Origin of the sequence: Pseudoxanthomonas suwonensis (genome assembly GCF_010093235.1) — a bacterium.
Classification (GTDB): domain Bacteria; phylum Pseudomonadota; class Gammaproteobacteria; order Xanthomonadales; family Xanthomonadaceae; genus Pseudoxanthomonas; species Pseudoxanthomonas suwonensis.
Window position 1 is genome coordinate 1 of sequence record NZ_PDWP01000006.1, and the last position, 111963, is coordinate 111963.

The 111963-nt window shown below is 69.0% G+C and carries 103 protein-coding genes, 2 tRNA genes and 2 pseudogenes (1 of these 107 only partly in view); 37 read left to right on the plus strand and 70 right to left on the minus strand.

Going from position 1 to position 111963, the window contains the following annotated elements; genetic code table 11:
- The 14 genes from CSC68_RS03730 to CSC68_RS03795 all read right to left on the minus strand — a co-directional run.
- Window positions 1-1419 (minus strand): hypothetical protein (locus CSC68_RS03730; protein ID WP_162202161.1); only part of this gene is annotated, 1419 nt, incomplete at its 3' end.
- A 1-nt stretch (window position 1420) separates the two neighbouring features.
- Window positions 1421-2329: a hypothetical protein gene (locus CSC68_RS03735; protein WP_162202162.1), complete on the minus strand. Its 909-nt coding sequence runs from the start codon at window positions 2327-2329 to the stop codon at window positions 1421-1423.
- A gap of 8 nt (window positions 2330-2337) precedes the next feature.
- Window positions 2338-3591: a hypothetical protein gene (locus CSC68_RS03740; RefSeq protein ID WP_162202163.1), complete on the minus strand. Its 1254-nt coding sequence runs from the start codon at window positions 3589-3591 to the stop codon at window positions 2338-2340.
- 27 nt (window positions 3592-3618) lie between these two features.
- Window positions 3619-5019 carry a hypothetical protein gene (locus CSC68_RS03745; protein WP_162202164.1) on the minus strand — a complete coding sequence of 467 codons (1401 nt, stop codon included), beginning with the start codon at window positions 5017-5019 and terminating at the stop codon, window positions 3619-3621.
- An 83-nt stretch (window positions 5020-5102) separates the two neighbouring features.
- Window positions 5103-6155: a hypothetical protein gene (locus tag CSC68_RS03750; protein ID WP_162202165.1), complete on the minus strand. Its 1053-nt coding sequence runs from the start codon at window positions 6153-6155 to the stop codon at window positions 5103-5105.
- A 36-nt stretch (window positions 6156-6191) separates the two neighbouring features.
- Window positions 6192-7955: a hypothetical protein gene (locus tag CSC68_RS03755; RefSeq protein ID WP_162202166.1), complete on the minus strand. Its 1764-nt coding sequence runs from the start codon at window positions 7953-7955 to the stop codon at window positions 6192-6194.
- Window positions 7956-8162: 207 nt separating this feature from the next.
- Entirely contained in the window at window positions 8163-9635 is a 1473-nt protein-coding gene (locus CSC68_RS03760; RefSeq protein ID WP_162202167.1) for a S8 family peptidase, read from the minus strand.
- Window positions 9632-10405 carry a hypothetical protein gene (locus tag CSC68_RS03765; protein WP_162202168.1) on the minus strand — a complete coding sequence of 258 codons (774 nt, stop codon included), beginning with the start codon at window positions 10403-10405 and terminating at the stop codon, window positions 9632-9634. The genes CSC68_RS03760 and CSC68_RS03765 overlap by 4 nt, the downstream gene beginning before the upstream one ends.
- Complete coding sequence (locus CSC68_RS03770) at window positions 10402-10668, minus strand: hypothetical protein (RefSeq protein ID WP_162202169.1); 267 nt, start codon at window positions 10666-10668, stop codon at window positions 10402-10404. The genes CSC68_RS03765 and CSC68_RS03770 overlap by 4 nt, the downstream gene beginning before the upstream one ends.
- On the minus strand, window positions 10668-11627 hold the full coding sequence (locus tag CSC68_RS03775; protein ID WP_162202170.1) for a hypothetical protein: 960 nt from the start codon (window positions 11625-11627) through the stop codon (window positions 10668-10670). Before CSC68_RS03775 ends, CSC68_RS03770 begins: the two co-directional genes overlap by 1 nt.
- 10 nt (window positions 11628-11637) lie before the next feature.
- The gene (locus CSC68_RS03780) at window positions 11638-16092 is read right to left on the minus strand and encodes a papain-like cysteine protease family protein (protein ID WP_162202171.1); all 4455 of its coding nucleotides are present in this window, start codon (window positions 16090-16092) and stop codon (window positions 11638-11640) included.
- Window positions 15975-16319: a hypothetical protein gene (locus CSC68_RS03785; RefSeq protein WP_162202172.1), complete on the minus strand. Its 345-nt coding sequence runs from the start codon at window positions 16317-16319 to the stop codon at window positions 15975-15977. The genes CSC68_RS03780 and CSC68_RS03785 overlap by 118 nt, the downstream gene beginning before the upstream one ends.
- A gap of 9 nt (window positions 16320-16328) precedes the next feature.
- Window positions 16329-16676, minus strand: coding sequence for a hypothetical protein (locus tag CSC68_RS03790; RefSeq protein ID WP_162202173.1), 348 nt, complete (start codon window positions 16674-16676; stop codon window positions 16329-16331).
- Between the two features lie 288 nt (window positions 16677-16964).
- Window positions 16965-17906: an AfsR/SARP family transcriptional regulator gene (locus CSC68_RS03795; protein ID WP_162202174.1), complete on the minus strand. Its 942-nt coding sequence runs from the start codon at window positions 17904-17906 to the stop codon at window positions 16965-16967.
- Window positions 17907-18253: 347 nt separating this feature from the next.
- On the opposite strand from CSC68_RS03795, the gene CSC68_RS03800 reads away from it, so the two are divergent.
- Window positions 18254-18607: a helix-turn-helix domain-containing protein gene (locus CSC68_RS03800; RefSeq protein ID WP_162202175.1), complete on the plus strand. Its 354-nt coding sequence runs from the start codon at window positions 18254-18256 to the stop codon at window positions 18605-18607.
- A 90-nt stretch (window positions 18608-18697) separates the two neighbouring features.
- Here CSC68_RS03800 and CSC68_RS03805 read toward each other — a convergent pair.
- Window positions 18698-18772 (minus strand) — tRNA-Val (locus CSC68_RS03805).
- A gap of 87 nt (window positions 18773-18859) precedes the next feature.
- Window positions 18860-20887: an excinuclease ABC subunit UvrB gene (gene uvrB, locus CSC68_RS03810; protein ID WP_162202176.1), complete on the minus strand. Its 2028-nt coding sequence runs from the start codon at window positions 20885-20887 to the stop codon at window positions 18860-18862.
- 333 nt (window positions 20888-21220) lie between these two features.
- Between uvrB and CSC68_RS03815 the strand changes: the two genes are divergently transcribed.
- Window positions 21221-21766, plus strand: coding sequence for a GspH/FimT family pseudopilin (locus CSC68_RS03815; RefSeq protein WP_162202177.1), 546 nt, complete (start codon window positions 21221-21223; stop codon window positions 21764-21766).
- Between the two features lie 122 nt (window positions 21767-21888).
- A tRNA-Asn gene (locus CSC68_RS03820) sits at window positions 21889-21965 on the plus strand.
- Between the two features lie 179 nt (window positions 21966-22144).
- On the opposite strand, the gene CSC68_RS03825 is transcribed toward CSC68_RS03820, so the two are convergent.
- The 6 genes from CSC68_RS03825 to CSC68_RS03850 are packed head-to-tail and all read right to left on the minus strand — an operon-like array spanning window position 22145 to window position 29554.
- The gene (locus CSC68_RS03825; protein ID WP_281353787.1) at window positions 22145-22570 is read right to left on the minus strand and encodes a type IV pilin protein; all 426 of its coding nucleotides are present in this window, start codon (window positions 22568-22570) and stop codon (window positions 22145-22147) included.
- Complete coding sequence (locus CSC68_RS03830; RefSeq protein WP_162202178.1) at window positions 22560-26777, minus strand: pilus assembly protein; 4218 nt, start codon at window positions 26775-26777, stop codon at window positions 22560-22562. The genes CSC68_RS03825 and CSC68_RS03830 overlap by 11 nt, the downstream gene beginning before the upstream one ends.
- Before the next feature lie 44 nt (window positions 26778-26821).
- Complete coding sequence (locus tag CSC68_RS03835) at window positions 26822-27448, minus strand: pilus assembly PilX family protein (RefSeq protein ID WP_162202179.1); 627 nt, start codon at window positions 27446-27448, stop codon at window positions 26822-26824.
- Window positions 27445-28440 (minus strand): PilW family protein, encoded by a 996-nt coding sequence (locus CSC68_RS03840; RefSeq protein ID WP_162202180.1) that lies wholly within the window; start codon window positions 28438-28440, stop codon window positions 27445-27447. The genes CSC68_RS03835 and CSC68_RS03840 overlap by 4 nt, the downstream gene beginning before the upstream one ends.
- The gene (pilV, locus tag CSC68_RS03845) at window positions 28437-28991 is read right to left on the minus strand and encodes a type IV pilus modification protein PilV (protein WP_211365682.1); all 555 of its coding nucleotides are present in this window, start codon (window positions 28989-28991) and stop codon (window positions 28437-28439) included. The genes CSC68_RS03840 and pilV overlap by 4 nt, the downstream gene beginning before the upstream one ends.
- On the minus strand, window positions 28988-29554 hold the full coding sequence (locus CSC68_RS03850) for a GspH/FimT family pseudopilin (RefSeq protein ID WP_162202182.1): 567 nt from the start codon (window positions 29552-29554) through the stop codon (window positions 28988-28990). Before CSC68_RS03850 ends, pilV begins: the two co-directional genes overlap by 4 nt.
- A gap of 140 nt (window positions 29555-29694) precedes the next feature.
- On the opposite strand from CSC68_RS03850, the gene CSC68_RS03855 reads away from it, so the two are divergent.
- Entirely contained in the window at window positions 29695-30750 is a 1056-nt protein-coding gene (locus CSC68_RS03855) for a sensor histidine kinase (protein ID WP_162202183.1), read from the plus strand.
- Here CSC68_RS03855 and ppnN read toward each other — a convergent pair.
- The 5 genes from ppnN to grxD all read right to left on the minus strand — a co-directional run bounded on the left by ppnN (window position 30732) and on the right by grxD (window position 37371).
- The gene (gene ppnN, locus CSC68_RS03860; RefSeq protein ID WP_162202184.1) at window positions 30732-32114 is read right to left on the minus strand and encodes a nucleotide 5'-monophosphate nucleosidase PpnN; all 1383 of its coding nucleotides are present in this window, start codon (window positions 32112-32114) and stop codon (window positions 30732-30734) included. The two genes, CSC68_RS03855 and ppnN, sit on opposite strands and share 19 nt — an antisense overlap.
- A 123-nt stretch (window positions 32115-32237) precedes the next feature.
- Window positions 32238-35495, minus strand: a complete 3258-nt coding sequence (locus tag CSC68_RS03865) for a TonB-dependent receptor (protein ID WP_162202185.1) — start codon at window positions 35493-35495, stop codon at window positions 32238-32240.
- Between the two features lie 207 nt (window positions 35496-35702).
- Window positions 35703-36299, minus strand: a complete 597-nt coding sequence (locus CSC68_RS03870; protein WP_162202186.1) for a YhgN family NAAT transporter — start codon at window positions 36297-36299, stop codon at window positions 35703-35705.
- Window positions 36296-37054, minus strand: a complete 759-nt coding sequence (locus CSC68_RS03875) for an SDR family NAD(P)-dependent oxidoreductase (RefSeq protein WP_162202187.1) — start codon at window positions 37052-37054, stop codon at window positions 36296-36298. The genes CSC68_RS03870 and CSC68_RS03875 overlap by 4 nt, the downstream gene beginning before the upstream one ends.
- Window positions 37051-37371, minus strand: coding sequence for a Grx4 family monothiol glutaredoxin (gene grxD / locus CSC68_RS03880; RefSeq protein ID WP_162202188.1), 321 nt, complete (start codon window positions 37369-37371; stop codon window positions 37051-37053). The genes CSC68_RS03875 and grxD overlap by 4 nt, the downstream gene beginning before the upstream one ends.
- Window positions 37372-37476: 105 nt before the next feature.
- On the opposite strand from grxD, the gene CSC68_RS03885 reads away from it, so the two are divergent.
- On the plus strand, window positions 37477-38052 hold the full coding sequence (locus CSC68_RS03885; RefSeq protein ID WP_162202189.1) for a Fe-Mn family superoxide dismutase: 576 nt from the start codon (window positions 37477-37479) through the stop codon (window positions 38050-38052).
- Between the two features lie 30 nt (window positions 38053-38082).
- Here the strand turns inward: CSC68_RS03885 and CSC68_RS03890 are convergent, their stop codons facing one another.
- A complete protein-coding gene (locus CSC68_RS03890; RefSeq protein WP_162202190.1) occupies window positions 38083-39234 on the minus strand; it encodes a 5-(carboxyamino)imidazole ribonucleotide synthase in 1152 nt (383 codons plus the stop codon).
- Window positions 39235-39244: 10 nt separating this feature from the next.
- The gene (purE, locus tag CSC68_RS03895) at window positions 39245-39769 is read right to left on the minus strand and encodes a 5-(carboxyamino)imidazole ribonucleotide mutase (protein ID WP_162202191.1); all 525 of its coding nucleotides are present in this window, start codon (window positions 39767-39769) and stop codon (window positions 39245-39247) included.
- Window positions 39770-39826: 57 nt separating this feature from the next.
- Here purE and CSC68_RS03900 point away from each other — a divergent pair, with 57 nt between their 5' ends.
- From CSC68_RS03900 to CSC68_RS03915, 4 genes and pseudogenes are all read left to right on the plus strand, one after another.
- Window positions 39827-40096, plus strand: a complete 270-nt coding sequence (locus tag CSC68_RS03900) for a Trm112 family protein (RefSeq protein ID WP_162202192.1) — start codon at window positions 39827-39829, stop codon at window positions 40094-40096.
- The gene (nadC, locus tag CSC68_RS03905) at window positions 40093-40968 is read left to right on the plus strand and encodes a carboxylating nicotinate-nucleotide diphosphorylase (RefSeq protein WP_162202193.1); all 876 of its coding nucleotides are present in this window, start codon (window positions 40093-40095) and stop codon (window positions 40966-40968) included. Before CSC68_RS03900 ends, nadC begins: the two co-directional genes overlap by 4 nt.
- A 201-nt stretch (window positions 40969-41169) precedes the next feature.
- A pseudogene (locus CSC68_RS03910) lies at window positions 41170-41901 on the plus strand (DUF2272 domain-containing protein); the annotation flags it as partial.
- Window positions 41902-42142: 241 nt separating this feature from the next.
- Complete coding sequence (locus CSC68_RS03915) at window positions 42143-42496, plus strand: DUF3301 domain-containing protein (RefSeq protein ID WP_162202194.1); 354 nt, start codon at window positions 42143-42145, stop codon at window positions 42494-42496.
- Window positions 42497-42541: 45 nt separating this feature from the next.
- Here CSC68_RS03915 and CSC68_RS03920 read toward each other — a convergent pair whose 3' ends face one another.
- From CSC68_RS03920 to CSC68_RS03945, 6 genes are all read right to left on the minus strand, one after another.
- A complete protein-coding gene (locus CSC68_RS03920) occupies window positions 42542-42982 on the minus strand; it encodes a ClpXP protease specificity-enhancing factor (RefSeq protein WP_162202195.1) in 441 nt (146 codons plus the stop codon).
- A 49-nt stretch (window positions 42983-43031) separates the two neighbouring features.
- Entirely contained in the window at window positions 43032-43667 is a 636-nt protein-coding gene (locus tag CSC68_RS03925; protein WP_162202196.1) for a glutathione S-transferase N-terminal domain-containing protein, read from the minus strand.
- Between the two features lie 159 nt (window positions 43668-43826).
- A complete protein-coding gene (locus tag CSC68_RS03930; protein WP_162202197.1) occupies window positions 43827-44570 on the minus strand; it encodes a cytochrome c1 in 744 nt (247 codons plus the stop codon).
- On the minus strand, window positions 44563-45822 hold the full coding sequence (locus tag CSC68_RS03935; RefSeq protein WP_162202198.1) for a cytochrome b: 1260 nt from the start codon (window positions 45820-45822) through the stop codon (window positions 44563-44565). The genes CSC68_RS03930 and CSC68_RS03935 overlap by 8 nt, the downstream gene beginning before the upstream one ends.
- Before the next feature lie 3 nt (window positions 45823-45825).
- Complete coding sequence (gene petA / locus CSC68_RS03940) at window positions 45826-46443, minus strand: ubiquinol-cytochrome c reductase iron-sulfur subunit (protein ID WP_162202199.1); 618 nt, start codon at window positions 46441-46443, stop codon at window positions 45826-45828.
- A gap of 156 nt (window positions 46444-46599) precedes the next feature.
- Window positions 46600-47514 carry a lytic transglycosylase domain-containing protein gene (locus CSC68_RS03945; protein WP_162202200.1) on the minus strand — a complete coding sequence of 305 codons (915 nt, stop codon included), beginning with the start codon at window positions 47512-47514 and terminating at the stop codon, window positions 46600-46602.
- A 209-nt stretch (window positions 47515-47723) separates the two neighbouring features.
- Between CSC68_RS03945 and miaB the strand changes: the two genes are divergently transcribed.
- The 9 genes from miaB (at window position 47724) to CSC68_RS03990 (ending at window position 57004) form a co-directional block, all read left to right on the plus strand.
- A complete protein-coding gene (gene miaB, locus CSC68_RS03950) occupies window positions 47724-49112 on the plus strand; it encodes a tRNA (N6-isopentenyl adenosine(37)-C2)-methylthiotransferase MiaB (RefSeq protein WP_246193442.1) in 1389 nt (462 codons plus the stop codon).
- A 153-nt stretch (window positions 49113-49265) separates the two neighbouring features.
- A complete protein-coding gene (locus CSC68_RS03955; protein ID WP_162202202.1) occupies window positions 49266-50249 on the plus strand; it encodes a PhoH family protein in 984 nt (327 codons plus the stop codon).
- Window positions 50250-50318: 69 nt separating this feature from the next.
- Complete coding sequence (gene ybeY, locus CSC68_RS03960) at window positions 50319-50810, plus strand: rRNA maturation RNase YbeY (RefSeq protein ID WP_162202203.1); 492 nt, start codon at window positions 50319-50321, stop codon at window positions 50808-50810.
- A gap of 3 nt (window positions 50811-50813) precedes the next feature.
- On the plus strand, window positions 50814-51398 hold the full coding sequence (locus CSC68_RS03965; RefSeq protein WP_162202204.1) for a hypothetical protein: 585 nt from the start codon (window positions 50814-50816) through the stop codon (window positions 51396-51398).
- 45 nt (window positions 51399-51443) lie between these two features.
- On the plus strand, window positions 51444-52325 hold the full coding sequence (locus CSC68_RS03970; protein WP_162202206.1) for a CorC family transporter: 882 nt from the start codon (window positions 51444-51446) through the stop codon (window positions 52323-52325).
- A complete protein-coding gene (locus tag CSC68_RS03975; RefSeq protein ID WP_162202208.1) occupies window positions 52325-53494 on the plus strand; it encodes a lipoprotein N-acyltransferase Lnb domain-containing protein in 1170 nt (389 codons plus the stop codon). Before CSC68_RS03970 ends, CSC68_RS03975 begins: the two co-directional genes overlap by 1 nt.
- A 43-nt stretch (window positions 53495-53537) precedes the next feature.
- Complete coding sequence (locus CSC68_RS03980; protein ID WP_162202209.1) at window positions 53538-54542, plus strand: magnesium and cobalt transport protein CorA; 1005 nt, start codon at window positions 53538-53540, stop codon at window positions 54540-54542.
- A 136-nt stretch (window positions 54543-54678) separates the two neighbouring features.
- Window positions 54679-56769, plus strand: coding sequence for a carbon starvation CstA family protein (locus CSC68_RS03985; RefSeq protein ID WP_162202211.1), 2091 nt, complete (start codon window positions 54679-54681; stop codon window positions 56767-56769).
- A gap of 10 nt (window positions 56770-56779) precedes the next feature.
- A complete protein-coding gene (locus tag CSC68_RS03990) occupies window positions 56780-57004 on the plus strand; it encodes a YbdD/YjiX family protein (RefSeq protein WP_162202212.1) in 225 nt (74 codons plus the stop codon).
- A 564-nt stretch (window positions 57005-57568) separates the two neighbouring features.
- Here the strand turns inward: CSC68_RS03990 and CSC68_RS03995 are convergent.
- From CSC68_RS03995 to CSC68_RS04005, 3 genes are all read right to left on the minus strand, one after another.
- Window positions 57569-58828, minus strand: coding sequence for a DUF819 family protein (locus CSC68_RS03995; protein ID WP_162202214.1), 1260 nt, complete (start codon window positions 58826-58828; stop codon window positions 57569-57571).
- 66 nt (window positions 58829-58894) lie between these two features.
- On the minus strand, window positions 58895-60988 hold the full coding sequence (locus tag CSC68_RS04000) for a S9 family peptidase (protein ID WP_162202215.1): 2094 nt from the start codon (window positions 60986-60988) through the stop codon (window positions 58895-58897).
- 109 nt (window positions 60989-61097) lie between these two features.
- Complete coding sequence (locus CSC68_RS04005) at window positions 61098-63050, minus strand: OPT family oligopeptide transporter (RefSeq protein ID WP_162202217.1); 1953 nt, start codon at window positions 63048-63050, stop codon at window positions 61098-61100.
- A gap of 811 nt (window positions 63051-63861) precedes the next feature.
- Between CSC68_RS04005 and CSC68_RS04010 the strand changes: the two genes are divergently transcribed.
- Window positions 63862-64371, plus strand: a complete 510-nt coding sequence (locus CSC68_RS04010; RefSeq protein ID WP_162202218.1) for a hypothetical protein — start codon at window positions 63862-63864, stop codon at window positions 64369-64371.
- A gap of 226 nt (window positions 64372-64597) precedes the next feature.
- On the opposite strand, the gene CSC68_RS04015 is transcribed toward CSC68_RS04010, so the two are convergent.
- Entirely contained in the window at window positions 64598-65221 is a 624-nt protein-coding gene (locus CSC68_RS04015; protein ID WP_162202219.1) for a cation efflux transmembrane domain-containing protein, read from the minus strand.
- Between the two features lie 94 nt (window positions 65222-65315).
- Here CSC68_RS04015 and CSC68_RS04020 point away from each other — a divergent pair, with 94 nt between their 5' ends.
- Window positions 65316-65711 (plus strand): MerR family transcriptional regulator, encoded by a 396-nt coding sequence (locus tag CSC68_RS04020; RefSeq protein ID WP_095208871.1) that lies wholly within the window; start codon window positions 65316-65318, stop codon window positions 65709-65711.
- 8 nt (window positions 65712-65719) lie between these two features.
- On the opposite strand, the gene CSC68_RS04025 is transcribed toward CSC68_RS04020, so the two are convergent.
- The 9 genes and pseudogenes from CSC68_RS04025 to CSC68_RS15900 all read right to left on the minus strand — a co-directional run bounded on the left by CSC68_RS04025 (window position 65720) and on the right by CSC68_RS15900 (window position 74245).
- The gene (locus CSC68_RS04025; protein ID WP_125111694.1) at window positions 65720-66313 is read right to left on the minus strand and encodes a cation efflux transmembrane domain-containing protein; all 594 of its coding nucleotides are present in this window, start codon (window positions 66311-66313) and stop codon (window positions 65720-65722) included.
- 1 nt (window position 66314) lies between these two features.
- On the minus strand, window positions 66315-69491 hold the full coding sequence (locus CSC68_RS04030) for an efflux RND transporter permease subunit (protein WP_162202306.1): 3177 nt from the start codon (window positions 69489-69491) through the stop codon (window positions 66315-66317).
- Window positions 69492-69513: 22 nt separating this feature from the next.
- On the minus strand, window positions 69514-70485 hold the full coding sequence (locus CSC68_RS04035) for an efflux RND transporter periplasmic adaptor subunit (RefSeq protein ID WP_125111693.1): 972 nt from the start codon (window positions 70483-70485) through the stop codon (window positions 69514-69516).
- A pseudogene (locus tag CSC68_RS04040) lies at window positions 70482-71761 on the minus strand (TolC family protein). The gene CSC68_RS04035 and the pseudogene CSC68_RS04040 overlap by 4 nt, the downstream one beginning before the upstream one ends.
- Window positions 71762-71817: 56 nt before the next feature.
- Window positions 71818-72210: a hypothetical protein gene (locus tag CSC68_RS04045; protein WP_162202221.1), complete on the minus strand. Its 393-nt coding sequence runs from the start codon at window positions 72208-72210 to the stop codon at window positions 71818-71820.
- A 61-nt stretch (window positions 72211-72271) separates the two neighbouring features.
- Window positions 72272-72373 (minus strand): SEC-C metal-binding domain-containing protein, encoded by a 102-nt coding sequence (locus CSC68_RS16135; RefSeq protein ID WP_162202307.1) that lies wholly within the window; start codon window positions 72371-72373, stop codon window positions 72272-72274.
- Between the two features lie 336 nt (window positions 72374-72709).
- Complete coding sequence (locus CSC68_RS04055) at window positions 72710-73135, minus strand: H-NS histone family protein (RefSeq protein ID WP_162202222.1); 426 nt, start codon at window positions 73133-73135, stop codon at window positions 72710-72712.
- Window positions 73136-73174: 39 nt separating this feature from the next.
- Entirely contained in the window at window positions 73175-74104 is a 930-nt protein-coding gene (locus CSC68_RS04060) for an SOS response-associated peptidase family protein (protein ID WP_162202223.1), read from the minus strand.
- On the minus strand, window positions 74105-74245 hold the full coding sequence (locus CSC68_RS15900) for a hypothetical protein (RefSeq protein ID WP_246193437.1): 141 nt from the start codon (window positions 74243-74245) through the stop codon (window positions 74105-74107).
- Between the two features lie 139 nt (window positions 74246-74384).
- Between CSC68_RS15900 and CSC68_RS04070 the strand changes: the two genes are divergently transcribed.
- The 6 genes from CSC68_RS04070 (at window position 74385) to CSC68_RS04095 (ending at window position 78824) form a co-directional block, all read left to right on the plus strand.
- Entirely contained in the window at window positions 74385-74633 is a 249-nt protein-coding gene (locus CSC68_RS04070) for a hypothetical protein (protein WP_162202224.1), read from the plus strand.
- The gene (locus CSC68_RS16140; RefSeq protein WP_162202225.1) at window positions 74603-75004 is read left to right on the plus strand and encodes a zinc-finger-containing protein; all 402 of its coding nucleotides are present in this window, start codon (window positions 74603-74605) and stop codon (window positions 75002-75004) included. The genes CSC68_RS04070 and CSC68_RS16140 overlap by 31 nt, the downstream gene beginning before the upstream one ends.
- 204 nt (window positions 75005-75208) lie before the next feature.
- Window positions 75209-75601, plus strand: a complete 393-nt coding sequence (locus CSC68_RS04080) for a LexA family protein (RefSeq protein WP_162202309.1) — start codon at window positions 75209-75211, stop codon at window positions 75599-75601.
- A 251-nt stretch (window positions 75602-75852) separates the two neighbouring features.
- On the plus strand, window positions 75853-76701 hold the full coding sequence (locus CSC68_RS04085; RefSeq protein WP_162202227.1) for an HNH endonuclease: 849 nt from the start codon (window positions 75853-75855) through the stop codon (window positions 76699-76701).
- Window positions 76694-77581: a hypothetical protein gene (locus CSC68_RS04090; protein ID WP_162202229.1), complete on the plus strand. Its 888-nt coding sequence runs from the start codon at window positions 76694-76696 to the stop codon at window positions 77579-77581. The genes CSC68_RS04085 and CSC68_RS04090 overlap by 8 nt, the downstream gene beginning before the upstream one ends.
- A 1-nt stretch (window position 77582) precedes the next feature.
- Window positions 77583-78824, plus strand: a complete 1242-nt coding sequence (locus tag CSC68_RS04095) for a Y-family DNA polymerase (RefSeq protein ID WP_162202231.1) — start codon at window positions 77583-77585, stop codon at window positions 78822-78824.
- 323 nt (window positions 78825-79147) lie between these two features.
- On the opposite strand, the gene CSC68_RS04100 is transcribed toward CSC68_RS04095, so the two are convergent.
- The 5 genes from CSC68_RS04100 to ssb all read right to left on the minus strand — a co-directional run bounded on the left by CSC68_RS04100 (window position 79148) and on the right by ssb (window position 84964).
- On the minus strand, window positions 79148-79543 hold the full coding sequence (locus CSC68_RS04100) for a hypothetical protein (RefSeq protein WP_246193438.1): 396 nt from the start codon (window positions 79541-79543) through the stop codon (window positions 79148-79150).
- Window positions 79544-79591: 48 nt separating this feature from the next.
- Entirely contained in the window at window positions 79592-81433 is a 1842-nt protein-coding gene (locus CSC68_RS04105; protein ID WP_162202234.1) for a hypothetical protein, read from the minus strand.
- A complete protein-coding gene (locus tag CSC68_RS04110) occupies window positions 81426-83015 on the minus strand; it encodes a site-specific integrase (protein ID WP_246193439.1) in 1590 nt (529 codons plus the stop codon). Before CSC68_RS04110 ends, CSC68_RS04105 begins: the two co-directional genes overlap by 8 nt.
- Window positions 83002-84312 (minus strand): site-specific integrase, encoded by a 1311-nt coding sequence (locus tag CSC68_RS04115; protein WP_162202236.1) that lies wholly within the window; start codon window positions 84310-84312, stop codon window positions 83002-83004. Before CSC68_RS04115 ends, CSC68_RS04110 begins: the two co-directional genes overlap by 14 nt.
- A 142-nt stretch (window positions 84313-84454) precedes the next feature.
- On the minus strand, window positions 84455-84964 hold the full coding sequence (ssb, locus tag CSC68_RS04120; RefSeq protein ID WP_162202237.1) for a single-stranded DNA-binding protein: 510 nt from the start codon (window positions 84962-84964) through the stop codon (window positions 84455-84457).
- A 171-nt stretch (window positions 84965-85135) separates the two neighbouring features.
- On the opposite strand from ssb, the gene CSC68_RS04125 reads away from it, so the two are divergent.
- Window positions 85136-86143 carry a polyprenyl synthetase family protein gene (locus CSC68_RS04125; protein ID WP_162202238.1) on the plus strand — a complete coding sequence of 336 codons (1008 nt, stop codon included), beginning with the start codon at window positions 85136-85138 and terminating at the stop codon, window positions 86141-86143.
- A gap of 93 nt (window positions 86144-86236) precedes the next feature.
- Here CSC68_RS04125 and murD read toward each other — a convergent pair whose 3' ends face one another.
- The 3 genes from murD to CSC68_RS04140 all read right to left on the minus strand — a co-directional run bounded on the left by murD (window position 86237) and on the right by CSC68_RS04140 (window position 91775).
- Window positions 86237-87625, minus strand: a complete 1389-nt coding sequence (gene murD, locus CSC68_RS04130) for a UDP-N-acetylmuramoyl-L-alanine--D-glutamate ligase (protein ID WP_162202239.1) — start codon at window positions 87623-87625, stop codon at window positions 86237-86239.
- Entirely contained in the window at window positions 87606-88961 is a 1356-nt protein-coding gene (gene murL / locus CSC68_RS04135) for a UDP-N-acetyl-alpha-D-muramoyl-L-alanyl-L-glutamate epimerase (RefSeq protein WP_162202240.1), read from the minus strand. The genes murD and murL overlap by 20 nt, the downstream gene beginning before the upstream one ends.
- A 189-nt stretch (window positions 88962-89150) precedes the next feature.
- Window positions 89151-91775 (minus strand): bifunctional aspartate kinase/diaminopimelate decarboxylase, encoded by a 2625-nt coding sequence (locus CSC68_RS04140; protein WP_162202241.1) that lies wholly within the window; start codon window positions 91773-91775, stop codon window positions 89151-89153.
- Between the two features lie 221 nt (window positions 91776-91996).
- On the opposite strand from CSC68_RS04140, the gene CSC68_RS04145 reads away from it, so the two are divergent.
- Entirely contained in the window at window positions 91997-92857 is an 861-nt protein-coding gene (locus CSC68_RS04145) for a PhzF family phenazine biosynthesis protein (protein ID WP_162202243.1), read from the plus strand.
- Window positions 92858-92889: 32 nt separating this feature from the next.
- On the plus strand, window positions 92890-93771 hold the full coding sequence (locus CSC68_RS04150; RefSeq protein WP_162202245.1) for a PhzF family phenazine biosynthesis protein: 882 nt from the start codon (window positions 92890-92892) through the stop codon (window positions 93769-93771).
- A gap of 76 nt (window positions 93772-93847) precedes the next feature.
- Here the strand turns inward: CSC68_RS04150 and CSC68_RS04155 are convergent, their stop codons facing one another.
- From CSC68_RS04155 to rlmE, 10 genes are all read right to left on the minus strand, one after another.
- Entirely contained in the window at window positions 93848-94039 is a 192-nt protein-coding gene (locus CSC68_RS04155; RefSeq protein ID WP_162202247.1) for a DUF2065 domain-containing protein, read from the minus strand.
- On the minus strand, window positions 94039-94902 hold the full coding sequence (hflC, locus tag CSC68_RS04160; protein ID WP_162202248.1) for a protease modulator HflC: 864 nt from the start codon (window positions 94900-94902) through the stop codon (window positions 94039-94041). Before hflC ends, CSC68_RS04155 begins: the two co-directional genes overlap by 1 nt.
- A complete protein-coding gene (gene hflK / locus CSC68_RS04165) occupies window positions 94899-96023 on the minus strand; it encodes an FtsH protease activity modulator HflK (protein ID WP_162202249.1) in 1125 nt (374 codons plus the stop codon). The genes hflC and hflK overlap by 4 nt, the downstream gene beginning before the upstream one ends.
- A 112-nt stretch (window positions 96024-96135) precedes the next feature.
- Window positions 96136-97467 carry a ribosome rescue GTPase HflX gene (gene hflX / locus CSC68_RS04170; protein ID WP_162202251.1) on the minus strand — a complete coding sequence of 444 codons (1332 nt, stop codon included), beginning with the start codon at window positions 97465-97467 and terminating at the stop codon, window positions 96136-96138.
- A gap of 17 nt (window positions 97468-97484) precedes the next feature.
- On the minus strand, window positions 97485-97760 hold the full coding sequence (hfq, locus tag CSC68_RS04175; protein ID WP_019398774.1) for an RNA chaperone Hfq: 276 nt from the start codon (window positions 97758-97760) through the stop codon (window positions 97485-97487).
- A 69-nt stretch (window positions 97761-97829) separates the two neighbouring features.
- Complete coding sequence (gene miaA, locus CSC68_RS04180; protein WP_162202252.1) at window positions 97830-98810, minus strand: tRNA (adenosine(37)-N6)-dimethylallyltransferase MiaA; 981 nt, start codon at window positions 98808-98810, stop codon at window positions 97830-97832.
- An 8-nt stretch (window positions 98811-98818) separates the two neighbouring features.
- Window positions 98819-99715: a dihydropteroate synthase gene (gene folP / locus CSC68_RS04185; protein ID WP_162202253.1), complete on the minus strand. Its 897-nt coding sequence runs from the start codon at window positions 99713-99715 to the stop codon at window positions 98819-98821.
- 27 nt (window positions 99716-99742) lie between these two features.
- Window positions 99743-100027 (minus strand): hypothetical protein, encoded by a 285-nt coding sequence (locus CSC68_RS04190; RefSeq protein WP_162202254.1) that lies wholly within the window; start codon window positions 100025-100027, stop codon window positions 99743-99745.
- Window positions 100028-100030: 3 nt separating this feature from the next.
- Window positions 100031-101965 (minus strand): ATP-dependent zinc metalloprotease FtsH, encoded by a 1935-nt coding sequence (gene ftsH, locus CSC68_RS04195; RefSeq protein ID WP_162202255.1) that lies wholly within the window; start codon window positions 101963-101965, stop codon window positions 100031-100033.
- A gap of 67 nt (window positions 101966-102032) precedes the next feature.
- The gene (gene rlmE / locus CSC68_RS04200; RefSeq protein WP_162202257.1) at window positions 102033-102671 is read right to left on the minus strand and encodes a 23S rRNA (uridine(2552)-2'-O)-methyltransferase RlmE; all 639 of its coding nucleotides are present in this window, start codon (window positions 102669-102671) and stop codon (window positions 102033-102035) included.
- An 82-nt stretch (window positions 102672-102753) separates the two neighbouring features.
- On the opposite strand from rlmE, the gene yhbY reads away from it, so the two are divergent.
- On the plus strand, window positions 102754-103059 hold the full coding sequence (yhbY, locus tag CSC68_RS04205) for a ribosome assembly RNA-binding protein YhbY (protein WP_162202259.1): 306 nt from the start codon (window positions 102754-102756) through the stop codon (window positions 103057-103059).
- Between the two features lie 18 nt (window positions 103060-103077).
- Window positions 103078-103452 carry an Mth938-like domain-containing protein gene (locus CSC68_RS04210; RefSeq protein ID WP_162202260.1) on the plus strand — a complete coding sequence of 125 codons (375 nt, stop codon included), beginning with the start codon at window positions 103078-103080 and terminating at the stop codon, window positions 103450-103452.
- Between the two features lie 794 nt (window positions 103453-104246).
- Here CSC68_RS04210 and CSC68_RS04215 read toward each other — a convergent pair.
- The 4 genes from CSC68_RS04215 to surE are packed head-to-tail and all read right to left on the minus strand — an operon-like array spanning window position 104247 to window position 107164.
- Complete coding sequence (locus CSC68_RS04215) at window positions 104247-105068, minus strand: peptidoglycan DD-metalloendopeptidase family protein (RefSeq protein WP_162202262.1); 822 nt, start codon at window positions 105066-105068, stop codon at window positions 104247-104249.
- Window positions 105065-105679, minus strand: coding sequence for a YqaA family protein (locus CSC68_RS04220; protein WP_162202263.1), 615 nt, complete (start codon window positions 105677-105679; stop codon window positions 105065-105067). The genes CSC68_RS04215 and CSC68_RS04220 overlap by 4 nt, the downstream gene beginning before the upstream one ends.
- A 4-nt stretch (window positions 105680-105683) precedes the next feature.
- Complete coding sequence (locus CSC68_RS04225; RefSeq protein WP_162202265.1) at window positions 105684-106373, minus strand: protein-L-isoaspartate(D-aspartate) O-methyltransferase; 690 nt, start codon at window positions 106371-106373, stop codon at window positions 105684-105686.
- Window positions 106370-107164 (minus strand): 5'/3'-nucleotidase SurE, encoded by a 795-nt coding sequence (surE, locus tag CSC68_RS04230; RefSeq protein ID WP_162202266.1) that lies wholly within the window; start codon window positions 107162-107164, stop codon window positions 106370-106372. Before surE ends, CSC68_RS04225 begins: the two co-directional genes overlap by 4 nt.
- Before the next feature lie 90 nt (window positions 107165-107254).
- Here surE and CSC68_RS04235 point away from each other — a divergent pair, with 90 nt between their 5' ends.
- The 6 genes in view from CSC68_RS04235 to CSC68_RS04260 are tightly spaced (at most 47 nt apart) and all read left to right on the plus strand, a layout consistent with a single transcriptional unit that may run on beyond the window.
- Window positions 107255-107782, plus strand: coding sequence for a Smr/MutS family protein (locus tag CSC68_RS04235; RefSeq protein WP_162202267.1), 528 nt, complete (start codon window positions 107255-107257; stop codon window positions 107780-107782).
- 47 nt (window positions 107783-107829) lie between these two features.
- The gene (lpxD, locus tag CSC68_RS04240; protein ID WP_211365683.1) at window positions 107830-108855 is read left to right on the plus strand and encodes a UDP-3-O-(3-hydroxymyristoyl)glucosamine N-acyltransferase; all 1026 of its coding nucleotides are present in this window, start codon (window positions 107830-107832) and stop codon (window positions 108853-108855) included.
- Window positions 108852-109310, plus strand: coding sequence for a 3-hydroxyacyl-ACP dehydratase FabZ (gene fabZ / locus CSC68_RS04245; protein WP_162202270.1), 459 nt, complete (start codon window positions 108852-108854; stop codon window positions 109308-109310). The genes lpxD and fabZ overlap by 4 nt, the downstream gene beginning before the upstream one ends.
- 13 nt (window positions 109311-109323) lie before the next feature.
- The gene (gene lpxA, locus CSC68_RS04250) at window positions 109324-110112 is read left to right on the plus strand and encodes an acyl-ACP--UDP-N-acetylglucosamine O-acyltransferase (RefSeq protein ID WP_162202272.1); all 789 of its coding nucleotides are present in this window, start codon (window positions 109324-109326) and stop codon (window positions 110110-110112) included.
- Window positions 110112-111320: a lipid-A-disaccharide synthase gene (lpxB, locus tag CSC68_RS04255; RefSeq protein ID WP_162202274.1), complete on the plus strand. Its 1209-nt coding sequence runs from the start codon at window positions 110112-110114 to the stop codon at window positions 111318-111320. The genes lpxA and lpxB overlap by 1 nt, the downstream gene beginning before the upstream one ends.
- Window positions 111317-111963, plus strand: partial view of a ribonuclease HII gene (locus CSC68_RS04260; RefSeq protein WP_162202275.1) — the 5' portion only. Its footprint extends 52 nt past the window's final position; 647 of the gene's 699 nt are visible here — the first part of the coding sequence; the start codon lies at window positions 111317-111319; the stop codon falls past the right edge of the window. The genes lpxB and CSC68_RS04260 overlap by 4 nt, the downstream gene beginning before the upstream one ends.

Genomic DNA, 111963 nt, shown 5'->3' on the forward strand with positions numbered 1-111963 from the left:
CGCTGCTCCGCCCGCCCCCGCGGCGCCACCCGCAGCACCACCTGTGCCTGTGCCTGTGCCTGCGCCACCACCGGTACCGCCACCCGTCGTCGGCGCGGGCGTCCTCGCCGAGGGAGGAGGTGGCGCGGGCGGAGGCGTCGGCGACGGCAGCGACCTGCGCAGGTTGTCCGTCGCGCTGTTGAGGCCTGAACGGCGATCGCGCTCGGAGTCGTGCTGCATCTGCAGCCTCGCATTGCGGGCAACGGCGGGATCGGGGATCTCGGCGGCGGGATTGATGGTGTTGTTGCGGATGCGGTCGGCCTGGGCCTGCGCGGCCATCTGGTTGAGCGGAAGGTAGTCGGTGTGGAAGTTCAGTTCGACCGAGGAATTGAGGTCCACGTCGGTGTTCATCTCCTCGGTGCGCTGGTTGCGCTCGGTGGAGACGTAGCTGATGGTGTTCTCGGCCTCGGCGCTGACGCCCCAGGGACCGGCACCGAAACTGCCGGAGCCCTTGACCCGGTTCATGAAGCCGAACTCGCTGCCAGTGTCCTGGCTGGCCGCGCTGCGCGTGTCGATGTGGAAGCGCATCGACGCGTTGATGCGGCCGCTGTCGATCACGATGCGTTGCATGCCCAGCATCACCATCGTCGCCAGCTGCTGCTGGCGCTGGCGGGCCAGGTAGCGGCGCGCCAGCGGCACCAGCTGCTCGGGATTGCTGGCCGAGACCGATTCCTCGGGCGGGATGCCCAGGGTGGCGCGGATCTCCTCCTCGCTGGGCATGCTGCCGCCGCCGCGCAGGCGCAGTTTGATGTTGGCCAGCTCTTCCTGCAGGTCGGCCAGCTCGTCCGCATCCATCGGGTTGTCCGGGCCGGGCATGTCCTCCGGGTCGGGGGCGTCGTACTCGATCGACTCGGGAAAGTGGTCGGCCAGCCATTGCCGCACCTGGTGCAGGCCGAACTGGGTACGCTCGAAGCCTTCGGCCGAGGCCGACACCGCGTTGAGCAGCTGCACGTACTGGTTCATCTGTTGCGAGTTGGCATCGAGCATCGCCTTGAACACGCCGTTGATCAGGTCGGTGACGAAGCGCGGGAACGACACCGCGCCAAGTACGTCGCGGGTGGTTCCGGCGATGCGCCTGGCCGCCTCGCCGAACTCCGGCTGCGCCGACTGCGCGGAGGCCAGCGGCGGCGCGGGCCTGGCCGGCGCGCGGCGCTCGATCTCGCCCTCGGCCTGGCCCTCCTCGGCGATCAGTTCGGCGGCCAGGGTGGAGACCTTGACCATGGCCTGGGCCAGGGCGCGGCGCTGCTCCGGCCGCATGTCGTGGAAGCCGGGCGAACGCTCCAGCACGTCGCGCACCGCCACCCGGATCCAGGGCGGCGGCGGCTCCGCCGGTGCCGGCGCCGGATGCGCGGAACGCGGCGCGGCGCCCCGGGCGACCATGTCAGGCCACCAGCGGCAGGGCCGACTGCGGATACAGCGGCGGACGTGTCGACCCCGCGGGGACCGAGGCGAGCCAGCGTTGCGCAGCCACCATCACCCCGATGTCCTGGGGGGACGACGGATCCAGCGCCAGCGCCGATCCACCCGGATGCGCCGCCAGCCACAGCAGCACGGTCTGGCCGCTGCGTCCGCGCTCGACATGCCGCAGCGGGCTGCCGGTGGGAATGCCCGCCTGGCTTCCGGCCAGTTCGACCAGCCGCCACAGGTCGCCGACCGAGAACGCGGCCTGCAGCCTGCGGTCGCGCATGAAGGCCAGCGCGGCATTGATGTCGCCGACGATCTCGCGCGCGGCCATCACCGCCATCGGATCCACGCGCTGGGCCAGGAACGACGCCATCGACTGTGCGTGGGTGGCGAGCACGACCTGCTCGCGCAGGCCGCTGGCGCCGGGCGGCATCGGCCCGGCCTGGGCACTGATCGCCTCGCACAGGACGCGCATCATCGGCTCGAACTGCGGGTCCTCGACCACGCGCGCGTATACCGCCTCGCGTTCGCCTGCCGACAGGCGCTCGCGGCGGCGGCGCCAGAAGTCGTGCAGCAGGCGCTCGGCCGGACCCAGCGGCTGGTTGATGGCCCCGCTGGCGAACAGGCCGGCGACCAGCTCGGCGGTGGGCAGCAACCCCGCGCGTTCCAGCGCACTGGCGAAGTACAGCGGCGCGGCGGCCTCCAGCCGGGTACGGTCTTCCGGCGCGGGCGCGGCATCGGGCAGGTCGAAGTCGATCCCGGCCAGCGCCTGCGCGTACGCCGGTGCCTGCACGATCGACAACGCCAGCGAAAGTGCCTGCAGCAGACCGGCGTGGCGCTGCTGCGGCTGCACCCGGATCGGCGGTGGCGGAGCGGCGAGGCGCATGGCGGTGGTCAGGCTGCCGTTTCGGCGCGTGGCGCGGCGCCGGTGCCGCGCTGGTCGGGCCGGATGTTCGGATCGAACGGCGTGGCGTTGCCCTGGATGCTGGCGATCATGCCCGGTGTAGCCAGCTTCTCCATCGGGAAGTAGTCGGACTTGAAGTTGACCCGCACCTCGCCGGTGAGCTTGGCCTTCATCTCCTGGCTGGAAGCGGAGTTCTCGTCCACAGAGGACTGCACCGTGGTCATGTGGGTCTGCACGTTGGTGTTGGCGGTGGCGGCGCCGCCCCAGCCCCAATGCGCGCCGGCCACGGTGGTGTTGCGGTTGTAGCTGGTGTCGCGGTCGTACAGCGAGGCCTTGGCCTCGCGCCTGGCGTCGTCGCTGGCGCGGAAGTTGAACACCACCTTGGCGTTGATCAGTCCGTCGGTGACCACGATGCGGTTGATGCCCAGCATCACCATCGAGGCCAGCATCTGCTGGCGACTGCGCGCCATCTGCATGCGCGCAGCGGTCACCAGTCGCGCCTCCTGCTCCTCGTCGGAGAGGTCGTCCACCGGCTGGGCCATCTGCAGCTCGCGGCTCGGACCCAGGGCGCTGGCCTCGCCGTCGGCCTTCTCGCGCGCCCGCACACGCGGCTCGCCGCCCTCTTCGGACTCGCCCAGCTCCAGGTCCTCGGGGAAGCGCTGCACCAGCCAGTCGCGGGCATTGTTCATGGTGATGTTGTCGGCCGCGAACTGGTCCACGGTCTGGGCCACTGCCTTCAGCAGGTCGGCATAGGCCTCCATCTGCTGGATCGAAGCGTCGACGATGGCCTGGAACACGTTCTGGATCAGGCCGCCGACGAACTTGGGGAAGTCCACCGCGCCGACGAATTCCTTGAAGTTGCCGGCACCCTGCTTCACCGAGCCGGCCTCGAAGTCGCTGCCGGCGAAGGTGCCGATCTTCTCCGAGGCCTTGCGTTTGGCCTGGTCGAGCTCGCCGGCCAGTGCCCTCGCCGGCGCCGGCGCAGGGGCTGCCTCGTCCTTGGCCAGCACGCCCTGCCCCGGCGTGAGCTCCTGTCTGGCCAGGCCCTGTGGATTGGCCATGTACGAGGCCACGCGGACCATGGTCCGTGCGATCTCCTGCTGCTGCTCCGGCGGCAACCCGCGGAAGCCTTCCGAGGACTGCAGCAGCTGGCGCACCTGCGGCCGCACCACTGCTAGGGTCTCGTCGTCCAGCCAGGCAGGCGCGTTGGCAGGCGATGCACCAGTGGCGAGGACGGCAGGCATGTCGGGCTCCGTGGACGGATTCAGGCGTCAGGCGGCAGGTGCGGGCGTGGTGGCGGGCGCAGTGTCGTTGCCTGCCGGCGTCGTACCGGAGGCATTGGGCAGCGGGCGGGCAGCCAGGTTCTTGACCATGCCGGGCTGGGCGTTCATCTGGATCGCAGCGATCGCCTCGGGGTTGGCCATCTTCTCCAGCGGCAGGTAGTCGCTCTTGAAGTTCACCTCGACCTGGCCGGCGAGGCTGGCGCGGGCCTGCAGCGAGGAATCGTTCTGCAGGCTGGAGGTGCTCATCATCTTGATGATGGGCTTCTCGTCGTACTTGTAGTCGCCCTTGGAGTAGGACGTGCCGCCCTCGTAGGCCACGCCGCCGCCGCGCCTGTATATCCCTCCCTTGCCGAATCCGTAGGTCGCCGGCCTGCGCACGATGTTGCCGTTCTGGTCGCGCACCGCCTGGCCCTGTTCGCGGCTGCTCTCGTGCGAACCCTCGCCGCTGCGGGTCTTCTGCACGTTGCCGTAGTCGTCCTTCTCGTGGTCGAACTGGGTGGCGCTGTACTTGTAGCGGCTGTTGTCGCGGGCCTGGAAGTCGTACATCACCTTGGCCGAGATCTTGCCGTCGGTGACCACGATGCGGTTGATGCCGAGCATGACGATGGTCGCCAGCAGCTGCTGTCGACCGGAGGCGATCGTGGTGCGGGCGGCGGGCACCAGCAGCGCTTCGACCACCTCGTCGTCCAGCCGGGTCAGCGGCTGGTCCAGCGGCAGATTCTGGTTGATGCGCGCAAGCGCAGACTTCTGGTCGATGTCCTGGCGCAGGGCCACGCGCGGGCCGGCGGGCGCGGCGCCATCGCCGAAGTCGCCGAAGTCACCGAACGCCTCGCCACCGCCCATGTGCAGTTCGAACAGCTCCGGGAAGGTCTCGACCAGGTAGTCGCGGCCCTGGTTCTGGGTAGTGTTCTCGTCGCGGAACTGGTTGAGGCTCTTGGACACGTCGGCAACGAGCTTGGCATAGGCCTCCATCTGCTGGATCGAGGAGGTCACGATCGAGTGGAACACGCCGTCGATCAGGCCGCTGACGAAGGACGGGAAGTTCACCGCGTTCATCAGCGCGCCGGCCTGCTCCACGCCGGTGCGCAGGGCCTGGCCGAACTCGGGCTGGTCGGCCATGGGCAGGGGATTGGTGTCCTCGTCGCCAGCCAGCGCACGCACCTGCGGGCTGAGCTGGTTGCGCTTCAGGCGCACGCCGTCCGGCTCGGCCAGGTAGCTGGCGATCTGAACCATGCCCTTGGCCAGGGTCTCGCGCTTGTCCGGCGGCAGCTGGCTGAACGCATCGCTGCTCTCCAGCAGCTTGCGCACCTCCTGCCGGGCCACGGCGAGAGTCTCGCTGCTGGCAGGGGGCGGCGCCGGTCGGGTTCGGTTGGGGAAGATGGAAGGCATGTCCGCTCACTCCGGCTCGGGGGCCGCGCCTGTGCGCGGCAGTTGTTTCGGCGCCACGACCGCGACACGCGCCGCGAACGCGTTCACTGCAGTGCCTGGGCTTCCTCGATCGCCTCGCGCATCTCGAACTCGATCGGCCGCACGTACAGGCTGATCCGGGCCTGGCTCTCGGGCGTGACCCGGATGCTGAGCACCGAGAAGTGGCCCTGCTCGCCGGCCTCGTCCACGCCGAAGGCATCCAGCCAGCGGGTCAGTGCCAGCAGCTGCCGCGGGCGCTCGGCCAGACCCAGCTTGATCAGGTCCAGGAAGCGCGACGGCAGGTCGGGAATGGCCGCCAGCAGGATCTCCAGCTTCAGCTCCACGCCCTCTGGCGTCTCGCGGATCCCGACCAGAACGCCGCCCGGAGGCAGCTCGAAGCGCCCCCCCAGGGCCACGCCGACGATCCGCATCAGGCCCGGAAGCTGGTGGCCGATGCCCAGCCGGTTCATCAGCGTCCCCAGCGCGCTGACCTGCAGCGGACCACGGTGCAGAAAGGTGACGCGCTGGCTGCCGGTGTCGCGCTTGCAGCCGATCGAGGTGAAGATCGGCATCAGCGTCGGCATCTCGGCCATCACCATCCGGGTCAGCCGCGCCAGTCCCGGCGAGAGCGCGTCGATCTGGCTGGGCAGCAGCTCGTAGTAGATCTTGGCCGCGTACAGGCCGTCGCCATCGAAGGCGCTGCCGAACCAGGCGCCGAAGTTCATCCAGCTCAGGCCGCCAAAGCCCCGCCATTCCTCGCTGCGGCTGTCGAACCAGCGCAGCGCGTCGCGGCCGAATACCGGCTGCACCAGCCTGCGCATCTCGCGCGTGGCCTCGTCACGCCGCGACACCGGCGACGCGCCCGGGCCCAGCGGCTCGATGGTGAAGCGCAGCGTGTTCGGCTCAGCCTCGGAGAACGAGGGCTCGTAAGGCACCGCGCCGGGGGTGAGCGCGTTGCGGGCGTACGAGACGTCGTCGTCGGGCAGGTAGAACGTGCGCTCGATCAGGTCGCCGACGTAGGGCAGCGGGTCGCGGGTGCCCAGTGCCCGCGCCGCCGAGTGCAGCGAGTGCTCCACCAGGTGCTTCATCGGCCTGGCGCGTGTGCCTTGGTTGCGCATCTTCGTTCTCCGTGGAACCGCGGGCTACGCGGGTGCTCAGAAGCTGGGCAGGCCAATGCCGGCGGAGTCGAGGATGTCGCGCGCGATCTGCGGCATCTCGATCGGCTTGCTGGTGATGGTCGGCGACTCCACCGGCTGGGCGTACTCCTCGATCCGGTTGTCCTGCACGCCTCCCACCGCCAGCCACTGCTCGCAGGCCTGCAACAGGTCCCAGTCGGTGGGGTCTTCCATCGGCCGGTCGCTGCCGCGCAGCTGCGGGTTGGTCAGCGCGCCGGTGTGGATGACCTCGTCGAAGCGGTTGGTCAGGCGCTGGTGGTTGCGCGCCAGCCAGGCGATGACCACCGCGCCGGCCCGGGCCTGGGTGCGGTAACGGTGGCTGTTGCGGGCGCCGCCCAGGTAGTTGGCATTGACCTGGTCGATCACCTGCCACATGTCGCGGGCGCCGAACGCGCCGCGGATCTCCGGGTCGCTGAGCAGGTCGCGGTACTCGATGATCAGCGTCTTCAGCTCCTTGGAGAACTGGTAGGCGATGCCGTAGCAGTTGCGCGACAGGCTGGCGGCCAGGTCGCGCGCCGCCTTGCGCACCTGCTCCTGTGATACCGCCAGCGGCACCTGGCTGCGGAACATGCGGTCAACGCTCAGCTGGCGCCCGAACGCGGAAACCGCGGAGATGAAACGCAGCCACAGCTCGGCGAATTCGCGGTTGGGCTGGTTGAGCGAGGGATCGCCGCCCGGCGCACCGAAGGCGCGCATGTACAGGTCGCGGCGCTCGCCCTCGGTGATCCGCTCGGCCGACTTCTTGTAGTAGTCGTACAGGTAGTCGCCGGTCTTGCCGTAGCTCAGCGGCAGCAGGCCGGCGCGGAACAGCTCGACGATCCGCTCCACCACCTGCGGCAGGCGCGCCTCCTCCAGCTGGTAGGCGAAGTAGATGGCCTGGGCCGCCTCCAGGTTCTCGCGCACGATCTCCACGTCCGTGGCCTCTTCCAGGTCCGGCAGCGGTATCTCCAGCGAGGACGGCGGCGCGCCGTTGACCGCGCCGCTCTGCATTTCGTAGGCGTTCTCGATGCGGCTCGCCAGCCACGGATCGTTGGCGCTGACGCCCTCGCCCGCCAGCTTTCGCACCACGGCCGCCACGTTGCGGCCGCTGAGCACGCAGACCCGGTCGCTCCCGCCAGGCACCGGGTCGCCGATCTTGCCGCCGCGCTCGATCACCCCATAGATGGCCGGGTCGATCAGCCTGGCCTGCACCTGAGAGCGCAGCACGACCGGGTACTTCTGGTCCAGGTACTCGAAGGCGGCGTCGAACAGGTCGCGGTACTCGCGATACTCGCCCTGGGCGGCGCTGACCTTCTTGACGAACCCCTGGCGGGCGGCATCGGTCGTTCCATCCAGCTGCAGCAGTCCGCAGATGCCGATGATCTCGCGCTCGTTGCGCCCGAACCTGCGGATGATGTTGCGCGTGCGCTGGGAGCCGATCAGCCCGTACATGTGCACGAAGTCCGTCCGCGACGCCTTCGGCGGGATACTGTCGTCGTCATCGTCGTCCTCGGCCACGCCGGCGAGCTTCTCCCATGGCTTCTGGGCCACGGTCGAGGCGACCTTGCGATAGAACGGGTCGGCGACGACGTCGCTTCCCAGGGTGCGCCTGATCTCCTCCAGCTCGTCATGCTGGGTCGACGTGATGCCGCCGGTGGTCGCGGAGTTCGCGAGCATGGTCTCCAGGACCTGATTGCGCGCCCGCAGCCGCTGGCGCTCCTTGAGTTCGCGTTCGCCAAGGTCGACGAGGAGGATTCGGTTCATGGTGGTTCCTGCCTGGTAGGTGGATCCGGGGCGGTAGGAAGCGGCGGCGCCGGGTGCGGCGCCCGCTCCAATGCGTGTCTTCATCGGGGCGCCCTGGGAGGACGAGGCGCCCGACCGTTTGCGGGGCTTTGGTGTGGGTCGAGTCGCCATTGCGTTTCTCCTTGCTTGCGGATTGGCCTGGGGCCGTGCGGACGCGGATGCGCGCGCTCAGGCGGCCAGCGCCGGTGGAACACCGTCGGGAAGGGGGACTTCGTCTTCTTCGGCCTGGTCGCGGTCGATCAGTTCATCGAGCCGGCGCAGCGCGGCCTCCGCATCCAGGCACCCGGCGCCGCAGCCACTGGCGCCGGCCGCAGCGAATGGGCGCGCGGTTTCGACCAGGACACGCCGCACCTGCGCGCCGTCAATCGGCCAGGCCCGGCGCAGGGCACGCGATGCCAGCAGCGCGCAGACCGCGGCCACGTGCGGCGCGGCGAAGCTGGTGCCGGTGGCGCGCTGGTAGCCGGACAGGTCGCAGGTGAGGATGTCGCGCCCGGGCGCGCACAGCGCGACATGCTCGCCGCGGGTGCTGAAGGAGGCCGGACGCAGGTCCGGTTCGACCGCGCCCACCGCGATGACCCCCGGGTGCGCGGCCGGGTAGTACTTCTCCACCTGGCCGGAGTTGCCGCTGGCCGCGACCAGGATCACCCCGCGCGCCAGCGCGTAGCGCACGATCTCCTCGTGCGGCAGCGGCGCGTCGCCACCCAGCATTGACTCCGGCGTGCCGAAGCTCATGTTGATCACCTTCACGCCGAGGTCGATCAGCCGCTTCATGCCGGCGTCGATGTTGTCCAGCGCGCCGACACCCACCCGCCTGCTACCGGACAGGGCCGCGCCCAGCACGCGTACCGGGGTAAGGCCACAGGCACCGGCGGCACCGACCGCGATGCCCTGCCCGCGCGCGGCGATGATCCCCGCGCAGCCGCTGCCATGACCAACCTCGTCCTGCGGGCGGTTGCCGGCGCGGCGGAAGTCACCGACCAGCTGCAGGCCACCAACCGCCTGCGGGTCCAGGTCCACGCTGTCGAAACCGGTGCGCAGGCGGCTTTCCAGCTCCTCGTGCGCCAGCGACACGCCGGTATCGGCCAGGCCGACCACCACCGCGGGATCGCCAGCTTCCAGCGCCAGCGCTTCATCGATGCGGGTACTCGCACGCACCCAGGCATTGGCCGCGCGTGCGACCTCGTCCGGCACCACCGGACTCGATGCGGTGTCGTCGCGATCCAGCGCCGACGCGAATGGCAGGCGGCACAGCCGGCTGGCACTCACCCGCTCGACCATCGGCACTTCGGCCAGCGCGCGCAACAGGGCCGGAACGCCCTCCGGCTCGCGCACCTGGATGCGCAGCACGCGGGCCACGCCGCTGATCTGCTCGACGTCGTCGAAGCGGTAGGCGCCGGCCACCTCGCGTCGCGTCCGCGGCGTGCGTGCACTGTGCAGGCGCACCACCCGCAGTGCGCCGCCGTGGTGGCGCAGCAGGCGGTCGATCGCGCCGCCGTCGATGCGGTCGGCCATGGGCGCGCCGTGGTGGGTGCAGGCGCGCCAGCCGGGAATGTGCTCCGGCATTTCGCCCAGGCGCAGGGTCACCAGCAGGCGACCGCGCACGGCGTCCGGCAACCGGTTGCGGGAATACGTCGCGTTCATGGCGGGCTCCACTGGCCGATGCGGCCCTCGCGCAGTTCGACCCGCGCGACCTGGCCATCGCCGAAATCGACCTCGGCCTCGCAGCCGAGCTGGGTCGCCAGCGGCGCCAGCACGACGCCATCCTCCTCCACGGCCACCACCGGGACCGGGGCGCCGGCAGCACGCACCAGCGGTAGCAGTCCCGGACGCAGGCCGGGCGCGCTGAGGTGCACGCGGCCCTGGTCACGGCCTTCGCTTCCGTTCTCCACCCGGGTGACGCGCGGCGCGGCGGCGCGCATCAGCGCCTGCTGCAGGCGGTTGACCGGCATCCGCGACAGGCGCGCGATCACGTCGGTACCGGCCTGCTTCTTCAGCTCGTTGAGCTGCTGCACCGTACGCACGCCGATCCGCTCCAGCGAGCGCCGCTCCTCCTCGTTGATCTGGTCGCCGAGCGCCTCGCGCAGGCTGAACTTCGGATCCTCGGCGCTGAAGTCGACCGCGTTCTCCTCGATCATCGGCTTGGTGATCGTGGTCAGCTGCAGGCGGATGCTGCTGGCTTCGCTCTCGCCGGGTCCCGCTGGACGGACGTACACGTCCTCGTCCAGCAACTGCACGAACGCGCGCAGGTCCAGCGAGACCTCCTTGACCGCGAAGGTCAGCGGCAGCTTGCCCAGCCGTGCCTTGATCGCCATCGCGGCCTGGGCCTTGTCCAGCTGCTCGGTCAACGACTGGATGAACAGGTCGAACGGCACGCCCGCGTCCTGCAGCAGCGGTGGCATCTGCGCGTTCATGGGTTTGCCTCCGCCCTGTCTGCATCCACGTCACCGTCGCTGCTCCAGGCCAGGACCAGGCGCGAGGCCAGCGGCGTCCAGGCGTTGACCTCGGTGCTGCGCGGGAACTCGGCCAGCAGCACGCAGCCGCCGTCGCGCAGCACCGGACGCAGTTCCACCGGCAGGACCATCTCCACGCCCGACAGCTGCAAGCCTTCGCGCGCCTGGATCGCGACCAGGCCGTCGTGCAGCTCGTCCAGCAGGTGCGAGAGCTCACGGAACATCAGCCGCCTCCCCCGCCGTTGGACGGCGGCAGCGGCGCGGCGGCGGGCGCGGGCGCAGGTGCCGGTGGCGCGGCCGGACGCACGGCCGGCGAGTGCTGCTGTACCAGGGCGATCTTGGCGGCGTCGGCGAGGCGGTCCAGCGGCAGGGTCTCGCTGACGAAGTTGAGCTTGACCTCGCCGAACAGGTCGGCGCGCACGGTGGATTCGTTCTGGGCGTTGACCGCCACGGTCGAGACCATGGTGGTGCTGCGCGCACCCTGGCTCAGGCTGCCGCGCTCGCCCCAGTTGGCGACGGCCTGCGGATCGGTGCTGGTGGCGTACTGCACCGCGGCCGCGTCGGCGGCGGCGGCGCGGAACATTACCTTGGCGCTGATGCTGCCGTCGCGCACCGCGACCCGGTTGAGGCCCAGCAGGACCATCGTCGCCAGCAGCTGCTGCCGCTCGGCGCCCACCCGCATGCGGACCTGCGGCAGCACCTGCTGCTCCAGCAGCTCCTGGGTCAACGTCTCGCCCTCCAGGCCATAGTCGGCCAGCCACACCGGGCTGGCGTCATCGCTGCGCGGCACCAGCCGCGGTTCAGCCTCGCCTGCCTCCGGCAGCCTGATCGCCACGTCGCCCGGATAACGCCCTGCCAGCCAATCGCGCGCCTGGTTGTATGTGACGTTCTCCTCGGTGAACTGGTCCACCGTCTTGGCCACCGCCGACACCAGGCTGGAGTAGCTCTCCATCTGCCGGATAGAGGCGTCGACGATCGCGTCGAAGGTGCCGTGCACGAGCTGGGAGACGAAGCCCGGGAAATCGATCTCGTTGACCATCGCACCGGCACGGCGGGCGATGGTTTCGGTGGCCTGCGGCTTGGCGGCGGCAGGCGCGGCGGGGGCGGTTCCGGACTGGGCGCGCGACAGCGCCGTCCCGGGCCGGGACGGAAAGATCCTGCCGCTTCGCGTCTGCTCGGACACGGTGTTCTCCTCAGGCCGCCGAGGTCAGCTGTTCGACGTTGCGCCAGGCGTTCTCGCGCTCGTAGCGTCCGTCGCCTCGCAACGCCAGTTCGACCGTGGCATCCGGATTGCCCTGGGCCAGGCCGCGGAAGCGGTAGTCGATCCGCACCCGCAGTCGGGCAACGCCGTCGGCATCGGCATCGGCGCAATCCTCGATCCGCGCCGAGACGTCCACGCCATAGGCAAGATCGGCGGGTGTACCGGCGGTGATGCGCACGTCGCCGACGGCCTTGCCGTCGTGGCGGAACTCGACCGCCAGTGGCAGCGGCGTGGGCGCGTCCTCGATCGCCGGCCAGTCGTCCAGCGTGATGCGTGTGTCGCCGGGTTCGGCGGAGGAAACCTCCAGCAGCTGTGTCCCGGGCGACTTCATGCCTTCAAGCTGATCCAGCCGCCAGCGGTTGGCGCCCGCCTCGCCAATCACGCGCGCCATCGCCGTGCCGGGCACGCGGCTGGGTTCGATCGGCTCGCGCCGCTCGCCCGCCTGCGCATCCAGGGCTACCACCACGCGCGGCGGCGGCGCGGCCAAGCGCAGGCCTCCGCGCGCGCCCAGCGACTGCGCGCTGGCGCTGGCCGCCGGCAGGTACAGCACACGCCAGTTGCCGTAGTCCGGTTCGGCCATCTCCCCGAAGTCGGAAGCGAATTCGGCGAAGTCGATCCAGTCTTCGTAGCCACGGTTGGGCGGGTTGAAAGCAATCGGATCCTGGTCGAACGCCACGCGCACGTCCCAGGGGTTGAGCACCTTGACCTGGGTCGCGGCCGGATCATCGAGGTCGCCGCGGATGCCGGCCACCACCACGGCATGCGGTGCACCGACGATCACCACCCACAACGGACCATGTGCCTGCAGCCAGCGTGCCCATTGCCGCGGCGAGTGGTACAGGCTCGCACTCGAGGGCATCTCGATGGCCTGGAAGCCGTAGCGCGACTTGACCGCCTCGAGCAGGTCCAAGTCATAGCTGGTGGCGAGGCTGCCACCGACTTCCCGGACAACGGTTTCGGGTTCGATCGACTGCGAACGCCGGTACGACAGCAGCATGGCCATGGACGCGGCCCAGCAGGCGTTCTTGTCCGGCTGCGGGATCAGGTGCACCGGATAGTCCGAGGGTCCGTCACTTTCCTGCGCGCGGGCATGCACGCCCAGCGCGAAGGCGGCGGTGGTCGAGGTCCGCCGGCCCTCGGGAACGCCACCGGCATGCAGTACCTGCAGCTGCAGGAACGGGCCAGAGTTGGCCGTGCGCCGCTCGTACAACTCGAGGAAGGCGGCATAGGAGAGCTTGATCGGCCCCCTGGCGGGGTCGTGCATGTACATCGTCGTGCCGGAGCCGTCCGGCGCGCCGTCGCTGTCCATGCCCACCAGCACCCGCACGTGTCCGCCCTGGCCGGCGATGTTCGCGGTCTGGTCGATGTACAGCGGCCCGCAGCTCTCCAGCATCTGTCGCCAGGCCTCGATCGTGTAGGAAGCCGGCGGCTCGGCATACAGGTTCCAGGCATCGGCCAGGAGCACGCGGTCGCGGGGGTGGAGCCCGCGCCGGAACGCGTCCAGTGCCGGCACCTTGTCGGCCACGTCGCTGTCGGGGAAGCACAGCCCTTCGCGCCAGCCGGCGACCATCGCCGCCGCCGCCGCCCAGCACGACATCGGGCTGGTCTGGTAGTTCATCGGCACGTCGGTCCAGTGCACAGAGAAGGACTGCAACGCCCGCGACGGCGCGCCGAGGGCGAAGCTGCTGGCGCGCCCCTCGATCCAGTCGATCTTGCGCGGGGTGATGAAGCAGCCGCGGTTGACGTGGTCGGTGTCCGCCGGCTGGCCGCTCACGTGGACCGCGCAGACCTTGGCCTTGAGCACGCCGCCCTCGTTGCGGACGGCGTAAACGGGCGAGCCGCTGGCGCCGCGCAGGGAGAGGATCGGGTAGTCGATGGTTTCCAGCGAGGCCTGGTAGGCGCCGGTGCCGCCATGCAGGTGCTGCCTGTAGCCGTCGATCAGATTGGTCAGGCCGGGGATGGCGTCGCCCGCCGTGGAATAGCCGCACACGGCCAGGCGCATCGAGCCCGCCGGGGTCGCCTGGAGGAACTCGAACCACATATCGTGCGGCGCGGCGATCGGGACGTTCCCGATCACCGCCAGGTCGTTGGTCCAGTCGCCACTGCCGGCGTAACCCGGCGCGATCCGCCACGACGATGCCGGCACGGTGGCACTACCGAACGGCAGGTTCCCCGCCCCGTTGAGACCCGGGAAGATCGTCACCTGGCTGCAGTCGTGCAGGTTGTGTGCGCAGGTGAGGATGCGGTTGCGGCCGATGTAGAAACCGGTGCCGCGATAGGTGTAGCCGTCATTGCCGGCCATTTCCAGCATGCAGATCGCCGAGTGCGGGAACTGCCGGGTGTCGTCGACACCGACGAACCACTCCTCGAACTCGCGACTCATCGCGTCGTCCGTGCAGGCCAGCGCGCGGTGCGGATCGCTGGGGTCGTAGTACGGCTGGATCACTTCCAGCGCACGCGCGTGGTGGCCCAGGCCCTGCGCCGTCGGCATGTACGAGCTGCGCGAGGTGACCATGCCCATGTAGTAGTCCCAGTCCCACACCGCATTGGGGCAGGCGCGATGGGTGGTGCGGGTATCGGCCTCGGCGTGGCCGAGGACGTGCTCGCGGTCGGCGGGGATGCCGTACTGCTGGCACAGCCAGTCCACCAGTGCCGCCGAAGCCGCCAGCTGTTGCGGCGTGGGCAGCAGGCCGCGGGTGTTGGCCACGTGCTCGATGCCGATGCTGGTGGCGTTGGCCGAGCCGGCGTGCCAGGCCACGTCCTTGTGCGCGACCATCTGCACGATCTCGCCGTCCTGGCCGACGATGTAGTGCGCGCTGACCTTCGCCTCGGGATTCTTGAACCAGGACACCGGGCCGGAGATGTTGCGCCCGCCGTCGGTGATGTGGATGACGATGCGGTCGATGGTGCGGGTGCCGGACACGCTCCGGTAGTTGCCCGGGTGCGCCGGCTCGAAGCGGCTGGCCTGGGGATACTCCGGCGCCGACAGGGAAAGGCCGCGCGCCGGCGCCCAGCCCTGCGCGGCGGCACCGGACGCGTCGGGGATCGGACCGCCGATGTCATGCGTGCTGTCGCCATGGGCCTGCGCGTCGAGTGCACGCGCCGGGCGGCCCGAGGCACCCGTACCGAGGGCGAAGCCGAGTGTCTGGCCCCACTCCGCGGCCACCGAGCGGATCCATGCCAGCTTCTCCTGGGTGATGCGGCAGCCGGCATTGGTGCGGTTGTCGTTGGCGGCCACGTGTACGCCGACCAGATGGGCCACCGGGTGGGCACCGGACTCGATCCAGTACACCGGCGAGCCGCTGGTCCCGGCCAGCGTCTGCAGGTCGTAGGTGAAGGTGCCCTCGCCGATCAGCTCGCGGATATGGCCGCCGTGTGCATGCTGGCGGTTCTCGTCGATGTTTGCGTTGACGAAATGCTCGATCGCGCTGACCGCGTGCCACCACGCGGCATAGCCGCTGACCACCACGCCTTCGGGGCGGCTCTGGGTGAGCTCCTCCACCAGGCCGAAGTAGTTCGGTGCGGCGGCGGCGTTGGCGGCGGGAACCTGGATCAGGGCCATGTCGTTGCCGTGGCCATCGGCTCCGTAGTCCGGATGCTTGCGGAACACGGTGGCGCGGAACCGGCCGAACGGCTCGTTCGCCGATCCGGTGCCCGCACCGTTCTTGCCCGGCACGATGATCAGCTCGCCCTGCCCGTCGACGACGTGGGCCGCGGTCAGCAGCAGGCGCGGCGCGATGAAGAAGGCGGTGCCATGGTGGCGGCCCTCGGCACTGCCATCAGGAATACGGACCTGGCAGATCGCCGAATATGGTGGCCGTGTGGTGTCGGCCACGCCGAGGAACCACATGGCGCCGCGGGCGAAGTGCGCCAGCTGGGTGGTCAGCGCATCCCACCAGTCCTCGGGCTGGTAGTACGGCTCCACCAGCAGTGCGCGCGATGCCGGGCGGCGCCGCGCGGCCAGGCCCTGGGCCGTTGCCGCCGGGGTAGGCTCGGCTGCAGGCGGCTGCGATGCGACCGTCCCCGCCGGTTCCGGCTGGGTGGCCGGCGCGTTCCAGAGGTCGTCGGAATACCCGTCGCTGTAGCCGGTATCCGCCACCGCCCCGCTGCCGTTGGTGGTGCGGCGCGCGGGCTCTTCCGTGTCGGCAGCCGGGGCTGCGTCGAGGTTGTCGCCGCCCCAGCCCAGCTCCACCCCGGAGGTACCGTAGCCATTGCCGGCAGGGCCACGCACGGTGCGGCGCAGGCCGCGCCCGGTGAGTCCGGCGAGGCTCACATAGAGCGAGCCGCGGTCCGGCAGGCGCAGCGACACCGGCGTGCTGCGGTCCCCGTCGCGGTAGGTCGCCAGGCCGAAATACAGCCGCTGCTGGCCCACGAACCGCGCCACCACGTCCGGCGCACCAGGTAGACCGCCTCGCCGTGCGGCGACGGCTGCACCCGCATCAGGCGGCTGGTGAAGAAGTTGCCGGGCGTGCGCCGCTGGCGCTGCGAGGGATGCAGCAGCTCCGGTTCGGTGGCCAGCGCGATCTCGAACAGCGGCAGCTCGGAGCGCACCGTGAAGCCCAGGACGTTGAAACGGTCATCGATCGATTCGCGATTGGCGCGGATGACGGCCATGGCAGGCTCCTAGCGGGATTTGGGCTGGTTGCCGGCGGTATCGGCGGAAGGCGCGGCGAGGACGGGGACGGCAGCGGCGTCGGCGAAGTCGATGCGCAGCTCCGCGGGGTCGCCAGGCTCCTCCTCCATCACCGAGGAGATGCGCTCCCAGAAGCGCTGCTGGGCATCGATGCCCAGGCCTTCCAGGTGCGGTTTCATGAAGTCCAGCACCGCGTCCAGGTGGCGGAAGAACATCCGCTGTCCGCTCTGGACGTGCTCGACCGAGCCACGCCATTCCGGGCCGGGACCCGGGTTCTGGCCGCGCTCGCACCAGATGCGGACGATGAAGGCGGCGGACCGGTCCTCGAGCAATGCCATGGCGGGGCCTGGACGATGAGGCGATGGCCCGAATCTGCGCGGCCGACGTCACCGCCGGATCACACCCGCATCACCGGCATCTCACCGCCGGGCGCCGGACGCGTGATGGACCCGCGCCGGCACGCGATGCCGGCGGCGCGAGTCGTGAGGGACGGGATGGGCATTACGCCGGCGGCGCGGGGGATGGTGTGCAATCGACGCGCACGGCCACGGCGCGCGCGTCTTCACGCCGCGGCGCGTGGAGGTTGCCTCGTGATGCGGCGCGGCGCCCCCCGCCGCGCCGCGGACTCAGCCGACCAGGCGCAGCCCCAGCTCCAGCTGGGCGTCGGCCGCGGCCAGGTGCTGGCGGGCGATGGCGAGGGTGTCGCGCGGATGCAGCCGGCCGTCCGCGCCTGCCGCGCCGTGCTGGACGGCGACCGGCACCATGGGGACGTCCGCCGCCGCCCCCGTGTACGGCGGCGGATCCAGCGCCAGCGCGTTTTCGGCGATCTGCCGGTACAGCGCGGTGGTTTCGCCCATCGGCGGGATCGCCAGTTCGCGCCGAAGCAGGTCGCGGCAGGCCTCGAACTGGCGCAGCGCCTGCGCCCGCTGGCCATTGAGGACGAACAGCCGCATCAGCTCGCGGTGCACGTCCTCGCGCAGCGGGTCGCAGTCCAGGATCGCCTGGGCATGGCGGATGCCCTCGCCGTACTCACGGCGCACGCTCGCCACCTGGATCAGCCGCCACAGCGCATTGAGGTAGTGGCGGCGGTGCTTCTCCCGCTCGCGCAGCGCCCAGTCCTCGTTGAACTCGAGCAGGATGTCGGACTTGTACAGCGCCACCCCGGCGCGCAGGTCGTCGATCTCGGCCTCGGCCAGCTGCTCGATCGGCCGCGCCAGGCCGGGGCCGATGCGCCGCTCGAACTCCTCCACGTCCAGCCAGACCTCGTCACCGCCGGCCAGGCCGATCGCGCCGCGGCGGTCGCTGGCGATCAGCGCGCCCGCGCCGGGCGGCTGCGCCTGGACCACCCGCCGCAGGCGCCACAGCGCGGTGTTGAACGAACCGGCGGTCATCGACGAGGTGCGCTCCGGCCACAGGGTTCCGAGCAGCTCGGCACGGCTGAAGTAGCGTCCGCGCCCCAACGCCAGGTAGGCAAGCAGGCTGCCGCAGCGGCCCGATACTGCGGTCGCGCCCGCGCCGGAGGCGTCATTGCCGATGCAGAGTGACCCGAACAGCCATATGCACAACATGGTGTCGTCCTCGACGGGCTGCCGCGTCCATCGCGGCGGCGCACCCTCTCCTGACAGCCTGGCCCGTGGCCAGCCGGGGCATGCGCCATTGCCCCTGCACGGACACCCCGCTCTCCAGCGGGTCCCGCGGATCGGCCGACAGACTGCCACCGAAGCGGGCCGCCCGCTCCCGGGCGGCGGTCCAGCCCTGCTTTGCATCGGCGATCCGGACGTGGAATCCTGAGGCGGCAGGGGGCAAGGACAGCGGAACCGCACAACGTAGGCGGGCCGCTGGCGCCACGGGCATGGCGGCCGGGCAGTGCCGGCGGCCTGCGGCCTGCGGCGCGATACTTCGTGGACGGACATCCATGAGTGCACTGTCGATCCGCATCCGCAAGGCCCGGCTTTCGGCCAGGCTCAGCCAGGCCGAGCTGGCGCGGCGCGTGGGCGTAAAGCGCAGCGCCGTGACCCAGTGGGAACACCCCTTCGGAACCACGCCCAACATGCACCACCTGCTGCAGATCGCGGTGGAGGCCGGGGTCAGCGCCGAATGGCTGGCCACCGCACGCGGCGCCATGCATCCGGGGGACGGGCCCCAGGATGCCGAGGCGGGCGAGCACGCCCATGACGAGATCGAGAGCGACCTGCTGATGCGGTTCCGCCGCCTGCCCGCGCAGAAGCGCCGGATCGCGCTGCGGATCCTCGACGCGCTGGCCGGCTGAGGGCCACCGGGAAGCCGGGGCCGGAATGCAAAAAGCCCCGCGTCGGCGGGGCTTTCCGGTCAAGGCCTTGTTTTTCCACCTGCCAGGAGGTGGTGGGCGGTACAGGGTTCGAACCTGTGACCCCTACCATGTCAAGGTAGTGCTCTACCGCTGAGCTAACCGCCCATCTGCCGCTGCCGGACGGCGTTGCCGTCTGCAGGGGCGCGCATTCTACCCTGCCCCGGCGGGATTCCACAACAGGGGGACCCAGGATCAGCCGACCAGGCTGGCCTCCTTGAGCTTGCGGATCTCGTCGCGCAGGCGGGCGGCGTCCTCGAACTCCAGGTCGCGGGCATGCTGGTACATGCGCTGCTCCAGCTCCTGGATCTTCGCCACCGCCTTGGCCGGGTCCAGGGCCGAGTAATCGGCGGCCGGCTCGGCCACCTGGCGCGTCTTGCCCCGTCCCTTGCCCTTGCCCTTGGACTCGCCCGGCTCGGCGCGCGCGCCCTCCATCACGTCCATGATCTGGCGCACGACCTGGCGCGGGACGATCCCGTGTTCGGCGTTGTACTGCTCCTGCTTCTCGCGGCGGCGGTTGGTCTCGTCGATCGCCGCCTGCATCGAGCGGGTGATCGAGTCCGCATAGAGGATCGCCCTGCCGCGCAGGTTGCGCGCGGCGCGGCCGATGGTCTGGATCAGCGAGCCGGACGAACGCAGGAAGCCCTCCTTGTCCGCGTCCAGGATCGCCACCAGCGAGACCTCGGGCATGTCCAGCCCCTCGCGCAGCAGGTTGATGCCGACCAGCACGTCGAACTTGCCCAGGCGCAGGTCGCGGATGATCTCCACGCGCTCGACGGTGTCCACGTCCGAGTGCAGGTAGCGCACCTTGATGTCGTGCTCGGCCAGGTAGTCGGTGAGGTTCTCGGCCATGCGCTTGGTCAGGGTGGTGACCAGCACGCGGTCGCCCATGGCCACGCACTTGTTGATCTCGCCCATCAGGTCGTCGACCTGGGTGGCGACCGGGCGGATCTCCACCTGCGGGTCCACCAGGCCGGTCGGGCGCACCACCAGCTCGACCACCTGGTCGCCGGCCTCGCGCAGCTCGTACGGGCCCGGCGTGGCCGAGACGTAGATCGAACGCGGCGCGCGCGCCTCCCACTCCTCGAACTTCAGCGGGCGGTTGTCCAGCGCCGAAGGAAGCCGGAAGCCGAACTCCACCAGTGTTTCCTTGCGCGAGCGGTCGCCCTTGTACATGGCGCCGATCTGCGGGATGGTCACGTGCGACTCGTCGACCACCAGCAGTGCATCGGCGGGCAGGTAGTCGAACAGGGTCGGCGGCGGCTCGCCAGGCGCCTTGCCGGTCAGGTGCCGCGAGTAGTTCTCGATGCCCGAGCAGAAGCCGACCTCGGCCATCATCTCCAGGTCGAACTGGGTGCGCTGGGCCAGGCGTTGGGCCTCGACCAGCTTGTTCTGGGCGTACAGCTGCTCCAGCCGCTCCTTCAGCTCGATCTTGATGGTCTCGATCGCGGTGAGGACGCGGTCGCGGGTGGTGGCGTAGTGGGTCTTCGGGTAGATGGTGTAGCGCGGGATGCGGCGCAGCACCTCGCCGGTGAGCGGGTCGAACAGCGAGATGTTCTCGACCTCGCCGTCGAACAGCTCGATGCGCACCGCCTCGGCGTCGCTTTCGGCCGGATGCACGTCGACCACCTCGCCGCGCACGCGGAAGGTGCCGCGCTGCAGCTCGTACTCGTTGCGGGTGTACTGCAGCTGGGTCAGGTGGCGCAGCAGCTCGCGCTGGTCGATGCGCTCGCCGCGCGACAGGATCAGGCGCAGCGACAGGTAGTCCTCCGGCGCGCCCAGGCCGTAGATCGCCGAGACGGTGGCCACCACCAGTACGTCGCGCCGCGACAGCAGGGCCTTGGTCGCGGCCAGGCGCATCTGCTCGATATGGTCGTTGATCGAGCTGTCCTTCTCGATGAAGGTGTCGGTCGAGGGGACGTAGGCCTCGGGCTGGTAGTAATCGTAGTAGCTGACGAAGTACTCGACCGCGTTGTTCGGGAAGAAGGCCTTGAACTCGCCGTACAGCTGCGCGGCCAGGGTCTTGTTGTGCGCCATCACCAGGGTCGGCTTCTGCACCTGCTGGACCACGTTGGCGATGGTGTAGGTCTTGCCCGAGCCGGTGACGCCGAGCAGCACCTGCTTCGCCAGTCCGGCCTCGAAGCCTTCGACCAGCTTCTCGATGGCATACGGCTGGTCGCCCGCCGGGGCGTACGGGGAGACCAGTTCGAATCGTTCGCTCATGCGACTGGGGAGCCTTCGGGAGACCTTGCAGTATAGGAGCCGGGCTGTCCCCGGGGCGTGCATCCGCGCCGGCGTGGCGACGGGTTCAGCCCGCGGTTGGCCTCGCAAAGCCGGCGGCGGTGCGACGCCCTTGTCCGCCCGGGGGAGCGCCCTGCCCCCTCCCGGGCGCGATCGCCCGCGCTCCCGGCGGGGCGGGGAACCACGCTGGCGTGCCCGGATTCCGGGCGCCGGCGCTGTTTGGATGAAGTCCTACAGGACACTGCGGAACCTCCCGATTCCGCGGCCCATGGCCAACGGCGATGCTGGGCCGCCCGAGCGGAATGGACTTCGCGCATGCGCATGGATGCGCCGGGCACCTGCCACGGCATCACCCTGGTCGAACTGCTGGCCACGACCGCGATCCTGGCGATCGTGGCGGCGCTGGCCGCGCCCGGCATGAAAGCGCTGCTGGAACGCCAGCGCACGGCCAGTGCGCTGCACGCCCTCACCACCCGGCTGGCGCTGGCCCGCACGGCCGCGATCACCTCGCGCACGCCCGTCACGTTCTGCCCGTCGCGCGGCGACGGCCACTGCACCGGCGGCACCGACTGGAGCTCCGGGTGGCTGGTGTACCGGGATCCGCAACGCCGCAGCCAGCCACGTGGCCCCGGCGACATCCTGCGCAACGAGGTGGCCCCGGTGCATGGCTCGATCCGGATCCTGTCCAGCAGCGGCCGGGTCCGCGTGCGCTACCAGCCCGCCGGCCTGGCCCCGGGCGCGAACCTGACCTTCCGGATCTGCCATGGCGACCGCCTGCACGCCGAAGTGGTGGTCAACAACGGCGGCCGCGCCCGTTCGCGGGAGGCGCCGAAGGGAACACCCTGCATGGCCGGCCCATGAGCCGCACGCGCCGGAAATGCCCGCGCCACGGGGCCTGCGGCGTCCCCGGACGCCTTCGCTTACGGGAAAACGCACCGACCTCTTGCCGGGCAGGAAAGCATCTGTCTACAATACGCGCCCCCGCCCGAATAGCTCAGCCGGTTAGAGCACTTGACTGTTAATCAGGGGGTCGTTGGTTCGAGTCCAACTTCGGGCGCCATATTCCAGGAAGGGTCCGCAGCAATGCGGACCCTTCTTTTTTGCGCCCGCGCCGCGCATGCGCCGGAAACGCAAACGCCGGGCCACGGGGCCCGGCGCTGCGGATTCGGCCTGGCGTAGCGCTTCCCGGCGGTCGCGCCGGGAGGCGCTGCCCTCAGTCGGCGCCCGGGCCTGCCTGCGTCACCAGCAGGCCTGCACGTTGCCGGTGCCGGTGATGCCTTCCTGGCCCTTGGCGTCGAGCGAAAGCGTGCCGCACTTCTCGTCCTTCTGGCGGTCGGTCGGCGTGGCCGTCAGGGTGTAGCTCTTCGGGCCCTCGACGTCGAGCTCGATCGTGTAGAACGCCTCCAGGTCCGGACCGCACTGCGCCGGCTCCGGCGCACTCTCGTACGTCAGGTGGGTCGTGTAGTAGCGCTCCAGGAACTGCGCGCGCTCATGCAGGCAGGCCGCGGCGGCCGAGCGCCGCGACTTGAGGATGTAGTGCTGGTAGCTCGCGTTGGCGATCGTGCCGAGGATCGCGATGATCGCCACCACCATCATCAGCTCGATGAGGGTGAAGCCCTGCGCGCGGGAGCCCCGTGCATGCCGCATGTTCCGGTCAATTGCCATTGTTGATCAGCTCCCTCCAGGAGACTCGCCTCACCGCGGCCTGGGAGCCGCTGGTCTTGTACTTAGCGTAAGTGCCGTCGTCCAGGCTCGTATACATGTACGAGCCGAGGAAGATCGGGTTGTTCGGACCGCTGTCGTAGGCCACGCCCGAGTACGGCGTCGAGGTGTCGCCGTCCTGGTAGTCGCCGCTGTCGCCGACGGTCCCCGACTGGTCGATGTCGAAGAACGCGCCGTTGAGCCGGCCACCGGTGAACGGATCGATCGCCATCGTGAAGCCCTTGCCGCTGGGGGCGCAGGGATCGTTCGAGTCCGGGAAGCGCGTGGTGCCGATCAGGGCCATGCCCTGGAAGAAGTTCGGCACGACCATGCGCTCGCCGCGGGCCGCGACGGTGCCGTCGGCCTCCTCCGGCGACTGCAGGTCGATGTACCAGCCGTTGGTCCCGGCCGCCGCCACCTTCGAGATCACGCGGCCCTTGCTGTCCTCGTAGTCGATGGTCGACTGGTTCAGGCTGTTGTGGGCCACCAGGGTGCCGCGGTCGATGATGCCGTACCAGCTCTGCACCACCGCGTTCGCGCTCACGCTGGTGTCGGCCATGCTCAGGTAGCGGCCGGTACCGAAGAACAGCCAGGTCTCCGGCGGACGGTACGGGTTGCGGGCCACCAGGGGCGCGACGGTGATCGGCTGCCCGGTGCGGGTGGTGAACAGCAGGGTCGTGGAATTGGCATCCAGGTCGAACTTCCAGAGGTTGCCGCGCATGTCGCCGGCGTAAACCGTGTCGAAGTTGCCGTCCGGCTTGCTCGGCACGACGGTGCCATGGTCGTCCCAGACGTTGACCGGGCCCAGTCCGTTGTCGCCCGCCACGCCGGTGCTGCGCGAACCGCGGTTGGCGCCGGTGATCACGTCGAGCATGATCAGGGCCGAGGCGTCGCTGGTGCTGTTGGGGCCGTTGCCCAGGAACACGCGCCAGTCGCCGTCGGCAACCTTGGCGATGATCGGGCGTCCCAGGGCATTGCCGAGCAGGAAGCCGACCTGCGAGTCGGAGCCGGTTTTCTCCCACAGCAGCTTCGGGTTGTCCGGGTCGGTGACGTCCAGGGCGAAGATGGTCTTGCCGCCGCGGCCCATCGTGCCCACCAGGATGGTCTTCCAGGTTTCGCCGTCCTTGACGTCGGCGACGGTCAGCTCGCCGTCCACCGAATAGGCGTGGTCGTACTCCGGATCCCAGTACGGGTAGCGTCCCGACGCCGGATCGTTCTGCTGCAGCACCGCCATCGCCTCGGTGGGCATGAAGGCGAACAGCTCGCGGCCGGCGTTGGCGTTGCCCGAATCCGGCGCCTGGAACGCATGCAGCATGCCGTCGTTGGCGCCCACGTACACCACCGGCTTGCGCGAGGCCTTCTGCGACGCGAACGAAGCATAGCTGGGGTCGTTCGGGTGCAGGTTGGCGTTCGGCCGGCCCACGTAGATGGGGGTCGAATTGATGATGTCGCCCAGCATGCCGCGCCGGTTGCGGAAGGTGCGCAGGCTGTTGTTGGCGGTGGACTGCCGCTCGTGGGTGCGGTCGCCGAGGATGTACTTCAGCTGGTCATCGGTCAGGCCGGAGAACCCGGTCGGCTTGATCACCGAGGGGTTCGCCTGCACCGCACCGGTCCAGCCATTGATGAAGTTGGACAGGCCGCTGGCGCTGCTGGCGTTGGCATAGAGCAGCTTGCGCTGGCTGTAGTGCAGCGTGACCGCGTCGGGGTTGACCTTGGTGTCGCCCGCGGCCTGGCCCAGCCAGTCGGAGGCGTCCCAGCGGTCGGTCAGGGTGCCGGTGTTGACGTCGACGTCGCTGGCGGTCAGGCGTCCGCCCCAGCCGTTGGAGATGTACTTGGCCTGGTAGGTGCGCGAACCCACTTCCAGCTTGGTGCTGTTGCTGGCGAACGAGCTGCCGGAGCCGCTGACGTCGTCGGCGATCTTGCGGAACGCCGCCTCCAGGCCTCGGATCATCGCCTCGCCGTTGTTGGCCAGGTACATGTTGTTGGGCAGGTAGAAGTCGCCCGTGCCGCCCAGTCCGGTCTGCTGCTTGGCGTTCTGGGTGGCCGAGGTCCACACGCTGCGGTTCGTATTGAACCAGGCCGTGCTCTGCCGCTGGGCATTGCCGTTGGCGTCGTACGACTCCTCCGGAATCGCGTAGCCGCCGTACTTGGTCGCCAGGTAGTACTGGTTGGTCCTGGCGCTCTTGAGGTCGTTGAGCTCGACCACGTCCACCCAGTACGTGCTGATCGACTGGCCGCGCTTGCGCTCGGGGTTGGTGCTCAACACCACGTTGGGCACGTCGGAGCGGATGTCGTTGATGTGCGCCCAGTAGGCCAGCGCCGCGGTGTAGTTGCGGTTGGTGTTGTCGCCCTCGGTGTATCCGAGCCATTCGGACACGAAGTTGTTCGAGATGTCGCCGTTGCCGCTGTGGTTGGCGTCCTCGTTGTTGGTGGCCGTGTCGCCGATGCCGAGGAACACGTTGGCCTGGCAGCGGTACAGGATCGGGTCGGCATTGCTGCCGACCGTGGTGTCGGCGGTCCAGCGGGTCACCGCGGAGTTGGCGCCGGTGCCGTACCAGTCCTCGATGACCGGCATGCCGTCGGCATTGCGGTAGCGATCCTGGGCGCTGCCGGTCAGGTTGCTGTAGGCCGACAGGTTGCCCACGCCGCGCATGTAGCGCAGTGCGGTGTAGTACATCTCGCTGAGGTTGTCGTACGCCTTCAGCGTGGCCATGCCGGTGTGGATCTGGCCGAACCGGTTCAGGTAGTTGATGACGCCGCTGTAGCGCACGGTGCAGCGGCTGCCGTCCGGCGGATCGCCGGAGCCGGTGCCGCAGGTGCCGATGCGGGCGCTCGTGGCGGCGGAATCGCTGGTGTCCGGGTCGTTGATGATCACGCCGGTCACCGGATCCCACTCGGGATTGTCGATGTTCGGGATGCGGCCGGTGCGGTCCGGATACGGCTTCTCGGTGCCGGCCAGCTCGGCCGCGGTCACCGGGCCGATCAGCTTCTGGCGCGCGCGCATCACGCCACCGTTGCGGTTCTGGCCGCTCTCGGTCAGGTACGCGAACAGGCTGTAGCGGGTCTTCTTGGCGTTGCCCTGGAGCAGGCCTTCGGGCTTGTAGTAGCTGCCGTAGCGGGTGCACATCGAGCGGGTGTCGAGCACCCCGTCGCAGACCTTCACCCGGATGCTGACCGCGTACACCGCGTCGTTGCCATACGAGTTCGGATCGCGATCGCCGTTCCGGCTCGTGCACCTGGCCTTGGCGGAGCTGTACGAGTAGCCCGAGGGACAGCTGGTCGCGCTGTTGGCCAGCGAATGTACGGACGGGTTGTACGGCACCGCCGAGACGTTGCTGTCGCCCGGCGCGGGCTGGATGCCGCTGGTCACCGGCAGCGCGAGCGCCCTGGGGTCGTTCCAGGACTGCGAATTGCCGAGCGAGATATTGGTGGAGAGCCCGAACCACATCTGGTTGCGCAGGCCACCGATGCGGGCGCGGAAACCGGAGGTCTGCGCGGGCGTCGCCCCCGCGACCAGGGTGTTGTTATTGAGCCTGCGCAGCGGGGTGTAGCCGGTTTCGAAACGGTCCGAATTGCCCTTTTCGAGGTAGGTGACACCCGGCATCTCGCTGGTGGCCTTGGACATGGCCGAGCCGTTGGAACCGATGATCGACACGCTGGGCGGCGTGCCGTCCGCCGGGCGGTGCACGCGGTAGCCACCGGTCAGGGCCAGGCGGAAGGTATCCACCGCCTGCATGGCCGCCCAGTTGAGGAAGTTGCCGCTCCACAGCCGCTGGGTCACCGTGCCGCCGGTCCTGCCGCTGCAGCTGCGGTTGCTGGCCGCGACCACCGGATAGAAATAACGGTTGGCCTCGACCGGGTCGTAGTTGTAGGCGTAGCAGAGCTCGGAATTGAAGTAGCCGGCGTAGGCCGTCGAGGTCGAGTAATTGGCCGAGCCCTCGGCCACGCCGGGGGCGTTGGCGTGGGTCACCACCGTCGGCCATTCGACCGAGGGCAGCAGCACCATGTTGCCGGGGACGCTGTTGGTCACCGTCAGCGGCTTGCGGTCGATCGCCACGCCGGAGAAGGCCGACACCGAGCAGAAGGCGGCGCACAGGCCGACCGCGATCGCGGCGATCCTGCTGGCCCGGCTGGGTGCGGGGCGCGGAGCGGAGGTTGCGGGGTTGTTCATGGCGGTACTCCCTGCGCGGTCGCGCGGCTGGGTCGTCGCATTCATCACTTGGCCACCACGTTGGCCTGCAGGACCACCACCGCGCGTTCGCTGTTGTTCGCGGGGTCGTGGCTGCGGGCGAAGATCCGGTACATGGCTTCCTGGACCACGCCACCGCCACCGCCGCCGTACTGCACGGATCCGGCGCTGGAGCCGAGGCCCAGTTCGTCATGGCTGTCGCGCAGGCCCAGGTACTGGACGTAGTACTGGGGGGCGCCGGCAGAGTTGTTGCCCGCGCCGAGCTGGTCGGTCGCGTTGAACCAGCAGTCGCCGGTCAGGCTGGCGCAGATCGCGCCGCCGCTGAAGGTGCTGGCCGGCATGCCTCCGCACTTGGAGTCGTCGATGTCGGCCAGGCCGCCGCGCGCGGGGTCGTTGCCGCACTTGACGCCGATGACCCAGCCGTTGCCGTTGGCGAGCACGGTGGCGCGGACCTTGTCCTCGGCCTCGCGCAGCGCCGACTCGGCCTGCTGGAAGGCGAGGCTGCGGTCGTACATGTTGGCGCTCATCCGCTCCTCCAGCAGCGTGCCGCGGAGCACGGCCAGGCCCAGCAGGGTCATGACCAGCAGCAGGATGAGGACGACGACGAGGGACGCGCCTTGCTGGCGCCCGGGGAGCTTGATGGCCTTGTTCATAGGACGCGGTTCCGCAGGGCGATGACGTTTTCGACGACGCGGGTCAGCGGCTGGCCGTCGGTGCCGGTGCGCTCGGTTTCCCGGAGCGTCAGCGTCATCCGCACGGCGCGCACGTTGCGCCAGGCGTCGGCGGTGGTCAGCGACGAGGCGCCGACGTAGCCGGCATCGGTCAGGTAACGGAACTGCAGGTTGGACACGCCCTGCACCACTTCCTCGGCGCTGCCGCCGTTGACCTGGCGGTACAGCGAATAGCCGTTGGAGGCATCGCCATCGGGATCGCGCAGGAACCAGCGGACGCCCTGCATCGAGCTGATCGTGGCGAACTTCGGGAACGGATAGGCGGTGGCCGCGCCGGCGCAGGCGCCGGTGTTGGGCATCGGGAAGTAGTCGCAGGCGTTGGCGCCCGCACCGGCGGCGAAGCTGACGGAGCCGGCCGCCGAACTGTCGCCGTTGGCCCGGAACACGCCCAGCACCTTCATGTCGCAGACCATCACCACGTCGCCGCTGGCGAACAGCGGGGTGGCCGGCGTGAACTCCAGGTCGGTGGCGCCGGAGGCGAGCTCGTCGGTGGTCGAGCGGATGTCCTCGCCGGTGCGCAGGACCTGGATGACGTCGGTGCCGGCGACGTGGTCGGGGCCGTCGTTCTCGAAGCCATAGAGCGGGAAGCCCAGGGCCATGAACCAGTCGTCGCCGTCGGGCGTGGCCGCGGCGGCACCGTCGATGATGTTGCCCGGGGTCAGGGTGACGTCGCAGGGGTTGGATCCGGCCTCGCGGATGTCGCGCGAGATCAGCTCGAACGCGATCTGCCCGGACTCCTGCAGCCGGGCCAGGCCCTGGGTGCTGCGGTAGGCCGCCTTGTTGGAGGCGAACACGCCGATCGCGGCGCCGACCACCAGCAGGCCGAGCACCAGCGAGATCATCAGTTCGATCAGGCTCACGCCTGCCTGGCGGGCGCGCGACGCGCCGCGCGGATGGATGCGTTCGATGTTCATAGGGCGCTCACCGTCACGACCTGGCGGGTTTCGCTACCCTCGCCGGTCTCGCTTTCCTCGCCGTCGTCGCTGGCCGTGCCGCGACTGTCGTCCCACTGGATCGTCACCGTGCAGGTGCCGCCCCCGAAGGCGTTGCCCGCGCAGGCGACCTCGGCGCAGGTGGTCTCGTCGTCGATGAGGCCCATCGTGCTTTTCAGCGACATCAGCCAGGCATTGAGTTCGCCCTGGGCGGTCTGGTGGCCTTCCGGAAGGCTGTCGTCCGGGTCTCCGCCTTCGCACTGCATTCCCGCGGTGTTGTAGTAGCCCGCGATCGCGGCGGTGCGGTTGGCGCGCAGGATGTCGAGGACGGCGTAGGACTGCATGACCGCCTGGGTGCGCTCGAGCGAGCTCTGGCCGTTGCGCAGCGCGGTGGCCTGCATGGCGGCGATGCCGAGCAGGCCGATGGCCATGATCAGGATGGAGATCATCACTTCCAGCAGCGTGGCGCCGGCCTGTCGCCGGCGGCCCGCCATCGGCGGCCGCGGCGTGCAGGGCCTGAAGGTCTGGCTCATGGGCATTCCCCCGGGGTGGCGTGGCTCGCGACCACCGTGTTGATGCGGCTGCCGCCGGCCACGTCCACCTGGCGGACGTTCTCGGCGGGCCGCGTGGTCGGCAGGCAGACGGTGAAGGTGGTGGCGAGCAGCGACCCGGTGTCGTCGCGCGCCAGGCCGTCGGGGCGGAAGTTCATCGTGTCGCCGCCGGACACCTCGACCGCTCCCTTCACCGTCGCCACGCGCAGCACTTCCGGATCGGCGCCGGGCAGCATCACGATCCAGCCCGTCCAGTTGCCTTCGCCGTCGGCGCAGCTGGCGCCGTCCTCCCTGCGGCACAGCCGCACGGTGCGGTTGCGGCGCACGGCCTCGGAGCGGGCCAGCTGGATGTCGGCCACCAGGTCGTTGGCCTGCGCCGTAAGGCGGTTGCCGTTGATGACCGCGGTAAAGCTGGGCGTGGCCAGGGATACGAGGATGGCCAGGACGGCCAACGTGACCATCAGTTCCAGCAGCGTAAAGCCCCCCTGCCGTGCGCGCACGCCGGCGCGGCGCTGCCGGCCCAGTGGCCCATGCGATGGATGCATGCCCGGTTTCCCCATATTGGATGCCGTTGCAACTTAGCCGAGCGCGCCGGCCACCTCTACCCGCAACCGACGAGCGGGCCGAACCCCGGAACCAGCGGCGGCGGCTCCCCGGCCGGCGCCGTCCAAGGCATCATGCCGGCATGCCAGGTTCCCGCCCAGCCCCGCCCTCCTCCCCGCTCGACGCACTGTGGCAGGCCCCGGCCATCAGCTGGACGGTCGTCGGCGGCATGGGCGTGGCCGCCGTGCTGGCGATCGCGCAGCCGGGCTGGACCGACCGCTGGGTGTACTTCGGCCTGGCCTGCCTGATCATCCAGTGGACCCTGCTGCTGGCCCTGGGCGGCCTCTACCTGGTAAGGGGCGCCCTCGCCCGCCTGCGGCCGCTCCACGTCGCCGGACTGGCCCTGCTGGCGCTGGTCGCGTCCAGCTCCCTGGTGCACGTGCTGGCCCAGGGGATGGTTTCGGTGATGGTGCCCGGGCCGCTGGCCCCGGGCTGGAGCACGTTGAGGGTGGCGGGACTGACCCTGTGCGTGGGCCTGATGGGCCTGGCGGTGTTCTACAACCACTGGCGCGCCACCCAGCTGGCCGTGCGCGCCAAGCAGGCCCAGCTGGAGTCGCTGCAGGCGCGGATACGCCCGCACTTCCTGTTCAACACCCTCAATACCGGCGTGGCCCTGGTGCGCCAGCGCCCGGGCGAGGCCGAGCGGCTCCTGCTGGACCTGGCCGACCTGTTCCGCGCCGCCCTCGCCGGCCCGCCGACCATCTCCCTGGAGGACGAGCTGGCGCTGGCCCGGCGCTACCTGGAGATCGAGCAGCTGCGCTTCGGGCCGCGGCTGCGGGTGGCCTGGAAGGTGCCGGACCGGTTGCCGGAGGTGCAGATACCGACCCTGTCGGTACAGCCGCTGGTGGAGAACGCGATCCGCCACGGCATCGAGCGTTCGCCCGAGGGCGGCGAGGTGCGGATCGAGGTGGAAGCGGACCACGCCGGCGTCCGCATCGTCATCAGCAACAGCGTGTCTATGCGGGCGGGCCCGCCGACCCGCGGCCACCAGGTCGGGCTGAGCGCGGTGCGGGCGCGGGTGCAGGCGCTGACCGGCAACCGCGGCGGCGTGGAGATCGAGTCCACCCTCGAGCGGCACGTGGCCATCCTGAGCCTGCCGTTCCCGGCAGGCGGTGCGGGTCAGGCCACCACGCGGTAGCAGGGCCGGTACTCGCCGGCGATCTTCATCCGGCGCTGCTCCACGAAGGCGCGCAGCAGGCCGTCCAGCGCCTGCATCATGTCCGGCGCGCCGTGGATCTCGAACGGGCCATGCTGCTCGATCCGGCGCATGCCGTCTTCCTTGACGTTGCCGGCGACGATGCCGGAGAACGCGCGGCGCAGGTCGGCGGCCAGCGCCGACGGCGGACGGCCCGGATGCAGGTCCAGCGCGGCCATCGCCTCATGGGTGGGTGCGAACGGCTGCTGGAATTCCAGCGGGATCGAAAGCCCCCAGTTGAAGTAGAACGAGTCCTTCTGCGCGATGCGCGCCTCGCGCACGCGCTGGATGCCGGCGGTCATCTTCTTCGCCACCTCGGCGGCGTCGCCGATCACGATCTCGTAGCGGGACGTCGCCGCCTCGCCCAGGGTCAGGCGGATGAAACGGTCGATCTGCTCGAAGTACGGCGCGGCCACGGTCGGACCGGTGAAGATCAGCGGGAACGGAACGTGCGCGTTCTCCTCGCGCAGCAGGATGCCCAGCAGGTACAGGATCTCCTCGGCCGTGCCCACGCCGCCGGGGAACACGATGATGCCGTGGGCCATGCGCACGAACGCCTCGAGCCGCTTCTCGATGTCCGGCATGATCACCAGCTCGTTGACGATCGGGTTCGGCGATTCGGCCGCGATGATCCCGGGCTCGGTGATGCCGATGTAGCGCGTCTGCGCCTTGCGCTGCTTGGCGTGGGCGATGGTGGCGCCCTTCATCGGCCCCTTCATCGCGCCCGGGCCGCAGCCGGTGCAGATGTCCAGGCCGCGCAGGCCCAGCTCGTAGCCGACCTGCTTGGTGTAGAGGTACTCGTCGCGCGAGATCGAGTGGCCGCCCCAGCACACGACCAGGTTGGGATCGGCCGGGTGCAGCACGCGGGCGTTGCGCAGCAGGCCGAACACCGCCTCGGTGATGCCCGGGGAGGTCTCGAGGTCCTCCGCGTATTCCGGGCCCAGCTCGATCGCGGTCCAGGCCAGGTCGCGGACCACCGCGAACAGCAGCTCGGCCACGCCGCGGATGATCTGGCCGTCGACGAAGGCCATCGCCGGCGCGTTCTTCAGGTCGATGCGCAGGCCGCGGTCCTGCTGGGTGACCTGGATGTCGAAGTGCGGGTACAGGTCGCGGGCCGCGCGCGGGTCGTCGCTGGCGCTGCCGCTGGTCAGCACCGCCAGGGCGCAGCGCCGCAGGAGCTCGTGCATGCCGCCGCTGGAGGCGTCGCGCAGCCGCGCCACCTCGGTCCGCGACAGCACGTCCAGCCCGCCGCGCGGGTAGATGCGGGCGTCCTGGACCGGGAGGGTGCTGGCGGTGGTGTCGTTCATCGGGGTCCTGCGTGTTCTGGCAAACCGGTCGGCGACTCTAGCGCAGCCCCGGGCGCCGCACCACCGCGCAGAAGGAAACGGCCGGGTCGCCCCGGCCGTTTCGGTCACGCATGCAACGCAGGATCAGAACTTGTAGCGGAAGCCCACCTGCAGCGACCAGCGGGACTCCCAGTCGGTCCACGACTTCGCCGTCACGCCGTTCGGGTTGGAGCTGCTGACCGGGTTCGGGTTGAAGGCATAGATGTACTTGCCGGTGTCCTCGTCAACGCCCTGGAAGCCGACGGCGACGCGGTCGCTGTACGCCGAGTTGTACTGGATGCGGCCCCAGTCCTTGTTGATCAGGTTGCCGATGTTCATCACGTCCAGCCAGATCTCGGACTTGTGGCCCTCGAAGAAGCCCGGCAGTTCCTGGCTGATGCGCAGGTCGAACTGGTTCACCCAGCGGTTGCGCATGCTGTTGCGCTCGACGACGCGGCCCCTGTAGCGCTCCAGGCCGTTGTCGGCCACCCAGTCGAAGAACGCGGCTTCCATGTCGGCGCCGCCGGTGAACAGCACTTCGCCCTCCGCACCCGGGATGTACAGCAGGTCGTTGGTGTAGCCGTCGCCGTTCATGTCGTTGGCAAAGCGCCAGCTGTACGGTGCACCGGCACGGCCTTCGTAGAACACCGAGACGGTGGTCGCGTAGTCGCGGAAGAACGACTTGCGGAACTGCAGGCTGCCGATGACGCGGTCCTTGATCTCGTAGTTCGAGGTCGCGGCCTCGTCGGAGTTCGGATCGAACACCGCCTTGTTGGACCAGTTCGAGATCGCGCGCGAGCTGGTCAGCGGATTGACCTCGGTCGCGTTGGTGTAGGTGTAGTTCAGCGACCAGCCCCAGGTGTCGACCAGCGGCTTGTTCAGGCCGACGGTGAACTGGGTGCTACGGCCATTGTCGGTGTTGGTCAGCAGCAGGACGCCGTCGTTGGCCCAGCCGGTGACGTTCTCGTAGCCCGGGATGGTGTCGGCCAGGTCCTCCACGCCGTCGTTGCTGCCGTTGCGGATGCCGCTCTTGGCGTACGGGTTGTTCCAGTACAGCTTGCGGCCGTCCGGGCCCTCGTCGAAGGACACGTTGCCCAGGTCGAGGCGCTCGTAGTGCAGGCCCTTGTTGACCTTGGTGTACAGGAACTCGGCCGAGGCCACGACGCCGTACCACGGCAGCTCGGTGTCGAACGCCAGGTTGGCCTTCCACACGGACGGCTGCTCGAAGTCCTTGTCCATGAGGTTGACCATCATGCGGTAGCCGCTGCTCGGGTCGGGCCGGCTGGGGTTGTTCGGGTCCATGGAGACCGGCAGCCAGCCGTCGCTGGTGTCGCGGTCGTTGTAGCCGATCAGGCCGAAACCGGTGTTCTGGTAGGAGTTACCCACCCACACGTTGGCCGCCGCGCCCTGGAACAGGCCCAGGCCGCCGCGCAGCTGGGTCGGGCGATCGCTGTCGAAGGTGTAGTTGAAGCCGAAGCGCGGCTGGACCAACACGTCGTCCATCTTGGCGCGGTTGTCGTAGCCGTAGTACTGCTGGACCAGCTGGTTGTGGACCGGCACGTCATCCAGGCTCGGGATGTCGGCGCGCAGGCCGAACAGCAGGGTCAGGTTGTAGTTGACCGCCCAGCTGTCCTGCACGAACAGGCCGGTGTTGGTGTGCACGTAGTTCATCGCCACCGAATCCAGGCCGTTGCCCGGGACCGGAGCGTTCAGGTCGTAGATCGAGTACTGGCCGGTGCGGAACGCGTCCAGTCCGGCGAACACGTAGGTGCCCCAGATGTTCTGCGCGTAGAGGTTGTAGACGTCGTTGCGCTCCCAGTCGAAGCCGAACTTCAGGGTGTGGTCGCCGACGTACCAGGTCGCGGCACCGAAGGCGGTGTCGGTGGTGGTCTGGATCTCGTTGCCGTGGCGGAACTCGTCGGTGCCGAAGTTCAGGTACGGCGGGGTGGTGCCGGTGTTGCCGAAGGTGACGACCATCTGCGGCAGGCGCGCGTACACCGAGCTCAGCGAGTCGTAGGTGCGGCGGCCGACCTTGAACTCGGTGGTCAGGTTCTCGTTCCAGTCGCTGAACAGCTGCACCACCGAGGTCTGCACTTCCTTGGTGATGTCGTACCAGCGGCTGTTCAGGCCCAGCGCCGGGCCGAAGGTGCCGACGCCGTGGCTGTTGTAGTTCATGCTGTTGCTGGAACCGGCCAGGTTCGGCTCGACCTGCTCCAGCTTCGAGAAGCGCGCCGACAGGCGGTGGGCCTCGTTGATGTTCCAGTCGATCTTGGCGGCGTACTCCTCGACCTCGTTCTTGATGGTCGACGGGGACTCCATGCTGCCGATGTCGACGCGGTAGACGTCGCGGGCGATCGCCTGGGCCTCGGCGATCTGCTCCGGGGTGATGTTGACGATGGTGTTGGCGCCGGAACCGACCGGGCCGAACGAGGAGCCGGCGCGATCGCGCTCGAACTTCTCGTAGTTCACGAAGAAGAACAGCTTGTCCTTGATGATCGGGCCGCCGAAGGTGGCGCCGAAGGTCTGCTCCTGCTTGAAGCCGGTGAAGTCGGCGCCCGAGACCGGGTGCTCGCCCCACCAGTCGCCGTCGCGGTAGGCGCCGTACACCGAGCCGTGGAACTCGTTGGTGCCCGACTTGGTCACCGCGTCGATCACCGCGCCGGTGGCACCGGTGATGGTTGTGTCGTAGTTGGAGATGTCGACGTTGATCGCCTCGATGGCGTCCATCGACACCGGCTGGCGCATGGTCGGGAAGTTGTTCGACTCCAGGCCGAAGGTGTCGCTGGTGTTGATGCCGTCGATGCGGATGGCGTTGTAGCGCGGGTTCTGGCCGCCGACGCTGATCTCGCCGCGCGACTTGTCGCTCTGGGCGATGCGCGGATCCAGGCGGACGTAGTCCTGGATGTTGCGGTTGGCCGAGGGCAGCGCCTCGATCTGCTGCTGCGACACGCTGGTGCCGGCGCCCATCTTGTTCGCGCTGAAGATGTCCGAACCGCCGGCCACGCCGACCACGCTGATGGCGCCCAGCTCGGTCACTTCGCCGACCAGCGAGGCATTGACGGTCGCGACCTGGTTCAGGGCCAGGTAGACGCCTTCCTCGGTGCGGGTGCCTTCGCCCGGCTTGGTCACGGTCACGGTGTACGGACCGCCGACGCGCAGGCCGCGGGCGTTGTAGCGGCCGCTGGCATCGGTCACCGCACGGCTGACCGTACCGGATTCCACGTGGACGATGGTGACTTCGGCGCCAGCCACCGGCTGGCCGCTGCTGCCCACGACCACGCCGCCGACGCCGGCGGAGGTGCTCTGGGCGAACGCAGGAGCGGCAGCAAGGGCGGCGACCAGTCCAAGGGTGAGCTTGGACATGCGGAGTCGACGGTGATCGGTCATGGCAAAGGCCTCAGGAGGGTGGCAAAGAAAAGTTTTTCAGCCCGGGCGGCGGGCGGCATTGCAGATCAATGGCTTCCCTGCATACGGCGGCGCAGGGGTTAACAGTAGATTAACATGCTAGTGCGGGTCTGTGACCGGCCGGTTACGGTTTTTATTGCATCGCAGCACGGCTGCGACGCCCACTCAGCCGATCGGCCTTCCCAGGTAGACGGCCACGCCGTCCAGCAGCATCTGCACCGAGATCGCCACCAGCAGCATGCCCATCAGGCGCTCGACCGCGGTCAGCGCGCGCCGGCCCAGCAGCCGGTACAGCAGCGGCGCAGCCAGCAGGATCGCGGCGGTGGCGGCCCAGGCCAGGAACAGGGCCAGGCTCCATTCCCAGAGGCGGTCCGGCTCGCGGCTGCCCATCAGCATTACCGCGGCCATGCCCGACGGGCCGGCCACCAGCGGGATGGCCAGCGGCACGATGAAGGGTTCGCCGTCCGGGATCTCCCCCATCAGCCCTTCCGGGCGCGGGAAGATCATGCGGATGCCGATCAGGAACAGGACGATGCCTCCGGCGATGGACACCGACTCCTGGCGCAGGTGCATCAGTTCCAGCGCGTACTGGCCGCACCACAAGAACAGCATCAGCACGAACAGGGCGATCAGCAGCTCGCGCATGACCACCACGCGCTGGCGCTGCGGGGTCAGCGGCTTGAGCACGCTCAGGAACACCGGGACGTTCCCCAGCGGGTCCAGGATCAGGAACAGCAGCAGTGCGGCGGACATGATGGTCATGCCAGGATTTCCTCAAGGCCGGCAACCACCTGGCCACGGTACGGGGCGCCTTGCGGCGAAAGGAGCATCACGCAGCGGGACGCGTAGTCCCTGGGGTGGCGCAGGTCGGGCACTCGGTCGTCCGCATAGGCGCGGGCGCGCAGCGGCGTGCGCATGGGTCCGGGCTGCAGCGCGCATACGCGCACCGGATCGTTGCCCAGTTCGGTGGCGAGCATCCGCACCAAGGCATGCAGGCCGTGCTGGGCGATGCCGTAGCCGCCCCAGTAGGCCTGCCCCACCCGGGCCAGGTCGTCGACCGCCAGCACCACGGCCGGATCGGGCGCCTGCCGCATCAGCGGCAGGCAGGCCTGCAGCAGCCACCAGGGCGCGGTCAGGTTGACGTGGATCGCGCGGGCGAACTGCGCCGGATCCTGGTGCTCCAGCGGGGTCAGCCCGCGGAATTCGGCGGCGCAGTGCAGGATGCCGTCCAGCCGGCCCAGCTCCGCCTCGATGCGGACGGCCAGCTCGGCATAGTCGTCCGGCGAGGCGCCCTCCAGGTCCAGCGGATACAGCAGCGGCTCGGCCCCGGCCGCGGCAACGGCGTCGTACACGCGGTTCAGGCGGGGCAGCCGGCGGCCGAGCAAGACCCCGGTGGCGCCGGCCTCGGCGCAGGCGGGGGCAGCGACGCTGCCCAGGCCGCCATGGGCGCCGGTCACGAGCACGACACGACCTGCCAGCGGCTTCGGCGCCGCCACGGGAAGACCAACCAGGCTCATTGCGACTGCGCTTCGCTGACCATCCGCTGCAGCTCGCCGGACTCCAGCAGCTCCAGGGTGATCTCGCAGCCGCCGATCAGCTCGCCGTGCAGGAACAGCTGTGGGAAGGTCGGCCAGTTCGAGTAGCGCGGGAGGTTGGCGCGGATCTCCGGCTCCTCCAGCACGTTGATCGTATGGAGGTCCTGGGCGCCGGCGGCCTGCAGGGCCTGCACCGCGCGCGCGGAGTACCCGCACATCGGGAACGCCGGGGTGCCTTTCATGAACAGGACGATCGGCCGGCTCTCGACCTCGGCCTGGATACGATCCATCACCGCCATTGCGAATCTCCTGACGACGGGGCCTTCGCGGCCGTCGGCTACACTGAAGTTGCAATTGTAATCCCTGCGCGACCGCCCCGACGCCGCGCCTCCCCCGGAACCTGCATGTCCTTCGAGTTGCCCGACCTTCCGTATGCGCGGACCGCGCTGGAACCCCATCTTTCCGCCGCCGCACTGGAAGCCCACCGCGGCGTGCACCAGGGCCACCTCGATACGCTCAACCGGCTGCTGCCCGGTTCCGGCATGGAGGACCTGGCCCTGGACGAACTGGTCCGGCGCTCCCACGGCCGGCTGGCGGCGGTGGCGGCCGAGGCCTGGAACCACGCCTTCCACTGGACCTGTCTCTCGCCCCGCGGCGGCGGCGAGCCGCGCGGGCCGCTGGCGGACCGGCTGGCCAGGCGCTATGGCGATTTCGCCCGTTTCCGCAGCGAGTTCGAACGCATGGCGCTGGGACTGCCGGGGCCGGGCTGGGCCTGGCTGGTGCAGCGGCCGGACGGCAGCGTGGGCATCCTCCTGACGCATGGCGCCAGCACCCCGGCCACCGGCAGCGACGTGCCCCTGCTGGCCTGCGACCTCTGGGAGCACGCCTGGTGGCTGGACCACGCGGGCGACCGCGCCGGCTACCTTGCCGCGTTCTGGAAGATGGTGGACTGGGCCGCCGTGGCCAGGCGCCTGCGCTGAGGCCCTGCCCCGACGCCGGTGCCGCGCGGCTCAGCCGCGCAGCACCGCCAGCACGGGGGCGACCTGCTCCGGGCGGCCGAGCGCGACGCCGGCGGATTCCAGCGCGCCCGCCAGTGCCTGCGCACTGTCGGCGCGGAAGGTCGCATGGCCGACCTTGCGGCCGTCGCGCGGCTCCTTGCCGTAGTCGTGCCAGTGGCCCCCGGCCTGGCCGAGCACGCCGGCCACGTCCGGCATCGCGCCGATCCAGTTGAGCATGCAGGCATGGCCGCGCATCGCGGTGCTGCCCAGCGGCAGGCCCAGCACGGCGCGCAGGTGGTTCTCGAACTGCGAGGTCTCCGCGCCTTCGATGGTCCAGTGCCCGGAGTTGTGCACGCGCGGTGCCATCTCGTTGGCCAGCAGCTGGTCGCCGCGGCGGAACAGCTCCAGCGCGAACACGCCGACGTAGCCCAGCCTTTCCGCCAGCAGGCGGGCGTAGCCGAGCGCGGTGTCCTGCACTCCGGCAGGCACCGGCGCCGGGGCCAGGCTGGCCGACAGCACGCCGTCCACATGCCAGTTGGCGGTCAGCGGCCAGGCGCGGAACTCGCCATCTCGGCCGCGCACGGCGACCACGCTGACTTCGCCGTCGAACGGCACGAAAGCCTCGAGGATCAGGCCGACGCGCGGCGCCTGCGCCCCCAGCGCGTCCCACGCCGCATCGGCGTCGGCACGGCTGCGGATGCGGAACTGGCCCTTGCCGTCGTAGCCCAGGCGGCGGGTCTTGAGGATGCACGGCACGCCGACCTCGTCCAGCGCGCGCTCCAGCCCCTCGCGGCTGTCGACCGCGGCGAACGCCGGCACCGGGATGCCCAGTTCCCGGAACAGGGTCTTCTCGGACAGGCGGTCCTGGGCCACGGCCAGCGCGTCGGGCGCCGGATGCACCGGCACCTTGCCGGCCAGGCCGCGGGCGCTGTCGGCCGGCACGTTCTCGAAATCGAAGGTGACCACGTCGACCTCGCCGGCCAGCGCCTCGAGCGCGGCGGCATCGTCGAACGCGGCGTTGACCAGCGGCGCGCACTCGCCGGCGCAGGCGTCGGCGGCCGGGTCCAGCACCTTGAACTGCAGTCCCAGCGGCAGGCCGGCCAGCGCCATCATCCGCGCCAGCTGGCCGCCTCCGAGGATTCCAACGCGATGGCGACGGCTCATGCGCGAAGGCTCACTGCCGCGGATCGTCATTGGCCATGACGTCCTCGGTCTGGCGCTGGCGGAAGGACTCCAGCGCGCGGCCGATGTCCGGGTACTCGGCGGCCAGCATGGCGGCGGCGAACAGCCCGGCATTGGCGGCGCCGGCATTGCCGATGGCGAAGGTCGCGACCGGGATGCCGGCCGGCATCTGCACGATCGACAGCAGCGAGTCCATGCCATTGAGCGCGCGGCTCTGTACCGGTACGCCCAGCACCGGCACCGGGGTCTTGGAGGCGATCATGCCCGGGAGGTGGGCGGCGCCGCCGGCGCCGGCGATGATCGCGCGCAGCCCGCGCGACTGCGCCGTGGCGGCGTACTCGAACAGGACGTCCGGAGTACGGTGCGCGGAGACGACGCGGACCTCGTGCGGAACCCCGAGCGCCTCGAGCTTCTGCACGGCGTGCTGCATGGTTTCCCAGTCGGAACGGGACCCCATCACGACGCCGACCAGGGGCGCGGCGGTGGGGGGCGCGGGCGGATTGGGCTGGGCTGGCATGGCCGTCCTCGGTGGCAAGGCCGTATTCTAGCCGCCTCCGCTCCCCGACCGAATGCCATGGACCGCAAGCTGCTCGACCTTCTGTGCTCGCCCGACACCCGCCAGCCGCTGGCCCTGCGGGGGTCGCGCGGACTGGAGGCGCTCAACCGCGCCATCGCCGCCGGCCAGGTCAGCCGCGCCGACGGCACGCCCCAGCGCGAGCCGCTGCGCGAGGCCCTGGTCACCCGCGACCGCCGCCACGTCTACCGGGTCGAGGACGGCATCCCCGTGCTGCTGGTCGAGGAAGCCCTGGCCACGGCGCAGGTGGCCGACTTCCCGCCGGCATGAGCCTGCCGGCGAGCCTGCTCCCGCCCCCGGAGGCGGTGGTCCTGGAGGACGTGCGCCGCGCCCTGGCCGAGGACATCGGCGATGGCGACGCCACCGCGGCCCTGCTCCCGGACCAGCCCGACAGCGCCTGCCTGCTGTGCAAGGAGGACGCGGTCGTCGCCGGTCGCCCCTGGTTCGACGCCACCCACCGCGCGCTGGACCCGCAGGTCCGCATCGAATGGCGGGTGGCCGAGGGCCAGCGCGTGGCCGCCGGCACCGTGCTGGCCGTGCTGTACGGTCGCACCCGCGCCCTGGTCAGCGCCGAGCGCACCTCGCTCAACTTCATGCAGACCCTCAGCGGCACCGCCACGGTGACGGCGGGCTACGTGGAGGCGGTGCGCGGCACCGGCACCACCATCCTCGACACCCGCAAGACCCTGCCCGGCCTGCGCCAGGCGCAGAAGTACGCGGTGCGTGCCGGCGGCGGCGGCAACCACCGCATGGGGCTGTACGACGCGGTGATGCTCAAGGAGAACCACGTGCGCGTGGCCGGTTCGGTCACCGCCGCGATCCAGGCCGCGCGCGCGGCGCGGCCCGACCTGCCGCTGGTCGTCGAGGTCGAGACCCTGGACGAACTGCGCGAGGCGCTCGCGGCCGGCTGCGACCGCGTCCTGGTCGACGACTTCGACGCCGATGCCCGCCGCGAGGCGGTGCGCATCGCCCGCGCCGCGCCGTTCGACGGGCGCATCCCGCTGGAGGTCTCCGGCAGCGTCGGCATCGAGGGCCTGCGCGCGATCGCCGAGGATGGCGTGGACTTCATCTCCATCGGAGCGCTGACCAAGCACGTGCGCGCGATCGACCTGTCGCTCAAGCTCGGCGCGCCACCGGCGTGAGTCCGGCGCGGCTCTCACGCCGCGCCCACCGCGAACGGCTAACCTCGGTCGCACGCGAAAGGAGCCCGCATGCGCCCCCATGCCCCCTGGCTGATCCTCCTTGCCCTGGCCGGACTGCTGCTGGCCCCGCTGCGCGCCGCGGCCGCGGTCGAGGCCTGCGAGCTGCCACCACGCTATGGCGTCGAGCGCACGGCCGCCGCCATGGTCGGCATCGCCTGCCGCGAACACCGGCTGTGGTTCAGTCCGTTCATCGACAGCGAGGGCCGCGTGGCCGCGCTGGCGACGACCGAAGCCGAGCACACCCGGCTCGGGGACGACGCCACCCCGGCATGGCAGCAGGTGGTCCGCTACTGGCGCGAAAGCGGCACCCTGGCGCAGATGGCCAGCTTTCCCGGCGCCGGCAGCTGCATGCAGCCGGCTGGCGACCGCCACTTCGACAGCGACTGCCGCGCCTTCCTGCTCGACCATCCATGGTCGGCCGCGTTCATCTCCTGGGTCGTGCTGCGCGCCGGGGTGCCCAACTTCAGCGCCTCGCCCCGGCACATGGACTACATCGCACGCGCCTACCGCGATCCGGAGCGCAGCCCGTTCCGCTACGCGGATCCGTTCGCGGAAAAGCCGGACCCGGGCGACCTGCTGTGCTTCCTGCGCGGCAGCGACGAAGGTCGCGGCGCCGCGGGACTGCGCGCTGGCCTGTCCGGCACCGGCCAGCTGCCACGGCAGTCGCACTGCGAGGTGGTGGTCGCGGCCAATCCCGGTGGCGACCGCACCCTGTACCTGCTTGGCGGCAACGTGCTCAATGCGGTGGTCATGCGCCACCTGCCGCTGGACCGCACCGGCCGGCTGGAGCGCAGCGCTGCAGGCCTGGTCGAAGGCACCCGGCCCGCCGCGGGAGCCGCTTACGGCGAAGACATGCAGGCGGCCGAGTGCAGCCCCGGGCGTCCCGAGGCATGCAGCTTCAACCGGCGTGACTGGGCGGTGCTGCTCAAGCTGCGGTCGCAGGCGGAGCTGGATGCCCTGTTCCTGGGGAAACCGGTCCCCATCCGGACCGCACGCCCCGGGGCACCCGCTCCTGCCCCGGCTGCCCCCGCCGCGCCCGCGGAGGGCCCGCCGGGCCTGCGCGACGCGGACGGAGCGCGGGGCGCGCGCGGCGGAGCTGGGCTAGAGTCCGCGCATGCCCAGCCTGATCCTGCTGATGATTGCCGGCGCCGCCGTGTTCGCGTTCTGGAACGCGGCGCGTGCGGCTGCCGAACGTGCCGAGGCCCTGGGCCGCGACGCCTGCAACGCCGCTGGCGTGCAATGGCTCGACCACAGCGTGCATGCGACCGGGCTGCGGGTCTACCGGCGCGAGGACGGCTGGCTCGGGCTGGAGCGCACGTTCCGCTTCGACTACTCGCATGACGGCGCCGACCGCCACAGCGGAAGGCTGGTGCTGCGCGGCGGGCGACTGGTGTCGTTCACCGGCCCCACGGCCGGTGCACGGATCATCCCGCTGCCGGTCCGCGGCCACGGGCATCCGGACGCCTGAAACTGCCGCGCCGGCACGGGGCCGGCGCGGATCCATCGGATGCGTCTACTTCACCACCCGCAGGTGCGGGCGCTTGCCGGCTGGAGGCGGCTCGGGCGGCGTGGTGTCGTCGGGCGGGCCATCGTGCCCTTCCCCTTCGTGCCCGGGCGGCAGGCCGGCCTCTTCCGGCAGGACCATGCCCTGCCCGGTCTCGCGTGCGTAAACCGCCAGCACCGCGTTGACCGGCACGCTGACCGGCTGGCTGACGCCACCGAAGCGCGCGGTGAAGCCGATCCAGGCATTGTCGATGTGCAGGCCGACCACGGCGCGATCGGCGATGTTGAGCACGACCTTGCCCTCGCGCACCACGCCCGGCGGCACCTGCACGCCAGGCACCGACGCGTCCACCAGGATGTGGGGCGTCATGCCGTTGTCGTTGATCCACTCGGTCAGCGCCCGCAGCAGGTACGGGCGGTAGGAGGTCATGCGGGGTACGTCTTCGCTCATGGGGGGCAGTCTACGCGACCGCGGCGGCGGGGGCCGACGCGGCGCCGGGTCAGGCCGGCAGATCGCGCAGCTTCCTTTCCTGTTCGGTGAGGCTGCGGGCAAAGCCGGGGTTGCGGAAGATGCGGTTGCCGTAGTCCTCGATCGCCTTGCCGTCCTTCGGCAGCGGCACGTCCAGCGCCGGCAGGCGCCAGATGATCGGAGCCATGGCGCAGTCGGCCAGGCTCATTTCCGGGTTGAGGAAGAACTTGCTGGCCTTGAACAGCGGCAGCGATTCGGTCAGCAGCTCGCGCAGGCGCTTGCGCCCGGCTTCGGCCTGCTGCTTGTTGCCCAGCTGGATCGCCTGCACCTGCGGCACCCAGTCGTGCTCGATGCGCAGCATCGCCAGGCGCAGGCGCGCGCGCGACAGCGGGTCCACCGGCATCAGCGGCGGGTGCGGGTAGCGCTCGTCGAGGTACTCGCTGACCACCGAGGCCGCGTACAGCACCAGCTCGCGCTCCACCAGGGTGGGCACCGAGTGGTACGGATTGAGATGGATCAGGTCTTCGGGCGGGTTCTGCGCATCGACCGCCACCAAGTCATAGGTCACGCCCTTGGCCGCAAGGACCAGCCGGACCCGATGACACAGGACGTCATCGACGGAGGAGAACAAAGTCAGGGTATTGCGCATACGCACGCTCGCTGCCATCAGGGCCTCCGCAGACCGGACTCCGCCGGCCGCACCATCGCCGACGGCCCCTCGCCGTCGGTCGTGATAATCCCCCGAGTGTGCCGTTCCGGCGCCAAAAAGCGCAAGGCCGGGAAGACCCGGCCCTGGCTGCATGGCTTTGGCACACGTCCGGTGACGTCAGTGCACGTCCCGCCAGTACTCCTGCTTGAGGAGCCAGGCGAGGAACGTCAGGGCGACCAGGAACAGGATCACCCAGATGCCGATGGCCTGCCGCTTCAGCGCGGCCGGCTCGCCGGCGTACTCGAGGAAGTTGGTGATGTCGCGGGCGACCTGGTCGAACTCCTGGGCTGACAGCTTGCCCGGCTGGGTCACCACCAGCCGCTCGGGATGGCGCTCGCCGGCCGCGTCGGGCTCGCCGAACTCGGCGTGCTGCAGGCCCTGCAGTTCCCAGAGCGGGTTGGGCATGGAGACGTTCGGGAACAGCTTGTTGTTCCAGCCCAGCGGGCGGGTCTCGTCCAGGTAGAAGGACTTGAGGTAGGTGTACAGCCAGTCGCTGCCGCGCACGCGGGAGATCAGGCTCAGGTCCGGCGGCATCTTGCCGAACCACTTCTCGGCATCGGCCGGGGCCAGCGAGACATGGATCTGCTCGCCGTACTTGGCGCCGGTGAAGTTGAGGTTCTGCATCACCTCTTCCTCGGTCAGGCCGAGGTCCTCGCCCATGCGCGAGTAGCGCAGGTACTTCAGCGAGTGGCAGCCGGAGCAGTAGTTCATGTACAGCGCGGCGCCGCGCTGCAGGGAAGCCCGGTCGGACAGGTCGTTGCCCGCCTGCTGCACCGCGCCGCCGGAAGCGGCGAGCGCGGCGGCGGAGAACAGGAGCCCGGTGGCCGCCGAAGCCAGCAGTGCAATCCACTTCTTAGTCATGCGTCGTCACCCGTTCCGGCACCGGCTTGGTCTTGTCGATCTTGGTCCAGATCGGCATGGTCAGGAAGAAGAGGAAGTAGTAGGCCGTCAGGATCCGGCCGACGATGGTCTCGACCGGGTCGGTGCCCGGGCCGGCGCCGATCTTGCCCAGCCACACGAAGCTGAAGGCGAAGCCCAGCAGCAGCACCCAGGACAGGACGCCGCGGTAGCGGTAGGACCTGGCCTTGGAGCGGTCCAGCCACGGCAGCGCGAACAGGATCGCGATGGCGCCGAACATCACCAGCACGCCGCCGAGCTTGTCGGGCACCACGCGCAACATCGCGTAGAAGGGCGTGTAGTACCACACCGGCTTGATGTGCTCCGGGGTGACGAGCTTGTTGGCCTCGGTGAAGTTGTCGTGCTCGAGGAACCAGCCGCCGAACGCCGGGGCGAAGAAGATGATGAAGGCGGCGATGACCAGCATCGCGCACACGTAGAAGGTGTCCTTCACCGTGTAGTAGGGGTGGAACGGCACGCCGTCGGCCGGCGCGGTCGGCGACCAGCGGTTGCCCCTCGGGCCCTTCTTGATCTCCACGCCGTCCGGGTTGTTGGAACCGACCTCGTGCAGCGCGCCCAGGTGCAGCACGACCAGCAGCAGCAGCACCAGCGGCAGCGCGATCACGTGCAGCGCGAAGAAGCGGTTGAGGGTGGCGTCGGAGGGCAGGTAGTCGCCCATGATCCACTCGGTCAGGCCGTTGCCGATCACCGGGATCGCGCCGAACAGCGAGATGATCACCTTGGCGCCCCAGAACGACATCTGGCCCCACGGCAGCACGTAGCCCATGAAGGCCTCGGCCATCAGCACCAGGTAGATCAGCATGCCGAGGATCCACACCAGCTCGCGCGGCTTCTGGTACGAGCCGTACATCAGGCCGCGGAACATGTGCAGGTAGACGACGATGAAGAACAGCGAGGCGCCGGTGCTGTGCATGTACCGGATCAGCCAGCCCCACTCGACGTCGCGCATGATGTACTCGACCGACGCGAAGGCTTCCGCCGCGCTGGTCTTGAAGTGCATCGTCAGGAAGATGCCGGTCACGATCTGGTTGACCAGCACCACCATCGACAGCACGCCGAAGATGTACCAGATGTTGAAGTTCTTCGGCGCGTAGTACTCGGACATGTGCTTCCGGTACATCGGCGCCAGGGCCGGCGCGCGCGCGTTGACCCAGTCCATCACGCCGGCGGCGGCGCGGTTGAAGATGTTGGCCATGGCTTATGCCCCCTGAGGATCGACGCCGATGACGATCGTGTTGTCGTCGGCGTAGTAGTGCGGCGGCACGACCAGGTTGGTCGGGGCGGGCACGCCCTGGAACACGCGGCCGGCCATGTCGAAGCGCGACTTGTGGCAGGGGCAGAAGTAGCCGCCCTTCCACTCCGGGTCGTACGGCTCGGGCTTGATCTCTGCGGCCATCTCCGGCGAGCAGCCGAGGTGGGTGCAGAGGCCGACCAGCACGGAGATCTCCGGCTTGAGCGAGCGCAGCTCCGGGTTGGCCTGGCGCACGTACTCGGGCTGCTGGTCGGGGTTGTCCGACTTGGGGTCGCGCAGGCGGCCGTCCAGGGTCGGCAAGGCCTCCAGAACCGCCTTGGAACGCTTGACGATCCAGATCGGCTGGCCGCGCCACTCCAGGATCAGGCGCTGGCCTTCCTGCAGGGCACTGATATCGGCGGTCACCGGGGCACCGGCGAGCTTCGCCCGGGCGCTGGGATTCCACGACTTGATGAACGGTACTGCTGCGAAACCGGCCCCCACGGCCCCCACCACGGCGGTGGTGGCGGTCAGGAACCGGCGTCGGCCCGTGTTCACGGGCGCTTGGACCTCATCGTTGGCCATCCGGCACTCCGAAAATCATCAGCTGGTAGCGTTGGCTGCCCGCGACCGTCTCCGGTCGCAAAAGACGAGGAAGTGTAACGGAACGCTTAACAGGCCGACAATGGCGACCTTCCGGCGCCCCGGCCCATCCGCCCCGCAGCCCTGCCCGCATCGCGCTCACCGCGCCGCCAGGACGCCGCGGTAGCGCTCGGCGAGCACCCCCACGCGCTGCACGTAGCGCTGGGTCTCGCTGTACGGCGGCACCCCCTTGTAGCGGTCCACCGCGCCCTCGCCGGCGTTGTAGCCTGCCGCGGCCAGGGTCAGGTCGCCGTTGTAGCGCCGCAGCAGCCAGGCCAGGTACTGGGTGCCGCCACGGATGTTCTGCTGGGCGTCGAAGCTGTCGCTGACGCCGAACCGGCGGGCCGTGGCCGGCATCAGTTGCATCAGGCCCTGGGCCCCGGCATGCGACAGGGCGGCGGGGTTGAACGCGGACTCGGCATGGATGACCGCGCGGACCACGGCCTCCTCCACCCCGAACTCACGGGCGGCGGCGGCGATCTCGTCGCGGTAGGCATCGGTGTTGAGCCGCACGGTGGCGAAGCTCACCCCGGGCTGCACGGCGCAGGCGTAGCAGGTCTCCATGAAACTGTACGCCACGGTACGCACCCCACTCGCGCCGGAACCGCGCCCGGGCGGGCGGCTGGTGAAGTGGCGCACGCCGTCCTTCATATACGAATAGACCTGGCCGCTGACCCGGCGGCGCGGCGGGGTTCCCGCCGGCGCCGGGGAGGCGCTGGCCGGCGTGGTCGCCACGGCGGGCACCATCCGCGGCTCGCCCTCCGTGCCGGCGGACCCGGATGCGGCCACTGGCGTCGCCACGGGAGCCGGCGCCGCTGGACTGGCGGCGGGCCGGGCGGGCTTGCGATCGGGCGTGAAATGGCTGGCCACGGCGCACTTGGCACCGGGCACGCGCTTGCTCACGTAGCTGGATATGCCATCGCTGCCCACGCACCGGTACACGGTGCCTGCGCTGGCCGGAAAAGCCGGCAGCGCGAGCAGCAGCAGGATGGCTGCCTTCCCCAGGGTCCCCATGGGCGCGAGTATCCCGGCTCGCCGGCGGCTTGCCAAGCCGCCACCGCCCAAAACGGGGCGCCGGTCCGCCCTGGCGCTACAATGCCGCCCCCTGCCCGCCTGGATTAACCGCCATGACCGGGATGAACGCCACTCCGGACCCCGCTCCGGAAGCCGCCATCGCGCCCGCCTCCACCCCTGCCCCCTCCCTGGTCCCGCTGCCGGGCGCCATGCCGCGCGCCATTCCCGGCGGGGCCCGCGGCAAGCTCTACATCAAGACCCACGGGTGCCAGATGAACGAGTACGACTCGGCCCGCATGGCCGACGTGCTCGCCGAGCACGAGGGGCTGGAGCTGACCGACAACCCGGAGGAGGCCGACGTCGTCCTGGTCAACACCTGCTCGATCCGCGAGAAGGCCCAGGAGAAGGTGTTCAGCCAGCTCGGCCGCTGGAAGGCACTGAAGGAAGGCGGCCGCGAGGTGATCATCGGCGTCGGCGGCTGCGTCGCCTCCCAGGAGGGCGAGGCCATCGTCAAGCGCGCGCCCTACGTGGACCTGGTATTCGGCCCGCAGACCCTGCACCGCCTGCCGGAACTGATCCGCGCCCGCCGCGAGCAGAAGCGCCCGCAGGTGGACATCTCCTTCCCGGAGATCGAGAAGTTCGACCGCCTGCCCGAGCCGCGCGCCGAGGGCCCCAGCGCATTCGTCTCGATCATGGAGGGCTGCTCCAAGTACTGCTCGTTCTGCGTGGTGCCCTACACCCGCGGCACCGAGGTCAGCCGCCCATTCGAGGACGTGCTGGTCGAAGTGGCGCAGCTGGCCGCCCAGGGCGTGCGCGAGATCAACCTGCTGGGCCAGAACGTCAACGCCTACCGCGGACCGATGGGCGATGGCACCGACGCGTGCGAGGGCCTTGGCCCGAGCGAAGAGCACTATGCGGACCTGGGCCTGCTGATCCGCACCATCGCCCAGATCGAGGGCATCGGCCGCATCCGCTTCACCACCTCGCACCCGCTGGAGTTCTCCGACTCGCTGGTGGAGGCCTACCGCGACGTGCCGCAGCTGGCCAATTACCTGCACCTGCCGGTGCAGTCGGGCAGCGACCGCATCCTCAGCGCGATGAAGCGCGGCTACACCGCACTGGAATTCAAGCAGAAGGTCCGCAAGCTGCGCGCGGTGCGCCCGGACATCTCGATCAGCTCGGACTTCATCGTCGGCTTCCCCGGCGAGACCGACGCGGACTTCGAGAAGACCATGAAGCTGATCGAGGACGTGGGCTTCGACCAGAGCTTCTCCTTCATCTATTCGCGCCGCCCCGGCACCCCGGCCGCGGACCTGCCGGACGACGTGGGCGACGAGACCAAGCACGCGCGCCTGTCGCGCCTGCAGGCCACGATCAACGCCAACGCCGCGCGCATCTCCGAGGCCATGGTCGGCAGTGTGCAGACCGTGCTGGTCGAGGGACCGTCGAGGAAGAACCCCGAGGAGCTGACCGGCAAGACCGAGAACATGCGTTCGGTGAACTTCCCCGGCAACCCGCGCCTGGTCGGCCAGTTCGTGGACGTGCGCATCACCGCGGCGCTGACCAACTCGCTGCGCGGCGAGATCGTGGTCGCCTGAGGCCTTTGCCCCCTCTCCCGGCGGGAGGGGGGCTTGGCCGCCGGATGCGCGCCAGGCCGGCGTTTTCACTGGTCCACGCACCTGCCCCGCGCTAACCTTTCGCCCCCGACCGAATGGCGCCCGCGCGTCCCCCGCGCAGGCAGCGCCCCGCCGATGACGACCCCGACCCAGCGCGACTTCACCCTCGAACCCGCCGACACCGAACGCCTGGCCAACCTGGCCGGCCCGTTCGACCAGCACCTGCGCCAGATCGAACTGCGGCTGGGGGTCGAGATCGCCAACCGCGGCAACGTGTTCCGCGTCACCGGCGAAGCCAACGCGACCTCGCGCGCCGAGCACCTGCTGCAGGCGCTGTACGCCGAAGCGGCCGAGACCACCTTCGACAGCCATGCCATCCACCTGCGCCTGAACGAGGCCAACGTCGACCAGGTCGACGACGCCGGCTACCAGCCGCAGGAGGTCTCGGTGAAGGTGCGCCGCGGCACCATCCGCGGACGCGGCGCCAACCAGGCCCGCTACCTCCACTCGATCGCCACCCACGACATCAACTTCGGCATCGGTCCCGCCGGCACCGGCAAGACCTTCCTGGCCGTGGCCATGGCCGTGGACGCGCTCAACGAGTCGCGGGTGCAGCGCCTGGTGCTGGTGCGCCCGGCGGTGGAGGCCGGCGAGAAGCTCGGCTTCCTGCCCGGCGACCTGACCCAGAAGGTCGATCCCTACCTGCGCCCGCTGTACGACGCCCTGTACGAGATGCTGGGCGTGGAGAAGGTGGTCAAGCTGCTGGAGAAGAACGTCATCGAGATCGCGCCGCTGGCGTACATGCGCGGCCGCACCCTCAACGACGCCTTCGTGATCCTGGACGAGGCCCAGAACACCACCATCGAGCATATGAAGATGTTCCTGACCCGCCTGGGCTTCGGCTCCACCGCGGTGGTGACCGGCGACATGACCCAGATCGACCTGCCGAAGCACGTCAAGTCGGGCCTGAAGGACGCGATCGAGGTGCTGCGCGGGGTCGAGGGCGTGAGCTTCACCTTCTTCGAGGGCCGCGACGTGGTGCGGCATCCGCTGGTGGCGCGCATCGTCAATGCCTACGACCGCCGCGACCGGATTGCCGCCGAGCCCGGGCAGGAATGACGCCGGAGGTCGCGGCGGCGGCCGCCGCGCGCGATACTGCGCGCTTCCTTCCTGCCTGATCCACCTGCCATGACCAAGGGCCCCGTCCGTCTCGATGTCGCGGTCAGCTACGCGGTGCCGCGCGCCGGCGTGCCTGCAGCGCAGAGCTTCCGCAAGTGGGTGGCGGCCGCGCTCGCCGGCCGCATCCGCGAGGCCGACCTCGCGATCCGCATCGTCGACGCGCCCGAGGGCCAGGCGCTCAACCGCCACTACCGCGGCAAGGACTACGCCACCAACGTGCTGAGCTTCCCGGCCGAGCTGCCGGAAGGCCTGCCCAAGGGGGTCAAGTTCCCGTTGCTGGGCGACCTGGTGATCTGCGCGCCGGTGGTGGCGCGCGAGGCGGCAGAGCAGGGCAAGGCCCTGGCCGCGCACTACGCCCACCTCACCGTGCACGGCACCCTGCACCTGCTGGGCTGGGACCACGAGGACGAGAAGGAGGCCGAGGCCATGGAGCAGCTGGAGCGGGAGATCCTGGCCGGCCTCGGCCTGCCCGATCCCTACGCCGCCGAGCGGGGGGACTGAGCCATGGCCGCCCGCCGCATCGCCGCCCTCCTGGCGCTCGCCCTGTCCGCCACGTCCGCCACCACCGCCGCCCAGGACGCGGTCGCCCCGGATCTGCCCGCCCTCATCGAGTGCCGCGCCACGTACGAGGCCTTCATGGGCCTGGTTCCGGTCCAGGCCGACCCGCTGGCCGCGGTCTCGCTCGGCTGGCGCCCGCAGCCGCAGGCGAACCTGTTCATGGTCGAGTACCAGCTCAACACCCCGATCGAGGTGTTCGGCCACCGCACGACCCACATCGCCTTCGCCGGGGACGCCATCCTCGCCGTCCTGGACCTGGAGGACCCGCGCGTGCTGGCGCGGGAGCTGCAGCTGGAAACCGGGATCGACACGCCGGAGAAGGTCCTGTTCGGCCTGGAGGTGCGCGCCGAGGAGGTCGCCGGCGCGGACGGCCAGCCGGCGTGGATCGATTCGGCCGTGATCAACGTCTCCAACGTCGATTCCCACCCGGGCAAGACCCTGGCCGGATGCAGCTACAGCCGCGATCCGCTGGAGCCCGAAGAGCCGGAAATCCCCGGCGGCGCCTCGCCCACGGCCGCCCTTCCACGCTAGACTGCGGGCAACGCCCCTCCATCCGGGGCGCCGTTCCCACCCCAGATGTCAGAAGACGACAGTAGCAGCCACCACGCATCCGAGCCGCACGAGCGGCGACGCAACTGGCTCGAGCGCATCAGCGCCGCCTTTTCCGGCGAACCCGACACCCGCGAAGACCTGGTCGCGCTCCTGCGCGACGCCCAGGGCAACGGGCTGATCGACGCCGACACCCTGCGCATGATGGAAGGCGCGCTCTCGGTCTCCGAACTGACCGTGGGCGACGTCATGGTGTCCCGGTCGCAGATGGTATCCCTCTCGGCCGAATCCCCCTTCTCCGAGCTGCTCGACCAGGTGGTCGAATCCGGGCATTCCCGCTTCCCCGTCCATGGCGAGGACCGCGACGAGATCCTCGGCATCCTCCTGGCGAAGGACCTGCTCCGCGGGGTCGCCCGCAACAAGGGGCCGTGCGAGATCAATCCGCTGCTGCGTCCGGCGGTGCTGATCCCCGAGTCCAAGAAGCTCAACGTCCTGCTCAAGGAATTCCGCCTGTCGCGCAACCACATGGCGATCGTGGTGGACGAGTACGGCGGCGTCGCCGGCCTGGTCACCATCGAGGACGTGCTCGAGCAGATCGTCGGCCAGATCGACGACGAGCACGACGAGGCCGCCGACGACAGCGCGCTGATCGCGGTGCAGGCCGACGGCCAGTACATCGTCGACGCCCTGACCCCGATCGGCGACTTCAACCAGCGCTTCGGCGCCGGCTTCCCGGACGACGAGTACGACACCATCGGCGGCCTGGTGACCGAGGCCATAGGCCACCTGCCCGAGGTCGGCGAGGAGCTGACCCTGGACCGTTTCGCCTTCCGCGTGATCCGCGCCGACGCGCGCCGGGTGCGCGCCTTCCAGGTCGGCGTGCTGCCGGCCACGGTGGAAGAGGACTGATGCGGGGCAAGGCCTGGGCGGCCCTGCTGCTGGCCGGCCTGCTCGCGCTGCTGGCCCTGCCGGCCATGGCCGCGCCCCGGATCGGGGTGCTGACCATGGAGCCGGGCGAGGTGTTCTTCGAGCGTTTCGGCCACGACGCCCTCGTCGTGGCCGATCCGGCCGGCGGCAAAGCGGTCTCGTACAACTTCGGCTACTTCGACCCCACCGAGCCGGACTTCGTCGGCCGCTTCGTGCGCGGCGAGATGATGTACATGCTGGTGGCGCTGCCACTGGAAACGGACCTGGAGCAGTACCGCCAGGCCGGGCGTGGGGTGCGCCTGCAGTGGCTGGACCTGGAGCCGGAACAGGCCGAGGCCCTGGCCGCCAGCCTGGCCGAGCGCGCGCGCCCGGAGAACGCGCGCTACCGCTACGACTACTTCACCGCCAACTGCGCGACCCAGGTGCGCGACGCGCTGGACGAGGCGCTGGGTGGCGCGCTGCGCACCCAGCTGTCGGGGCGCTCGCGCGGCAACACCTATCGCAGCGAAGCCGTGCGCCTGGCGCGGCCGGCCGCGTGGATGTGGCTGGGCTTCGACCTGGGCCTGGGCCCGTACGCCGACCGGCCGCTGTCGCGCTGGGTGGAGGCCTTCGTGCCCATGCGCCTGGCCGACAGCCTGCGCGAGGCGCGCCGCGCCGACGGCCGCCCGCTGGTGCTGTCCGAGCACGAGATCCTGCCGCACCTGGTCGCCCCGGAGCCGCCCGAGCGCCCGCGCCGGGTCTGGCCCTGGCTGCTGGCCGGACTGGCCGGGGCCGTCGCGATCCTCGCCCTGCGCCGCCGCCCGCGCGTGCTGGCTGCCTTCGCCGCGCCGCTGTGGCTGCTGTGCGGCATCGGAGGGGTGCTGATGGCCTTCATCTGGCTGGGCACGGCGCACGAGGCAGGCTGGGCCAACCGCAACCTGTCGCTGCTGGATCCGCTGTGCCTGCTCCTGCTGCCCGGTGCGTTCGCCCTGCTGCGCAGCCGGGTCCCCAGGCGCCTGTTCCGGCCGCTGCTGTGGGCCGTCGCGGCGATCGCCTGCGTCGGCTGGGTGCTGCAGTGGCTGAGCCTGCAGCCGCAGTTCAACCATCCCTGGGTGGCCCTGCTGCTGCCGCTGCACCGGGCCCTGGCGCTGGCCCTGGGCCGCCGCGCCTGAGCCGGGCTTGCCGCCGCCGCGGGCAGCCCGCAGGATGCCGCGCATGAACAACGCCGCCGCCCTGCCCGCCTGCGTCCTCGCCTGCGCCTGGTACGACGGCGACGGCTGCCGCCACGACATGTCGCTGGAGGAAGTCGGCCGGCGCATCGCCGGGCAGGTCCCGGGGTTCGCCTGGATCGGCCTGTACGAGCCGCAGCAGGAAATCCTGGACCGCCTGCAGCAGGCGCTGGGGCTACACCCGCTGGCGGTGGAGGATGCCGGCAAGGCGCACCAGCGGCCCAAGGTCGAGGCCTACGGCGACACCCTGTTCGTGGCCGCGCACACCGCGCAGATGGACGGCACCCGCATCGCCTACGGCGAGACCCACGCCTTCCTCGGCCGCCGCTTCCTGCTGACCGTGCGCCACGGCGCCTCGCTGTCCTACGCCCCGGTGCGCGCCCGCCTGGAGCGCGAACCGGAGCTGCTGCGCGCGGGGCCGGCGATGGCGCTGTACGGCATGCTCGACTTCATCGTCGACAACTACGCGCCGATCGTCGACGCGCACCGCGACACCCTGCACGCGCTGGAGCGCGACATCTTCTCCGACACCTACCGCCGCGCCATCGTGGTGCGCCTGTACGACCTCAAGCGCGAGCTGACCAACATGCGCGGCTCGGTGTCGCCGCTGCAGGACGTGCTGCAGCAGCTGGTGCGCAGCCAGGCGGCGCAGGGCCAGCTGGTGCCGGAGGACGTGCGCCTGTACCTGCGCGACGTGCACGACCACGTGGTGCGCATCAACGACGCGATCGACAGCCTGCGCGACATGCTCGGCACCGCGCTGAGCGTGAACCTGTCGCTGGTCACCCTGGCCCAGGGCGAGACGGTCAAGCGCCTCGGCGCCTGGGCCGCGCTGCTGGCCGCGCCGACCCTGGTCACCAGCTGGTACGGCATGAACTTCGCGCACATGCCCGAGCTGGCGCCGCGCTGGGCCTACCCGGCGCTGGCGCTGGGCGTGGGCCTGGTCTGCGTGGTGCTGTACCGGCTGTTCAAGCGTTCGCGCTGGCTCTGAACACACCGCGACAACACCCGCGGTGGAATCCTCGCGCCGCCGGATAAGACCAAAGTCGAAGCCGCGGGAGCGGCACGCGCATTGACGGTCCCGGCATGCAGGACGACCCTTGTCGTACCCCCGCCGGAGACAACACATGAAGGCATTCTCGAAGGTTGCGTGGGCAGCGCTGGCGCTGCTCGGCGCGTTCTGCCTGGCCACGATCGCGCTGCGCCGCGGCGAGCAGATCAACGCCTTGTGGATCGTGGTGGCAGCCGTATCGATCTACCTGGCCGCATACCGCTTCTATGGCCAGTTCATCGCCAACCGGGTCATGGGACTGGATCCCACCCGGGCCACGCCCGCCGTGCTGCACAACGATGGCCTGGACTACGTGCCGACCAACAAGCACGTGCTGTTCGGCCACCACTTCGCCGCCATCGCAGGCGCGGGCCCCCTGGTAGGCCCGGTACTGGCTGCGCAGATGGGCTACCTGCCCGGGTTGCTGTGGCTGGTGGTCGGCGTGGTGCTCGCCGGCGCGGTACAGGACTTCATGGTCCTGTTCATTTCCTCGCGCCGCGACGGCCGCTCGCTGGGCGACCTGGTGCGCGAGGAAATGGGGCGCATCCCCGGCACCATCGCCCTGTTCGGCGCCTTCCTGATCATGATCATCATCCTGGCGGTGCTGGCGATGGTGGTGGTCAAGGCGCTGGCCGAAAGCCCGTGGGGCATGTTCACCGTGATCGCGACCATGCCGATCGCGATCTTCATGGGCATCTACATGCGCTACATCCGTCCCGGCAGGATCGGCGAGATCTCGGTGGTAGGCCTGGTGCTGCTGCTGGGCGCGATCTGGTTCGGCGGCCAGGTCGCCTCGCATCCGACCTGGGGCCCGGCCTTCACCTTCACCGCGACCCAGATCACCTGGATGCTGATCGGCTACGGCTTCGTCGCCTCGGTCCTGCCGGTGTGGCTGCTGCTGGCGCCGCGCGACTACCTGTCCACCTTCCTCAAGATCGGCACCATCGTCGCCCTGGCCATCGGCATCGTGGTCGTGATGCCCGAACTGCGCATGCCGGCGCTGACCGAATTCGCCGCCAGCGGCGAGGGCCCGGTGTGGAAGGGCGGCATGTTCCCGTTCCTGTTCATCACCATCGCCTGCGGCGCGGTGTCCGGCTTCCATGCGCTGATCAGCTCCGGCACCACGCCCAAGCTGCTGGCCAACGAGGGCCATGCGCGCTACATCGGCTACGGCGGCATGCTGATGGAATCGTTCGTGGCGATCATGGCCCTGGTGGCGGCCTCGATCATCGACCCGGGCGTGTATTTCGCCATGAACAGCCCGGCGGCGGTGATCGGCGCGGACGCAGCTTCGGCCGCGGCGCACATCACCCAGCAGTGGGGCTTCACCATCACCCCGCAGGACCTGGAGGCCACGGCCGCCGCGATCGGCGAACCGACCATCCTGCACCGCGCCGGTGGCGCGCCCACGCTGGCGGTGGGCATCGCCCAGATCCTGCACGAGGCCATCCCCAGCGGCAGCGACGCGATGATGGCGTTCTGGTACCACTTCGCGATCCTGTTCGAGGCGCTGTTCATCCTCACCGCGGTGGACGCCGGCACCCGCTCCGGCCGCTTCATGCTGCAGGACCTGCTGGGCAACTTCATCCCGGCGCTGCGCCGCACCGAGTCCTGGGGCGCCAACATCATCGCCACCGGTGGCTGCGTGGCACTGTGGGGCTACCTGCTCTACACCGGCGTGGTCGATCCGTTCGGGGGCATCCAGACCCTGTGGCCACTGTTCGGCATCTCCAACCAGATGCTGGCCGGCATCGCGCTCATGCTGGGCACGGTGGTGCTGTTCAAGATGAAGCGCGACCGCTACGCCTGGGTCACCGCCCTGCCCGCGGCCTGGCTGCTGATCTGCACCACCTGGGCAGGCCTGATCAAGATCTTCGACAGCAACCCGGCGCAGGGCTTCCTCGCCCAGGCACGCAAGTTCCAGGACGGTATCGCCTCCGGCCAGGTGCTGGCCCCGGCCAAGAACATGGACCAGATGCACCAGGTGGTGACCAATGCCTACGTCAACACCGGCCTGACCGTGCTGTTCCTGCTGGTCGTGTTCTCGATCCTGTTCTACTCGATCCGCGCGATCCTGGCCGCTCGCGCCAACCCGGCGCGCACCGACCGCGAGACCGCCTACGTCGCGCTCACCGCGGAGCAGCAGGCCGCGCAGGCCCACCTGTAAGGAGGACGCCATGGGTACCCAGCTCGTCCCCGTCGCCCACTACGCCACGCACAAGCGGGTGTGGCGGCGGCTGGTCCAGACCGCGCGGCTGTGCTGCGGGATCCCGGACTACGACAACTACGTCCGGCACATGCTGGAGAAACATCCGGACAAGGAGCCGATGGACTACAAGACCTTCTTCCGCGAGCGGCAGGAAGCACGCTTCGGCGGACGCGGCGGATTCCGCTGCTGCTGAGGGTCGCAGGCAGGTGAACCCGGAAGGGCGAAGCGAAAGCTTCGCCCTTCTTTTTCTTCAGGCAATCCTGCCCTGTTGCTGTCATTCCGCCCGTTGCAGAGAACCTGGCATCGCCGCCACGGCGGCGCGGTGGAGGCTGTACGTCCGGGCGAAGCGAGACATGGGCCCTGCTCCGCCGTTGCGGGAAGCGCAGGGCACCGGCCGGCGCAGCCGGACGGCGATCGGTTCGGGCCGTGCTTTCTTGTTGTTTCCGGGCTGCCATCCGGCTGCCGGGAGCGCCTCTTTGCACAGGCAGGGAAAGTGACCCGGCAGCCGCGAAGCGGATGGCGAGGCATGTTTCGACGTTGCCCGCGGCTTTGCAGCACGCGCAGCCCGGATCAGGCCGCGGGACGAATCCGGGCGGGGCCGCCTTTGTCGCGGGCATCCCCGGGTGCGCTTCGCTTACCCGGGCTACGAAGGACCGGTTCGAGCCCCTTGTCGCCCGGAATGGGGGCCACGAACGCCGGAACAAAGAAAGGCGAAGCGGGGGCTTCGCCTTTCCGGTGCGCACGTCGGAGCGACGGCTTACTGCCCCGCCATCATCCGCAGGATCTGCCCCAGCCAGTACGCGATCATCGTGCCGGTGGCATAGCCCACCGTGCCCAGGAGCACGCCCACCGGGGCCAGCGTCGGATGGAAGGCCGCCGCCACCACCGGCGCCGATGCGGCGGCGCCGATGTTGCCCTGCGAGCCGATCGCGAAATAGAACAGCGGCGCCCGGACCAGCTTCGCCGCGCCCCACAGCACCAGGATGTGCACGGCCATCCAGACCACGCCCAAGGCCAGCAGGCCGGGCCGCTCGGCCAGCCGGGTGAAGTCCATCTGCATGCCGATGCTGGCGATCAGGAAGTACAGGCAGGCGCTGCCGATCTTGGCCATGCCCGCGTTCTCCAGCCGCCGCACCGGGGTGAAGCTCAGCCCCAGGCCGGCGACGGTGGCCAGCAGCACCACCCAGACGAAGGCCGAGTCCAGGCTGTACTGGCTGGCATTGGCTACGTGCGCGGCGAACCATGCGGCCACCGGCGTGGACACGGCGTGCGCGGCGCCGACGATGCCGAAGCCGATGCCCAGGATCACCATCAGGTCGGTCAGGGTCGGGATACGCGCGTTCGCCGCCTCGTAGGCCTCCAGCCGCGTCTTCATTTCGTCGATGGCACTGGTGTCGGCGCCGCTGCGCGCATCGATCGTCGCCGCGCGCCCGGCCAGGAACAGCAGGGTTGCCATCCACAGGTTGGCGATGGCCACGTCGACCACCGCGAACTGGCCGAACAGGGTGGCGTCCACCTGGTACACCTCGCGGATCGCCACCATGTTGGCGCCACCGCCGATCCAGCTGCCTGCCAGCGCGGCCATGCCCTTCCACACGTCGCCGGCCACCACGGCCGGCCAGAACCACTGGAACACCTGGAAGGCCACGATCGCGCCCAGGAACAGGCCAAAGGTGCCCGCGCAGAACACGAACAGCAGCCTCGGCCCCAGCTTGAGCACGCCCTTGAGGTCGATGGTCATGGTCAGCAGGACCAGGGCCACCGGCAGCAGCACGCGGCTGCCGATCGGGTTGTAGACCGCGCCCTGGCTGCCGTCGATCAGGCCGACGGTGTTGTAGATCGCCGGGACGAAATAGCACAGCAGCAGCGCCGGCACCCAGGCGAAGAACTTCTTCCAGAACGGAGTGGGGCCGCTGGCCAGCCAGAAGATCAGGCCGAGGGTGGCGGCGATCAGGCCGAACACGACGATGTCGTTGGTGATCAGCGCGGTCGAAGCTTCGGCGTTCTCGATCGCCATGGGTACAACTCCTGCGGAACCGTAAAAGCGATGGCCGGCGGGTGCCGGCCATCGGGGTGGATCACGTCACTGGCCGATGTGCTTCTTCAACCAGGCGTTGACGGTGTCGTGCCAGAGCACGCTGTTTGCCGGCTTGAGCACCCAGTGGTTTTCGTCCGGGAAGTACAGCAGCTTCGACTCGATGCCCTTGCGCTGCAGCGCGGTGAAGGTCGACAGGCCCTGGTCCACCGGCACGCGGTAGTCCTTCTCGCCCTGCACCACCAGCATCGGCACGCGCCACTTGGCGACGTGGTTGACCGGGTTGAACTTCTCGAAGTTCTCCGGCTTCTCGAACGGGGTGCCGCCGTTCTCCCACTCGGTGAACCACAGCTCCTCGGTCACATAGCCCATCGAGCGGGTGTCGAACACGCCGTCGTGGTTGACCAGGCACTTCCAGGGCGAGTGACCGGCTTCATCAAACCAATTCCCGGCGATCCAGTTGATCATGTAGCCGCCGTAGCTGGCGCCCAGGGCGCAGGCACGGTCGCCGTCCAGGAAGGCGTACTTCTGCTGCGCGGCGGCCCAGCCCTTCTGCAGGTCCTCCAGCGGCTTGCCGCCCCAGTCGCCGCTGATCGAATCGGTGAAGGCCTGGCCGTAGCCGGTGGAACCGTGGAAGTCGATCATCACCACCGCATAGCCCTGGCCCGCGTAGGTCTGCGGGTTCCAGCGGTAGCTCCAGCCGTCGCCGAAGCTGCCCTGCGGGCCGCCGTGGATCAGGAACGCCACCGGGTAGCGCTTGCCTTCCTCGTAGTTCCACGGCTTGACCACGTAGCCGTACACGGTCTCGCTGTTCCAGCCGGAGAAGCTGAACTGCTCGTAGTCGCCGAAGGCCACGTCGGGCAGCACCTCGCCCGCCGCGGGTGTGATCGCCCGCTGCGCGGCCGGGCTGGACAAGGTGGTGGTGAACAGCTGGTCGCCACTGCGCAGCGAATTGCGAGTGAAGGCCAGGGTGTCGCCGGCGATGTCGAACGAGGAGATGGTGCCCTCGCCCACCACCTGCTCGACCTTGCCGGTGGCCACGTCCACCTTGAACAGCGGATGCTGGCCCAGGTGCTGGGCCGTGGTGTAGATGGCCTTGCCGTCGGCCGACAGGGTGATGCCGTCGGCGCTACGGTCCCACTCCGGCGCGATCTCGCGCACCTTGCCGCTGGCCAGGTCCAGCGCCATCAGGCCGAAGCGGTCGGCCTCGAAGCCCGGGCGCTTCATCGCGCGGTAGTACAGGGTCCTGCCGTCGGCGCTGAACACCGGGCCGGTGTCCCAGGCCGGGTTGGACGCGGTCAGGTTCTTCAGCGGCTTGCCGTCCCGGTACAGGTACAGGTCGAAGTTGGTCGACCATGGCTCCTGGCGGTCGGCCACGCGCATGGAGAACACCAGCGACTTGCCGTCGGGCGACCAGGTGTATTCGTCCGCGCCGCCGAACGGCCGCGACGGCACGTGGCCCACCGGCTCGTTCCTGCCGGCGCCGACGAGCACCGGCGCCGGCGCCTTGCCGCCGCTGGCCGGGGTGGTCACGAACAGGCGGCTGTGGCGGCCATCGGACCAGGTGTCCCAGTGGCGCACGAACAGCTGGTCGTAGACCACGCCGCTGGTCTTGGACTTCTCGCGCTCATCCAGGCGCGAAACCGTGCAGTCCAGGTCCGCGCCGCAGTCGGGGAACACATCCATGCTCACCGCGATGCGCTTGCCGTCCGGGGAGACCTTGTAGCTGCCGATGTCCAGCGGGTAGCCGGTCAGCTGCTGCGGCTCGCCGCCGCCGGCGGGGATCGCGTACAGCTGCTGGGTACCGCCCTTGGCGCTGAGGAAGTACACCAACCTGCCGTCGGCCGAGAACGAGGGCGAATTGACGTTCCAGCCTTCCGGGGTCAGGCGCCTGGGCGGCGCCATGTCGCGGGTGCGAAGGTCGCGGATCCACAGGCCGGTGCTGGCCTTGCCGAGGTCCTCGCCGATTTCGCGCCTGGCGAACACCACGCGCGCGCCGTCCGGCGACAGCACCGGCGAAGAGACGCGATCCAGCTTCTGCAGGTCGCGCACGTCGAAGCCGCGGGCGGCCTCCACGTCTGCGACCGCGCCAAGGCCGAGCAGTCCGGCCAGGGCCAGGACAATGGGCGTGCGTGCGGACATCGGGAACTCCTTGGTTTGAAGGCGATCCCGGATGCTAGGCAGCGCCGCCGGGCCGGCGCAAAGGCGGAAGGTCATGCGGCCTTCCGCCCGGTTTGCCGAGCCTGCCGGCTCAGCCCGCCTGTTCTGCGCGCTTGCCGGTGCGGTACAGCAGCCAGCCGACCACGAACAGCACCACCAGGCCGACCCACTGCGCCGCCTTGCCCAGGTCCACCGGCAGCGCCAGCACCTCGGCATCCTGGGTGATCACGATCGGCAGGGCGATGGCGATGCCCATCAGCGCCTCGCCGGTGATCAGGCCGGCCGAGAACAGCACGCCGGGACGGTGCACGCGGTCCAGGCCGGCCTCGTCGTCGTCGCGGACCTTGTGGAAACGCTGCACCAGGTGCGCCAGCAGGCCGCCGAGGAAGATCGGGACCATCAGTTCCAGCGGCAGGTAGATGCCGATGGCCGCGGCCAGCACCGGCACGCGGAAGCGCTTGCCGGTCTTCTTCAGCCAGCCGTCGATCGCGATCACGATCGCGCCGACCACCGCGCCGATGCCGATCATGGTCCACGGCAGTTCGCCGCCGAACAGGCCCTTGGCCACCGAGGCCATCAGGTTGGCCTGCGGCGCCGGCAGGGTCTTGGAGCCGATGCCGTAGGCCTCCTGCAGCAGGTTCAGCACCGGGGCCATGATCAGCGCGCAGGAGAAGGCGCCGATGCCCAGCATCAGCTGCTGCTTCCACGGGGTCGCGCCGACCAGGTAACCGGTCTTGAGGTCCTGCAGGTTGTCGCCGCCCACCGCCGCGGCGCAGCACACCACCGCGCCGATCATGATCGCCGCGACCGCGCCCAGCGGCGCGCCGCCGACCTGGTTCTGGCCATCGGCGCCCAGCAGGATCAGCAGCACCACCGAGGCGAACAGGATGGTGGCGATGGTGATGCCCGACACCGGGTTGTTGGACGAGCCGACCAGGCCGGCCAGGTAGCCGGACACCGAAACGAACAGGAAGCCGGCCACGATCATGATCAGGGTCATGGCGAAGCTGGCCACCCAGAAGCCGACGATGGCGTGGTACAGCAGCCACAGCGGCACCACGAAGGCGACCAGCGCCACCAGCATCCACTTCATCGGCAGGTCGCGATCGGTCTCGGCGATGGCCGCGCCGTGCATCGCGCCCTTGCGCGCGGCGGCGAAGCCGCTCTTGATGCCGGCCAGCAGCGAATTGCGCAGCGAGAACAGGGTCCACACGCCACCGATCAGCATCGCGCCCACGCCCAGGAAGCGGATCTTGGCCGACCAGATCGCGAAGGCCGCGTCCTCGGCCGGGGCGCCCGCGATGGCGCTGGCCAGGGCCGGGTCGCTGTCGAGGAAGAAGGCGTGGTACAGCGGGATGGCGACGTGCCAGGACAGGATCGCGCCGGACAGGACCACGATGCCGACGTTCAGGCCCACGATATAGCCCACGCCCAGCAGCGCCGGCGACAGGCCGGTGCCGAGGTAGCCGATCACCTTGTTGTTGGCGAAGTAGCCGGCCACCGCCCAGCTGTCCGGGATCAGGCGCAGGCCGTTGGCCGCGGCCAGCTTGACCAGGCCGCCGATGGCGGCGGAGATGCCCAGGATCTTCAGGCCCGGCCCGGGATTCTCGCCGGCCTTGAGCACCTCGGCCGCGGCCTTGCCCTCGGGGAACGGCAGCGGCTCCTCGACGATCATGGTCCGGCGCAGCGGCACCGAGAACAGCACGCCCAGCAGGCCGCCGAGGCCGGCGATGCCCAGCACCCACCAGTAGTCGAAGTCCGGCCAGTAGCCCATCAGCACCAGCGCCGGGATCGTGAAGATCACGCCAGCGGCGATCGACGAGCCGGCCGAGGCACCGGTCTGGACGATGTTGTTCTCCAGGATCGTGCCGCCGCCGAGCAGGCGCAGCACGCCCATGGAGACGACCGCCGCCGGGATGGCGGTGGCCACGGTCAGGCCGGCGAACAGGCCCAGGTAGGCGTTGGCCGCCGACAGCACCACCGCGAGCACGATGGCGAGGACGACGGCGCGGAAGGTCAGCTGTGGCGCACCCTGGCCGGCCATTCTGTTTCCCCTGCAAACAAAGAGGCCGCCACGTTACTCGTCCCGGCGCCGGCAGGTCCAGTAGTACCGGGGCCGGAGAGGCCACGGCCGCCCAAACGCAGCGCGGACGGCCAGCAGGCCGTCCGCGCCGGGAACCATACGGTCGCGCGCGCCACCGCAGGGTGGCGCACACCAGGATCAGAACGGTTGTGCACACATAAGTGTGCGCCCTAGGACGCCGAACGGCGTCCCAACCATTTGATCTTGTTGACATTCTCTTGGCAAGGGCCTACTCCTTGATCTACTAGTTGACCGCTACCTGTAGAGAACGTAGCCGCAGCGGTCGATTTTAGCGTGTTTTCTCACCACTTCCTGCCACCCCTTCAGAACGCCTCTAGAGGAGCCCCCCCCCCGCTGGCATCCCGTCAACCCCAACCGCCATCGTCGAGCGGATCGCGCCCTTGGCAGATGCATTCGCTGGCACGCGGCAACATGGATGGATAGATGCAAACCAGATCTACCCCAACAATGACGTCCCGTATGCAATGGCGGAACGCACGCAAGTCTCTACGGACGACGGGCCGGAGCACTGATCATGGCAGGTGGCTTCCTGATCAAACCACCACAGGGCGAATCCCCGCGCCTATACGTCGGACGCGATGCCGTGTTCTTGGCGCACTACTTTCCAACCAACGAGGATTCAAACATAGCTCTTGATGCCGGCTGATCCGCGTTATTCCTGACTGGACAGGATTCGCGCGGCTAGAGACGAGCGCCGAAAATTCTGACAGAGGACCTTCCGTTACTTTGATCCCCCAGGGGAGTTCAATGCATGCGCACCTTCGCAACGTTGGTACTTCACGAACAGAATGGTCAGCCGGCGATTGGATACCGTGCGGAGACGATTAGCCAGATCGCTCGTGGCGATTTGGCCGAAGGAACGCAAGCGGCATGGGAACTGCGATGCTGGACGCCAGTTATCACGCGGCTTGGCCATGGGGTGAAATCGGACGAACTCGTCGCACTTGTCGGCGCCACCTTTCGGCTAATTGACCATTGCCTTGGCGACGGAACCCCATTGGACATGGTAAGACGATTTCAATGTGCCGGTGACGGAGTTGTTACCGGGATTCCTGGCATGCAGCCTCTCGATGAGCACCTAATGATCTGGAGCAATCAGGCAGCGCTGAATGACGTGTTCTTGCAGACCAGACAGGTCAGCATCGCGCAGCTCCAAACGACGGGCCAACAACTCCAGCGGGCCATCAAGGAGATAGCGGATATCAAAGATAAGGTATTTGGGCCACTAGCCACCAACCCCTCGGTTCCGCGAGAACAATGACCGCCTCTTCCACTATCTCCATGTCCGCTTCCGGCCAGAAGCGGACGTTCTGGCTGACCCGAACTGCCGCTTCGAATCCACTCTTTCAGAGGGTCGGCAGGGATTCGTGTAAAAAACGGCCAAAGGTGAGCTAACTGCCTGTCATAGCTGACTTTCTTGGCCGCTCCAGCCACGCTTCAGAACGGAGCATTTCTTCTTCGAGGACCGGACAACGGGCCGTAACTCGTTATTTCACCTCGTCCCGGTAACTCCGCCAAGCCATGCGGAGTACCCGAGCGGAGGACCGCAGAAACATCAGCAACAGTCCACCGGCGATGACCAGATCGGGCCAGCCGGCATCGAACAGCCACACGCCGGCGGCTGCCAGCAGCACCGCAACACCCTCGTACAGGTCATTGCGCGAGCACTCCCAGGCCGATGACATGTTCACGTCGCCAAAGCGGTACGGGGTAAGCAGCCACAGGCACAAGGCGTTGAACGCAAGATTGATCACGGCGGCGATGCCGATGGCCTCGAAGATCGGCACCTCCGGGTGGGCCAGGCGCCAGCCGATCTGGATGGCGACCGCAACCGCGGCACCGAGGATCAGCAATCCCTTGAACAACGCCACCCTGGCCTTGGCGCGCAGGCTCGCGCCGATCACTGCCAGGCTCAGCAGATAGGTCAACGCATCACCGAGGTTGTCGAGGCTGCCCGACAGCAACGAGGACGAGCCGCTGTAGATCGCTGCGGTGATCATCATCACGAAGCTGGCGATGTTGATTGCCAGCACGATCATCAACCCGCGCCGCTGCCCCGCCTCCAGGGCGCGGATATCCACCGTGCTTCCGCAGCCGCACGAATCACTCATGATCATGTCTCCGAGTCGAGCGGGCGTCCGAGGATTTGCGGCCCGCTTCCAGGTCGGCGATCCTAAACCCCGGAGTCGCTACAGAGTCAAGCCCATGAAGATCGGAGAGGTCGCGGAGCGCAGCGGGTGCCATCCCGAAACCGTGCGCTACTACGAGCGCATCGGGTTGTTGCCTGCCCCGCCGCGCACGGCGGGCGGGTATCGCGACTACCGTCCCGCCGACGCGGATCGGCTGCGCTTCATCAGCCGCGGACGCGAACTGGGCTTCTCGCTGGAGGAGATCCGCAGCCTGCTGGGCCTGGCCGAAGACGACGGGTTGTCCTGCCAGGATGTCGACCGTCTTGCCCGCGGGCACCTGCTGGACATCCGGAACCGGCTAAACGACCTTCAGCGGATGGCCTCGGAGCTCGAACGGGTGATTGGCAGTTGCAGCGGCGGCGAGCGCGGCCAGTGCGCCATCCTCGACACGCTGCGCCACCCGCCATCCTAGGTCGGCACTCAAGCGTTCTCTTCGCCACGGGCATCCTGCAGGATCTCGATGCCCCCTTTCAGGGCGATCGCCGCCACTGCGAGCCCCACGACGAGGTCGGGCCAGGCCCGCCCGGTCCACAGCACCAGTCCGCCACCCACGAGCACGCCTGCGTTGGCGATGAAATCGTTGGTGCTGAAGGTCGTCGCGGCACGCACGTTCACATTGGCCTGCCGGATTTTCTTGAGCAGCCACACGCATGTCGCGTTTACCAGGCCGGCCCCCAGCGCCATCACCATCATCGTCGTACCAATGGGCTCGGCGTCACCCAGGAACCGACGGCCCACGTCGACCAGGATCCCAGCGGCGAACAGGATCAGCAGCCAGCCGGACACTTTGGCCGCCGACCGTTTCCAGGCTTGTGAGCGACTGAGTGCGAGCAGGGTGATGATGTAGACGGCGCTGTCGGACGCATTGTCCAGTCCATTTGCGATCAGAGCGCTTGAGCCGGCGGCGACGCCCGTGACCCCAAACCCCGCGGCAAGCGCGAGGTTCAGGGCGAGGACGATCAACAGGATCCGGCGCTGGTGCGCGTCGTGTATCTCGATCTTCTCTTCACTCAACTCAGTGGGCCTCCAGTTGCGGCTTCGCTGCGTCGCCGCGATGCAGAAGACGGTAAAGGGTGGGCAGGACAAGCAGGGTGAGCAGCGTTGAAGACACGATCCCGCCGATCACGACGGTGGCGAGCGGACGCTGCACCTCCGCGCCCGCGCCGACATTGAGCGCCATGGGGACGAAGCCGAGCGACGCGACCAGGGCGGTCATCAGCACGGGCCGCAGCCGCCCGAGGGCGCCGTTGAAGACCGCGTCGTCCAGCGACTGGCCTTGTTCGCGCAGGTTGCGAATGAAGGCGATCATGACCAGGCCGTTGAGCACGGCCACGCCGGACAGCGCGATGAAGCCGACGCCTGCGGTGATCGACAACGGGATGCCGCGCAGTGCCAGTGCGGCCACACCGCCCGTCAGGGCCAGCGGCACCCCGCTGAACACGATCACCGCATCCCTGGCCGAGCCAAAGGCCATGAACAACAGGCCGAAGATGAGGACCAGGGTCACCGGTACCACGACGGCGAGCCGTTGGCTGGCCGAGATCAACTGCTCGAACGTGCCGCCGTAGTCGATCCAGTAGCCCTCCGGCACGTTCACCTGCTGCCCGACGCGCTGCTGCAGCTCTTCGACGAAGCTGCCCAGGTCGCGATCACGCACGTTGGCGGTCACCACCACCCGGCGCTTTCCGTTCTCGCGGTTGATCTGGTTGGGCCCCAGCAGGCTTTCGACCCTCGCGACCTCCCGCAACGGTATGGTTCGCGCAGTTGCCCAACTGGGGTCCAGGCTCGATCTGTCCGCGTTTGCATCGTCGGACAAAGGGATCGGCAGGTCCTGAAGGGCCGCCGGATCGACGCGCATCTGTTCCGGCAACCGGACCACGATGTCGAACCGGCGGTCGCCCTCGAACAGCTGGCTGGCAACCTGGCCACCGACCGCGGTGGCAACGGTCTGCTGCACAACCCCGGGATTCAAGCCGAAGCGCGCAAGCGCCGCACGATCCGGCACGATCGTCAGCAGTGGCAAGCCGGTCGCCTGTTCGGTCTTGACGTCGGCTGCGCCCTCGACCTGCCTGGCAACGGCCTCGACCTGTTCGGCCACCTCGACCAGCGTGTCCAGGTCATCGCCGAACACCTTGACCGCCACGTCCGCACGCACGCCGGAGATCAGCTCGTTGGTCCGCATCTCGATCGGCTGCGTGAACTCGTAGTTGTTGCCTGGGAGCGTCGCCACCGCCGCCTCGATCTCGTCGAGCAGTACGTCCTTGGGCTTGCGTGGGTCGGGCCACTGCCCGCGTGGCTTCATCATCAGGAAGGTGTCGGCGACGTTTGGTGGCATCGGGTCGGTAGCCACCTCGGCCGTGCCGATCTTGCTGAACACCCGCTCCACTTCGGGAAGCTGCATCAGCCGCTCCTCCACGGCGAGCTGCATCTTCACCGACTGCTCCAGGCCAGTGCCCGGGATGCGGATCGCATGCATGGCGACGTCACCCTCGTCCAGGCTGGGAATGAACTCGCTGCCCAGGCGCGTGGCGACAAGCAGGGACACGGCAACCAAGACAAACGCCCCGGCAAACACCCAGTTCTGCCGACGGAGCGACCACGAGAGCAACGGCTTATAGCCGCGTCGCACCCACTGGACCAGCCGGTTCTCCTTCTCCTGGACCCGGTTGCCCATGAAGATCGCGATGGATGCGGGAACGAAGGTGAGTGACAAGACCATTGCACCGGTGAGGGCCAGCACCACCGTGATCGCCATGGGATGGAACATCTTTCCCTCGATCCCGGTCAGCGCGAAGATCGGCAGGTACACCGCGGCGATGATGAACATGCCGAACAGGCTGGGCCGGATGACCTCGACCGTGGCGGTAGCGGTCAGGTCGTTGCGCTCCTCGCGCGTCAGCGACCGGCCAAGCCGATGCTGCATCTCGCCAAACCGGCGCAGGACGTTCTCGATAATGATGACCGCGCCATCGACGATCAGGCCGAAGTCGAGTGCACCCAGGCTCATCAGGTTGCCGGACACGCCGCCGCGCACCATTCCGGTGATCGTGAACAGCATGGCCAGGGGAATGACGGCTGCGGTGATGAGCGCGGCGCGGAAGTTTCCCAGCAGCAGGAACAGGACCACGATCACCAGCAGGGCGCCCTCGACCAGGTTCTTCGAGATGGTCTGCATGGTGCGTTCGACCAGCGCAGTGCGGTCGTAGACCGCCGTCGCGGTGACGCCTTCTGGCAGGCTCGCGTTCGCGTCCTGCAGCTTCGCCGCCGCGGCCTGCGCGACGCTGCGGCTGTTGGAGCCGACCAGCATCGACACGGTGCCCAGCACGACCTCTTCGCCGTTCTGGGTGGCCGCGCCCGTACGAAGCTCCGGGCCTTCACCCACCTGCGCCACGTCCGCAACCCGGATCGGCAGGCCTTCGCGCCGGTCCAGCACGATGTTGCGGATCTCGTCGATCCCGCCGACCTGGCCGGGCACGCGCACCAGGTACTGCTGGCCGTTGCGCTCGATGTAACCGGCGCCCATGTTCTGGTTGTTGGCGGCCACCGCGTCGACGATGTCCTGCAGCGTGAAGCCGAGTGCGACCAGCTTGGACGGGTCCGGCGTGATATGGATCTGCCGCTCGAAGCCGCCCATCGTGTTGACTTCGGTCACCCCCGGGGTGTTGCGCATCTGCGGCCGGATGACCCAGTCCTGCAGGGTGCGCAGGTCGGTGGGGCTCCACTGGCTGCCATCCGGCTTGGTCGCGTCGGGCGCCGCATCCACGGTGTACATGAAGATCTCGCCCAACCCGGTCGAAATCGGGCCCATTTCGGGCTCCAGGCCCTCCGGAATCTGCGAGCGGATCTGCTGCAGGCGCTCGGCCACCTGCTGCCGGGCGAAATACAGGTCGGTGCCGTCCTCGAACACGACGGTGATCTGCGACAACCCGTACCGGGACAATGAGCGCGTGTAGTCGAGACGGGGCAAGCCGGCGAGTGCCGTCTCAATCGGATAGGTGACCCGCTGCTCGGATTCCAGTGGCGAGTAGCCGGGCGCCTCGGTGTTGATCTGCACCTGGACGTTGGTGATGTCCGGCGTTGCATCGATCGGGAGCCGGGTGAAGCTCCAGATGCCCACACCGATCAGCCCGAGGGTCAGCACCAGCATCATCCAGCGATGCCGAATCGAGAACCGGACGATCCGCTCCAGCAGACCGGCCTGGCGGACTGTGGTGTCAGTGGTCATGCGACGCGCCCTCCTTGCCGATGTCCGCCTTGATCAGGTAGCTCTCCGCGACGACGACCTCCTCGCCGCCGCTCAGGCCCGAGAGGACCTGCGCCCGCGTGGCATCGCGGGCGCCGAGTTCCACGTGTCGGGCCAGGTACGTCTCGCCTTCACGTACGAACACGGCGTCCTGGCCATCCATCGACTGCAGCGCGGTCAACGGCACCATCAGGTCAACCGGCTGCTGCGCGACGGTGATCCGCGCCTTGACTGCCGTTCCCGGCCGCCACTGGTTGTCGGCGTTGTCGATCGTTGCGCGGGCGACTGTGCTCTGGCTGGCCGTGGCCATGCCCGGGAGCACACGTTCGAGCGTGGTGTGGACCGTCTCGCCATCGCTCATGCGGGTGACCGCGACCGGCACGCCAGGCTGGATGTGCTGGGCGTCGGCGCCAAAAATGTGGAGGTCGACCCAGAGCTGCGAGAGATCGGCGATCTGGAACAGGGGCGCACCCTCGCTGGCCAGGCCGCCGACCGAGGCACTGCGCTCGACGACCACGCCGGAGATCGGCGCGGCAACGCTGTAGGTGCTCAGGCTCAGGTTGCTCTCGATCGTCGCCAGCGTCTGCCCGGCGCGGACCGGGTCGCCGACGTTGGCGCGCAACGAACGGATCGGGCCAGGGAAACGGGCGGTGACCTGCGCAACACGACCCTCAACCGGGGTCAGCAGGCCTTGCACCTCATGCTCGTCGGCGATCACGCCGGGGCCGGCCGGCTGGGTCTTGATACCGGACTTTTCAGCGATTTCCGCAGGGATGACCGTGCTGGCGACTTCATCCGCCTCATGGCCGTGTTCGTCGGCCTCCGTTCCGTGGTCGGCGGCGTCGTTCGCATGTGCGTCCTTGGCCGGCTGGTCCGGCTCGCCACCGCAGGCTGCGAGGACCAAGGCCAGCGCCAGTGCCGGAATCAGGTGGACAGGCTTCATGGGGTTGCTCCTTGGTTGTGTTGCAGGCCCGGGCCGGCGACGAATGCCTGGCCGGTCAGCCGCTGGATCTCGATCAGGGCGCGCTGGGCTTCCAGCGCCGCCGCCAGCTGTTGCTGCCGTGCGGCGGCGTGCTCCGCCTGCAGGCTCGACCACTCCAGATAACTGGCGGCGCCTGCGCGGTACGCGGTGGCGGCCGCGGCTTCGGCCTTGGCCAGACGTGGAAGCACGTCCTCACCTAGCCGCTGTGCTTCCAGGCGGGCCACTTCGAAGCGGCCATGCGCCTCAGCGAGGGTGGAGTAGAGCGACAGCCCCATGGCCTCCCGTTCGATTTCCAGCGCTGTCAACTCGGCGCGTGCGGCACGGATGCCCGGCTGTGCCCGGCGGGTGGTGCCCAGCGGGATCGAGACACTGCCGACCAAGCCGAAGTCATCGCCGTCCGCCATCCGTCGCACGCCCACCTGCCAGTCGAAGTCTGGGGTCGCTTCGCTGCGTGCCAGCTGCAGGCGCGCCTCGCAATGCGCTGCTGGTCGACGAACTGCGCCAGCTCGGGAGTGCGTTGCAACCAGTCGGCGAGTACCGCGAAGTCCGCGATCTGGGGCACGGCGAGCAGATCGCCCCCGACGATCTCGAATGCGGGATTTCGCTCGCCCCACAGGGCCGCGAGATGCTGGCGGGCGGCCGCCTGACGTTGCCGGGCGCGGGCGCGATCCAGTTCCGACCGCGCGAGGGCGGCCTGGGCGGTGAGTACGACCGATTCCGGCGAAGCGCCGGCCTCGTGACGCCGGCGCGCCGCAACAACGGTGCGTTCGCGCTGGTCGACGTCCAACTGCGCAAGCTCGCCTTCGCGTTGCGCACCGACGACCGCCAGGTAGCGGCGGGCCACTTCGGCCAGGAGATCCAACCGCTGCGCTTCGCGCTCGATGGCCAGCGCGTCGATGCGGCTTTGCGCGAGCGTGCGGCGGGCATCGAGCTTGCCGCCGCGCTCCAGCACGGAGGCGAGGCTCAGCGTGATCTCGGCGCCATCCAGGCCGCTGGCCGGACCGGTACCGAGCACGTTCTCGACCTCGGCTCCAGCGACCAGCGCCGGGCGCAACGAGGAGCGATCCAGTTCGGCTTTCAGGGCCTCATGGCGGGCGCCAAACAGGCGCAGATCGGGGTGTGTATCGGCAACGCGGAGGAAAGCGTCGTCCAGGGTGAGGGGGTCGGCGGCGTGCGTGGGGAATGCCACGGCACACACGGCGACGAACGCGGCCAGGGCCGCTGATCGCAAACGCATGGGGGTTGCTCCGATGAATCGAATTGACGGGAGTCGGCATCAGGCCGACGGCGCGGTCATCCGAAGATCGGAGGCTTGAATGGGCTCGGCAGACGCAAGGCGGCCGGGGGCGACGCTTTTTCGACCCCCATTCGACCGGCGACCGGTTGAGTGGAAAATGAATCCAGAACCGGCAACACGGCCGCGGCTGAACCACAGCAATGGGCGAAATCCAGCAACAGGTGCAACGTCTCCGATCCGTCCTGATCGTGCGCGTCCGCCGCGGCGAACTCCGGGTCCAGATCGTTGGCATGCGGGCCGTGGCTGTGCGCGCCAGACGGATCGTGCGCGAGCTCATGCATCTCGCCGGCGGCTGTCATCACCGGTTGGAACGCCAGCCCCAACGCAAGCACACCCAGCACGACGACGCGCAGGAGCGGCAACAAGAAGCGGGGATGCAGGCGGGTCATGGCCGCGCAGTGTACCTGCGGATGATGGGGTTATACAATTCCGCTGAATGCGTCGAGAGGGCTACAGGGAAAAGGCGCGTTCCAGTTGTCGGCCATGGCACCGCTTGTACTTGTTTCCGCTGCCGCACTGGCACGGCTGGTGATCGCGCAGCCTCGACGACAGTGCGTGTCCAGGAACTGGTGCGCCTGCTGCAGCGGTTCGATTTCATGCGCGGGGACACTGACCTCGCCGGGAGCCGCCGGGATGCCCCGGCTCAGTCTCTTCCTGGAGGCTCTTGCCGTTGCATGGGCTGCTAGCCCTTCGATGGCAGACAACAATACCCGGACTGCGCTCTACGAGGTCATGCGGTCGGGCTTGGCTGCCTGAGTGATCCGTGGGACGAAGTGGTGCGCGATGTTCCAACGAGACGTCCGCTTTGGGTCGGAAGCCGCCCTTCCCCACGCCCCATAGCGGCCCCTGATCGTCGCACGTCCTTGCTGCGACGAAATCGGCCATACATCAATCGGAATCCGTCTTTGCCTTGTAGACGGTTCGCCGGCCGATCGATCTAGCATTCTTCACAGTGGGCCGCGCGAGCCCGGGTATGAGGTAGTCCGCAACCCGCGCGCCGCGCCGTACCTTGTTGGCAAGCCAGCGCGGCATCAATCCGCGGCCCGACCAAGTATTCCGCCTATTCTCTGGATCCCGGTATTTTGGGGGAACCTTCCCTTGCTTCTGCGTCCGAGCTCCCTTCGCAACCACAGGAGGCGCTTGCGAGACGTCAAAGATCTCAGAAATCGCATAGCCGTAGGAGTCGGCCAGCGCAACGAGCTCACTCCGGACTACAGAAAGCGGCCTTCGGCGTGATAAGAGTGCTTTCCGCTTCTCCGCCGCGAGCAAAAGCGATTCAATCTCTGACAGGCTGAGCTTCTCGATATTCTTCATGTGCCAAGCGTCGAGTCGGGAGCCGCACTAGGCGGACCATTATGCCGCCTCCCGGTGCTCGTAATACGGGTGCCGCTTGTCGTCGAAGATGGCCTGCATTGCCGCTAGGTCCTTGCCAGGCTTGAGCCAGGCGTCGACGTGCTCGGGTCGGATGTTGATGATGGTCCGATCATGGCCTGCCGCGGCCACCTCGGGCTCGGGTTCGTCGGTGATAGCGGCGAACGACAGCAGGTCGGGCAGCTCGCCCTTGGGATCCGTCCACTTCGACCACAGGCAGGCGATGAGCATGGGCTCGTGGTCGCGCGGGGTGAAGGCCAGCACCTGGTTCTTGCCGTCGACCTCCACGTTCTCGTAGAACACGTCGGCCACCATCAGGGCGTGCTGCTGGCCGAAGAGATCCTTCCAGAAGCCTTCGAGATTGTCCCGCCGGGCGTTGTAGGTGCCCGGGAACTTGGTGTCGTAGAACGCGGGCTTTCCAGCGGGCCGACACTGGTAGCGCATCGGCTTCACCACCCGCTCCCCGTCTTCCATGACCATGACGGGTACGAAGTAGCCGGGGAAGATCCGCGAGTCGCTGGACTTGGGCTCGGTGCGCTTGAGCGTGTCGATGCGGGCCTGGATCCGGGCCATCTTGTCCGTGCCAATGCGCACGTCGTCCTGGGCCTTCTTGGTGAGTTTTTCCAGCAGCTTGCGCTGCCCGTCGGCCACCCGTTTTTTCTGCTTGAACAGCTCTTGGGACAGATTCGTCATCTCGTCCGCATCCCAGGCCCGGATGAACTTGGCCACCTCGTCGGGCCCGGACTGTAGGAGGTCGATTTCCATGGCTCGCGGGACCTTCGGGCGCTTGGCATGCGGATCCTTGCCCAGATCCCGCCAGAACAGCTTCACGTAGTCCCGGATGGCCATCTTTGAGCCGGTCTGCCGCTGGAACTTGCGGAAGCCGGCGAAGACCTGGGCGGAGTAGCACATTCAATCCTCCTCGCAGCCGAGCTCCATGTATGACATGTAGCGCCCGTGCTGAGCCAGCATGGCCGCCAGTCGTTTCCCCACGGCTTGGCCGTGCTCGCCCGCCTGGTCTTCGATGACGTCAGCCACCCCGGCGAACGCCATCCAGAACTCCCCGTGGTCGGGCTAGTCCGCGATGAGCTGGGGCAGGCTGGCTTCCAGCTCGTCGAGCTGGGCCGTGAGCGCCGCGAGCGTGACCATGAGGGTCCTCCAGGGGCGGGGATCTCGGGTCTATAGTAGGCCGATGGACGACGCCCTCAAGTCAGCGCTGCGCGCATTCCAGCTGGGCACGCGACACGAGCACTGGTATGGCAAGACCTACGGCCAGTTCTGGGAGTGGTTCTCCGAGCAGGAAAGGGCCTTGCTGGCCCAGGCCTCGCCCGAGGACGAAGAAGCGCTGCGCGAGGAACTGTTGGAGCTCACGGCCGACTGCGACGACGCGGGCTATGCGGTGCCCGACGAATGGTCGGATCGGGTGATTCAGCGCCCCTGAGCGTGGCGTGCCCCTACTGCCAGCGGCCGGCCCAACTGCTGCGCTGGCAGGAGGCGGGCTATCCCTACCCCGCGGACTGGGGCCCGGCGTGGAAGTGCGCGCCTTGCGACGCCTACATCCGCTGCTACCGCGGCACCACCACCCCATTGGGCACCCTGGCCGACGCCGACACCCGGCACTGGCGCCACCTGGCACACCAGGCCCTGGACCCGCTGTGGCAAGGGGGGCAGGAATCGCGCTCGTCCGTGTATCGTTGGCTGGCCGTCGAGCTGGGCGTGCCCGAACCCCAAGCCCACATCGGCCGGCTGGACCCGGACGGGTGCCGCCAAGTCATTGCCGCCGTGGCTGGGCGAGGCCGTGGGGATCGCTAGGACGCCCTGTTCAGCGAAATGCTAATGGCCTTCCCGAGCCGGGACTCCTACCCTGTTGCCCCGCCTTGAGCGGGGACCGTCCCCCTGATCCTGATCTTTATGTCTGAAGTTGCTGCCGTCTACCGCCTGCCCCGCCGCCTGCCTGACCCACCTGGGCTGTTGGGCGCGTGCGTGCCTGACCCATCGCGGATGCCCCGGCCGGTGATGCCCTTCCGCGCCACCTGCGGCTTCCCCTCCCCGGCTGAGGATTTCTACGGCCAGGGCGACGATCTGGACCTGAACGAGCTGGTGATCGCCAACCCCGCGGCCACGTTCTTCGTCGAAGCCGACACGGGCACATCGATGGTGGAGTTCGGCATCTTCCCCGGCGACACGCTGGTGGTGGACCGCTCGCTCACGCCTCGGCATGGCGACGTGGTCATGGTGTTGTGGGACGGCGGCTACACCGTCAAGCAGTGGTGGCCAACTGCCCAGGGCCTGGAGCTGCGTTCGGGAAGCCCGCAGCACGCCCCCATCCGGGTAGGCCCGGAGGAAGAGGTCGAGGTGTGGGGCGTGGTGACCTGGTCGTTTCGCAAGCAGTTCCGCCGGAAGCGCTGACGACAACGCCCCCGAAGGGGCGTTGAAGGCTTATCGGCGCTCGGAGGAGGGGACTGCTCCCGGCCCACCTGGGTGAGCATTGGCCTGAACCGCGGGGCCAGTGTCCCCGACGCGCGAAGGCGTGGCCATCGGGCTTTGCCCCGGCGGGGGTAGGACTTCGCCACCGGGGTCTGTAAGTCCTTGCCAGGCCGGCAGTCTCGGCCGGTGAGAGCGACGGGCCTACCCTGTCCGTCCCGGCAGCGGAGGCGATGATGGACGGCAAGGCAATCAAGGCACCCCACACGGTGCGCACCGCGCCCGCGGGCGCGTGCATCTACTGCGGGGCCACCGGGGGCCGCCTGACCGATGAGCACGTCGTTCCAAAGGGCTTGGGCGGCACGTTGGTGCTGCCGCAAGCCAGCTGCGACGATTGCGCCCGCCTGACCTCGCAATTCGAGATGCGCGTGCTGCGTGGGTTTCTCGACCGCGGCCGCCAGGCCATGGGAATCAAGGGTCGCAAGAGCCACAAGCGCCAAGCTGCAGACACGATCACGCAAACATTCATCCAGGCCGACGAGTCCACGTTCGACCACGACGTGCCGTGGAACGAGGGCGTCAAGGTGATGCACTTGCCGGTCTTCGTCCTGCCCGCCTTCCTCGATCCACGGCGTGAGATGGATCCTACCGTGAGCAAACTGGAAGTCATGGCGCTGGACACGCTTCATTTCGGTGTCGGCCAAGGCGAGCTCGTGCGCGAATACCAGGCCCAAGGCATGCGCTTCGAGGATCAGATGGACTTGTGGGCATTCGTCAAAATGCTGGCCAAGATCGCGCACAGCTATCACGTGGCGGTTGACGGCCTCTTCCCGCTCGAGCAAAGCCCTCTGGTGCCCATCATCCTGGGCCAGCGCTCCGACGCGCTGAACTGGATTGGCACGATGCTGACGGACACCCTGCCCTCCGCCGGGCAAGCCCTTCATCTGCTCCATCATGCGCCGCTGGAATCCGAAGACCGGAGCCAGGCTTGGGCGGTGCGCATCAAACTGTTTGCGCCCGATCCCACTCCTACTTATGCCTTGGCTACACGCCTATCACTACCTCAGGACACAACTCATGGATGATCGCATCGCGAAGTGGAAGCACCTCTTTGACGAAGACGACAACGGAATCTCCAAGTCGCTGTCAAAGCTCGCATGGGATCTGACGGCATTCACCAGCCTGGTGGAAATCGTTCGCCGAGCCTCGACAGTCGACGGCGAAAAGCAACTCAACAGCATGCTGTTGGAAATGCTCGTCTCCGGCTTCTGGGTCAACATGATGCAAGGAGTTCGGCGGCTTGTAGACCGCGAAACGATTCATGGCGCTCGCGGAGTGTGTTCGATCGCCGGATTGGTGGCCGACGTCCGGTCCGTTCGATCCAAAGTCAGTCGTCGCGTCTTCGTCGAGAGCATTGCAGGTGTGGACTACAACTATGCGGTGCTAGAGGCCGAAGAGTTGAGATTCATGCTAGGCCACGCGCCCGGGCAGCCCATCGCCTTCGCTCGAGACGCAGCGCCCGAGCCTTCAATCCGTCGCCATCAGCTCTTTGACTGGCTAAGTGGCACTACCCCCGGAACCAGCCGGCCGGATGATCTGATTCGCGAAGAGGTGTTTGACAAGCTAGAGGCCCGCCTGACCGCCCTTGATCGGATCGTCGATCACGTCAACGTGGAGATCGCACACGCTGCTACCGAGTTCAGCCGGAGCGGTCGCATGCTGGAGAGATGGAATCTCACGGACGCAAAGAACACGCTCAAAGAACTAGTCCAGATCGCCGAATTGGTCGGAGAGTGGTTCTGCTACAGCGGAGTCGGAAGCGTCCTGCCTACTCCCCAGTTCGATCAGTTCGCTCATCTTGATAAGCCGTTCTTTGTCGGCGATACGCTGCCCCTCCAGCAAGCTTGGGACACGATGGGGGAAGAGATAGCTACTTGGCACCACATCGACGCCGAGGATCTCTGACTTGCTAGGCTTGGTCGATGGCAACAACTTCTATGCCTCGTGCGAGCGGGTGTTCGACCCGACCTTGCGCGGCCAGCCCGTGGTCGTGCTGTCAAACAACGACGGGTGCGCCATTGCCCGAAGCAATGAGGCGAAGGCCTTGGGCGTGAAGATGGGCCAGCCCATCCATGAGGTGCCCTCCCCCATCCGCCGGCAGCTGAAGGTCCGCTCGGCCAACTTCGCGCTGTATGGCGACCTGTCGGGCCGGGTGGTGTCGATCCTTCGAGACCTGTTCCCCGCCGTGGAGGTCTACTCCATCGACGAGTCGTTCGTGTCGTTCGACAGCATTCCCGCACACGAGCGGACGCGGGTCGCCACCGAAGCCCGCGCTCGCATTCGGCAGTGGACGGGGATCCCGTGTTGCGTGGGCATCGGATCGACCAAGACCCTGGCGAAGCTTGGCAACAAGCGGGCGAAGTCGACGGTGGCGGGCGTGGAGGAAGTCAGCAGTGCGGTGCAGCTGACCGAGTTTCCGGTGGAGGATGTCTGGGGTGTGGGCCGGAAGTGGGCGGCCCGGCTAGGCGCCGAAGGCATCTTCACGGCGGGGGACCTGGCCCAGGCCGACCCCGACACCCTCAGGGCTCGCTATGGCGTGGTGCTGGCGCGCACGCAGCGCGAGCTGCAGGGCATCGCCTGCGCGCAGCTGGAAGAAACCGAGCCGGACCGGCAGCAGGTCGTGGTGTCCCGCTCCTTCGGTCGCGAGGTCGTGGACTTCGACGACGTGAGCCAGGCGGTGGCCACCTTCGCCATCCGCGCGTGCGAGAAGCTGCGGGCCCGATCGCTCCAGGCGTCGGGCGTATGGGTGTGGCTCAACACAAACGCATTCAAGCCTGGCGCCAAGCAATACCACCCCAGCCGCGCCATCCCGCTCATCACCCCGTCCAGCGATACGCGCGAGGTCTTGGCGGTGGCCCAGGCCCTGGTGCGCTCGATGTATCGGAAGGGCTACGCCTACAAAAAGGCGGGCGTCGGCCTGCTGGACCTGACCCACGGGGACACCCACCAGGCCGACCTGTTCGCGGGCGTGGACCCGCGGTCGGAGAAGCTCATGGCCGTGCTCGACCAGGCCAATCGGCGCTTCGGCCGAGGCACGATGGGATTCGCATCGGCCCACGGGCGCACCCAGGCCCAGTGGCACATGCGGCAGGAGCATTTATCGCCCTCGTACACCACGAAATGGAGTGACTTGTTAAGGGTGCGCTGAAGCAATCTCCTGCCGCGCTCGGATACCCTAACCCCGGACTCTAAAGCCGACCGCTACTGAAGGCGGGGGGACGTCGGAGCTCCTAGAGATCTGCAGAGCAATCGGCATAGATCTCACTTCCTTCATATCGGACTTTCAGAAGGCCGCGGATGCATTGCCAAGGCGCCACCCCCGCCAGGCAACCAGAACTGGAGTTCCCAGGACCAGGCGGCGCCGAGAATGATCGGGATAGTCACGGTTCTCGTGCCTGGGGGAGCATATGCAACCGCCATACTTCGATCCGGAACTCGCTGCAGTTGAGCGAGCCCCCGCCATCGCCACACCTACTTTTTTTTCGTTGGTTCTTGACGGCGGCCAGAGCGATTCACCTCTGGCAATGGCTTATCCAATGCAAGCAGATCCATGCGCACGTTGTTCGCATAGGCGTTGTACTGCCAACGCCTGAACTGATCCAACAGAAGACCGTTCGTCTCTTCCAGTCGCTTAACTTGTGCCTCAAGTTCAACAATGCGGCGGGTGGCGGCATCCAGCGTGTAGTTCCTCGGCAGAGACTCTCGCGTTTCGCGCAGATCTTGTTGCCGCTGCTGGAACCGTTCTTTGATTGCAGGGTAAAGGTACATGGTGTGCTTTGAGATCGAGGACACGCCCAGCACCTTGGCGACACGCTCACAAAACAGTGGCCAAGTGAGCTTCCCTTCCCAGCGATCCAACTCCCGCATGACCTTCGGTAATGTGGTCTTAGTGACTATTTGCTTTGGCATGGCGATTCAAGTCAGAGCCAAGGGAATCGTCTTCGGATTGAGTGCCTCTACGGACGCTACTTCAACCACGCCAAGGTCGATGAGGGCACGTCGAACCGGTGATGGATCGTGCCCATCCGGAATTCTGAGAACCGAGCCCTCCGGGACGTCTGGATGCTCCAATGACATCCGCATCGCTTTGACGTGGGCCAGCTTCCATTTGTGGTTGTCTATCCAGCGCTCGGCACCAAAATCTCCGTCCTCATGCGCCTGCTGCGCCCTGACGAGCAATGCTTCAGTCTGGGCCTCAAGCAGGCGGATGCGATCCAGCGTGATGTGGTCGCCTTTGATGCAAACGTGTTCCTTACACGTCATGCATTCACGTTGCTTCTGGCATGGCGCCATGGCGTAGTCATGCACGCACATGCCGTACAGTGTCGTCTTCGCGGTTCCTAGCCGATCGACACCCAGCTCTTGATACGTCACGGGTTGACGTTGCTTGATTCGCTCAAGCACGGATGCAGGGCGGACAGTAAGCAGCTCTCTCGCCCCTTCCAGCCGCTCCTCAGGCGAACGATGATCATAGTGCCGGTTGTCGGAAACCTTCGCACGCCCTGCCCACTGCGCCAGAGTGTAGTCGTCCATTCCAGCACGCTCTGACAGTGTGCTGAGCCAGTGCCGCAGCTGATGCGACGTAAGCTTGATCCGGCTCCCATCCGATGCGTACAAACCCATCCGATCAAAAATGGAGGCGCTAGACCGAGCACCGAGACGAGCATTCACCTCGTTCGCGCTGGGCAACCTCCATGAGTCAGCTCGAACGGACCTATCGCGATTGAATTCATTCTCTCGATGCAGGCAAAGAGCCTCGCAAGTGTTGAGCGACTCCTTCTTATCCAGGAATGGCCAATGGAGCCCGCCATATCTCTTGATAGCCTCTGACGCCGCTAGCGATCCTTCTGCCTCTCTCAGGGCGGCATGTGCGGCCTCACGCGCAGGAGCGCCAATCTCGACGAGACGTCGGACCGCTTCTTTCACGACGTCGTGCATGGCAGGCACGACCCACTTCTTCGTCGCACCCTTACCCTTTGCTGCGTCCCACCGTAGGAACATTTGCTGCGAACCAGCTTGATCCTCCTCCCACTGAATACAGCCGACAGGAAGCTTAAGGACCTCGGAAATCCTCCCAGGGGCCACCATGAGCAGAATGAAGATCGACGAGTAGAACCGACTCTCAAGATCGTCGGCCAGCGCGAACGAGTCAGCAACGACGAGCATCTCCTCATTCGAGGGCATTCTCGATTTCCGGTGTTTCTCCCCCGCCTCGCCAAGATCTTCCGTGAGTATGGTTGGCTTCTTAAAAGGCGATCTCCATACGGGCAACGATGGGACCAAGTTCTTTTCTCGCAAGAAATCGAACATGGACTGCAGCTGCAGACCCGTCTTATGGTGCACTTCTCCGCTGCTATATAACTCTCTGCACTTTACGGCACAGACGTCCATCACCGCGCCATTCAGCAGAGCAACGTCAGCTCGACCGCAGGACGACAGCAACGCCACTTCCACGCACCGAAGTGCCTGTAGCATCATCGCCAGGCTCTTGACTGGCTTGTGGCTAAACCTGTATCGAATATACGCTTTGGCGAACTGCATGTAAGGTTCGGCCAATGGCGTGAATGCGTACGAATTCAGCGATGCTGTCTTCGTCGCGAACACAACAACAGTCTCGCCTTGCTGCCACTTGTTGGCGTCCCAAGCGCCACCGTCACCAAAGGCAGTCAAGTCCTCTCGCGCCAGACGGATAAACTCCTCGAGATTCTCTCTAGCATCAAGCTCCGCGCGGGGCACAAACTGAACGACATCACCCATGAGTGCCAGCCTCCAGAACGCTGGTCTTCAGCGCGTGAGATTTAGCCTCCTTGCACATCAGCACACAATGCTCCACGGCAAGGATCAACTGATCATTGGCGGTCACAATGGCATCCGGACAACCGGCCTCCCGAACGCGACCCTTCTCCGCGTAGAGATCCTCCAACACCTCCTCGTGGGGCCCGTCGACCCACGGCTGGAAGTGAAAACAGGTGTAGCAGGCACGGTAGCCACTGGCGCAGAACCCATAGTTCCCGCAGGTTCCTACTGCGTTCTGACGATCGTTCGGAACTCGACTTCTTGGGTCTTCTCCTCGGATTGCCTCACGCTCCGATCGGACAAGCGTGCCAAGACACGCTTGCGCGAATGGCGCGAGCTGGGGCCCCACCAGCTCGTTGATGATCACCGCCTCCTGCGCGGTGTTCTCGGTGTATACACGCACATTCTGGATGTCAGAATGATCCAGCAGTTCAGCGATCACGAATGCCCCGAATCCTTCGCGGCGAAGCTTGGTACCACGTGTGTGTCGAAATCGTATTGCCGACAACCGAATGAACTCGCCAGTACGTTCCGATCGCGCAGTCGACGCTGTTGCGCAACGCTGAAGCGCTGAATCTAACGAAGCGATCTTTACATGCAACTGATCGGGGGCTCGCCCAATCAAAAGGTCCGTAAGCTCGTCCACATCCCCAACACTCTCGAGGTGCTTTCGGTTGATGAATATCGGCACTTCATCCACCAATGCAGAATCGAGCTTTCGCCCTATGGCCTCAGCAACTTCGGCAACCGACCTGCGGTGCTGTTGCCTCAGCACTAGATACAGGTCTTCAAGAATGGCAAGAGAGCGAAATCCCCCACGAAAGCCGACGCCGCGCTGCTTGGCTCGCGGAATGTTGAGCCTGAACATCGGGGCACCGTTGCCAGCCTCCCTGATCAAATCCCGGCCACGTAGCGCTGCAATCTGGACGGGACGTCGCGCAGTCATCGCCAAAGTGAGCAGGTAGGTGTAGTCCTCAAACGCGATGTCCTGGCGCACCACCGCGACGTTTGCCCAATCCAAGAGCGCCGCCATCTCCAAGTCGGTGTAGGGGCCGCTCTCGGGGCAACCACTGGCGACGGCAACTCCTTTCTGATTTCCCGCTATACGCCAGCCTTGAAGCAGATCCACGACTTCCTCGGTGATGCCGTCGAACCCGTAGTCGTTCCAGGCAAGCAAGAATCCTTTCAGTCCTCCCAGCTGCCATTGCTCGTCAACCCCAAGGCTCGCCCGCCAATTGATGAGGTCAGTGACGGTTACCTGCGACGCCTTAGTGTCCCGCAAGTATCGCTTGAAGCGCGTCTCCATATTTCGCGTGTGACGAGCGGATGCCTCCTCCGCATACCGCAGGAGTGTGGCGCGGAATCCAGCTTCAGAAACCGGATCAATGGCTCTCGGAAGAACCAGTGATATCGTCACGTCCTTGTTTAACTGCCAATATTCATCGGACGGATCGAACGTATAACCGTCCTTAGAGACTGCGAGAGGAGACGATGCACTTTTGGAATTGATTTTCTGAGGGCTAACGCGGCTAATCATGGTCATCCTTGAAAGTCTCTATACGTTTTGATCCTTCCTGGATCTGTCGAGCAGCCCTGTCGCTGGCTTCGCGAACGTGACGCTTGTTATACACCGCTCCTGATGCCTTGTTGCGGTGACCGTTCAGGAATGCCCGAACGTCTTGCTCCCGGCCCTCACTAATCGGCGCCACGCCGGAGCCATTTTCCGACCTGACCCGAGCATTGTGTTTGTCAATGCTGACGGAAAGTTCGTAGTTGAAGTGGTGCCGAAGGGCGTGCGGATGGATGGCCTTAAAGGCGGAATCCACCTCGCGCATTCGGGGAAAGATCTGACTACTGAGGGCGGAAGCGGAGAGCGGCTTACCCCACGTACTACCCTTACGATGTGAGACCAGCAGGTATGGATGCTTCCTGGCTGGAGCAATGGTGGGGCGCACCTTCAGCATGTAGCGATCGATCTGGTTAGCGAGCGCTTCAGGAATCGGTAGTGGACGCTCCCGAGTCTTGGTTACAGGCTGATAGGGTCGCGGGTCATGCTTATCGTCCTGGTTACGCCGAACCCAGACGTACGGCTCATGTCCTAAATCGATCTGTTCTAGTCGCAGGCTCAGCAGTTCCCCTCGACGCATCCCGGTGTGCCTCAGCAACCCGAAGATGATGCTGTTTCGGAGTTGAACTTCCGGATTCAGGAATGGGTTGCGAGGGTCACCCTCGGCACCTACTTCCATGAATCGCTCGACCAGATCGGAAGGGGGCGAACGCAGATCGGGGTCTTCGTCCTTCTGCTTGGCCAATCCTCGAGGCCGATGCTTACGGATGGCCTTGGCCATCCTCGCAATATCCTGTGCAATCCGGGTCGAGTTCTGATGCTGCGTGAGGACTGACGCGGTGAACTCCAAGTAATCGGCGAACGTGCTGATGCGATTGAAGTGTTGTTGCCCGACGATAGTGGTTTGCGCGGGGATTGAAGCAACTCTCGCCTCAAGGAAATCCACAACCGCGCCACCTCGCTTCTTTGAGCCGGGTCCAATGGGCTTCAGTTTCCGCATATCGAGCTTGGCAAAGTCTCGCAACGAGACAACATCTGCCAGCGTGAGGAAGCGTCCAGTGCGGAACTCTGCGATCAAGTCCCGACTATTGGCCTGTTCCCAGCGATGGAGCACGACGAGATCGGCAAGCTTGTTCCGGATCGTGTTGACGGCTGCCCCTGCATTCCGGAGCTGCGAGGTTGCGAACAGGGTCGGATAGAAGAGCGGGACGCCCTGCTCATCGTGAAGCATCGGGACGCGTTCTCCCCCAGCAAGCACATGGACTGACAGCATGGCGCCCCTTTCTATGCTGTTCCTACATGTGCACGACTATATCCACCTCTCTCCGTCTGGCAAGAGGTGGTTGAAATAGAGAAAGCCCCGTAAAACGAGGCTTCTCCAACGTCTTTATCAACACTCTTGATTTAAGTGTTCGCTAGAACGGGATGTCGTCGTCGGCAAAGCCGTCGTCGAAACCGCCCGCGGCCGGGGCCGCGGGAGCCGGCGCCGGGGCGCTGCGCTGGCCACCGCCGTATTCGCGGCGCGGCGGGGCGCTGCGCTGCGGACGGTCGCCGCCGCGGTCGTAACCACCCTCGCCGCCGCCACTGCCACCGCGGCCACCGAGCATCTGCATCTCGTCGGCGACGATCTCGGTGATGTAGCGCTCCTGGCCATCCTGGCCGGTGAACTTGTCGTAGCGGATCGAGCCTTCGACGTAGCACTGCGAACCCTTGCGCAGGTACTCGCCGGCGATCTCGCCGAGCTTGCCGAAGAACTTCACCCGGTGCCACTCGGTGCGTTCCTGCTGGTTGCCGTCGCGGTCCTTGCGCACGCTGGTGGTGGCCAGGCGGATGGTGGTCACGGCCATGCCGGACTGGGTGTACTTGGTTTCGGGATCGTCGCCGAGGTTGCCGACCAGGATCACCTTGTTGATGCCGCGCGCCATAGTGTTGGTTCCATCTCGCGCCCGGAACGTCCCGGGCATATCGCATTCGATTATACCCGGCGCTCCCGTGCCATCGCCCGCCTCCCCGTGGGCGGATCAGGGGACGCCTCCCCCGGGGTAGGGCTTTTCACACACCAAGCCTATAATTCCCGCACTTCGACGGGCGGCAACATGGCTGACGACACCCTTACACCCCCGCGCGCCTCGCTGCCGCGGATCCAGGCCCTGGCGGCCGCCGACATGGCCGCGGTGGACACCCTGATCCGCACCCGCCTGGCCTCGGACGTCATCCTCATCAACCAGATCGCCGAGCACATCGTCTCGGCCGGCGGCAAGAGGCTGCGCCCGATGCTGGTGGTCCTGGCCGGCCAGGCCACCGCGGGCACGTTCGGCACCACCGCCGACCACCACCAGCTGGCGGCGATCATCGAGTTCATCCACACGTCCACCCTGCTGCACGACGACGTGGTCGACGAATCCGACCTGCGCCGCGGCCGCAGCACGGCCAATGCGATCTGGGGCAACGCCGCCAGCGTGCTGGTCGGCGACTTCCTGTACTCGCGCAGCTTCCAGCTGATGGTCGAGCTGGACCGGATGGAAGTGATGCAGGTGCTGGCCGACACCACCAACCGCATCGCCGAGGGCGAGGTGCTGCAGCTGCTGCACGTGCGCAATCCGGATACCGACGAGGCCGCCTACCTGCGCGTGATCGAGCGCAAGACCGCGGTCCTGTTCGCCGCCGGCACCCGCCTGGGCGCATTGGCCTCCAACGCCGACGCCGCCACCCAGCAGGCGCTGTACGACTACGGCATGGCCCTGGGCTACGCCTTCCAGATCGCCGACGACGTGCTGGACTACACGGCCGACGCGGCGACCATGGGCAAGAACCTGGGCGACGACCTGGCCGAGGGCAAGGCCACCCTGCCGCTGATCCACGCCCTGACCCGTTCGGACGAGGCCACCCGCGAGCGCCTGCGCCAGATCGTGCAGGAAGGCGATACCTCGGCCATGGACGAGGTCCTGGCCGCGATCCACGCCACCGGCGGACTGGAGTACAGCCGCAGGCGGGCGATGGAATACGCCGACGCCGCCGAGGCCGCGCTGGCTGGACTGCCGGAGAGCGAGGCGCTGGACGCGCTGCGCGGCCTGGCCCGCTACGCGGTCGACCGCACGCACTGACACGATGGGCCGCATCGCGGCCCCTCGTTCCTGCACGGGCCGCAGTGCGGTCCGTGTCTTTTGCACCTGGAGATGCCGCCCCGCCGGGGCCGCTCAGGCGACGCCGAGACCCGGGATGGCGCTGATGCCGTCCGGGTCGAAGCCGGCCAGCGCGGCGAAGTGGCGGCCGCGCTCGGTGTAGTCGCGGTAGGCGCCGAAGCTCGGCGCGCCCGGCGACAGCAGCACCACGCCGCGGCCGCCCAGCAGCCGCTGCGCGCGTGCCACCGCATCGGCCAGGTCGTCGGCCGCCTCCAGCGCGAACAGGCCCTCGGCCGCCTCCGCCTCCAGCAATGCATGGATGCGCGGACCGTTGGCGCCCATGGTCACCACCGCCTTCGGCGGCTGCGCCCGCAGGTGGTCGGCGAAGCCGTGCCAGTCCAGGCCACGGTCGTGGCCGCCGAGCAGGATCGCCACCGGCGATCCGCGATGGCAGTCCAGCGCCGCCAGGCTGGCGTGCGGGGTGGTGCTGATCGAATCGTTGACGTAGCCGATGCCGTCGCGCTCGCCCAGCCACTGCAGGCGGTGCGGCAGCGGGCGGAAATCCATCGCCGCCGGCGCCAGCGGCGCGGCGTCCACGCCCAGCGCCTCGATCGCGGCCAGCACAGCGCACAGGTTGCCGCGGTTGTGGCGTCCGGGCAGCGGCGCGGCCGCGGGGTCGAACACGAAGGCGTCGCCGCGGTACAGCGCGTCGTCGCGCAGGGGCCAGCCGTCCTCGCGGTTGAACCAGGTGATGCGGCTGTGCGGCAGCTCAAGCTGGGCCAGGCGCGGATCGGCGGCGTTGAGCACCGCGGTGCGCGGACGCGCTTCGGGGACCAGCCGCAGCTTGTCCTCGACGTAGCGGTCTTCGCTGCCGTGCCAGTCCAGGTGCTCGGGAAACAGGTTCAGCACCACCGCCACCTCCGGATGCGCACCACTACGGGCGACATCGCCGGTCTGGTAGCTGGAAAGCTCGATCGCCCAGAACTCCGGCGCCGGTTGCGGATCCAGCACTTCCAGCAGCGGCAGGCCGATGTTGCCGGCCAGCGCGGTGCGGTGGCCGCCGGCGCGCAGCAGGTGGGCCAGCAGCGAGGTCGTGGTGCTCTTGCCCTTGGTGCCGGTCACGCACACTGTGCGCGCATCGGCATGCTCGCCGAACCACAGCGTGGTCCCGCCGATGAAGCGCGTGCCGCGCGCGGCCGCGGCCAGTGCCTCGGGCTTGTACGGGCTGATGCCCGGCGACTTCACCACGATGTCGAACGCGGCCAGCGCATCGGCATCGACCCGGGTGCGCGGCTGCAGCAGCGGATCGCCCAGGCCGGCGACATCCGCCGCCTCGACCTCGTTGCAGAACAGCGCCAGCGGCAACTGCGGCAGCCGCGAGCGGATCGCCTTCCAGGCGGCGCGGCCCTCGCGCCCCCAGCCCCACAGCGCGACGCGCCGTCCCTCAAGCTGCGAAATGCGCACTCACCCGCTCCCACAGCGCGGCCGGCACGCGGTGCTCGCCACCGGCCTGCAGCAGCGGTTCGATCGCCAGTTCCGCCGGATCCAGCTGTGGCCGGATCTCGCGCGCGTAGCGCGCCACCAGCGCGTCCTCGCGCCATTCGGCGCGGCCGGCCAGCTGCTCCATCGCCGCTCGCGATTCCCTGCTCTCGCCCACGCACTCGAACGGCTTGTGGTCCTGGAACTCCAGCAGCGCGTCGTAGCCGGCGGCCTGGGCCGGGTCGTCCAGCAGGTTGCGGCCGAAGATCTTCACCAGCCGCGGCTTGGGCATGAACGGTGCCAGCGCCAGGAACACGAAGTGGCACTTCGGGCACAGCCCGCACCAGCGCTGCGCCGGCTTTTCGCCGAGGATGTGGAAGTTGCGGTTGCAGCTGGAGAAGTGCGCGTCGTAGCGGTCGCTGCGCGCGAACTGCCGCGCCACCGCCAGCTCCGACAGCGGCCGCAGCAGCGAGTAGTAGTGCAGGTCGGCCGCGACCACGCGCTCGACGTGTTCGCCGAAGGCCTGCTCGAAGGCCCAGCCCTTGGACCACTGGTGGTTCACCTCGCCGGTGCCGGGGATCAGGCTGCCGTAGCTGGCCGAGCGCTCGTTGGAGAACACCACCTGGCCGTGGCCGGTCAGCAGCGCGGCCAGCACCAGGATCGCCGAGTTCACCGCGGTCACGGGGATATGGCCGTTGTACGCGCCCTGGCGGTTGATCTCGAACAGCGCCGGCGCCAGCGCGCGGCCGATGTTGAGGACCGGCAGGCCGGTGCGCTCGGCGCAGGTACGGATCAGCTGCGAGCCGCCGATCCAGGCCACGGTCTGCTCCACCCCGGCCGCGCGCAGCGCCTCGATGCTGACCAGCGAGTCCTTGCCACCGCCGATGGCCACCAGCGCGCGTTCCGGCAGCCCGGCAGCCGGTGCCTGCCCGGTTGCGGCGCCGTCGCGCGGGAAGCGGATGCGCCCGCGCAGGTCCAGGCCGTTGCGGTAGGCGAACTCGCCCAGGCCGTTGAGGTAGACCTGTTCCATCAGCGCCGCGGTGGCCTCGTCGATGGCATAGCCGTCGATCCGGATCTGCTCCGGCACCGCTGCCTTGTAGTAGCTGACGCCGGCAACCAGGTGCAGCAGGCGCAGGGCCTGTTCCACCGCCGCGGCGCGGGTGGCGTCCAGCGCGAACGGGGCGCCGGGGATGGTGACGGTCTCCACCAGCCCCGGGCCTTCGTCGAACGCGTAGGCCAGCTCGGCCACGCCGGTCGCCGGGTCGAAACCGCAGCGGACGAAGCGGAAAACGCGGATGGAATCGCGGTCGAATGCAGTCATGCAGGATCCAGGATGGAGCACGCCCGGCGTCGCGATCCGCGTCCGCCAGGCAGGAGTTCGGGGGTGGAGGCCGCGCCGCGGCCCGCCACGGAAGCCGCCAGCGTAGCGCCAAGCGCGGCCGAAGGCAGCCTTGCCTTCATGCGGACCACGCCGGCGGCAGGCACGCCGCCGGTTCCGTGGGACGCCGGCTCAGGCCGTGGCCCCATCGATCACGTCCTCCGGTGGCAGCTCGCGCAGGTTGTAGCGGCTGGCCATGGAATGGCCATAGGCACCTGTGTCGGCGACCAGCATCACGTCGCCGGGGGCGGTGTCGCGCGGCAGGCGCCTCCGCCTGCCGAACAGGTCGCTGGATTCGCAGATCGGGCCGACGACGTCGAACTGGCCGTCGGCCGGGGCGTCGATCCGCTGCAGGTTCACGATGTCGTGCCAGGCGTCGTACATGGCCGGGCGCACCAGCGCGTTCATGCCCGCGTCCAGGCCCACGCGCACGATGCCGTCCTTCTCCACCACCTGGGTGGCGCGCGCCAGCAGCACGCCGGCCTCGGCCACCAGGAAGCGACCCGGCTCGACCACCAGCCCGAACGCCGGATGCACCGCGCGCACCTCGGCCAGGCTCGCGGCCCAGGCCTCCAGGTCGAACGGCTCGTCGTCCGGCGCGTACGGGATCGGCAGGCCGCCACCGATGTCCAGGGTGGCCACGGTGCCGAACCGCCGGGCGAAGCCGGCCAGCTCGTCGCACATCTGCCGCCAGTGGCCCATGTTCTCCACGCCGCTGCCCAGGTGGGCGTGCAGGCCGGTGACCACCACGCCCAGCGCGCGCGCCTGCTCGATGAACTCGTCCACCCGCTGCGCCGACAGGCCGAACTTGGCCTCCTTGCCGCCGGTGTTGACCTTCTCGTGGTGGCCGTCGCCATGGCCCAGGTCGATGCGCAGCCACAGCGACCGGCCGCGGAAGACCTCCGGCCAGTTACGCAGCAGCTCGACGTTGTCGACGGTGACGGTCACGCCCAGCGCCAGCGCCTGCTCGTACTCCTCGCGCGGGGCGAAGCTGGGGGTGAACAGCACCCGCGAAGGATCGATCCCCGGTACCGCGGCGAACACGTGCCGCAGCTCGGCCAGCGACACGCATTCCAGGCCGAAGCCCTCCCCGGCCAGGACGTTGAGGATCGCCGGATGCGGGTTGGCCTTGATCGCGTAGTAGCGGCGATCCACCGCGACGACGTCCTTCAGCTGCCGCGCGCGCTCGCGCACGGTCGGCAGGTGGTAGACGTAGCGCGGCGTGCCGGTTTCGGCCAGCTGCAGCAGGCGCGGACGCTCCAGGGTCCACCACGGCCGCGGACGTGGACGCACCGCGCCATTGATTTCGCGCCAGCGCGGGCCGAACACCTCGGTCTCCTGCACCGGCATGGCACCGCTGTCGATCAGCGCCGCGTGCAGCTGCGGCAGCAGGCCGTCGGCGTCGGCCTCGTCGATCACGAAGGTCAGGTTCAGGTCGTTGGACGACTGCGAGATCATGTGCACGCGCTCGTGCACGAAGCTGGAGAACACCTCCGACAGCCTGTGCAGCAGCGAACGGATGCCGCGACCGACCAGGGTGATCGCCGCGCAGGGCACGATCACCTTCACCCGGCCGATCTTCCCGAGGTCCTCGGCCAGCGCCGAGAGCACGTTCTGGCTCAGCAGGTTCTCGCTCGGGTCCAGCGACACGGTCACGTTGGTCTGCGAGGTGCCGATCATGTCCACCGACAGCCCGTGCTTGCGGAACAGCTCGAACACGTCAGCCAGGTAGCCGACCTGCTGCCACATGCCGATGTCCTCGACCGACACCAGCACCACGCCGTTGCGGCGGCTGATCGCCTTGACCCCGGCCACGGTCGCCGCGCTGCGGTCGATGCTGGTGCCCGGCAGGTCCGGACGCTCGGTGTCGAGGATCGCCATCGGCACGCCGGAGTCGCGGCACGGCTTGATCGAGCGCGGATGCAGCACCTTGGCGCCGGTGGTGGTGATCTCCTGCGCCTCGGCGTAGCCGATGCGGCTCAGCAGCCGCGCATCCGGCACTTCGCGCGGGTTGGCGCTGAACATGCCGGGCACGTCGGTCCAGATCTCCACGCGGCTGGCGCCGAGCAGCGCGCCGAAGTAAGCGGCCGAGGTATCGGAGCCGCCGCGGCCGAGGATCGCGGTGCCGCCGTCCTGGTGGCGGGCGATGAAGCCCTGGGTGATCAGCATGCGCGTGGGCTGCCGGCCGAAGCGCTCGCGCCAGGCGCCGTCGGCCTCCCACCGGCAGTTGACCGACAGGCGCCGTGCCCATTCGCTCTGGTTGGCCTGCGGCGGCAGCGCCTCCAGCCACTCCCGCGCGTCCATCCAGCCGAAGTCCAGGCCACTGGCACGCAGGTAGGCCGCGCCCAGGGTCGAGGAAAGCAGCTCGCCCTGGGCCAGCACCTCGGCCTGCCAGTCCAGCGGCCTGGCCGCGGCGCGCGGGTCTTCGAGCAGGCCGCGCAGCAGGGCCAGGCGTTCGCCCAGCACCGCGTCGGCATCGAGCTCCAGTTCGGCGAGGAATTCGCGATGGCGCGCCTCGAGCGCGGCCACGCGCGCGGCCGAGTCCTCGCTGCCATCGGCGATCGCGGTCAGCTCGTTGGTCACGCCCGACAGCGCCGACACCACCACCAGCACGCGGCCGCCGGTGGCCTCGGCCCGCTGTTTCGCCAGTTTGCCGATCGTGTCCCAGCGATGGCGGCGGGACACCGAGGTACCGCCGAACTTGAGGACGATCCAGCCGCCTTGGGCGGCGTCTTGCGCGGGCGAAGCTGCGGACATTGAGTTGGCTTGACCACCCGACCACCGGGCATGAACCGCCGATTCTAAGCGCAATCCACGCGTGCCCCGGCGCCACCGCACCAACGTCGTACAGCTTCCGTGCGCGCATCCGGAGCGTCTCATCCGCAACCAATTCCGACGGTGTGGAACCGGTCGCCCTCTCGCGCAGCCGCGCGCCAGCGCCTAACCTGCGCTTCCGTCCACTGGCCGCAGGTCGCTCCATGTCCACCCGCCGCTTCATGCAGCTCGACGTGTTCGCTCCCGCACCGGGCGCCGGCAATCCGCTGGCGGTCATGTTCGATGCCGACGGCCTGGACGCGGCGCGCATGCAGGCCTTCGCCGCGTGGACCAACCTCTCGGAGACGATCTTCTTCCTGGCCCCGACCACGCCGGAGGCCGACTACCGCATCCGCATCTTCACCCCGCGCATGGAACTGCCGTTCGCCGGCCATCCCAGCGTGGGCGCGGCCTGGGCCGCGGTGCACGCGGGCCTGGCGCGGCCGCGTGCCGGCCGCCTGGTGCAGGAATGCGCGGCCGGCCTGCTGCCGGTGCGTGCCGACCAGGTCGGGGACGGGCTGCAGCCGGCGGTACGCAGTCCGCGCGCGGAGATGCGCAAGGTGGCCCCGCCGGACTGGCTGCTGGCGGAGGAGGTGTTCGGCGCGCGCCGCGGTCCGCTGCAACCGGCGCTATGGAACAACGGACCGGACTGGTGGTTGCTGGAACTGGCCGACGCCGCCGCGGTGCGCGGCCTGCAGCCGGACCTGGACGCGATCGCGGCGCTGCCGGGCAGGGGCAAGCTGGCCGTGTTCGCCACCGGCGACGAAGGCTTCGACCTGGTCGTCCGCGGCTTCGCGCCGGGCGTCGGCATTCCCGAGGATCCGGCCACCGGCAGCGTCAATGCCTCGATCGCGACGGCCCTGCACCGGGCCGGCCGCCTGCCCGGGCGCAACGGCCGTTACCTTGCCAGCCAGGGCCGCGAGGTGGGACGCGACGCACGCCTGCAGCTCGAGGTCGACGGCGACGGCGCGGTCTGGGTCGGCGGCCCGGTGCACGCGGTGATCCAGGGAACGGTGGACTGGTAATCTCGGGCGCCCTGTTCCCCCGAGGCTTCCCGATGGCCCAACGCCCCTTCGTCCAGGTGGACGTGTTCGCCGACCGGCCCGGCGCCGGCAACCCACTGGCCGTGGTGCTGGACGCCACCGGGCTGGACGATGCGGCGATGCAGGCCATTGCGCGCTGGACCCGGCTGCCGGAGACGACCTTCGTCTTCCCGCCGACCCGGCCGGGCGCCAGCCATGCGATCCGCATGTTCAGCCCCAAGCGCGAGGTGCCGTTCGCCGGCCACCCCAGCGTGGGCACCGCGCACGTGGTGCTGGAGGCTGGCCTGGCCACGCCCGACGCCGACGACCTGCTGCTGCAGGAAGGCGTGGCCGGGCTGCTGCCCCTGCGGGTCGAGGAGGTCGACGGCACCCGCCGCATCGCCATCCGCACGCCACGCGCCAGCCTGGTGGAGGTGGCCGACGCCCGCGGTTCGCGCATGCTCGAGGCGCTGGACTGGCTGCCGCCCGGCGAACTGCCGCCGGCACTGATGGATGGCGGCCGCCGCTGGTGGGTGGCCGAGGCCAGCAACGAAGCGAGCCTCCGCAACGCCCAGCCGGACTGGGAAGCCATCGCCGGCCTGGCCCGCGCCACCGACAGCATGGGCGTGCTGGCCTTCGCCCGCTGCAGCGGGCGCGACTACCAGGTCGCCGCGCGCGCCTTCGTCGGCGGCCCGGCCATGTTCGAGGACGCGGCCTCCGGTGCGGCCAATGCCACCCTCGCCGCCTGGCTCGCGCTGCGTGATGCCCTGCCCGGCGGCGACGGCCGCTACCGCGTCAGCCAGGGCCGCGAGGTCGGCTACGACGCGCGCCTGGACATGTACGTCGACGGCGAAGGCGAGGTCTGGTCCGGCGGCCAGGTGGTCAGCGTGGTCCGCGGCACGATCGACTGGCCCTGACTCCCGCTTCCGGATGCCGGAAACGACGCAGGCGCCCTGGGGCGCCTGCCGTCGCTCTTCCGGATTGGACGCCGGCTCAGCCCTGGCGCACGAACCACAGCGCGGCCAGGCCCAGCCCCAGCATCAGCAGGCCGAAGCCGCGCAGCGCCCCATCCGGGCGCTGCACCAGCTGCACCATCGCCTGCCGCCACGCCCGCGGCGCGACGAACAGCATCAGGCCCTCCAGCACCGCCACCAGGCAAAGTGCCGAAACCAGCTCCTGCGGCATCAACGATCGCTCTTGAGGTACTGCAGGAACGGATCGTTGCGGTCGAGCACGACCACGCCCTGGCCATCGGCGAACGCGCGCCGGTAGGCCTCGAGGCTGCGGTAGAACGCGTAGAACGCAGGATCGGCGCTGGCAGCCTGGGCGTACAGGCGCGCGGCCTGGGCATCGCCCTCGCCGCGCAGGCGCTGGGCGTCGCGCTCGGCCTCGGCCACGATCACCGCCTGGTCGCGGTCGGCCTGCGCGCGCACCGTGCGCGCCTGCTCCTCGCCCTCGGCGCGCAGCGCGCTGGCCACCTGCTTGCGCTCGGCGCGCATGCGGTCGTAGACCTGCTTGATCACGTCCGAGTCGGTCGGCAGGTCGATCTGCTTGAGGCGGATGTCGACGATGCGCATGCCCAGGGTCAGGGCGCCGCGGTTGATGCCTTCCAGCTGGCGCTGGATGACCTCGCTGCGGTCGCCGGACACCAGCTGGGTCAGGGTGCGGGCGTTGATCTCGTTGCGCAGCGAGTCCTTGATGATCGGCGCCAGGCGGTCGGCCGCGGCGCTCTCGTCGCCGCCGGTGGCGCGGTAGAACGCGCGCACGTCGTCGATGTAGCCGACGGCCACGAAGTCCACCGCCACGTCCTTGCGCTCGGAGGTCAGGTAACGCTCCGGCGAGAAGTCGATCAGGCTGAAGCGGCGGTCGAACACGCGCGCGGTCTCGACCAGCGGCCACTTGAAGTGCAGGCCGGGGCCGATATCGGTGCGGGCCACGCGACCCAGGTTCAGGACCAGGCCGACCTGGTCCTCGCGCACCACGTAGACCGAGCCCATCAGGCCCAGCAGCGCGGTCACCGCCAGCGCGATCCAGAGTGGGTACTTCATCGGCTCACCTCCTCGCGACCGGTGCGGGTCCCGTCACGGATTCCATCGCGCAGGTTGTCGGGACTGCTTTCGATCACCGGCAGCAGGGCCTCGCCGGCCGGCGCCGGCGCGGCGGTGCCGGACTGCGGCTGGGTGGCGCCACCGGCGTTGGGCATCGGCACGTAGATCAGCTGGCGGCTGTCGCCGCCGACCACCTTGCGGTTGCGCGACAGCACGTCCTGCACCGTTTCCAGCCACAGGCGCTTGCGGGTGACCTCCGGCGCGCTGCGGTATTCGTCGCGCAGCAGCGAGAAGCGGGCGACGTCACCCTCGGCCTGGGCGATCTTGGCCGCCTTGTAGCCTTCGGCCACGGTGCGGCGGCGGGCCGCCTCGCCGCGGGCCTCCGGGACCACCTTGGCGGCGTAGGCGCGGGCCTCGTTGATCAGCTGGTCCTTGATCTGCTGGGCGCTGTTGACCTCGTCGAAGGCCGGCTTGACCTCCTCCGGCGGACGCGCGTCCTGCAGGTTCAGTTCGGTGACCACCAGGCCGGTGCGGTAGGCGTCCAGCGATGCCTGCAGCTGCTCGGAAGCGCTGACCGACAGCGGGCCGCGCGCGCCGAGCACGGTGTCCAGGGTGGCGCGGCCGACCTGCTCGCGGACCACGCTCTGCGCCACCTGCTCCAGCACCCGGTCGGCATCGCGCGAACCGAACAGGTACAGGCGCGGGTCGCCGACCCGGTACTGCACGTTCATGGCCACGTTGACGATGTTCTCGTCGCGGGTGAGCACCGGCACGGTGTTGCTGAAGGTCTTGATCTGGGTCGCGTTGACCTTGACCACGCGCTCGACCGGCCACGGCCACTTGAGGTTCGGGCCGGGCTGCATGACCCGGGCGAACTGGCCGAAGCGCAGGACCACGCCGCGCTGCTGTTCGCCGACCAGCTCGAAGCTGGTCAGGACCACCAGCAGGGCCACGGCCAGCAGCACCCAGCGGCCGATACCGCCGCCACCCATCAGGTCACGCAGGCGATCGAATCCGCCGCCCAGGCCATTGCCGCCACCGGAGGGGCGACGCGGCGGCCAGGGATTGCGGCGGTTGTTGTCGGGGGAGTCCCCACCCTTGCCGGGTGTATTCCAGACCATGAACGCTCCGAAGTAAGAGGCCCTGGGCGGCGGGGGCCGCCGGCAGGTCGCCGTCCGATTCTAGCAAGACGCAGCCGGGCGACCGCCCCGGCGGGACCGGCCGCGCCGGAAATCACCGTTCGCCGGTTTCCCAGTCCTCGCGCTCGGGCTCCGGCAGCAGTGCGCGCAGCACCTGCCCGCCCTCGCGCGCAGCCAGGCGCTCGGCCTCCCCGCGCGGCAGGTCCACCTGCAGCAGCCAGCCGTCTTCGTCGGCCTGCTCCCCGCGCACCGCACCCAGCGCATGCAGCTGGGCGCGCAGGCGGCCGGCGCCTGGCGGCAGGCGCAGCTCGCCCACCGTCCGTTGCAGGTCCAGGCGCAGGGCCAGGGCGGCCTGCAGCAGCTCCAGGCCGCGGCCATCGCGCGCCGAGAGCCAGACCCGCTCGCGGTGGCCGGGTTCGTCGGCCGCGGCGGCGGCATGGTCGTGGCGCGGCTCGGCGCCTTCGATCCGGTCGATCTTGTTGAACACCAGCAGCTGCGGCAGTTCCCCGGCGCCGACCTCGGCCAGCACCGCGTCGACCTGGGCGATGCGCTCCTCGCGCAGCGGATCGGCGGCGTCGACCACGTGCAGCAACAGGTCCGCCTCGCGCGCCTCGGACAGGGTCGAGCGGAACGCGGCCACCAGTTCGTGCGGCAGGTCGCGGACGAAGCCGACGGTGTCGGCCAGCACGACGCTGCCGCCCGGCAGGGAGATGCGGCGCACGGTCGGGTCCAGGGTCGCGAACAGCTGGTCGGCGGCGTAGGCGTCGGCGCCGGTCAGGGCGTTGAACAGGGTGGACTTGCCGGCGTTGGTGTAGCCGACCAGCGCCACCCGCGGCAGTTCGCTGCGCACGCGTGCGCGGCGCATCTGGGTGTGCTGCACCTCGACCTTGTCCAGCCGCTTCTGCAGCTGTTCCAGCCGCTTCTGCAGCAGGCGGCGGTCGGTTTCCAGCTGGGTTTCGCCGGGACCGCGCAGGCCAATGGAACCGCCGCGCTGGCGCTCCAGGTGGGTCCAGCCGCGCACCAGGCGGGTGGCCAGGTGCTTCAGCTGGGCCAGCTCGACCTGCAGCTTGCCTTCATGGCTGCGGGCACGCTGGGCGAAGATGTCCAGGATCAGGCCGGTGCGGTCCACCACCCGGCGCTGCAGCGCGCGCTCGAGGTTGCGCTCCTGCACCGGGGTCAGCTGGTGGTTGACCAGGATCAGGTCGGCACCGGTGGCCTCGGCCGCGGCCTTGACCTCCTCCAGCTTGCCGCTGCCGATCAGGGTCGCGGGGTTGGGGCGGTCGATGCGCGCGGTCAGGGTGGCCGCCACGCTCGCTCCCGCCGACCTGGCGAGGTCGGCGAACTCCTCCAGCACGTCCTCCGCCAGGCTGCCCGAATGGGGCTGGATCAGCAGCGCGTGTTCACCCTTGCGGGATCGTTCGAACAATCAATACTCCCGGGCGCTCATGCGCCCTCGTCGCCGTCCTCTCCACCTTCGGCCGGCTGCTGCACGTATCCGCCGCCGGGGCCAACCCGGACATTGCGCGACGGAACCACGGTGGAAATGGCGTGCTTGTAGACCATCTGGCTCACGGTGCTGCGCAACAGCACCACGAACTGGTCGAATGACTCGATCGTACCCTGCAGCTTGATCCCGTTGACCAGGTAGACCGAGACCGGGACGCGCTCGCGACGCAATGCGTTCAGGAAAGGATCCTGCAGTGACTGCCCCTTGGACATGTGCTCCCCCTCTTCCTTGTTCTTGTTGTGGGTGGTGGTTCCGCGGGCCTCCCCGGCCCTCGGGGCATGTTACACAAGCGGGGTTCCTGCGTCCGGCCGCGCCGCGGGGAAGCGGGCGACAGCCTCCCACAGGCCGGCCCGGTCGCGGGCCGGGTCGAACCACAACGCGTCGAGCTCGCCGCGCAGCCAGGTCAGCTGGCGCTTGGCCAGCTGCCGGGTGGCGAAGACCGCCCGGTCGCGGAACCCTGCAGCATCGCCCTGCCCGTCCAGGAACTCCCAGGCCTGGCGGTAGCCCACCGCGCGCAGCGCGGGCAGGTCCAGCGGGGCCGGATGGTCGCGCAGCCGCGGCAGGGCGCGCAGGCGCCGGACCTCGTCGAGGAAGCCGGCGGCCAGCATCGCGTCGAAGCGGGCGGCGATGCGCTCGTGCAGCTCGCCGCGGCTGGCCGGGGCCAGCACCAGCTTGAGCACCTTCAGCGGCAGGCGCGGTGGCGGCGGATCCCGCTGCCAGGCACTGATCGGCCTGCCACTGACCCGGTACACCTCCAGCGCGCGCTGGATGCGCTGGGCGTCGCCGGGCCGGATGCGCGCGCCCGCCTCCGGGTCGACCGCGGCCAGCTCGGCATGCAACGCGGCCCAGCCGCGCACTTCGGCCTCGGCCGCCAGCTCGGCACGCACCTGCGGATCGGCCGGCGGCATCGCCGCCAGCCCACGCAGCAGGGCCTGGAAGTAGAGGCCCGTGCCGCCGGCCAGCACCGGAACGTGGCCGCGCGCGGCGATGTCCAGCACCGCGGCACGGGCGTCATCGGCGAACTCGGCTGCCGAATACGGCTGCCAGGGATCGCGCACGTCGAGCAGGTGGTGCGGCACGCCGGCGCGCTCGTTCGCATCGGGCTTGGCCGCGCCGATATCCAGTCCCCGGTAGACCAGGGCCGAATCGACGCTGACGATCTCGCCATCCAGGTGCCGCGCCAGTTCGACCGCGAACGCGGTCTTGCCCGAGGCGGTCGGGCCCATCACCGCGATCGCCAGGGGCCGTGAATCGGCAGGCATCGCCCGGGTCAGTCCTCGTCAGGCCAGCGGATCGCCGGCGCGGCGTCCCTGCGCGGGGCCGGCACCGCGGCCACCGCTTCCCACACCTTCAGCGCATCGACCGTAGCGGCCACGTCGTGCACGCGCACGATGCGCGCGCCACGCTGCGCCGCCAGCAGGTGCGCGGCGACGGAGCCGGCCACGCGCTCGGCGGGCACGTCGCGCCCGGTCAGCGCGCCGATGGTGCGCTTGCGCGAGATCCCGGCCAGCACCGGCACGCCCAGCTCCATCAACCGCTCCAGCTGGGCCAGCAGGGCGAGGTTGTGGCCGTCGTCCTTGCCGAAGCCGAAGCCCGGGTCGACCACCAGTTTCGCGCGCGGGATGCCGGCCAGCTCGGCGGCGAAGATGCGGTCGGCCAGGTAGCGGTGCACCTCGGCGACCACGTCGTCGTAATGCGGCGCCTCCTGCATCGAGCGCGGCTCCCCGCGCATGTGCATCAGCACCACCGGAACGCCCAGCGCCGCGGCCGCGTCCAGCGCGCCCTCGCGCTCCAGCGCGCAGATGTCGTTGATCATGCCGGCGCCGGCGGCCACCGCCGCGCGCATCACCTCCGGCTTGGAGGTATCGATGCTGATCGGCACTGCCGTGCGTGCCGCCAGGCCCTCGACCACCGGGATCACCCGGCGCAGCTCCTCCTCGACGGAGACGCCTTCCGAACCCGGACGGGTGGACTCGCCGCCCACGTCCAGCAGGTCCGCCCCCTCTTCCACCAGCTTCAGGCCGTGGGCGATGGCGGCCCCGGCGTCGGCATGCGCGCCGCCGTCGGAGAACGAGTCCGGGGTGACGTTGACGATGCCCATGACCCGGGTACGGTCGAGGGACAGGATGCGTCCGGCGCAGTCCAGCCGGGGCGAAATGTCGAACATGGCGATGTTCCCCTGGTGCGACGCCGCTCAGCGGTCGCCGCCGAAGATCCCGGCGTCGACCTGCGCCGCGCGGCGGCGGGCATACATGCCGAACCCGAAGGCCAGCGCTGCCAGCACCACGCTGGCGCCGACCAGCACCAGTGGCAGCCGGCCGAGCGCATAGAACAGCGTGGTCACGGTAAGCACCGTGGAGGCACCAGCAAAGGCGCCGGCGCTGACATTGCGCCACGGATTGCGGACGTAATAGCTCGGCCGGGGCGTTCCGGCCCCGGCCTTGTCGTCACGCGGCTGCCCGGAAGGATTCCCGGCCATGCCTCAGGTCTGGGTCGCCGGGCCGCCCACCGGGGGCAGCGGACGCGGGTCGTTGTCGCCGCCGCCGCCCTTGCCGGACTTGCCCCAACCGGCCGGCGGCGGCGGCTCGCGGCCTTCCATGATCGCGTCGATCTGCGGCGCGTCGATGGTCTCGTACTGCAGCAGCAGCTCGGACATCTTGTGCAGCTTGTCGATGTTGGCGGTCAGCAGCTCGCGGGTACGCGAATAGGCCTTGTCCAGGATCGAGCGCACGACCTCGTCGATCTTGCGCGCGGTGGCGTCGGACACGTTCTTGTGCTGGGTCACCGAGCGGCCGAGGAACACCTCGTCCTCCTCCTCGCCGTAGGCGATCGGGCCCATCTCGTCGCTCAGGCCCCACTTGGTGACCATGTTGCGCGCCATCTTGGTCGCGCGCTCGATGTCGTTGGAGGCGCCGGTGGTGACCTTGTCCTCGCCGAAGATCAGCTCCTCGGCCACGCGGCCGCCGTACAGCGAGCACAGCTGCGACTCGATCGCCACGCGGTTCATCGAGTAGCGGTCGCCCTCGGGCAGGTACATGGTCACGCCCAGGGCACGGCCGCGCGGGATGATCGTCACCTTGTAGACCGGGTCGTGCTCGGGCACCAGGCGGCCGACGATGGCATGGCCGGCCTCGTGGTAGGCGGTCAGGCGCTTCTCTTCCTCGCTCATGGCCATCGAGCGGCGCTCGGCCCCCATCAGGATCTTGTCGCGGGCACGGTCGAAGTGGTCCATGCGGACCTCCTTCTCGTTGCCGCGGGCGGCGAACAGCGCGGCCTCGTTGCAGAGGTTGGCCAGGTCGGCGCCGGAGAAGCCCGGGGTACCGCGCGCGATCACCATCGGCTCGACGTCGTCGGCCAGCGGCAGCTTGCGCATGTGCACCTTGAGGATCTGCTCGCGGCCCTTCACGTCCGGCAGGCCGACCACGACCTGGCGGTCGAAGCGGCCCGGGCGCAGCAGCGCCGGGTCGAGCACGTCGGGACGGTTGGTCGCGGCGATCACGATCACGCCCTCGCCGCCCTCGAAGCCGTCCATCTCCACCAGCAGCTGGTTGAGGGTCTGCTCGCGCTCGTCGTGGCCGCCGCCCAAGCCGGCGCCGCGATGGCGGCCGACCGCATCGATCTCGTCGATGAAGATGATGCACGGGGCGTGCTTCTTGGCCTGCTCGAACATGTCGCGCACGCGGCTGGCGCCGACGCCGACGAACATCTCGACGAAATCCGAACCGGAGATCGAGAAGAACGGCACCCGTGCCTCGCCGGCGATGGCGCGCGCCAGCAGGGTCTTGCCGGTGCCCGGCGGGCCGACCATCAGCACGCCGCGCGGGATCTTGCCGCCCAGCTTCTGGAACTTGGAGGGATCGCGCAGGAACTCGACCAGCTCGCCGACCTCCTCCTTGGCCTCGTCGCAGCCGGCGACGTCGGCGAAGGTGACCTTGACCTGGTCCTCGCCCTGCAGCTTGGCGCGGGACTTGCCGAAGGACATGGCGCCCTTGGCGCCGCCTCCGCCGCCCTGCATCTGCCGCATCATGAAGATCCAGAAGCCGATCAGCAGCAGCACCGGCAGGAAGTTCAGCACGATGCCCCAGAACCCCGGGCCGGTGGACGGCTTCTCGCGCACGATGTCCACGTTCTTGCTGACCAGCTGGTCGATCAGCTTGCCGTCCATCGGGCCGACCACCTGGCCCTCGGTGCCGTCGGTGCGGCGGTAGCGGATGGCGTTGGCGGTGAAGGTGCTCTCGTCGGTGAACACGACCGAGCGGATGCGCCCGGCGTCCACGTCCTGCAGGAAGCGGGTGTAGCTCGGGGTCTCGCCGGTGGCGACGGTACCCGCGCCGCGCGGGGAGAAGCTCTGGAAGACCACCATCAGCACGACGGCGACGACCACCCAAAGCAGCAGATTCTTGGTCAAGTCGTTCATCCTCATCGGCTCCGGTGTCCCGTGTTTTCCTGCATGTCTGTATGTCCGCGCCGGCGTCCCGGCCAGCTTACTTCATCCGCGCCAGCTTGCCCTGGCCGAGGGCATAGACTTCCGGCGAACGCTTGCGCGAGGCCGCCGGCTTGCGGATGGCGACCTTCTCGTAGCGGCGTCGCAGCTGGCGCACGTAGTCGTCGAATCCCACCCCCTGGAACAGCTTGATCAGGAAGGCGCCGCCAGGGCGCAGGTGGTTGTCGGCGAACTCCAGCGCCAGCTCGGCCAGGTGCATGGCCCGCGGCTGGTCGACCGCGTCCACGCCACTCATATTGGGGGCCATGTCCGAAAGGACAAGGTCGACCGGCTGGCCGTCGAGAAGCGTCTCCAGCTGGGATAAGACGGCATCCTCCCTGAAATCCCCATGAAGGAACTCGACCCCGGCAAGGGGCGGCATGTCCAGGATGTCCAGGGCCACGACCCGGCCGCTGTCGCCAAGGGCCTGGCGCACGTACTGGGACCAGCCGCCCGGAGCCGCGCCAAGGTCGACCACCACCATGCCCGGCTTGAGCAGCCGGTCACGCTCCAGCAGTTCCTCGAGCTTGTAGGCCGCGCGCGAGCGCAAGCCCTCGGCCTGGGCCTTCTTCACATAGGGATCGGAGAAGTGCTCGCGGAGCCAACGATGGCTGCTCTTGCTGCGGGAGCTGCGTGACATGCGGTAGGAGGCCGGGCGCGGCGCCCGCGGCGTGATGGGCCGCCATGATACCCTGATCCACCCGCAAGCCTTTTCGCAGCCGATGCCCGTCGCCCTCACTTCCGCCCAGACCCGTTTCCTCCGTGGCCAGGCCCATGGCCTGAAGGCGCTGATGCAGGTCGGCGGCAAGGGCATCACCCCGGCCCTGGTGGCCGAGCTGGACCAGGTGCTCGAGCGCCACGAACTGGTCAAGGTGAAGGTCGGCGCCGACGATCGCGATGCCCGCGACGCGATGATCGCCGAGCTGGCCGGCCAGACCGGCGCCGCCCTGGTGCAGCGCATCGGCCATACCGCCACCCTGTACCGCCCGTCGAAGGAATCGCCCGCGATCGTGCTGCCGCGCGGCTGAGCGGGCCGGAGGCAATCCATGCAGCTGAGCCACGAACGCCCGGACTACGGCTTCGTCCTCCGCGGCGCCGATGCCCGCAGCGCCCGGGTCAACGACCGGATCCTGACCCGCAGCTTCGCCATCACTCCCGACCGCCTGCTCGAGGACTGGGACGCCCCGGCCTCGCCCGCCGCGCTGGAGCCGGCACACCTCGCCAAGCTGCTGGACCTGCAGCCGGAGCTGGTGGTGCTGGGCACCGGCGAACGCCAGGTCTTCCCGCCCGCGGCCGCCATGGCGGCCTGCCTGACCCGCGGGATCGGCATCGAGGCCATGGACAATGCCGCCGCCGCCCGCACCTACAACGTGCTGGCCGGCGAAGGCCGCCGCGTCGTGGTGGCCCTGCTGCTGGGCTGAGCCCGGAGCGCGCGCCCCATCTACCCGCTCGGCGCGTCACCATCACCGCCTGGTGACACCGCGAACCGCTTGCCGGGATCCGTAGACGTAGCCCGGATAAGGCCGCAGGCCGCATCCGGGGCATGCCTGCGTCGCGCCGGGGATCCGCCCCGGGTCTCTGGCGCCGCCAGCTACTTCTTCGGCAGGCAGAGAAGCGGATCCACGGGTTTGCCATTGTAGAGGGCGAGAACCGCGCGCCCGCGATCCGCAGGATCGCGCGCGGTGCGAGCGCCCGGCGCGTACTCGCGCCGGGCCGGGGATCCGCCCCTGCGTGCCAGCTGCGCCTGTTACTTCTTTGGCAGGTAGAGAAGCGGATCGACGGGTTTGCCGTTGTAGCGGGCGAGAACCGCGCGCCTGCGATCCGCAGGATCGCGCGCGGCGCGAGCGCCCGGCGCGTACTCGCGCCGGGCCGGGGATCCGCCCCTGCGTGCCAGCTGCGCGTGTTACTTCTTCGGCAGGTAGAGAAGCGGATCGACGGGTTTGCCGTTGTAGCGGGCGAGAACCGCGCGCCTGCGATCCGCAGGATCGCGCGCGGCGCGAGCGCCCGGCGCGTACTCGCGCCGGGCCGGGGATCCGCCCCTGCGTGCCAGCTGCGCGTGTTACTTCTTCGGCAGGTAGAGAAGCGGATCGACGGGTTTGCCGTTGTAGCGGGCGAGAACCGCGCGCCTGCGATCCGCAGGATCGCGCGCGGCGCGAGCGCCCGGCGCGTACTCGCGCCGGGCCGGGGATCCGCCCCTGCGTGCCAGCTGCGCGTGTTACTTCTTCGGCAGGTAGAGAAGCGGATCGACGGGTTTGCCGTTGTAGCGGATCTCGAAATGCAGCTTGTCGCGGTCGGTGCCGGTGCGGCCCATCTCGGCGATCTGCTGGCCCGCCTTCACCCTCTGGCCCTCGGCTACCAGGCGCTTGCGGTTGTGGCCGTAGGCCGACAGCCACTGTTCGTTGTGCTTGACGATGATCAGCTCGCCATAGCCCACCAGGCCCGCGCCCGAATAGACCACGACGCCGTCGGCGGCCGCGTTCACCGCCTGGCCGGCGGAGCCGCCGATGTCGATACCCTGGCGGGTGGCGTTGCCTTCGACATAGGTGGTGATCACCGCCCCCTGCGCCGGCCACTGCCAGCGGATGCCGCTGGACACCGGCGCGGCACCCGGGCGCGGCGCGGCGGCGCCGGTGGAGGCGGTCGTGGCCGGCGTCGTCGATGCAGTCGTGGACCGGGTTCCGGTGCGACTGGCGGAAGATGCGGTGCTGGTCCCGGATGCGGCGGTCCTGCCGCCGGAGACCTGGCCCAGGGCCAGGCGCTGGCCCGGATAGATGGTGTACGGCGGCGCCAGCCCGTTCCAGCGGGCCATGTCCGCCACGGCGACGTTGTTGCGCCGGGCGATCGAATAGAGCGTGTCCCCGCGCTGCACCACCACCGTCGCGCCCGGGCGCCCGGTCGACGAGGTCGCCTGGCCGGACGCGGACGTCCCGGCCGAAGGATTGCGCACCACGGTGCTCTTGCCGCAGGCCGCCAGCATCACCAGCAGCACCACCGCCGCCAGCAGGCGCGCGATCGGGGACAGACCCTCGGGGTTCATGCGAATTTCGTCCTCCACACAAGCCAGGCCACCGCGGCCGCGACCAGCAGGGTCGCGATCCAGCCCAGTGGCTCGATCCAGCGCCGCAGCGCCACCGCAGCGCGCGCGCCGCCGAAGCGGATGGCACCCGCCAGCAGGTACACACGCTTGCCGCGGCCGACCAGCATGCTCAGGAAATACGGCAGCAGCGGCACCCCGACGATACCCGAGGCCCAGGTGAAGACCTTCATCGGGATCGGCATGAAGCCGCCCAGCACCAGGAACCAGAACACCGCCCAGGGCGATTCGGCCATCTTGACCTGGACCGTGGCGATGCCCGCCTCGATGCCCGGCAGCATGCCCATCATGCCCAGCAGCGGCTTGATCGCCTCGAAGGCGAAGTGGCCCAGGGCGTAGCCGATCGCGGCGCCGGCCATGGAGCCGGCCAGGCTCAGGGTGGCGAACCACCAGCCGCGCTTCGGCTGGGCCACGCACATCGGCGCAAGCATCACCTCGGGCATCACCGGGAAGATGATGGCCTCGATGAAGCTCAGCACGGTCAGGTAGGTCGGGGCGCGGGGATGTGCGGCCCAGCTCAGGGCACGGTCGTAGAGGGGGCCGAATACCTGCATGCGCTCAGTCCAGGGTTCCTGCCAGCAGCGGCACGAACACCACCGGCGCCAGCGTCCTTTCTTCGATGGTGCCGTCGGGCCGCTTGACCAGCTGCAGCAGCGACTGCGCGGAGGATCCGCCGACCGGCGCGACCAGCATGCCGCCGACCGCCAGCTGGTCCAGCAGCGCCTCGACCAGGGCCGGGGCGGCGGCGGTGACCACGATCGCATCGTACGGGCCATGCTCCGGCCAGCCAATGCGGCCGTCGTCGTGCTTGCTGCGTACGTTCATCCCCAGGGCGCGGAAGCGCTTGCGCGCCTGCCGCAGCAGGTCGCCGATGCGCTCGACCGTGTACACCTCCAGCCCCAGCGCGGCCAGGATCGCCGCCTGGTAGCCGGAACCGGTGCCGATCTCCAGCACCTTCTTCGGCTGCACCGCCAGCACCGCCTCGGTCATGCGCGCCACCACCCAGGGCTGGGAGATGGTCTGGCCGTGGCCGATCGGCAGCGCGGTGTCCTCGTAGGCGCGGCTGGCCAGGGCCTCGTCCACGAACAGGTGGCGCGGCACCAGGCGCACGGCGTTGAGCACGTTCTCGTCGGTGATGCCGCCATTGGCCCCGCCCTCGCGCAGGCGCTGGACCAGGCGGTCGCGCACGCGCTGTGAGGTCATGCCGACCCCGACCACCTCGGGTTGCAGGCGCAGGCGCGGGGTCATGCCGCGGCCTCCGGGTCGCTGGCGGCCAGGGATTGGGTCAGGCCGCCGACCCAGCCGGCGACCTTCTCAAGCGCCTGGTAGCGGGTCAGGTCGACGTGGATCGGGGTAATGGAGATGTGTCCGGTGCGCACGGCATGGAAGTCGGTGCCGGGGCCGGCGTCCTGCTCCGGGCCGGCCGGGCCGATCCAGTACACGGTGCGGCCGCGCGGGTCCGGCTGGGCCACGCAGGCCTCGGCGCGGTGGCGGTTGCCCAGGCGGGTGACCTCGAAGCCGCGCAAGGCCTCCCAGGCCAGGTCGGGCACGTTGACGTTGAGGATCGTGTCCGCCGGCAGCGGATCGGCCTTCAGCCGCGCCACAATCTCCACCGCCGCGCGGGCCGCGGTGGCGTAGTGCTTCGCCTCGTGGTTGCGGGTGTCCAGCGACACCGCCACCGCCGGCAGGCCGAGGAAACGGCCCTCCATCGCCGCCGAGACGGTGCCCGAGTAGATGACGTCGTCGCCCAGGTTGGCGGTGTTGTTGATCCCCGAGACCACGATGTCCGGCTCGAACTCGAACATGCCGGTCAGGGCCAGGTGCACGCAGTCAGTCGGCGTGCCGGCCACCGAGCAGGTGTAGTGGTCCAGCCGCTTGACCCGGATCGGCAGGTCCAGGGTGAGCGAATTGCTCGCGCCGGACCGGTCACGGTCGGGCGCCACCACGTAGACCTCGTGCCCGGCATCGCGCAGCCCCTGGGCCAGGACGTGGATGCCGGGGGCATCGACGCCGTCGTCGTTGCTTACCAGTACGCGCATGGGCTTCCTCGAAAACATCCCGATGATACCGGAAGCACCATGGCCTTCGCCGGGCAGCGGATCGCAATGTGGCTGCGGTAACCTTCGCCGATGCACGAGGACGATGACGACGCCGCCCTGTTCCGCGCCGCGGTCGGCAAGGTCGACCCGCTGCGGACGGACGCAACGCCGCCGCCGGAGCGGCCGCGCCCGCGGCCGGCCGTGCGCCGCGACGGCGACCGCGGTGACGCGCACGGCATGGCCGGACTGCTCGCGGAATCGCCGGATGCGGTGCTGTTGCGCGGCGATGCCAGCGCGTTCCGCCGCGAGCGGGTCAATGCGCGCGACTGGCAGCGCCTGCGCCGCGGGCAGTTCTCGGCCCAGGACGAGCTGGACCTGCACGGCGCCAGCGCGCTGGAGGCGGAGATGCTGGTGGCGCGCTTCCTGGACGAGGCGCTGGACGCCGGCTTCGGCTGCGTGCGCATCGTCCACGGCAAGGGGGGCGCCGACGGCGTGCCGGTGCTCAAGAACCTGGTCGACCGGCTCCTCCGCCACCGCGGCGAGGTGCTGGCGTTCCATTCCGCCCCGCCGGCCCAGGGCGGCACCGGGGCCCTGCTGGTACTGCTGTCCCGGCGCTGAGCCCGGAGGCGGCCGGGGCACTTGCCGGGGACGCTAGAATGCGCGCCATGAACCTTCCTGAATTCACCGCCGCCGCCCTGGCCGAGCGCTTCTCGCTGCAGCTGCAGGGCGATGGCGACACCCTGGTACGCGGCGTCGCCACCCTCGCCAGCGCCGGCCCCGGCCAGCTGGCCTTCCTCGCCAACCCGCGCTACCGCGGCCAGCTCGCCACCACCGGCGCCGCGGTGGTGGTGGTGCGCGCCGACGATGCCGGGGCCGTCCGCGGCACCGCGCTCATCGCGCGCGACCCGTACGTGGCCTTCGCCCGCATTTCCGCGCTGTTCGAGCAGGTGCCGGCGCGCGAACCCGGCATCCACCCCAGCGCGGTGGTCGATCCGACCGCCGAGGTCTCGCCGGACGCACATATCGGCCCGTTCGTCTCCATCGGCGCGCGCTCGAAGGTCGCCCCCGGCTGCGTGATCGGCCCGGGCTGCGTGATCGGCGACGACTGCGAGCTGGGCGAAGGCTGCGAGCTGCAGGCCCGCGTCACCCTCTATACCCGCGTCCGCCTGGGCAAGCGCGTGCGCATCCTGCCCGGCGCGGTGCTGGGCGGCGCCGGCTTCGGCCTGGCCATGGACGCCGGCCACTGGGTCAACGTGCCGCAGCTGGGCGGCGTGGTCGTCGGCGACGACTGCGAGATCGGCGCCAACAGCTGCATCGACCGCGGCGCCCTGGACGACACCGTCCTCGAGGAGGACGTGCGCATCGACAACCTGGTCCAGATCGGCCACAACGTGCGCATCGGCGCCCACACCGCCATGGCCGGCTGCTCGGCGGCCGCCGGCAGCGCGAAGATCGGCCGCTACTGCCTGGTCGGCGGCGGCGCCGGCATCCTCGGCCACCTGGAAGTGGTCGACAAGGTGCTGGTCACCGCCATGTCGCTGGTCACCCATTCCATCCGCGAGCCGGGCGAGTACTCCTCCGGCACCCCGCTGACCGACAACCGCACCTGGCGGAAGAACGCCGCCCGGTTCAAGCAACTGGATGCGCTGGCGCGCCGCGTCAATGCCTCCACCCAGGGAAGCTTCGAATGAACAAAACCGTGCAGTTGCCCATCGACGTCAACACGATCCGGACGCTGATCCCGCACCGCTATCCGTTCCTGCTCGTCGACCGGGTCGACGAACTGGACATCGAGGGCAAGCGCATCGTCTGCCGCAAGAACGTCTCGATCAACGAGCCCTTCTTCCAGGGCCACTTCCCCGGCCAGCCGATCATGCCCGGCGTGCTGATCATCGAGGCCCTGGCCCAGGCCGGCGGCGTGCTGACCCAGCTTTCGATGGGGCGCGACGCACAGTCCAAGCTGTTCTACATGGTCAAGGTGGAGAACGCGCGCTTCAGCAAGCAGGTGGTGCCAGGCGACGTCCTGGAGCTGCACGTGACGGTCAAGCGCGTGATCCGCAACATGGCCGTGTACTACGGCGAAGCCAAGGTCGACGGCGAAGTGGTCGCCTGCGCCGAGGTGCTGTGCGCCGGCACCCGCGAGTGACCGGAGACCTGCAATGAACGACAAGGCCCTGATCCATCCCACCGCGGTGATCGACCCTTCGGCCCGCCTGGGCGAGGGCGTGAGCGTCGGCGCCTACACCGTGATCGGCCCGGAGGTCGAGATCGGCGACGGCTGCCAGATCGGCCCGCACTGCAGCTTCTCCGGCCCGACCCGGATCGGCAGCGGCAACCGTTTCATCGGCCATGCCGCCATCGGCGGCGAGCCGCAGGACAAGAAGGTCGCCGGCGAGCGCACCGAACTGGTGATCGGCGACCGCAACGTGTTCCGCGAGTTCGTCACCGTCAACCGCGGCACCGGCGGCGGCGGCGGCATCACCCGCATCGGCGACGACAACTGGCTGCTGGCCTACAGCCACGTCGCCCACGACTGCATCGTCGGCAACAACTGCGTGTTCTCCAACAACACCACCCTGGCCGGGCACGTCACCGTGGGCGACTGGGTGATCATCAGCGGCTTCGCCGGCGCCCACCAGTTCTGCCGCATCGGCGACCACGCCTTCCTGGGCATGGGTGCGCTGGTCAATGGCGACGTCCCGCCGTTCACCATGGTCGGCGGCAACTCGCTGGGCCGCCCGCGCGGCATCAACAGCGAAGGCCTCAAGCGCCGCGGATTCGATGCCGGGCGCATCGCCGCGATCAAGCGCGCCTACCGCACCCTCTACGTCGCGGGGCTGCCGCTGGCCGAAGCGCGCGAGCAGCTGGGCGTGCAGGCGCAGGACAGCGACGACGTGCGCCAGCTGCTGGACTTCATCGACGGCGGCGAACGCCCGCTGCTGCGCTGATGGAGGCCGCCGTGCCCGCTCCCGTGGTGCACGACCGCGGCGGCCTGCCGCCGCGGATCCTGCTGATCGCAGGCGAAGCCTCCGGCGACGGGCTCGGCGCCGGCCTGGTCGAGGCCCTGCGCCGCCGCTATCCCGGCGCGCTGTTCGCCGGCGTCGGCGGCGACGCCATGCGCCAGGCCGGGGTCGAGACCTGGCACGACGCCAGCGAGCTGGCGGTCATGGGCCTGGCCGAGGTGCTGCGGCACCTGCCGCGACTGCTGATGCTGCGCCGCGAGCTGCGCAACCGCGCGCTGGCCTGGCGACCGGACGTGGTGGTCGGCATCGACGCCCCGGACTTCAACCTGGGCGTCGAGCGCTGGTTCCGCGAACGCGGCATCCCCGCCGTCCACTACGTCAGCCCCTCGGTCTGGGCCTGGCGCGAGAAGCGCGCGGAGAAGATCGGCGCCAGCGCCGACCGGGTGCTGTGCCTGTTCCCGATGGAGCCGGACATCTACGCCCGCCACGGCGTCGACGCGCGCTTCGTCGGCCATCCGATGGCCGACGCCATGCCGCTGCACCCGGACCGGGCCGCGGCCCGCGCCCGGCTCGGCCTGCCGGCCGACGCACCGGTACTGGCGGTCCTGCCGGGCAGCCGCCTGGGCGAGATCAACCGTCTGGGCGACGTGTTCTTCCACGCGGCCTGGCAGGTCAGCGAGGCCCTGCCCGCCCTGCGCGTGGCGGTCCCGGCGGCCAGCGCGGCCGGCCGCGAACTGCTGCAGGCGCAGCTGAAGCGCTCGGCGCTGCGCTCGGCCCATACCCACGTGTACGACGGCCGCGCGCCCGACGTGCTGGCCGCCGCCGACGTGGTCCTGCTGGCATCCGGCACCGCCACCCTGGAGGCCATGCTGTCCAAGCGGCCGATGGTGGTGGGCTACCGGGTCTCGCCGCTGACCTACCGCATCGTCAAGGCACTGGGCCTGCTCAAGGTCGACCGCTACGCCCTGCCCAACATCCTCGCCGGCAAGGACCTGGCGCCGGAACTGATGCAGGACGACTGCACGCCCGAGGCCCTGGCCGCGGCGGTGCTGCACTGGTTCACCCGGCCCGACGCGGCCCAGGCACTGCAGCCCGAGTACGAGCGGCTGCACCTGGAACTGCGCCGCGATGCCTCGGCCTCGGCGGCCGAGGCGATCGCCGAGCTGGTCGACGGACGCAGGGCCGCGGCATGACCCGCCGCGCCGCCCGTGTCGCGCGCACCTTCCCCGGCCCGGACGAGGGCGGCCTGTTCCCGGTCGACCGCCGCCGCCTGCGGGTCGCCGGCGTGGACGAGGCCGGCCGCGGCCCGCTGGCCGGACCGGTGGCGGTGGCCGCGGTGGTGCTGGATCCGCGCCGGCGCATCCGCGGCCTGGACGATTCCAAGAAGCTCAGCCAAGCCCAGCGCGAGGACCTGTACCCGCGCATCGTCGAGCGCGCCCTGGCCTGGCACGTGGAGCTGGTCCCGGTCGAGGAGATCGACCGCCTGAACATCCTCCAGGCGACCCTGGAGGGCATGCGCCGCTGCGTGCTGGCGCTGGGCGAACACGCGCAGCTGGCGCGGATCGACGGCAACATGCTGCCGCGCTCGCTGCCGTGCATGGCCGAGGCGATCATCGGTGGCGACGCCCTGGAACCGGCGATCATGGCCGCCTCGATCCTGGCCAAGGTCAGCCGCGACCGGCTGATGTGCCGGCTGCACGAGGAATTCCCGGTCTACGGCTTCGACGAGCACAAGGGCTATGCCACGCCGGCGCACCTGGCCGCGCTGGCCAGCCACGGGCCCTGCGTGCACCACCGCCGCAGTTTCGCGCCGGTGCGGCTGGCCGCCGGCGGGCA

Excerpts from the sequence above, each read along its gene's own strand:
- CSC68_RS03760 (WP_162202167.1), bottom strand. The coding sequence starts at position 9,635 with ATGAACGCGACGTATTCCCGCAACCGGTTGCCGGACGCCGTGCGCGGT.
- yhbY (WP_162202259.1), top strand. The coding sequence starts at position 102,754 with ATGCCCGTCGCCCTCACTTCCGCCCAGACCCGTTTCCTCCGTGGCCAG.
- CSC68_RS03865 (WP_162202185.1), bottom strand. The coding sequence starts at position 35,495 with ATGTCCAAGCTCACCCTTGGACTGGTCGCCGCCCTTGCTGCCGCTCCT.
- miaB (WP_246193442.1), top strand. The coding sequence starts at position 47,724 with ATGCCGCGCGCCATTCCCGGCGGGGCCCGCGGCAAGCTCTACATCAAG.
- CSC68_RS15900 (WP_246193437.1), bottom strand. The coding sequence starts at position 74,245 with ATGGCGTTCGCCGGGGTGGCTGACGTCATCGAAGACCAGGCGGGCGAG.
- CSC68_RS03795 (WP_162202174.1), bottom strand. The coding sequence starts at position 17,906 with ATGTTGTGCATATGGCTGTTCGGGTCACTCTGCATCGGCAATGACGCC.
- CSC68_RS04005 (WP_162202217.1), bottom strand. The coding sequence starts at position 63,050 with ATGGCCGGCCAGGGTGCGCCACAGCTGACCTTCCGCGCCGTCGTCCTC.
- hflC (WP_162202248.1), bottom strand. The coding sequence starts at position 94,902 with ATGAAGTACCCACTCTGGATCGCGCTGGCGGTGACCGCGCTGCTGGGC.
- CSC68_RS04220 (WP_162202263.1), bottom strand. The coding sequence starts at position 105,679 with ATGCAGGTATTCGGCCCCCTCTACGACCGTGCCCTGAGCTGGGCCGCA.
- murL (WP_162202240.1), bottom strand. The coding sequence starts at position 88,961 with ATGACTGCATTCGACCGCGATTCCATCCGCGTTTTCCGCTTCGTCCGC.
- CSC68_RS03870 (WP_162202186.1), bottom strand. The coding sequence starts at position 36,299 with ATGACCATCATGTCCGCCGCACTGCTGCTGTTCCTGATCCTGGACCCG.
- CSC68_RS04190 (WP_162202254.1), bottom strand. The coding sequence starts at position 100,027 with ATGGCCGGGAATCCTTCCGGGCAGCCGCGTGACGACAAGGCCGGGGCC.
- CSC68_RS04150 (WP_162202245.1), top strand. The coding sequence starts at position 92,890 with ATGGCCCAACGCCCCTTCGTCCAGGTGGACGTGTTCGCCGACCGGCCC.
- CSC68_RS04045 (WP_162202221.1), bottom strand. The coding sequence starts at position 72,210 with ATGACCCGCCTGCATCCCCGCTTCTTGTTGCCGCTCCTGCGCGTCGTC.
- CSC68_RS03830 (WP_162202178.1), bottom strand. The coding sequence starts at position 26,777 with ATGAACAACCCCGCAACCTCCGCTCCGCGCCCCGCACCCAGCCGGGCC.
- CSC68_RS16140 (WP_162202225.1), top strand. The coding sequence starts at position 74,603 with ATGGTCGGATCGGGTGATTCAGCGCCCCTGAGCGTGGCGTGCCCCTAC.
- CSC68_RS03965 (WP_162202204.1), top strand. The coding sequence starts at position 50,814 with ATGGCCGCCCGCCGCATCGCCGCCCTCCTGGCGCTCGCCCTGTCCGCC.
- CSC68_RS04115 (WP_162202236.1), bottom strand. The coding sequence starts at position 84,312 with ATGCTGTCAGTCCATGTGCTTGCTGGGGGAGAACGCGTCCCGATGCTT.
- lpxB (WP_162202274.1), top strand. The coding sequence starts at position 110,112 with ATGGAGGCCGCCGTGCCCGCTCCCGTGGTGCACGACCGCGGCGGCCTG.
- CSC68_RS04000 (WP_162202215.1), bottom strand. The coding sequence starts at position 60,988 with ATGTCCGCACGCACGCCCATTGTCCTGGCCCTGGCCGGACTGCTCGGC.
- uvrB (WP_162202176.1), bottom strand. The coding sequence starts at position 20,887 with ATGAGCGAACGATTCGAACTGGTCTCCCCGTACGCCCCGGCGGGCGAC.
- CSC68_RS03980 (WP_162202209.1), top strand. The coding sequence starts at position 53,538 with ATGAACAACGCCGCCGCCCTGCCCGCCTGCGTCCTCGCCTGCGCCTGG.
- CSC68_RS04080 (WP_162202309.1), top strand. The coding sequence starts at position 75,209 with ATGCCCTTCCGCGCCACCTGCGGCTTCCCCTCCCCGGCTGAGGATTTC.
- CSC68_RS03885 (WP_162202189.1), top strand. The coding sequence starts at position 37,477 with ATGTCCTTCGAGTTGCCCGACCTTCCGTATGCGCGGACCGCGCTGGAA.
- CSC68_RS04155 (WP_162202247.1), bottom strand. The coding sequence starts at position 94,039 with ATGCCGCAGGAGCTGGTTTCGGCACTTTGCCTGGTGGCGGTGCTGGAG.
- rlmE (WP_162202257.1), bottom strand. The coding sequence starts at position 102,671 with ATGTCACGCAGCTCCCGCAGCAAGAGCAGCCATCGTTGGCTCCGCGAG.
- lpxD (WP_211365683.1), top strand. The coding sequence starts at position 107,830 with ATGAACCTTCCTGAATTCACCGCCGCCGCCCTGGCCGAGCGCTTCTCG.
- hflK (WP_162202249.1), bottom strand. The coding sequence starts at position 96,023 with ATGGTCTGGAATACACCCGGCAAGGGTGGGGACTCCCCCGACAACAAC.
- CSC68_RS03735 (WP_162202162.1), bottom strand. The coding sequence starts at position 2,329 with ATGCGCCTCGCCGCTCCGCCACCGCCGATCCGGGTGCAGCCGCAGCAG.
- CSC68_RS04215 (WP_162202262.1), bottom strand. The coding sequence starts at position 105,068 with ATGAACCCCGAGGGTCTGTCCCCGATCGCGCGCCTGCTGGCGGCGGTG.
- CSC68_RS04055 (WP_162202222.1), bottom strand. The coding sequence starts at position 73,135 with ATGAAGAATATCGAGAAGCTCAGCCTGTCAGAGATTGAATCGCTTTTG.
- CSC68_RS04145 (WP_162202243.1), top strand. The coding sequence starts at position 91,997 with ATGTCCACCCGCCGCTTCATGCAGCTCGACGTGTTCGCTCCCGCACCG.
- CSC68_RS04070 (WP_162202224.1), top strand. The coding sequence starts at position 74,385 with ATGGACGACGCCCTCAAGTCAGCGCTGCGCGCATTCCAGCTGGGCACG.
- CSC68_RS03920 (WP_162202195.1), bottom strand. The coding sequence starts at position 42,982 with ATGAGCGAAGACGTACCCCGCATGACCTCCTACCGCCCGTACCTGCTG.
- CSC68_RS03790 (WP_162202173.1), bottom strand. The coding sequence starts at position 16,676 with ATGGCATTGCTCGAGGACCGGTCCGCCGCCTTCATCGTCCGCATCTGG.
- CSC68_RS03890 (WP_162202190.1), bottom strand. The coding sequence starts at position 39,234 with ATGAGCCGTCGCCATCGCGTTGGAATCCTCGGAGGCGGCCAGCTGGCG.
- CSC68_RS04110 (WP_246193439.1), bottom strand. The coding sequence starts at position 83,015 with ATGACCATGATTAGCCGCGTTAGCCCTCAGAAAATCAATTCCAAAAGT.
- CSC68_RS04235 (WP_162202267.1), top strand. The coding sequence starts at position 107,255 with ATGCACGAGGACGATGACGACGCCGCCCTGTTCCGCGCCGCGGTCGGC.
- CSC68_RS04060 (WP_162202223.1), bottom strand. The coding sequence starts at position 74,104 with ATGTGCTACTCCGCCCAGGTCTTCGCCGGCTTCCGCAAGTTCCAGCGG.
- miaA (WP_162202252.1), bottom strand. The coding sequence starts at position 98,810 with ATGCCTGCCGATTCACGGCCCCTGGCGATCGCGGTGATGGGCCCGACC.
- CSC68_RS03915 (WP_162202194.1), top strand. The coding sequence starts at position 42,143 with ATGCCCAGCCTGATCCTGCTGATGATTGCCGGCGCCGCCGTGTTCGCG.
- grxD (WP_162202188.1), bottom strand. The coding sequence starts at position 37,371 with ATGGCGGTGATGGATCGTATCCAGGCCGAGGTCGAGAGCCGGCCGATC.
- hfq (WP_019398774.1), bottom strand. The coding sequence starts at position 97,760 with ATGTCCAAGGGGCAGTCACTGCAGGATCCTTTCCTGAACGCATTGCGT.
- CSC68_RS03945 (WP_162202200.1), bottom strand. The coding sequence starts at position 47,514 with ATGGGGACCCTGGGGAAGGCAGCCATCCTGCTGCTGCTCGCGCTGCCG.
- CSC68_RS03785 (WP_162202172.1), bottom strand. The coding sequence starts at position 16,319 with ATGGCCGTCATCCGCGCCAATCGCGAATCGATCGATGACCGTTTCAAC.
- CSC68_RS03765 (WP_162202168.1), bottom strand. The coding sequence starts at position 10,405 with ATGAACGCGCAGATGCCACCGCTGCTGCAGGACGCGGGCGTGCCGTTC.
- CSC68_RS04125 (WP_162202238.1), top strand. The coding sequence starts at position 85,136 with ATGGCTGACGACACCCTTACACCCCCGCGCGCCTCGCTGCCGCGGATC.
- CSC68_RS03825 (WP_281353787.1), bottom strand. The coding sequence starts at position 22,570 with ATGGCAATTGACCGGAACATGCGGCATGCACGGGGCTCCCGCGCGCAG.
- CSC68_RS03955 (WP_162202202.1), top strand. The coding sequence starts at position 49,266 with ATGACGACCCCGACCCAGCGCGACTTCACCCTCGAACCCGCCGACACC.
- lpxA (WP_162202272.1), top strand. The coding sequence starts at position 109,324 with ATGAACGACAAGGCCCTGATCCATCCCACCGCGGTGATCGACCCTTCG.
- CSC68_RS03755 (WP_162202166.1), bottom strand. The coding sequence starts at position 7,955 with ATGAACCGAATCCTCCTCGTCGACCTTGGCGAACGCGAACTCAAGGAG.
- CSC68_RS04085 (WP_162202227.1), top strand. The coding sequence starts at position 75,853 with ATGGACGGCAAGGCAATCAAGGCACCCCACACGGTGCGCACCGCGCCC.
- ybeY (WP_162202203.1), top strand. The coding sequence starts at position 50,319 with ATGACCAAGGGCCCCGTCCGTCTCGATGTCGCGGTCAGCTACGCGGTG.
- CSC68_RS03935 (WP_162202198.1), bottom strand. The coding sequence starts at position 45,822 with ATGGCCAACATCTTCAACCGCGCCGCCGCCGGCGTGATGGACTGGGTC.
- CSC68_RS03900 (WP_162202192.1), top strand. The coding sequence starts at position 39,827 with ATGGACCGCAAGCTGCTCGACCTTCTGTGCTCGCCCGACACCCGCCAG.
- nadC (WP_162202193.1), top strand. The coding sequence starts at position 40,093 with ATGAGCCTGCCGGCGAGCCTGCTCCCGCCCCCGGAGGCGGTGGTCCTG.
- CSC68_RS03875 (WP_162202187.1), bottom strand. The coding sequence starts at position 37,054 with ATGAGCCTGGTTGGTCTTCCCGTGGCGGCGCCGAAGCCGCTGGCAGGT.
- CSC68_RS04105 (WP_162202234.1), bottom strand. The coding sequence starts at position 81,433 with ATGGGTGATGTCGTTCAGTTTGTGCCCCGCGCGGAGCTTGATGCTAGA.
- fabZ (WP_162202270.1), top strand. The coding sequence starts at position 108,852 with ATGAACAAAACCGTGCAGTTGCCCATCGACGTCAACACGATCCGGACG.
- CSC68_RS03750 (WP_162202165.1), bottom strand. The coding sequence starts at position 6,155 with ATGCGCAACCAAGGCACACGCGCCAGGCCGATGAAGCACCTGGTGGAG.
- CSC68_RS04010 (WP_162202218.1), top strand. The coding sequence starts at position 63,862 with ATGCGCACCTTCGCAACGTTGGTACTTCACGAACAGAATGGTCAGCCG.
- CSC68_RS04225 (WP_162202265.1), bottom strand. The coding sequence starts at position 106,373 with ATGACCCCGCGCCTGCGCCTGCAACCCGAGGTGGTCGGGGTCGGCATG.
- CSC68_RS03925 (WP_162202196.1), bottom strand. The coding sequence starts at position 43,667 with ATGGCAGCGAGCGTGCGTATGCGCAATACCCTGACTTTGTTCTCCTCC.
- ftsH (WP_162202255.1), bottom strand. The coding sequence starts at position 101,965 with ATGAACGACTTGACCAAGAATCTGCTGCTTTGGGTGGTCGTCGCCGTC.
- CSC68_RS03850 (WP_162202182.1), bottom strand. The coding sequence starts at position 29,554 with ATGCATCCATCGCATGGGCCACTGGGCCGGCAGCGCCGCGCCGGCGTG.
- CSC68_RS04035 (WP_125111693.1), bottom strand. The coding sequence starts at position 70,485 with ATGAAGCCTGTCCACCTGATTCCGGCACTGGCGCTGGCCTTGGTCCTC.
- CSC68_RS04140 (WP_162202241.1), bottom strand. The coding sequence starts at position 91,775 with ATGTCCGCAGCTTCGCCCGCGCAAGACGCCGCCCAAGGCGGCTGGATC.
- CSC68_RS04090 (WP_162202229.1), top strand. The coding sequence starts at position 76,694 with ATGGATGATCGCATCGCGAAGTGGAAGCACCTCTTTGACGAAGACGAC.
- CSC68_RS03815 (WP_162202177.1), top strand. The coding sequence starts at position 21,221 with ATGCGCATGGATGCGCCGGGCACCTGCCACGGCATCACCCTGGTCGAA.
- CSC68_RS03990 (WP_162202212.1), top strand. The coding sequence starts at position 56,780 with ATGGGTACCCAGCTCGTCCCCGTCGCCCACTACGCCACGCACAAGCGG.
- CSC68_RS03930 (WP_162202197.1), bottom strand. The coding sequence starts at position 44,570 with ATGACTAAGAAGTGGATTGCACTGCTGGCTTCGGCGGCCACCGGGCTC.
- CSC68_RS03970 (WP_162202206.1), top strand. The coding sequence starts at position 51,444 with ATGTCAGAAGACGACAGTAGCAGCCACCACGCATCCGAGCCGCACGAG.
- CSC68_RS03855 (WP_162202183.1), top strand. The coding sequence starts at position 29,695 with ATGCCAGGTTCCCGCCCAGCCCCGCCCTCCTCCCCGCTCGACGCACTG.
- CSC68_RS03975 (WP_162202208.1), top strand. The coding sequence starts at position 52,325 with ATGCGGGGCAAGGCCTGGGCGGCCCTGCTGCTGGCCGGCCTGCTCGCG.
- ssb (WP_162202237.1), bottom strand. The coding sequence starts at position 84,964 with ATGGCGCGCGGCATCAACAAGGTGATCCTGGTCGGCAACCTCGGCGAC.
- CSC68_RS04100 (WP_246193438.1), bottom strand. The coding sequence starts at position 79,543 with ATGCGGGAGTTGGATCGCTGGGAAGGGAAGCTCACTTGGCCACTGTTT.
- CSC68_RS03985 (WP_162202211.1), top strand. The coding sequence starts at position 54,679 with ATGAAGGCATTCTCGAAGGTTGCGTGGGCAGCGCTGGCGCTGCTCGGC.
- CSC68_RS03835 (WP_162202179.1), bottom strand. The coding sequence starts at position 27,448 with ATGAACAAGGCCATCAAGCTCCCCGGGCGCCAGCAAGGCGCGTCCCTC.
- pilV (WP_211365682.1), bottom strand. The coding sequence starts at position 28,991 with ATGAGCCAGACCTTCAGGCCCTGCACGCCGCGGCCGCCGATGGCGGGC.
- surE (WP_162202266.1), bottom strand. The coding sequence starts at position 107,164 with ATGCGCGTACTGGTAAGCAACGACGACGGCGTCGATGCCCCCGGCATC.
- CSC68_RS03800 (WP_162202175.1), top strand. The coding sequence starts at position 18,254 with ATGAGTGCACTGTCGATCCGCATCCGCAAGGCCCGGCTTTCGGCCAGG.
- ppnN (WP_162202184.1), bottom strand. The coding sequence starts at position 32,114 with ATGAACGACACCACCGCCAGCACCCTCCCGGTCCAGGACGCCCGCATC.
- petA (WP_162202199.1), bottom strand. The coding sequence starts at position 46,443 with ATGGCCAACGATGAGGTCCAAGCGCCCGTGAACACGGGCCGACGCCGG.
- CSC68_RS04020 (WP_095208871.1), top strand. The coding sequence starts at position 65,316 with ATGAAGATCGGAGAGGTCGCGGAGCGCAGCGGGTGCCATCCCGAAACC.
- CSC68_RS03840 (WP_162202180.1), bottom strand. The coding sequence starts at position 28,440 with ATGAACATCGAACGCATCCATCCGCGCGGCGCGTCGCGCGCCCGCCAG.
- folP (WP_162202253.1), bottom strand. The coding sequence starts at position 99,715 with ATGTTCGACATTTCGCCCCGGCTGGACTGCGCCGGACGCATCCTGTCC.
- CSC68_RS03745 (WP_162202164.1), bottom strand. The coding sequence starts at position 5,019 with ATGCCTTCCATCTTCCCCAACCGAACCCGACCGGCGCCGCCCCCTGCC.
- CSC68_RS04210 (WP_162202260.1), top strand. The coding sequence starts at position 103,078 with ATGCAGCTGAGCCACGAACGCCCGGACTACGGCTTCGTCCTCCGCGGC.
- CSC68_RS03740 (WP_162202163.1), bottom strand. The coding sequence starts at position 3,591 with ATGCCTGCCGTCCTCGCCACTGGTGCATCGCCTGCCAACGCGCCTGCC.
- purE (WP_162202191.1), bottom strand. The coding sequence starts at position 39,769 with ATGCCAGCCCAGCCCAATCCGCCCGCGCCCCCCACCGCCGCGCCCCTG.
- CSC68_RS03995 (WP_162202214.1), bottom strand. The coding sequence starts at position 58,828 with ATGGCGATCGAGAACGCCGAAGCTTCGACCGCGCTGATCACCAACGAC.
- CSC68_RS03770 (WP_162202169.1), bottom strand. The coding sequence starts at position 10,668 with ATGTTCCGTGAGCTCTCGCACCTGCTGGACGAGCTGCACGACGGCCTG.
- CSC68_RS04015 (WP_162202219.1), bottom strand. The coding sequence starts at position 65,221 with ATGAGTGATTCGTGCGGCTGCGGAAGCACGGTGGATATCCGCGCCCTG.